General features: G+C 62.2%; 72 protein-coding genes, 5 tRNA genes and 2 pseudogenes (1 of these 79 running past the window's edge). 47 read left to right on the forward strand and 32 right to left on the reverse strand.

Annotation, left to right across the window (positions count from 1 at the left end; genetic code table 11):
• Positions 1-95: 95 nt before the first annotated feature.
• Positions 96-497 carry a lysozyme inhibitor LprI family protein gene (locus MKS85_RS20765; protein ID WP_188251399.1) on the reverse strand — a complete coding sequence of 134 codons (402 nt, stop codon included), beginning with the start codon at positions 495-497 and terminating at the stop codon, positions 96-98.
• A 123-nt stretch (positions 498-620) separates the two neighbouring features.
• On the opposite strand from MKS85_RS20765, the gene MKS85_RS20770 reads away from it, so the two are divergent.
• A complete protein-coding gene (locus MKS85_RS20770) occupies positions 621-1079 on the forward strand; it encodes an SRPBCC family protein (RefSeq protein WP_047230567.1) in 459 nt (152 codons plus the stop codon).
• Between the two features lie 251 nt (positions 1080-1330).
• On the opposite strand, the gene MKS85_RS20775 is transcribed toward MKS85_RS20770, so the two are convergent.
• Both MKS85_RS20775 and MKS85_RS20780 read right to left on the reverse strand, forming a co-directional pair.
• Positions 1331-1711, reverse strand: coding sequence for a hypothetical protein (locus MKS85_RS20775; protein ID WP_409078023.1), 381 nt, complete (start codon positions 1709-1711; stop codon positions 1331-1333).
• A gap of 162 nt (positions 1712-1873) precedes the next feature.
• Positions 1874-2821 carry an AraC family transcriptional regulator gene (locus MKS85_RS20780; protein ID WP_188251397.1) on the reverse strand — a complete coding sequence of 316 codons (948 nt, stop codon included), beginning with the start codon at positions 2819-2821 and terminating at the stop codon, positions 1874-1876.
• Positions 2822-3023: 202 nt separating this feature from the next.
• On the opposite strand from MKS85_RS20780, the gene MKS85_RS20785 reads away from it, so the two are divergent.
• On the forward strand, positions 3024-3761 hold the full coding sequence (locus MKS85_RS20785; RefSeq protein ID WP_047230449.1) for an SDR family oxidoreductase: 738 nt from the start codon (positions 3024-3026) through the stop codon (positions 3759-3761).
• A 96-nt stretch (positions 3762-3857) separates the two neighbouring features.
• Here the strand turns inward: MKS85_RS20785 and inhA are convergent, their stop codons facing one another.
• Positions 3858-4544 carry an isonitrile hydratase gene (inhA, locus tag MKS85_RS20790; protein ID WP_047230450.1) on the reverse strand — a complete coding sequence of 229 codons (687 nt, stop codon included), beginning with the start codon at positions 4542-4544 and terminating at the stop codon, positions 3858-3860.
• A gap of 98 nt (positions 4545-4642) precedes the next feature.
• On the opposite strand from inhA, the gene MKS85_RS20795 reads away from it, so the two are divergent.
• A complete protein-coding gene (locus tag MKS85_RS20795; protein WP_188251395.1) occupies positions 4643-5635 on the forward strand; it encodes a GlxA family transcriptional regulator in 993 nt (330 codons plus the stop codon).
• On the opposite strand, the gene MKS85_RS20800 is transcribed toward MKS85_RS20795, so the two are convergent.
• Complete coding sequence (locus MKS85_RS20800; RefSeq protein ID WP_188251394.1) at positions 5604-6506, reverse strand: alpha/beta fold hydrolase; 903 nt, start codon at positions 6504-6506, stop codon at positions 5604-5606. The genes MKS85_RS20795 and MKS85_RS20800 overlap by 32 nt on opposite strands.
• A 28-nt stretch (positions 6507-6534) precedes the next feature.
• A complete protein-coding gene (locus MKS85_RS20805) occupies positions 6535-6912 on the reverse strand; it encodes a hypothetical protein (RefSeq protein WP_047230453.1) in 378 nt (125 codons plus the stop codon).
• 604 nt (positions 6913-7516) lie between these two features.
• On the opposite strand from MKS85_RS20805, the gene MKS85_RS20810 reads away from it, so the two are divergent.
• Complete coding sequence (locus MKS85_RS20810; RefSeq protein WP_188251393.1) at positions 7517-7879, forward strand: DUF6124 family protein; 363 nt, start codon at positions 7517-7519, stop codon at positions 7877-7879.
• Between the two features lie 153 nt (positions 7880-8032).
• Here MKS85_RS20810 and MKS85_RS20815 read toward each other — a convergent pair whose 3' ends face one another.
• The 4 genes from MKS85_RS20815 to tam all read right to left on the reverse strand — a co-directional run bounded on the left by MKS85_RS20815 (position 8033) and on the right by tam (position 12733).
• A complete protein-coding gene (locus MKS85_RS20815) occupies positions 8033-9856 on the reverse strand; it encodes a glycoside hydrolase family 15 protein (protein ID WP_188251392.1) in 1824 nt (607 codons plus the stop codon).
• Positions 9849-10649, reverse strand: coding sequence for a glucose 1-dehydrogenase (locus tag MKS85_RS20820; protein ID WP_076383881.1), 801 nt, complete (start codon positions 10647-10649; stop codon positions 9849-9851). Before MKS85_RS20820 ends, MKS85_RS20815 begins: the two co-directional genes overlap by 8 nt.
• A gap of 107 nt (positions 10650-10756) precedes the next feature.
• Entirely contained in the window at positions 10757-11890 is a 1134-nt protein-coding gene (locus tag MKS85_RS20825; protein WP_188251391.1) for a cupin-like domain-containing protein, read from the reverse strand.
• Between the two features lie 72 nt (positions 11891-11962).
• Positions 11963-12733, reverse strand: a complete 771-nt coding sequence (gene tam / locus MKS85_RS20830) for a trans-aconitate 2-methyltransferase (protein ID WP_188251390.1) — start codon at positions 12731-12733, stop codon at positions 11963-11965.
• A 145-nt stretch (positions 12734-12878) separates the two neighbouring features.
• On the opposite strand from tam, the gene MKS85_RS20835 reads away from it, so the two are divergent.
• The 5 genes from MKS85_RS20835 (at position 12879) to MKS85_RS20855 (ending at position 45778) form a co-directional block, all read left to right on the forward strand.
• Entirely contained in the window at positions 12879-13613 is a 735-nt protein-coding gene (locus MKS85_RS20835) for a thioesterase II family protein (protein WP_188251389.1), read from the forward strand.
• A 263-nt stretch (positions 13614-13876) separates the two neighbouring features.
• Positions 13877-26227 (forward strand): non-ribosomal peptide synthetase, encoded by a 12351-nt coding sequence (locus MKS85_RS20840; RefSeq protein ID WP_188251388.1) that lies wholly within the window; start codon positions 13877-13879, stop codon positions 26225-26227.
• A complete protein-coding gene (locus MKS85_RS20845; RefSeq protein WP_310663120.1) occupies positions 26227-39756 on the forward strand; it encodes a non-ribosomal peptide synthase/polyketide synthase in 13530 nt (4509 codons plus the stop codon). The genes MKS85_RS20840 and MKS85_RS20845 overlap by 1 nt, the downstream gene beginning before the upstream one ends.
• The gene (locus MKS85_RS20850; RefSeq protein ID WP_188251386.1) at positions 39753-42983 is read left to right on the forward strand and encodes a non-ribosomal peptide synthetase; all 3231 of its coding nucleotides are present in this window, start codon (positions 39753-39755) and stop codon (positions 42981-42983) included. The genes MKS85_RS20845 and MKS85_RS20850 overlap by 4 nt, the downstream gene beginning before the upstream one ends.
• A gap of 335 nt (positions 42984-43318) precedes the next feature.
• Positions 43319-45778, forward strand: a complete 2460-nt coding sequence (locus MKS85_RS20855) for a TonB-dependent receptor (RefSeq protein ID WP_188251385.1) — start codon at positions 43319-43321, stop codon at positions 45776-45778.
• A gap of 543 nt (positions 45779-46321) precedes the next feature.
• Here MKS85_RS20855 and MKS85_RS20860 read toward each other — a convergent pair.
• The 5 genes from MKS85_RS20860 to pvdM all read right to left on the reverse strand — a co-directional run bounded on the left by MKS85_RS20860 (position 46322) and on the right by pvdM (position 55893).
• Complete coding sequence (locus tag MKS85_RS20860; RefSeq protein ID WP_188251384.1) at positions 46322-50479, reverse strand: non-ribosomal peptide synthetase; 4158 nt, start codon at positions 50477-50479, stop codon at positions 46322-46324.
• Between the two features lie 14 nt (positions 50480-50493).
• The gene (locus MKS85_RS20865; RefSeq protein ID WP_107322207.1) at positions 50494-52152 is read right to left on the reverse strand and encodes a cyclic peptide export ABC transporter; all 1659 of its coding nucleotides are present in this window, start codon (positions 52150-52152) and stop codon (positions 50494-50496) included.
• 193 nt (positions 52153-52345) lie between these two features.
• Positions 52346-53221 (reverse strand): formylglycine-generating enzyme family protein, encoded by an 876-nt coding sequence (locus MKS85_RS20870; protein WP_188251383.1) that lies wholly within the window; start codon positions 53219-53221, stop codon positions 52346-52348.
• Positions 53222-53245: 24 nt separating this feature from the next.
• Positions 53246-54526, reverse strand: coding sequence for an aminotransferase class V-fold PLP-dependent enzyme (locus MKS85_RS20875; protein ID WP_188251382.1), 1281 nt, complete (start codon positions 54524-54526; stop codon positions 53246-53248).
• Positions 54523-55893 (reverse strand): pyoverdine-tailoring dipeptidase-like protein PvdM, encoded by a 1371-nt coding sequence (gene pvdM, locus MKS85_RS20880; protein WP_188251381.1) that lies wholly within the window; start codon positions 55891-55893, stop codon positions 54523-54525. The genes MKS85_RS20875 and pvdM overlap by 4 nt, the downstream gene beginning before the upstream one ends.
• A 314-nt stretch (positions 55894-56207) precedes the next feature.
• Between pvdM and MKS85_RS20885 the strand changes: the two genes are divergently transcribed.
• Positions 56208-57824: a PvdJ/PvdD/PvdP-like protein gene (locus tag MKS85_RS20885; protein WP_188251380.1), complete on the forward strand. Its 1617-nt coding sequence runs from the start codon at positions 56208-56210 to the stop codon at positions 57822-57824.
• A gap of 214 nt (positions 57825-58038) precedes the next feature.
• Here the strand turns inward: MKS85_RS20885 and MKS85_RS20890 are convergent, their stop codons facing one another.
• From MKS85_RS20890 to MKS85_RS20905, 4 genes are all read right to left on the reverse strand, one after another.
• Positions 58039-58365, reverse strand: coding sequence for a DUF6124 family protein (locus tag MKS85_RS20890; protein ID WP_188251379.1), 327 nt, complete (start codon positions 58363-58365; stop codon positions 58039-58041).
• A 549-nt stretch (positions 58366-58914) separates the two neighbouring features.
• Positions 58915-60309, reverse strand: coding sequence for an efflux transporter outer membrane subunit (locus MKS85_RS20895; RefSeq protein WP_188251378.1), 1395 nt, complete (start codon positions 60307-60309; stop codon positions 58915-58917).
• A gap of 10 nt (positions 60310-60319) precedes the next feature.
• Entirely contained in the window at positions 60320-62290 is a 1971-nt protein-coding gene (locus MKS85_RS20900) for a MacB family efflux pump subunit (RefSeq protein ID WP_188251377.1), read from the reverse strand.
• Positions 62291-63442 (reverse strand): efflux RND transporter periplasmic adaptor subunit, encoded by a 1152-nt coding sequence (locus MKS85_RS20905; RefSeq protein WP_139049540.1) that lies wholly within the window; start codon positions 63440-63442, stop codon positions 62291-62293.
• Between the two features lie 462 nt (positions 63443-63904).
• Between MKS85_RS20905 and MKS85_RS20910 the strand changes: the two genes are divergently transcribed.
• From MKS85_RS20910 to MKS85_RS20960, 11 genes are all read left to right on the forward strand, one after another.
• Positions 63905-64387, forward strand: a complete 483-nt coding sequence (locus MKS85_RS20910) for a sigma-70 family RNA polymerase sigma factor (RefSeq protein WP_173406737.1) — start codon at positions 63905-63907, stop codon at positions 64385-64387.
• 145 nt (positions 64388-64532) lie between these two features.
• Positions 64533-65867 carry a lysine N(6)-hydroxylase/L-ornithine N(5)-oxygenase family protein gene (locus MKS85_RS20915; RefSeq protein WP_188251376.1) on the forward strand — a complete coding sequence of 445 codons (1335 nt, stop codon included), beginning with the start codon at positions 64533-64535 and terminating at the stop codon, positions 65865-65867.
• Positions 65868-66064: 197 nt separating this feature from the next.
• Positions 66065-69349, forward strand: coding sequence for a transporter substrate-binding domain-containing protein (locus MKS85_RS20920; RefSeq protein WP_188251375.1), 3285 nt, complete (start codon positions 66065-66067; stop codon positions 69347-69349).
• Between the two features lie 128 nt (positions 69350-69477).
• The gene (locus tag MKS85_RS20925) at positions 69478-69912 is read left to right on the forward strand and encodes a chemotaxis protein CheY (RefSeq protein WP_047229284.1); all 435 of its coding nucleotides are present in this window, start codon (positions 69478-69480) and stop codon (positions 69910-69912) included.
• 115 nt (positions 69913-70027) lie between these two features.
• Positions 70028-70642 carry a response regulator transcription factor gene (locus tag MKS85_RS20930; protein ID WP_047229283.1) on the forward strand — a complete coding sequence of 205 codons (615 nt, stop codon included), beginning with the start codon at positions 70028-70030 and terminating at the stop codon, positions 70640-70642.
• A gap of 180 nt (positions 70643-70822) precedes the next feature.
• Complete coding sequence (locus tag MKS85_RS20935; protein WP_188251374.1) at positions 70823-71689, forward strand: pirin family protein; 867 nt, start codon at positions 70823-70825, stop codon at positions 71687-71689.
• A 191-nt stretch (positions 71690-71880) separates the two neighbouring features.
• Positions 71881-73323 (forward strand): mechanosensitive ion channel family protein, encoded by a 1443-nt coding sequence (locus tag MKS85_RS20940; protein ID WP_047229281.1) that lies wholly within the window; start codon positions 71881-71883, stop codon positions 73321-73323.
• 111 nt (positions 73324-73434) lie between these two features.
• Positions 73435-73875 (forward strand): carboxymuconolactone decarboxylase family protein, encoded by a 441-nt coding sequence (locus tag MKS85_RS20945; RefSeq protein WP_047229280.1) that lies wholly within the window; start codon positions 73435-73437, stop codon positions 73873-73875.
• A gap of 218 nt (positions 73876-74093) precedes the next feature.
• Positions 74094-74594: a sigma-70 family RNA polymerase sigma factor gene (locus MKS85_RS20950; protein ID WP_047229277.1), complete on the forward strand. Its 501-nt coding sequence runs from the start codon at positions 74094-74096 to the stop codon at positions 74592-74594.
• A gap of 37 nt (positions 74595-74631) precedes the next feature.
• A complete protein-coding gene (locus tag MKS85_RS20955) occupies positions 74632-75615 on the forward strand; it encodes a FecR family protein (protein ID WP_139049547.1) in 984 nt (327 codons plus the stop codon).
• Between the two features lie 98 nt (positions 75616-75713).
• Positions 75714-78152, forward strand: a complete 2439-nt coding sequence (locus MKS85_RS20960; RefSeq protein ID WP_160891265.1) for a TonB-dependent receptor — start codon at positions 75714-75716, stop codon at positions 78150-78152.
• A 217-nt stretch (positions 78153-78369) separates the two neighbouring features.
• On the opposite strand, the gene MKS85_RS20965 is transcribed toward MKS85_RS20960, so the two are convergent.
• A complete protein-coding gene (locus MKS85_RS20965; protein ID WP_188251373.1) occupies positions 78370-79521 on the reverse strand; it encodes an MFS transporter in 1152 nt (383 codons plus the stop codon).
• Positions 79522-79698: 177 nt separating this feature from the next.
• Between MKS85_RS20965 and MKS85_RS20970 the strand changes: the two genes are divergently transcribed.
• Positions 79699-80691 (forward strand): diaminopimelate epimerase, encoded by a 993-nt coding sequence (locus tag MKS85_RS20970; RefSeq protein ID WP_188251372.1) that lies wholly within the window; start codon positions 79699-79701, stop codon positions 80689-80691.
• Positions 80692-80865: 174 nt separating this feature from the next.
• Here MKS85_RS20970 and codA read toward each other — a convergent pair whose 3' ends face one another.
• The 5 genes from codA to MKS85_RS20995 all read right to left on the reverse strand — a co-directional run bounded on the left by codA (position 80866) and on the right by MKS85_RS20995 (position 85999).
• Positions 80866-82113, reverse strand: a complete 1248-nt coding sequence (gene codA / locus MKS85_RS20975; protein ID WP_188251371.1) for a cytosine deaminase — start codon at positions 82111-82113, stop codon at positions 80866-80868.
• 14 nt (positions 82114-82127) lie between these two features.
• On the reverse strand, positions 82128-83399 hold the full coding sequence (codB, locus tag MKS85_RS20980) for a cytosine permease (protein ID WP_076383905.1): 1272 nt from the start codon (positions 83397-83399) through the stop codon (positions 82128-82130).
• A gap of 171 nt (positions 83400-83570) precedes the next feature.
• Positions 83571-84401 carry an alpha/beta fold hydrolase gene (locus MKS85_RS20985; protein WP_188251370.1) on the reverse strand — a complete coding sequence of 277 codons (831 nt, stop codon included), beginning with the start codon at positions 84399-84401 and terminating at the stop codon, positions 83571-83573.
• A 78-nt stretch (positions 84402-84479) separates the two neighbouring features.
• On the reverse strand, positions 84480-84836 hold the full coding sequence (queD, locus tag MKS85_RS20990; RefSeq protein WP_107323262.1) for a 6-carboxytetrahydropterin synthase QueD: 357 nt from the start codon (positions 84834-84836) through the stop codon (positions 84480-84482).
• Between the two features lie 83 nt (positions 84837-84919).
• Positions 84920-85999, reverse strand: a complete 1080-nt coding sequence (locus MKS85_RS20995; RefSeq protein ID WP_188251369.1) for a patatin-like phospholipase family protein — start codon at positions 85997-85999, stop codon at positions 84920-84922.
• A gap of 163 nt (positions 86000-86162) precedes the next feature.
• On the opposite strand from MKS85_RS20995, the gene MKS85_RS21000 reads away from it, so the two are divergent.
• From MKS85_RS21000 to MKS85_RS29030, 7 genes and pseudogenes are all read left to right on the forward strand, one after another.
• Positions 86163-86468 (forward strand): PepSY domain-containing protein, encoded by a 306-nt coding sequence (locus tag MKS85_RS21000; RefSeq protein ID WP_047229267.1) that lies wholly within the window; start codon positions 86163-86165, stop codon positions 86466-86468.
• Positions 86468-86779, forward strand: a complete 312-nt coding sequence (locus MKS85_RS21005; protein WP_047229266.1) for a PepSY domain-containing protein — start codon at positions 86468-86470, stop codon at positions 86777-86779. Before MKS85_RS21000 ends, MKS85_RS21005 begins: the two co-directional genes overlap by 1 nt.
• Positions 86779-87447, forward strand: a complete 669-nt coding sequence (locus tag MKS85_RS21010; protein WP_076383909.1) for a response regulator transcription factor — start codon at positions 86779-86781, stop codon at positions 87445-87447. The genes MKS85_RS21005 and MKS85_RS21010 overlap by 1 nt, the downstream gene beginning before the upstream one ends.
• Positions 87444-88757, forward strand: a complete 1314-nt coding sequence (locus tag MKS85_RS21015; protein WP_107322235.1) for an ATP-binding protein — start codon at positions 87444-87446, stop codon at positions 88755-88757. The genes MKS85_RS21010 and MKS85_RS21015 overlap by 4 nt, the downstream gene beginning before the upstream one ends.
• A gap of 248 nt (positions 88758-89005) precedes the next feature.
• Positions 89006-90322, forward strand: a complete 1317-nt coding sequence (locus tag MKS85_RS21020) for a Na+/H+ antiporter family protein (RefSeq protein WP_160891366.1) — start codon at positions 89006-89008, stop codon at positions 90320-90322.
• Positions 90323-90541: 219 nt separating this feature from the next.
• A pseudogene (locus tag MKS85_RS29025) lies at positions 90542-91363 on the forward strand (cache domain-containing protein); the annotation flags it as partial.
• A gap of 102 nt (positions 91364-91465) precedes the next feature.
• Positions 91466-92221: a methyl-accepting chemotaxis protein gene (locus tag MKS85_RS29030; protein ID WP_373685067.1), complete on the forward strand. Its 756-nt coding sequence runs from the start codon at positions 91466-91468 to the stop codon at positions 92219-92221.
• A 269-nt stretch (positions 92222-92490) separates the two neighbouring features.
• Here MKS85_RS29030 and yegQ read toward each other — a convergent pair whose 3' ends face one another.
• Entirely contained in the window at positions 92491-93816 is a 1326-nt protein-coding gene (yegQ, locus tag MKS85_RS21030; RefSeq protein WP_076386590.1) for a tRNA 5-hydroxyuridine modification protein YegQ, read from the reverse strand.
• Between the two features lie 146 nt (positions 93817-93962).
• On the opposite strand from yegQ, the gene MKS85_RS21035 reads away from it, so the two are divergent.
• On the forward strand, positions 93963-95024 hold the full coding sequence (locus MKS85_RS21035) for an AI-2E family transporter (protein WP_047229261.1): 1062 nt from the start codon (positions 93963-93965) through the stop codon (positions 95022-95024).
• Here the strand turns inward: MKS85_RS21035 and MKS85_RS21040 are convergent.
• The 3 genes from MKS85_RS21040 to MKS85_RS21050 form a co-directional block, all read right to left on the reverse strand.
• A complete protein-coding gene (locus tag MKS85_RS21040) occupies positions 95021-95203 on the reverse strand; it encodes a hypothetical protein (RefSeq protein ID WP_188251368.1) in 183 nt (60 codons plus the stop codon). The genes MKS85_RS21035 and MKS85_RS21040 overlap by 4 nt on opposite strands.
• Positions 95204-95291: 88 nt before the next feature.
• On the reverse strand, positions 95292-95486 hold the full coding sequence (locus MKS85_RS21045; protein WP_047229259.1) for a hypothetical protein: 195 nt from the start codon (positions 95484-95486) through the stop codon (positions 95292-95294).
• Between the two features lie 245 nt (positions 95487-95731).
• A tRNA-Asn gene (locus tag MKS85_RS21050) sits at positions 95732-95807 on the reverse strand.
• 234 nt (positions 95808-96041) lie between these two features.
• Here MKS85_RS21050 and MKS85_RS21055 point away from each other — a divergent pair.
• Positions 96042-96269: a hypothetical protein gene (locus MKS85_RS21055; protein ID WP_047229257.1), complete on the forward strand. Its 228-nt coding sequence runs from the start codon at positions 96042-96044 to the stop codon at positions 96267-96269.
• A gap of 212 nt (positions 96270-96481) precedes the next feature.
• Here MKS85_RS21055 and MKS85_RS21060 read toward each other — a convergent pair whose 3' ends face one another.
• Positions 96482-97678 (reverse strand): amino acid aminotransferase, encoded by a 1197-nt coding sequence (locus MKS85_RS21060; protein ID WP_188251367.1) that lies wholly within the window; start codon positions 97676-97678, stop codon positions 96482-96484.
• 332 nt (positions 97679-98010) lie between these two features.
• Between MKS85_RS21060 and uvrB the strand changes: the two genes are divergently transcribed.
• The 11 genes and pseudogenes from uvrB (at position 98011) to MKS85_RS21115 (ending at position 106292) form a co-directional block, all read left to right on the forward strand.
• Positions 98011-100026, forward strand: coding sequence for an excinuclease ABC subunit UvrB (gene uvrB, locus MKS85_RS21065; protein WP_076383911.1), 2016 nt, complete (start codon positions 98011-98013; stop codon positions 100024-100026).
• Positions 100027-100257: 231 nt separating this feature from the next.
• Positions 100258-101739 carry a glutamate--tRNA ligase gene (gltX, locus tag MKS85_RS21070; RefSeq protein WP_047229254.1) on the forward strand — a complete coding sequence of 494 codons (1482 nt, stop codon included), beginning with the start codon at positions 100258-100260 and terminating at the stop codon, positions 101737-101739.
• Between the two features lie 146 nt (positions 101740-101885).
• Positions 101886-101961 (forward strand) — tRNA-Ala (locus MKS85_RS21075).
• Positions 101962-102040: 79 nt separating this feature from the next.
• Positions 102041-102116: transfer RNA gene (locus tag MKS85_RS21080), tRNA-Glu, on the forward strand.
• A gap of 53 nt (positions 102117-102169) precedes the next feature.
• Positions 102170-102245 (forward strand) — tRNA-Ala (locus MKS85_RS21085).
• Between the two features lie 75 nt (positions 102246-102320).
• Positions 102321-102396: transfer RNA gene (locus MKS85_RS21090), tRNA-Glu, on the forward strand.
• Positions 102397-102576: 180 nt separating this feature from the next.
• Positions 102577-103116 carry a TetR/AcrR family transcriptional regulator gene (locus MKS85_RS21095; protein WP_188251366.1) on the forward strand — a complete coding sequence of 180 codons (540 nt, stop codon included), beginning with the start codon at positions 102577-102579 and terminating at the stop codon, positions 103114-103116.
• Between the two features lie 28 nt (positions 103117-103144).
• Positions 103145-103978, forward strand: a pseudogene (locus MKS85_RS21100) (alpha/beta fold hydrolase).
• Between the two features lie 85 nt (positions 103979-104063).
• A complete protein-coding gene (locus MKS85_RS21105; protein WP_047229251.1) occupies positions 104064-104513 on the forward strand; it encodes a thioesterase family protein in 450 nt (149 codons plus the stop codon).
• 246 nt (positions 104514-104759) lie between these two features.
• Positions 104760-105719: a tRNA-dihydrouridine synthase gene (locus tag MKS85_RS21110; protein ID WP_047229250.1), complete on the forward strand. Its 960-nt coding sequence runs from the start codon at positions 104760-104762 to the stop codon at positions 105717-105719.
• Positions 105720-105839: 120 nt separating this feature from the next.
• Positions 105840-106292 (forward strand): Hsp20 family protein, encoded by a 453-nt coding sequence (locus MKS85_RS21115; protein WP_047229249.1) that lies wholly within the window; start codon positions 105840-105842, stop codon positions 106290-106292.
• Between the two features lie 75 nt (positions 106293-106367).
• Here the strand turns inward: MKS85_RS21115 and MKS85_RS21120 are convergent, their stop codons facing one another.
• Positions 106368-109646, reverse strand: coding sequence for an EAL domain-containing protein (locus MKS85_RS21120; protein ID WP_047229248.1), 3279 nt, complete (start codon positions 109644-109646; stop codon positions 106368-106370).
• A 69-nt stretch (positions 109647-109715) separates the two neighbouring features.
• Positions 109716-110606, reverse strand: coding sequence for a LysR family transcriptional regulator (locus MKS85_RS21125; RefSeq protein ID WP_047229247.1), 891 nt, complete (start codon positions 110604-110606; stop codon positions 109716-109718).
• 155 nt (positions 110607-110761) lie between these two features.
• Between MKS85_RS21125 and leuC the strand changes: the two genes are divergently transcribed.
• The 5 genes from leuC to asd all read left to right on the forward strand — a co-directional run.
• Positions 110762-112180 carry a 3-isopropylmalate dehydratase large subunit gene (gene leuC, locus MKS85_RS21130; RefSeq protein ID WP_188251364.1) on the forward strand — a complete coding sequence of 473 codons (1419 nt, stop codon included), beginning with the start codon at positions 110762-110764 and terminating at the stop codon, positions 112178-112180.
• Between the two features lie 11 nt (positions 112181-112191).
• On the forward strand, positions 112192-112836 hold the full coding sequence (gene leuD, locus MKS85_RS21135) for a 3-isopropylmalate dehydratase small subunit (RefSeq protein WP_047229245.1): 645 nt from the start codon (positions 112192-112194) through the stop codon (positions 112834-112836).
• 148 nt (positions 112837-112984) lie between these two features.
• Positions 112985-113749, forward strand: coding sequence for a class I SAM-dependent methyltransferase (locus MKS85_RS21140; protein WP_188251363.1), 765 nt, complete (start codon positions 112985-112987; stop codon positions 113747-113749).
• Positions 113750-113800: 51 nt separating this feature from the next.
• Positions 113801-114883 carry a 3-isopropylmalate dehydrogenase gene (gene leuB / locus MKS85_RS21145; RefSeq protein ID WP_047229243.1) on the forward strand — a complete coding sequence of 361 codons (1083 nt, stop codon included), beginning with the start codon at positions 113801-113803 and terminating at the stop codon, positions 114881-114883.
• 54 nt (positions 114884-114937) lie between these two features.
• Positions 114938-115343: the start of an aspartate-semialdehyde dehydrogenase gene (asd, locus tag MKS85_RS21150; protein ID WP_047229242.1), read on the forward strand. 707 nt of this gene lie beyond the right edge of the window; the window shows 406 of its 1113 coding nt (coding positions 1-406); it begins with the start codon at positions 114938-114940; its stop codon lies off the right edge, out of view.

Here is a 115343-nt window from a genome sequence, read left to right on the forward strand (position 1 = left end):
CCGAAACCCCTATCTGCTGATGCAGGTAGGGGTTTTGTTTTTGTGCCGAAAAAAAAGCATGACCTGAAGAGGTCATCCTTTTTTTGCATCAATGGTTAAGCCCCTGGGACCGGGCAGCTCAGATCACCTTCTTCGCACTTGAGGTAGGTCTTGAACGTCTCGACCCGGGCCTTGGTTACGGCTGTGGTGCAATTGCTGTGGACCAGCGGATAGACGCTACCCCCTTCGACTCCGGACGCAGAAAAATTGCATTCGGCGTCACGGAAGCTGATCCAGGCCCGCTGTGCCTTTACCAGTAGCTGCTTGGCCTGCGGGTCATCTTTAAGGCGTGCAGTGATCTGCTTGTACAGACTGTTCAGCTCGTCGTCAGCGGCTTTGTTCTCTTGGGCTGCGCACTGGTTCATTGCTCCCTGGGTGCTAGCATTGGCGCAGTCATCGGCTTGGACAATACTGATAAAAAGCAGCGGCGTCAGGCCCAGAAACAAGCGTGGGAACATGGTCGATCTCTCCTTGATGGGATTTCTAAATGCCGAAGGAGTGTACCCAAACGCTGGGTCGATACAACTTTCTGGTTGGCCTCGTGGTCTTACAGGCCTAGTGTTGAACACAGGAGGTGACTCATGCATTCATCTGATCGCATCGAAAGAAAAATTCTGCTCAAGGCGCCGCGCTCTCAGGTCTGGCGGGCCTTGGCCAATGCCGAAGCCTTCGGTCAATGGTTCGGCGTCGCGCTTGAGGGCAGACGATTTGTCGCGGGCGAGCGTACCCAGGGGCAGATCACCTATCCTGGTTATGAACACCTTATCTGGGACGTTGCAGTAGAGCGGGTCGAGCCGGAGCGGGTTTTTTCGTTTCGCTGGCATCCGTACGCCATTGAACCGCAGGTGGACTACTCTCAGGAACCCGAAACGAGGGTCCAGTTCGAACTTGAAGACATGGATGGCGGCACCTTGCTCAAAGTGGTGGAGTCGGGCTTTAACGGTATCCCGGAGGCGCGTCGGCTTAAGGCTTTTCGTATGGACAGCCGTGGTTGGGACGAGCAGATGGCTAATATCGAAGCATTCCTGGCCAAGGCCTGATCCTCAGTGTTTGAGCACTCTAAGGGTTTACGGAAGGGCTGCTATAGCGAATGTCTTACACGCCATGGTTGCTATATCGTCTGTTGCGCTTTGGATCCGATGCGTAATCTGTACTCAACCACTGAAGCACAGGGAGTGCTTCAGGATCAGGGACGATCGACCTTGCAAGGATGGCTATCGACAGGGAGTCGTGATGGTCTTGGAAAAACCCGCCTCGGCGGGTTTTTTTCGTCTGCAGAAAAGCCGACCTATCAAGCCAGGCGTTGCGCCATGGTGCGATCCGAACCATCAGCGGCAAGTGCCTGCCCAGGTGTGCGGTCCGAACCATCAGCGGCAAGAGTCTGCCCAGCTGTGCGATCCGAACCATCAGCGGCAAGTGCCTGCCCAGGTGTGCGGTCCGAACCATCAGCGGCAAGTGCCTGCCCAGGTGTGCGGTCCGAGCCATCAGCGGCAAGAGTCTGCCCAGGCGTGCGGTCCGAACCATCAGCGGCCACAGGCTGCTGATATCCGAGCGTTTGCGTAAAGAAACGGTCCTGCTGCTGGCTGGGCAGGGCAAAGGCACTGACGCTCAGGACGAAAGTGGTAACGGCGATCAAGGAACTGAAAGTTTTCATGGCGATGACTCCGGTCATATCAAAGGGGTTGAGTGCCGGGTCGTTCAGATGTCGCGATCTGCTGAACCCGTTGCAGCCCGGACGGTAGTCTTGCTGCATGGGTTCAGAGTAGGGGCGAGGAGGGGGACGCCGTTAGACGGATACTGCCCTTGGTTTGCCTGATCCTGTTTGTGTGCAGGATCAGGTGCGACTTACCTGCAAGACCTCGGCACGTAGCCGGGCGATGTCCTTGCTCGGCGAGGCCCCGAATAGACGGCTGTATTCGCGGCTGAACTGCGAGGGGCTTTCATAGCCCATTTTGTAGCCGATTGACGAAACGTCGCTGTTCTCCGCCAGCAGCAGCCGTCGGGCTTCCTGCAGGCGCAGCTGTTTCTGGTATTGCAGCGGGCTCATGGCGGTCACGGCTTTGAAGCGATGGTGCAATGCCGAAGGGCTGAGATTGATCATTTGTGCCAGGCTATCGATGCTCAGCGGCTCGGCATAATGGGTGTTGAGCCACTCGATTGCGCGACTGATACGGTGGGTTTGCGTGTCGGGGATGGCAATTTCGTGCAAGCGCTGGCCCTGGGCACCCCGTAGCAGGCGGTAGAAAATTTCCTGTTGGGCCAAGGGCGCGAGCGTGGCGATATCGTCCGGACTCTCCAGCAGCCGCAGCAAACGCAACACCGCATCGAGCAGCGGCGCGTCGATGCGGTCCAGGAATAGTCCTCGATCGGTCCGTTGGGCCGGTACCCCAATGGGGCTTGCGTCGGCGATCAGACGGCAGATCTGCGCCGGGTCGATATCCAGGCGAATGCACAGGTAGGGGCGCTCGGGGCTGGCTTCGATCACCTGACCCGCCAGCGGCAGGGTGACCGAGACCACCAGGTAGTTGAGCGAATCATAGACGTAGCATTCATCCGCCAGCCGAACCTCTTTGCGCCCCTGGACGATCACGCACAAACCGGGCTTGTGGATCGTGTGCAGGGCTTCGGTGGGCTGGTCGCTACGGATCAGGTGCAAGGTCTCGATGGCGGTGGGATGAACGCCGAATTCCGGGGCGAAGCGCTTCATCAGTTCCGCCAGTTCGGTGCGGCGCTGGTTGACGCCGTCCTCAGGCGTTACGTGTATGGACGTGGATACCGACATGCCGATCTATCTCCCTGGCCAAATGGGTGGACCGCGCTAGTAAAGCCGATTGTGCGTCCGGCGACCAGAGGCGGTTCTATCGCTACAGGATCGTGCAAGGGCGCAGGAGGATCCGGCTAACCCAGACACGGATCTGCTCCCTAATCTGGACCTGTCAAAACGCTCCCATCGGGGGGCCATACATCCAGACGAGGAAACCATCATGTCCGCTATTCAAAACAAAGTTGTGGTGATCACCGGCGCCAGCAGCGGTATTGGCGAAGCCGCCGCACGTTTGCTGGCCGCCCGGGGAGCGCGAGTGGTGCTGGGTGCGCGACGCGTCGATCGCTTGCAGGCGCTGGTGCAGGAACTTGAAGCCGACGGCCAGCAGGCTGCTTGCAAAGCCGTGGACGTGACGCGCCGTGATGATGTGCAGAGCCTGATCGACTTCGCTGTCGAGCGATTCGGCAAGGTCGATGTGATCGTCAACAACGCCGGGGTCATGCCGCTCTCCAAACTCGAGGCGCTGAAAGTTGACGAGTGGGATCGCATGATCGACGTCAACATTCGTGGCGTACTCCACGGCATCGCCGCCGGTTTGCCTTTGATGCAACGCCAGCGCAGCGGCCAGTTCATCAACATTGCTTCCATTGGTGCCTACACGGTCAGTCCGACGGCGGCGGTGTACTGCGCCACCAAGTTCGCCGTGCGGGCGATTTCCGAGGGGTTGCGCCAGGAGGTCGGTGGTGACGTGCGGGTGACGGTGATTTCCCCTGGCGTAACCGAGTCGGAGTTGGCCGAAAGCATTTCCGATGAAGGCGGGCGCGCCGAGATGCGCGAGTTTCGCCGGATCGCCATTCCCGCCGAGGCGATTGCCCGGGCGATTGCCTACGCCATTGAACAGCCGGACGATGTGGACGTCAGCGAACTGGTGGTGCGCCCGACGGCCAGCCCGTTCTGAATTGAATCGATGCGGCAGGAGATTTTTCATGTCTTGTGTGGTGAGGGGATAAAACCCCTCACCACTTTTTTTTGGGGGCCTGATTGGCGTTGATCGTTATTGCAGTGCCAATCGCGCCGCTGCCCGTTGAGTAATCTGCGAGCGCACCCGAAACGACTCTGCTGCGCGTCGGTTGGCTTCTTCCAGCACCTGGGTCGGCGCGGTCTCCGGGCCGCCGGCAGTGAACGGCGGGGCCGGGGCGTATTCAAGTTGTAGCTGGACCAGCTCGGCGGTGTCCTGGTCGAACAGTTCGGCCGCCAGGGTCAAGGCAAAATCTATCCCGGCGGTGATGCCACCACCGGTGAACAGGTTGCCGTCGCGTACCACACGGTCCTTGACCGGTGTGGCGCCCAGGGTTTGCAGCAGACTGTGATAAGCCCAATGGGTGGTGGCCCGTTTACCCTGCAATAAACCCGCCGCGCCAAGCACCAGCGAACCGGTGCACACGGAGGTGATGTACTGCGCGTGAGCCGCCTGTTGCTTGATGAACGCCAAGGTCTGCTCGTCTTCCATCAATGGCCCGACGCCGCTGCCGCCTGGGATGCAGATCACATCGAGCTTGGGGCACTTCTCGAACGTGGTGGTCGGTAGGAGTACCAGCCCGGTGCTGGCGGTGACTGGGGCCAGGTCTTTCCAGATCAGGTGCACCTTCACGTCTGGCAGCGAGGCGAGCACGTCATAAGGGCCGGTGAGGTCCAGTTGTTGAACCTGGGGGAATAACAGAAAACCGATCTGCAACGCCATGGCGCTTTCTCCTGAAGTGATGCCTGAGGGGTGGACGGTTTAACTTTAGGCCCGTAGGCTCTGGCGTATACGCCAATAAGCCCACGAATTACGCCAATATGCCAAATCCACCGAAAACCGTTCATGTACTGGCTTTCGCCAACGTGCAGGTGCTGGACGTCACCGGGCCCTTGCAGGTTTTTGCTTCGGCCAACGACCTGGCACGCCAGCAAGGCTTGCCGTTGCCTTACGCACCCACCGTGATTGCTGCCGGTGGCGGGGCGGTGATGTCGTCGGCGGGGCTCGCGCTTATGGCCGAGCCGCTGCCGAGCGAGGGTAGCGACACATTGCTCATCGCCGGCGGTTGGGGAGTGTACGAGGCGGCGCAGGACACGGCGCTGGTGGCCTGGGTCAGGGACCATGGTCTGCGCTCGCGGCGCGTGGCGTCGGTGTGCACCGGGGCGTTCCTGCTGGCCGCCAGCGGTTGGTTGGACGGACGCCGAGTGGTCACGCACTGGACCCGTTGCGAACAACTGGCCAGGCAGCACCCGCAACTGCGGGTCGAACCCAACCCGATTTTTATCAACGACGGCCCGGTCTGGACTTCGGCGGGCGTTACGGCCGGCATCGACCTGGCGTTGGCCCTGGTGGAGGACGATTTGGGTCGCGCCATCGCCCTGGAAGTCGCCCGGCAACTGGTGGTGTTCCTCAAGCGCCCGGGCGGTCAATCGCAGTTCAGCGTGACCTTGTCACTGCAGAATCAGGGCAGTCGTTTTGACGATCTGCACGCCTGGATCGCGGAAAACCTCACCCAGGACCTGGGCTTGCCGAATCTGGCGGCAGAGGCGGGGATGAGCGAGCGCAGTTTCGTGCGTCACTACCGCGCCGACACCGGCCAGACCCCGGCGCGGGCGGTGGAGCTGATTCGTGTGGAGACCGCGCGCCGGCTGCTGGCCGACACAGCACTGCCGATCAAGCGGGTCGCGGTGCAATGCGGCTTTGGCAGCGAAGAAACCCTGCGCCGCAGCTTCCTGCGGGCCATGGGCGTGACGCCCCAGGCGTATCGCGAGCGTTTCGCGGTCAGCCCTCAAGCAGATCCAGCAATGCCCTGAGCGTGGCCTGGGGGGCTTCCTGGGGAATGTTGTGGCCGACACCGGCGAGCACTCGACGCTCGTAGACACCGCTGAAATGTTCGGCGTCTTCGTCGAACTCAGGTGCAGGTCCAACGCCGTCATCGGCACCGCACAGGGAGATGCTCGGCACGCTGATGGCCGGTTGCGCGGTCAGTCGTTCCTCCATCCACTCCAGCGTCGGGTCGCCCGGTGCGTACATGAAGCGATGACGGTAGGAATGAATCACCACCTCGACGAAATCCGGGTTGTCGAAGGACGGGGCACTGAGGGGATACAGCGCTGTGCCGCGTGTCCAGGTCGGTGACCACAGGCGCCAGAGCAACTGGCACAGTTCGCGCCGGTTCTGTGTCAGGCCCTCGACGCCCCGGGCGCTGTGGAAGTAATACTGGTACCACAATCTGTGCTCGGTCTCAGGGTCCAGCGGCTGAGTCGATCGGGGAATGTCCTGCACGTTATAGCCATCGCCGGTCACCAGGCAGCGAACCCGTTCGGGCCACAGCGCCGCCACGATACACGCGGCCCGCCCGCCCCAGTCGTAGCCGCACAACCCGGCTTGGGGAATGGCGAGTGCCTGCATCAGGTCCAGCAGATCCTGGGCCAGCGCCGCTTGCTGGCCGGAACGCAGGATGCTCGGGTTATTGAACCGGGTCGGGCCGTAGCCGCGCAGGTACGGCACGATGACCCAATAGCCGCGCTGGGCCAAGGCCGGTGCGACTTCATCAAAGGCCCTGGGGTCGTAAGGGAAACCGTGCAGCAGGATCACTGGGGCGCCGCTGGCGGGGCCGTGCTCTTCGTAGGCGATGCGCAGCAGAGGCGTCACCGCGAAGTTGATTCTGGGCGCCTGGTTCATGTCGGTCTCCTGCACGGCTCGGTTGCCGTTATGCGGGTTCCTGATTCACATATTTGGCCCGATCCGGCGTGAAGGTCACGATCATGTTCGTGCTGGAGCAGGTCAGGGTGCGGTCCTGGGACAGATCGATGTCCAGGTCTTCACCGCGCAGGCCCTGCCATTGGGCGAGGTACTTGAGGCAGCCGAACTTTTCGTTTTTCTTCAGGCTGCGACTGACACCGCCTTTCCAGCCGAGCACCGGCAATTCACCGGCCAGGCAACGCTGCGCCAGATCGGGAAACTTCAGCGCCCGATCGCGGCCGATTTCCCAGCACTTGATCAGGCCCTTGTCCTGGCCTTCCCAGAGGTCTTCCCGGGTCAGGCCTGTTCGGGGCGGGGTGGTGATAGAGCGTTTTACATGGGTCATGTCAGATCCTTGAATCGGGTTTTATCGGGCAGCTCCGCTGCACCCTTGAGTGCATCGATCTTAGGAGGGGTTTACAGGGCTGGCAACCTGAAACCGGCGGCAGCGATAGATGGAGAAGTGTTGGTGCCCGCTTCTGTGGCGAGGGGATTTATCCCCGCTGGGCTGCGTAGCAGCCCCGAAAACGGTCAACTCGGTCTGTCTGGCAAAGTGGATTGGCCTATGGACGGGCTGCTACGCAGCCCAGCGGGGATAAATCCCCTCGCCACAAGGGTGTGGAGTTCCTACAAAAAAATAGGTGAACCGGAATTTTCCGACGAGTCGTGGCGGTTGCCGGTTCGGAAGCGGCGGGGCTAGGCTTTGCCGGTCGCTGCAAAATCAGCGACCGGGTTTGGTCACCCGTCCAATGTCAGGCGCACACGCGCCAACCTCAGCATGTCGGCGCTTTTTTGTGTGCTTGTCGGTATGCTTTGCGGTGGGCTGTGCGCGGGGCACTTTCGAGTGCGCCGGGTGCCTGACTTCCCGGTTGACCAACCTGCGTATAGCCCACCACCCCTCGTTTGGTCACGAGGTGAGTGGGCTCAATTTCAAGTCAGGAGCTTCACAAATGGTCAAGATCACCCCCAACCCTCCACGCGCCGAAAACCTGTCCGCCTACACCACCCTCGACACCAAAAAACTCCGCGAAGCCGCTGACCGGGCGCTGAATGTCCACTTGTCTCCCCCAGCCAAACCCGACACCCAGGACGGCCAGATATTTTCAGTGGTCCCCGGCCTCAACACCGAATCCGTGCTGACCAGCCTCAGCGAAACCCTGGCTTCGGCCAACGCCATGGTCAGTGACCTGGCATTCGAGCTGGAAGGTTCCCGGCGGCATGTTGCGCTGGGGATTCAGCAGCTGATTGAGCTGGGTACGTTGCTGGTTGACCGTGCGTTGGATGACATTGAAGTGGCGGAGCCTACGCGATAGTCATTGCACCCTGTCCTCTGTGGCGAGGGAGCTTGCTCCCGCTGGGTTGCGAAGCGACCCCCCTTGTGTCCTGGAGATTTTGCGCCTGCTGCGCAGTCGAGCGGGAGCAAGCTCCCTCGCCACAAAAGATTTATGTTCATTCACACGTGCAACTCACGGCTGCCAATGCGTTTTGTCCCCACTCAATTTGCGGTCCAGGAAGCTGGCGGCGCTGATCAGCGCCAGGTGGGTCAAAGCCTGGGGGGTGTTGCCCAGGTGGTAGCCGTGGCTGTCGAACTCCTCGGCGTACAAGCCCAGCGGGTTGGCGTAGCGCAGCAGTTGTTCGAACTCCAGCTGGGCTTTTTCCACACGGCCGGCGCGGGCCAGGCATTCGACGTACCAGAACGAACACGCGGCGAACGAGCCTTCAATGCCGCTGAGGCCGTCGACGGGGCTTTCGTCGTTGCGGTAGCGGTAGACCATGCCATCGCGCACCAGGTCTTTTTCAATGGCATCGAGGGTCGAGAGCCAGCGCGGGTCGCGGGCGCTGACGAAGCGCACAAGTGGCATCAACAACATCGAACCGTCGAGGGCGGTACTGCCCAGACGCTGGATGAAATGCTGCCGTTCCTCGTTCCAGAAATTTGTCCAGATGTCTTCATAGATGGCCTGGCGAGTCTGGTCCCAGCGGGCGAAAGGCGCGGGCAAGGAGCGTTTGACCGCGAGGCGGATGGCGCGATCGACGGCGACCCAGCACATCAGCCGCGAATGCAGGAAGTGGTGCTTCTCCCCGCGCATTTCCCAAATACCCACGTCTTTGTCCTGCCAGATATCACAGACCTGATCGACCACATTGACGACGTGTTTCCAGCCCTGATGGGAAATGGCTTCGCCGTATTTGTTGACCAGGTACACGGCGTCCATCAATTCGCCAAAGATATCCAGTTGCACTTGTTTGTAGGCCAGGTTGCCGATGCGCACCGGCTTGGCATGACCAAAGCCACTGAGGTGGGGCAGCTCGACTTCAGGTAGCTCCAGCCTGCCGTCCAGGCCGTACAGGATGTTGAGTTTGATCGGCTGATCGCAGCAGTCGCTGACCCGGCCCCGCAGAAAACGCATGTAGGCGTTGGCTTCTTCAACGAAGCCCAGGCGCATGAACGCGTAAACGGTGAAGGACGCGTCGCGGATCCAGGTGTAGCGATAGTCCCAGTTGCGCTCGCCGCCACGGGTTTCCGGCAGGCCGAAGGTCGCGGCGGCAAGGATGGCGCCGTGTTTGCGTGAGGTCAGCAGTTTCAGCGCCAAGGCCGAGCGGTTGACCATTTCCCGCCAGCGCCCGCGATAGGTGGATTGGCCAATCCAGCCGCGCCAGAACGCCAGTGTTCGCTCCAGGCATATTGCGCTGATGTCATCCTGAAGCCGCGGGTCGTCAATACCGCCCAGCAGGAACTCGGCGCTCTGGCCTTGTTCCAGCCTGAACTCGGCCACCGCCGCCCGGTCGTCCAGGGTCATGAGCTGATCGGAACACAAACGCAAGCCAGGTTGCCCCGGGGCTTCGAAGCAGATGTGATCGCCGTCACGATGTGCGCTGGTGAGGCTGCGGGCGTAGTCGTGGCGGACCGCGCAGCGCATGCGAAACGTCGCGCTGCCGACGGTCATGCTCACTTTGCGGATCAATACCGGCAGGTCATCCTCGCTGTCGCCGATGGGCAGCAGGTCGGTGATTTCCACCACGGCGTCATCACTCAGCCAGCGGGTTTGCAGTACGTTGGTGTCAGGCAGGTAGATCTGCTGACGACGGGCGTGGGGCAGGTCCGGGGCCAGTTGAAAGATCCCCGCGTCCGGCGTGTCCAGCAGCGAGCAGAAAATTGATGGGCTGTCGAATTCCGGCCAGCAGAAAAAGTCGACACTGCCTCGGTCATTCACCAGCGCAGCACTGCGCATGTCGCCGATGATGCCGTGGTTCTCGATAGGGCTTTGGGTTTCGTGATAGTCAGCCATTGCCGTGGAACCCCGGATAGAGGCTCATCCCGCCATCGATGAACAACGTGGTGCCTACCACGTAATCGGACAAGTCCGACGCCAGCCAGACCACCGCGTTGGCGACATCTTCCACATCGCCGATACGCCCGTAAGGAATCAGCTCCAGCAATTTCTGCTCCTGTTCGCCTTCAGTGACCTCGCGGTTGATGGCCGTGCGGATCGCGCCGGGCGCGATGCTGTTGATGCGGATGCGCTGGTGGCTGATTTCCTGGGCCAGACTCTGCATCAGCAGATGGACGCCGCCCTTGGAGGCAGCGTAGTTGATGTGACCGGCCCAGGGGATGCGCTGGTGCACTGAGCTCATGTGGATGATTTTGCCGGCAGCCCGGGACACGCCTTGGCGAATGCCCTGCTGGTTGAAAATCCGCAGGGCGGCGCGAGCGCAGAGGAATTGGCCGGTCAGGTTGGTGCCGATCACGGTGTTCCAGTCCTCCAGGCTCATGTCGACGGCGGCGGCGTCTTTTTGCAGGCCGGAGTTGGCCACCAGGATGTCCAGCGTGCCAAAGGCTTCGACAGTCTGGGCGAACAGTCGCTCGACATCCGGCTCCTTCGACACATCGGCACCGACGGCGATGGCGCGTCCACCGTTGGCGTTGATTTCACGGGCCAGGTCTTGCGCCGGGCCGGCGCTGGAGTGGTAGTTGAGCACCACCGCGGCACCGGCGTCTGCCAATGCCCTGGCCGCGCCTGCACCAATGCCGGAACTGGCGCCGGTGACCAGGGCAACCTGTCGGGCGAGGGATATCTGCATGGTCTAGCACCTTGAGTTGAGGGCTTTACCTGCTGACTGGTATGAGGTGCGTGGAGTTCATTTGGGTGAAGCGATCTTCACAAAGGCAGCTCGCCTCAAGTCAGCGCTCACCAACCCCGCCCCGAATTCACCCAGAAGTTCACTGACAACGAAGTGGACACCGACTCCACCTGATGGAACCAGCCTTCAGGCAGGAACAGCAGATCCCCGGCCTCCAGCGTCACCCGCAGGAAGGTCACGTCACGGGCGCGGGGGAAGCGCTGATAGTCCGGCGCGTCCGGGTTGAAATCGCAACCGTCCAGGCCGCCTTGGGGCGCCGTGGACCAGGTGCCGAGGGCTTCTCGGTGATGGGGGGCGGCGAGGGTGAAGATTTTCTGGCCCCAGACCTGGGCGAACAGGTTGTCGGTGTCGTCGCGGTGCAGCGGGGTGAGGGTGCCCTTTGGGCCGATCCAGATGCGTGGCGGGATGAACAGCGACGGGTCGAAGTAGGGCGGGTAGTTGATTTGCTCCATCAATTGCGCCGGCAGGATGTTGTTGCCCATGTAGGCTGGCGGCTCACCATCGGCGCCCTTGACCGCCGGGCTGTCCAGAGAAGTAATGAAATCGGCCATGGACGTGGAGCGGAAGTCCCGCTCGGTGGAGAAGGTTTTCTTCACGTAGTCGCCGTGGCGGGTGATGCCTTGCAGCTCGGCAAAATGCACCAGGGATTCTTCGCGACTGAGCTTGAACAACGGCCAGTCCTGCAAGGCATTGCTGATGACCACCGGAATGCCATGGGGCAGGTAGCGCGCTTGAAACGCTTGCACCGACAGCTCGCTGCGCGGGCGACGCTCCACGCTGCGCTGGGTCGGCAGGCTGGCGGTGAGCTTTTCGCTGAAGCGCGGCGGGGTGGGGTAGCGCTTGTTCATGTCGACCTTTTCCACCGCGCCACCGCCGTGGCGGGCATGCTCGATGATCTGCGGCAACAATGTCGCCAGGCCCATGTTGCCGCCGATCTTCAGGCGTCCGCTGGCAAACAGCTCCTCGACATTGGCCAGGCCGGCCATGATCCCGAGAAAGTCCTTTTCCGCCACTTCAATGGTCACGTCGGGGCTGCTGTGGCGACCGGCCTGGGTGCGGCTGCTGGTTCTGACCTCCGACCAGTACGCCTGCTGGGGGCCGAACACGAATTGGAAAACACCTTCGATACCAACGGCGCCCGCGTTGGCGAACAGTTTGCCCAGAATGGTTTGCAGGTCCACGGCGGTCACTCTTGTGGGTTTTGGTCTGAGCAGGTAACGAGGGCCGGGACCGGAAATTTAACCCTCGCTGCTCTAGCGGGTCGCGACCATGAACACACGGGGAAATGGCAGCAGCACCGTTCCATCGTCCATGGCCGGATAAGCCTGTTCAACGGCGTTGAGATACTGTTGCAGGTATTGCCCGCGTTGCACCTCATCCAGCGGGTCGAGAAACGGCCGCAAGCCGCTGCCCTTGAACCACTCCACCACGCCGGCGGCGCCCCCGGCCAGCGGGTGATGGTAGGTGGTGCGCCACACATCGACGCGGGTGCAATGGGGCTTGAGGATCGAGTAGTACAGGCTGGCATCGGCCACTTCCGTGCGCGTATCGGCGGCTCCGGCCAGTAGGCTGGCCCAGGGCCCATTGGCGGCGATTTCCCGCATCAAGCGGTGGGACGGCTGGTGCAGGGTGTCGGGCATCTGGATCGCCAGGTTGCCACCCTCGGCCAGTTTGCTGACCAGTGACGGCAGCAGGGTTGCGTGGTCGGGCAGCCATTGCAGCACCGCGTTGGCGAAGATCACATCGAAGGGACCAGGTTCGTCCCATTGGCCGATGTCTGCGGTGTCGAACGCCACTTCGGGCAGGCGCTGGCGGGCGGCCTGTATCATGTCGCTGGAACTGTCCAGGCCACGCACCGTTGCCCCGGGAAAGTGTTCCACCAATAGTTCTGTGGAATTGCCGGGGCCGCACCCCAGGTCGATCACCGAGCGCGCCTGCCCCGGCGGGATGGCCGCCAGCAGGTCCCGGGCCGGACGGGTGCGTTCTTGTTCAAACCTGACGTATTGCTTGGCAGACCAGGTCATGGCGTTCTCCTTTGCGATGGGGCTAGCCGAGATGCCGCCAGTATAGGGGGCGTGTGAGGCCATGGGGCAGGTACGGCGACGCTGACTAATTCAGACTGTTGCCAGTTCGTTATCTTCCATACACAACGGATCGGAGAAAACCGCAGTGACCCAACTGACCTTGCTATGCCTGCCGTATTCCGGCGCCAGCGCCATGGTTTACAGCCGCTGGCGGCGCAAGGTGCCGCAATGGCTGCAGGTGCAGCCGGTTGAGCTGCCAGGGCGCGGGGCGCGTTTCGGCGAGCCGCTGCACACCGACATGGGCCCGCTGGCGATGCAACTGGCCCGGGAACTGCGCCCCACGCTCCAGGCCCCTTATGCGCTGTTCGGCCACAGCCTGGGCGCATTGCTGGCCTGCGAAATCGCCCATGCCTTGCGCGAGCTGGGTTGCCCGGAACCGGTAGCGCTGTTCGCCTCGGGCACCGCGGCGCCGACGATGCGCGCCGATTACGACCGCGGTTTTGCCACGCCGAAAACCGATACCCAATTGATCGAACAACTGCGCACTCTCAATGGCACCAGCGAAGAAGTCCTGGCCAATGAAGAATTGATGGCCCTGACCTTGCCTGTGCTGCGGGCGGATTTTCTGCTGTGCGGGCGCTTCCAGCCGCGAACCCGAACGCCGCTCAAATGCCCGGTACACGTGCTCGGCGGCACCACCGACAAGGCCAGCACCGAGCAACTGATTGGCTGGAGCCGGGAAACCTCCGGCAGCTTTTCGGTGGACATGCTGGCGGGCGGACACTTTTTTATCCATGAGCACGAGGCCAGGGTGCTGCGCCTGATCAAGGATCAGTTGAGCGTGCATCATCGACGACATGGGTTGGCAATCAGCGCCTGATGCACTGATTCACAAACAATCTGCTTTTGTGGCGAGGGAGCTTGCTCCCGCTGGGTTGCGAAGCGACCCCTGCCAGGCGCCGGTTCTTTTGCGGCCGGGAGCTTCTGCGACTGCTGCGCAGTCGAGCGGGAGCAAGCTCCCTCGCCACGGATTTCCCTCTTTCCTGACCTCTATTCTCAAGCGCTAATTTTTCCGGTCTGCATTCGTTTTATAGGGACGACATGCCTTTGTGCCTTGTGCCCACTGATTCCGGATACCCAGAAATGAATGCTGAAGACGCCTTGAAACTTGCTCGCCGGTTTATCGGGTTGCCCCTGGACAAGCGCCGGATGTTCCTGGCGGCGCTGGACAAGGAGGGCGTCGAGTTCAGCGGTTTCCCCATCCCCCAGGGCGTTGAAGTCGAAGATCGCCAAGCCTTGTCCTACGCCCAGCAGCGGATGTGGTTCCTCTGGCAACTGGAGCCCGGCAGCGCGGCCTACAACCTGCCGGGGGCGGTGCGGCTCAAGGGCGCGTTGAGCCTGACGGCGCTGGAGCTGGCCTTCGCCAGCCTCGTCGCGCGTCACGAAACCCTGCGTACGGTGTTCCAGCGGCAGGCGGACGATAGCCTGTTGCAAGTGCCGACCTGCGCGCCGCTGCTGATCGAGCAACAGGATTTCAGTGCCTTGCCGGCCGCCGAGCGCGAACGGGCAGTGGCCGAGGCGGCGCAGCAACAGTCACTGCTGCCCTTCGATCTGGCGGTCGGGCCGCTGCTGCGGGTCAAGCTGCTCACGCTCGACGAGCAGGACCATGTGCTGTTGCTGACCTTGCACCACATCGTCTCCGACGGCTGGTCGATGAACGTGCTGATCGACGAATTCATCCGTTGCTACGACGCCCATGAAGCGGGGCAGTCGCCGCAACTCGCGCCGCTGCCGATCCAGTACAGCGATTACGCCCTGTGGCAGCGCCGCTGGCTCGAAGCGGGCGAGCAGGCGCGGCAACTCGAGTATTGGCAGGCGCAACTGGGCAGCGAGCATCCGGTGCTCGAGCTGCCGACCGATCACTCGCGCCCGGCCATGCCGAGCTATCGCGGCAGCCGTCATGAGTTTGCCATCGATGCCGTTTTGGCGGAGCAACTGCGCAGCACCGCCCAGCAGCATGGCATCACGCTGTTCATGCTGTTGCTCGGCGCGTTCAACGTGCTGTTGCATCGCTACAGCGGCCAGTCCGATATCCGCGTCGGTGTGCCGATCGCCAACCGCAATCGCGATGAAATCGAAGGCCTGATCGGCTTCTTCGTCAACACCCAGGTGCTGCGCACCGAACTCGACGGGCAGACGCGGGTTGCCGATTTGCTGCGCGCAGTCAAAGAGACCGCGCTCGGTGCCCAGGCCCATCAGGACCTGCCATTCGAGCGTCTGGTCGATGCCTTGAAGCTGGAGCGCAGCCTCAGCCATACGCCGCTGTTCCAGGTGATGTACAACCATCAGCCGCACGTAGCCGACCTCACCACGGTCAGCACCGCGTCCGGGCTGGAACTCGGCATGCTCGACTGGCAGGGCCGCACCACCCAGTTCGACCTGACCCTGGACACCTACGAAAAGGCCGGCAAGCTGCATGCCGCGCTGACGTACGCCAACGACCTGTTCGAAGCGCCGACCATCGCGCGCATGGCCCGGCATTGGTTGCGTTTGCTGGCGGCGATGGTCGCCGATCCGTCGCAACGCATCGGCGAATTGCCGCTGCTCGACGCCGATGAGCACAACACCCTGGTGCACGGTGGCAATGCCACGGCCCAACGCTATCCGACCGACCGCTGCATGCATCACCTGATTGAAGCCCAGGTGACGCGCACCCCGGAGGCTCCGGCGTTGTTGTTTGGCGAACAAAGCCTGAGCTACGCGCAACTCGATGCCCGCGCCAACCGCCTGGCCCATTTGCTGCGTGAGCGCGGTGTGCGGCCGGACACGCTGGTGGGGATCTGCGTCGAGCGTTCGGTGGAAATGGTGGTCGGTCTGCTGGCGATTCACAAGGCCGGCGGCGCCTATGTGCCGCTGGACCCGGAGTACCCGCAGGATCGCCTGGCCTACATGATCGAAGACAGCGGCATCGCCTTGCTGCTGACCCAGCGCTCGCTGGCGGCGGAGCTGCCAACCGATGGCGTCAGCGTGATTTTGCTCGATCAGCCGAGCGGCTGGCTCGACGGTTACAGCGAGCGTCGCCCCGAGGTGACGGTTGATCCGTTGAGTCTGGCCTATGTGATCTACACCTCCGGTTCCACTGGCAGACCCAAGGGCGCGGGCAACAGTCACGCGGCACTGGTCAACCGTGTGTGCTGGATGCAGCAGGCGTACGGCCTGGATGACAGCGATGCGGTGTTGCAAAAAACACCGTTCAGCTTCGACGTGTCGGTGTGGGAATTCTTCTGGCCGCTGATGGCTGGTGCGTGTCTGGTGGTGGCTGCGCCGGGTGCGCATCGCGACCCGCTGCAACTGATCGATATCATCAACCGTTACCGCATCAGCACGCTGCACTTCGTGCCGTCGATGCTGCAGGCGTTTATCCATGAACCGGGCGTGCAAACCTGTGAAGGGTTAAGGCGCATCGTCTGCAGCGGCGAAGCCTTGCCGCTGGATGCGCAGAAACAGGTCTTCGCCAAACTGCCGAACGCCAGCCTCTACAACCTGTACGGGCCGACCGAAGCGGCCATCGACGTGACCCACTGGACATGCGTCGACGAAGGTGCCGATTGCGTACCGATCGGTCGGCCGATCGCCAACCTGCGCACCCACGTGCTCGACGCCCAATTGGCGCCGGTGCCGTACGGCGTGCCTGGCGAGTTGTACCTGGGCGGGGCGGGGCTGGCGCGCAGTTATCACCAGCGCCCGGCGCTGACCGCCGAGCGTTTTGTGCCGTGCCCCTTCCATGACGGCGCGCGCCTGTACCGCACCGGCGACCGGGTGCGCCAGCGTGCCGACGGGGTGATCGAATACCTTGGCCGCCTCGACCATCAGGTCAAGCTGCGTGGCCTGCGCATCGAATTGGGCGAAATCGAAACCCGCCTGATGCAGCACCCACTGGTGCGCGAGGCGGTGGTGTTGGTGCAGGACGGCAAGCATCTGGTGGGTTATCTGGTGCTGGAAAACACCCCCCCGCACGAGCAGTGGCAACAGGACGTCAAAGCGTGGCTGCTGGGCAGTCTGCCGGAATACATGGTGCCAACCTACCTGATGCCATTGACCGGATTACCGGTCACCGCCAACGGCAAACTGGACCGCAAGGCCCTGCCGCAACCGGACGCGGCGCCGCAGCAGGCGTTCGTCGCGCCGCAGGATGCGCTGCAGATCGCGCTGGCTGAAATATGGCAGGACGTACTCGGGCTGGAGCGGGTCGGCCTCGAAGACAATTTCTTCGAGCTGGGCGGTGATTCGATCATCTCCATTCAAGTGGTGAGCCGTGCGCGACAGGTCGGTATCGGTATCAATCCGCGTGATCTGTTCCAGTACCAGACCGTGCGCAGCCTGGCCCTGGTCGCCAGCCTCGACCATCACAGTGCGGTGGATCAGGGGCCCATCACCGGAGCTGCCCTCTTGGGGCCGATCCAGCAGCAGTTTTTCTCGCGGCCGATGAACGCCCGTGAGCACTGGAACCAGTCGCTGCTGCTGACCGCTCGCGAGCCCTTGAATGGGCAATGGCTCGATGCTGCGCTGACCTGCGTGATCAATCATCACGATGCCCTGCGCCTGCGCTTTGTGCCGGGCGCGGACGGCTGGCAGCAGAGCCACGGACCGCTGCGGCAAAGCGCTGATCTGTGGCTGCGCGATGCCCAATCCGCCGAGCAACTGAATGCGCTGTGCGACGAGGCGCAGCGCAGCCTCTCCCTGCAAGAAGGGCCGCTGTTGCGCGCCATGCTGGTGAATCTGGCCGACGGCAGTCAGCGGCTGGCGCTGGTCATCCATCACCTGGTGGTAGATGGTGTGTCGTGGCGGGTGTTGCTGGAAGATTTGCAGCAGGCCTACGAACAACTGGCGGCGGGTGGCGGCGTGACCTTGCCGGCCAAGACCAGTGCGTTCCAGAGCTGGACCGCGCGTCTGAACGCCGAAGCGTCGCGCTTCGACGATCAGTTGGCCTATTGGAAAGCCCAGCATCAGGACGCGCTGGACCTGCCGTGCGATCGTCCCCAGGGCAGCCTGGAAAATGCCCACGGCGCGAAGATCGAATGGCGTCTGGATGCCGAACTGACCCGACAATTGCTGCAGCGGGCACCTGCTGCGTATCGCACCCAGGTCAACGATCTGCTGCTGACCGCGCTGGCCCGTACCATCAGTCACTGGAGCGGGCAGCCGGACACGCTGATCGAACTGGAAGGTCATGGCCGTGAAGCGCTGTTCGATGACATCGACCTGACCCGGACGGTGGGTTGGTTCACCAGCCTGTTCGCGGTGAAGCTGACGGCCAGCGACGATCTCGGTGGGTCGATCAAGGCGATCAAGGAACACCTGCGCGGCGTCCCGGACAAAGGCCTGGGTTATGGCGTGCTGCGTTATTTGGCGGCACCTTCGGTGCGCGCCGAACTGGCGGATCTGGCGCCACCGCGCATCACGTTCAACTATCTCGGCCAGTTCGACCGGCAGTTCGATGAGTCGGCGTTGTTCGTGCCCTCCAGCGAAGGCAGTGGCGTTGCCCAGGACACGACGGCACCCCTGGCCAACTGGCTGACCGTGGAAGGTCAGGTCTATGGCGGCGAACTGGCGATGAGCTGGGGTTTCAGCCGTGAGATGTTCGACCACGCGACCGTGCAGCAACTGGTCGATCGATACGCCATGGAGCTCAAGGCGCTGATCGAACATTGCGCCAACCTGGTCACGCCGCAAGCCACACCGTCGGATTTCCCGATGGCGTCTGTCACTCAGGCGCAACTCGACGAGCTACCGGTGCCGGCCGGCCAGCTTGACGATCTCTATCCACTGTCGCCGATGCAACAGGGGCTGTTGTTCCACACCCTCTACGAGCAGGCCGCCGGTGAGTACGTCAACCAGTTGCGGGTGGACGTACAAGGCCTGGACACCGAGCGTTTCCGCGCCGCTTGGCAAGCCACCGTCGATGCGCAGGACATCCTGCGCAGCGGCTTCGTCTGGCAGGGGCAATTGCAGCAGCCGCTGCAGATCGTCCACAAGAAGGTGCAATTGCCATTCATGGTACTGGACTGGCGCGAGCGTAGCGACCTGTCGCAGGCCCTTGCCGCGCTGGCCGATAGCGAGCGCGCGCAAGGTTTCGATCTGAGCCAGGCGCCGCTGTTGCGCCTGGTGCTGGTGCAGACCGGCGCCGGGCAATGGCATTTGATCTACACCTATCACCACATCTTGATGGACGGCTGGAGCAATTCGCAGCTGCTCGGTGAGGTGATGCAACGCTACAGCGGTCGCACGTCGGCCAGCGCCGTCGGGCGCTATCGCGATTACATCGCCTGGCTGCAACGTCAGGACGGGCAATTGAGCGAGGCGTTCTGGAGCGCTCAACTGGCGACTTTGCAGGAGCCAACCCGCTTGGCGCGAGTGATGTCCGCCAGCGAAATCCACAGCGGTCATGGCGATCACTTCCAGACCCTGGACGTCCCGCGCACCCAGGCCCTGGAACAGTTTGCCCGCCAGCAGAAAGTCACCCTCAATACCCTGGTGCAAGCGGCGTGGCTGTTGTTGCTGCAACGCTATACCGGTCACGACTGTGTGGCCTTTGGTGCCACTGTGGCCGGGCGTCCGGCGGACTTGCCGGGCATCGAGCAACAGGTCGGCCTGTTCATCAACACGTTGCCGGTGATCGCCGCGCCGCGCCCGGATCAGTCGGTCGGCGCCTGGCTGCAAGCGGTGCAGGCGCAGAACCTCAGCCTGCGGGATTTCGAGCACACGCCGTTGGCCGACATCCAGCGCTGGGCCGGGCAGGGCGGCGAAGCGCTGTTCGACAACATCCTGGTGTTCGAAAACTACCCCATCGCCCAGGCCCTGCAAGAAGGCGCCGGGCAGGGCGTGGTGTTCGGTGAGGTCACTCACCAGGAGCAAACCCATTACCCGTTGAGTGTTGCGGTGACCATTGGCCAGAGCCTGGCGCTGCACTACAGCTTCGACCGGGCGCATTTCAGCCCGGCGGCCATCGCCGGCATCAGCGAGCACCTGTTGCAACTGCTGGAACGCTTCGCCGAATCGGCGCTGCGCAACCTGGGGGAAATCGCCTTGGCCGGCGCCGAGGAGCAGGCTCGGCAACAGGCGGCCAACCATCCGCAGCCATACCCGACCGACATTGCCGTACACCAGCGCTTCGCCCATCTGGCAGCGCTAAACCCACACAGCACGGCGGTGATCTTTGACGGTCAGCGTTTCAGTTATGGCGACATCGAGCGGCGGGCGAACCAATTGGCCCACGCACTGATGGCCCATGGTGTGGGCCCGGAAACCCGGGTCGGCGTGGCCTTGCCGCGCAGCGAAGGGGTGATTGTCGCGCTGCTGGCGGTGCTCAAGGCGGGCGGTGCTTATGTGCCGCTGGACACCGGCTATCCCCGTGAACGCCTGGCGTACCTGATCGAGGATTCAGGGTTGGCGTTGTTGCTCACCGACTCCCGGGTGTCGGCGCAGTTGCCGTTGGAAGGCGCCGCCCAGGTGCTGGAGCTCGATCGCCTGGACCTGAGCCTGCAACCGCTGAGCGCACCGTCCGTCCAGATCGACCCGCAAAACCTCGCCTATGTGATCTACACCTCCGGTTCCACCGGAAATCCCAAGGGTGTGAGTGTGGCCCATGGTCCGCTGGCGATGCACTGCCAGGCCATCGGCGAGCGCTATGAAATGCACAGCAGCGATTGCGAATTCCATTTCATGTCCTTCGCTTTCGACGGTGCCCATGAGCGCTGGCTCACCAGCCTGACCCACGGTGCCTCCTTGCTGATTCGCGATGACAGCCTGTGGACCCCGGAACAAACCTACAACGCCCTGCGCGAGCACGCTGTGACGGTGGTGGCGTTCCCGCCGGTGTACCTGCAACAACTGGCCGAACACGCCGAGCGCGAAGGCAACCCGCCGAAGGTGCGGATCTATTGCTTTGGTGGCGATGCGGTGGCCAACGCCAGTTTCGAACGGGTCAAGCGCGCCCTGAATCCAGATTTCATCATCAACGGCTACGGCCCGACCGAAACCGTGGTCACGCCGCTGATCTGGAAAGCGGGTCGTGATGAGGTGTGCGGCGCCGCGTATGCGCCCATCGGCAGCCGCATCGGCGACCGCAGCGCTTACGTGCTGGACGCCGACCTGAACCTGCTGCCCCAAGGCATGGCCGGTGAGCTGTACCTGGGCGGCAGCGGTCTGGCTCGTGGTTACCTCAACCGTCCAGGCTTGACGGCCGAGCGGTTTATCGCCGACCCGTTCAGTGCTGGTGGTGGCTTGCTGTACCGCACCGGCGACCTGGTGCGCCAGCGCGCCGACGGCACGTTCGATTACCTGGACCGCATCGACAACCAGGTGAAGATTCGTGGTTTCCGTATCGAACTGGGAGAGGTCGAAGCCAGCCTGCAAGCCCTCGAGGGCGTGCGTGAAGCGGTGGTGGTCGCCCAGGAAGGCAGCGCCGGCAGCGGCAAGCGTCTGGTGGCTTATGTGGTGGCCGATGAATCAATGGCCCCGCGTGCCGATTTCACCGAGCACCTGCGCGATCAACTCAAGGCTACCCTGCCGGCGCACATGGTCCCGGCCTATCTGCTGCTGCTCGAACGCCTGCCACTGACCCCCAACGGCAAGCTCGACCGCAAGAACCTGCCCAAGCCTGACGTCAGTCAATTGCAGCAACGCTACGTGGCACCGCGCAGCACCCTGGAGCAGCAACTGGCGTCCATCTGGCAGGACGTGCTCAAGCTCGGCCAAGTCGGCCTGCGGGATAACTTCTTCGAACTGGGGGGCGATTCCATCGTCTCGATCCAGGTGGTCAGCCGCGCCCGTCAGGCCGGTATTCACTTCACCCCCAAAGACTTGTTCCAGCACCAGACCATCGAAGCGTTGGCGGTGGTGGCGCGTTCGGGTGAAACCACGCACGTCATCGATCAAGGGCCGGTGAGCGGTACGCTGACCCTGTTGCCGGTGCAACGGCTGTTCTTCGGGCAGGCGATCCCTGAGCGTCAGCACTGGAACCAGGCGGTGATGCTCAAACCCACGCATGCTCTGGATGCCCGCGTGCTGGCGCAAGCCTTGAGCGCGCTGGTGGTGCATCACGATGGCCTGCGCTTGAGCTTCAGCGAACGCAGCGAGGGCTGGCAGGCCACTTACCGGTCCCCGACCAGCCACTGCGCAGAGCTGCTTTGGGCGGTGGACGTGCCTGACGCCCAGGCGCTGGAAAACATTGCCAACCGCGCGCAACGCAGCCTGGACCTGCAAGACGGGCCGCTGCTGCGGGCGGTGCTGGCGACGTTGGCCGATGGCAGTCAGCGGCTGTTGCTGGTGATCCATCACCTGGTGGTGGATGGCGTGTCGTGGCGGATTCTGTTCGACGATCTGCAAAGCGCCTACCGGCAACTGGCCGACGGCGGGATGCTGCAGTTGCCGGCGAAAACCACCTCGGCACAGGTCTGGGCCGAACGTTTGCAAGGTTATGCCCGCAGCGCGTCGTTGCAGGAAGAACTGGCCTACTGGCAGACCCGGCTGGAGGGTGTCGATGGGCGGTTGCCGATGGACAATCCCCAGGGCGGCCAGCACAACCACCTCGCGCTGACGGTACGCACCCGGCTCGATGCTCCATTGACTCGCCAATTGCTGCAAGACGCGCCCAAGGCCTATCGCACCCAGGTCAATGATCTGCTGCTCACCGCTTTGGCCCGGGTCATTGTGCGCTGGACCGGCACCGACAGCGCGTTGATCCAGCTCGAAGGCCATGGCCGCGAAGCGTTGTTCGATGACGTGGACCTGACCCGCACCGTTGGTTGGTTCACCAGCCTGTACCCGGCCAGACTGACGCCGTCGATGGACCTGGGGAGCTCTCTCAAGCAGATCAAGGAGCAGTTGCGCTCGATCCCCAACAAAGGCCTGGGTTTCGGTGCCTTGGCTCATCTGGCGGATAACCCGACGCAGGCGATCCTTGCCCGGCTGCCGGTACCGCAGCTGACCTTCAATTACCTGGGGCAGTTCGATGCCAGCTTCAGCGAAGCGCAAGGTGCCTTGTTCGTGCCGGCCAGCGAAGGCGCCGGCGATGAATTGAACGCCCAGGCTCCGCTGTCCAACGTCCTGGCGCTGAACGGCCAAGTGTTTGGCGGCGAACTGAACCTGGGCTGGACCTTCAGCCGCGAGCAGTTCAACGAAGCCACCGTCCAGACCCTGGCCGACGATTACGCCCGCGAGCTGCAAGGCTTGATCGAACATTGCTGCCACGGCGAGCATGGCGGCGTGACGCCGTCGGACTTCCCCCTGGCCCGCCTGAACCAGCAGCAACTCGATGATTTGCCGGTGGCGACGGCGCAGATCGCTGACCTGTATCCACTGTCGCCGATGCAACAAGGGATGCTGTTCCATAGCGTCTACGGCGACGCCACGGGCGACTACATCAACCAATTGCGCCTGGACGTTGAAGGCCTGGAGCCGCAACGTTTCCGTCAAGCCTGGCAGGCGGCGGTGGACGCCCATGACATCCTGCGCACACGGTTTGTCTGGCAGGGTGACCTGCCAGATCCGGTGCAGATCGTCAGCAAGCAATTGGACTTGCCTTACCGCTTGCATGATTTGCGGGGCGATGCGCAGCCCGATGAAACCTTGCAGGCCCTGGCCGAAGCCGAGCGTCGGCAGCTGGACCTGAGCGCGCCGGCCCTGTTGCGGCTGCTGATCGTGCGGCTCGATGAGCAGCGCTATCAGTTGATCTACACCCATCATCACATCCTGATGGACGGCTGGAGCAATTCCCAGTTGCTGGGGGAAGTGTTGCAGCGCTACAGCGGCCAGAGCGTCTCGGTTCACGGCAGTCGTTACCGCGACTACATCGCCTGGCTGCAACGCCAGGATGGTGCCGCCAGCGAAGCGTTCTGGAAGCCCGCGCTGCAACGTTTGGAGGCCCCGACGCGGCTGGCCGACGCCGTTGCGCAGTCCGGGGAGGCCGACACGGGCTACGGCGATCACGTGCAGGTCCTGGACGAGACGCTGACCCGCCGTCTGGAAGCTTTCGCCCGTGCCTCGAAAGTCACCGTCAACACGCTGGTGCAGGCCGCGTGGCTGCTGCTGTTGCAGCGTTACACCGGCAAAGACACCGTGGCCTTCGGCGCGACGGTGGCCGGTCGTCCGGCGGACTTGCCCGGTATCGAGCAGCAGATCGGCCTGTTCATCAACACCCTGCCGGTGATCGCCAGCCCTCGGGCCGAGCAGTCCCTGGACAGTTGGCTGCAAGCGGTACAAGCACAGAACCTGGCGCTGCGCGAGTTCGAGCACACCGCGTTGCTGGATATCCAGCGCTGGGCCGGGCAGGGCGGTGAAGCGCTGTTCGACAGTTTGCTGGTGTTCGAGAACTACCCGATTGCCCAGGCCCTGGAGCAAGGCGCGCCGGATGGCCTGCGCTTTGGTCCGGCGGCCACCCAAGAGCAGACCAACTACCCGTTGACGCTGTTGGTGGGCCTGGATCGGCAGTTGTCGGTGCACATGAGCTACCAGCGGGCCAGTTTCGAACCCGCCACAGTGACGCGATTGGCGACCCATCTGGCCCAGTTGTTGGGCCAGATGACCGCTCATGGCGAGCGCTGTCTGGGTGAACTGTCGATGCTGGAGTTCGATGAGCATCAGCGCCTGACCCACGATTGGAACCCGGTTGATGCGCCCTTCGAACAAGCGCTGTGCATTCACCAGATGATTGCTCGCCAGGCCGAGGCCACACCGGATGCCCTGGCGGTGACCTTCGCCAATACCCGACTGAGCTACAGCGAAGTCGATGGCCGCGCCAATCGCCTGGCTCACCAGCTCATCGAAATGGGCGTGGGCCCGGAAGTGCGTGTGGGCGTGGCGATGCCGCGCTCCGAGCACATGCTGATTGCCCTGCTGGCGGTGCTCAAGGCCGGTGGCGCCTACGTGCCGCTGGACCCGGATTACCCGGCCGAGCGCGTGGCCTACATGCTCGACGACAGCCGCGCGCGGGTATTGCTGACTGAACAATCGGTGGCGGCAACGCTGAGCGTACCGGCCGAAACCGCCGTGCTCATGCTGGATCAGCTCGACCTGGCGCACTACCCATTGAGCGCACCCCACACAACCGTGACGCCCGACAACCTCGCCTACGTGATCTACACCTCCGGCTCCACCGGCCAGCCCAAGGGCGTGGCGATTGCCCATCGCAACGTGCTGGCGCTGATCGACTGGTCCAGATCGGTCTACAGTCGCGATGACATTCAGGGCGTGCTCGCTTCGACCTCGGTGTGCTTCGACTTGTCGGTGTGGGAGCTGTTCGTGACCCTGGCCAACGGCGGTTCGCTGATCATCGCCCGCAACGCCCTGGAGCTGCCGCAACTGCCGGCCCGCGATCAAGTACGGCTGATCAACAGCGTGCCCTCGGCCATCGCCGCGTTGCAGCGCAGCGGCGAGATTCCGGCCAGCGTGCGCATCATCAACCTGGCCGGGGAACCGCTGAAGCAAAGCCTGGTGGACTCTCTGTACTGTGAGAGCGGCATTGAGCACGTCTACGACCTTTACGGGCCCTCGGAAGACACCACTTATTCCACCTGGACCCGCCGCACTGCCGGCGGCACGGCGAACATCGGCCGGCCCGTCAAGCACACCGCCAGTTACCTGCTCGACGCCGACCTGCAAGCGGTGCCCCAGGGTGTGTCGGCCGAGCTGTACCTGAGCGGCGCGGGCATCACCCGTGGCTACCTCGGCCGTGCCGCGATGACGGCCGAGAAGTACGTGCCCAGCCCGTTTTCCACAAACGGCGAACGTCTGTACCGCACGGGTGACCTGAGCCGTTATCGCGCCGATGGCGTGCTCGAGTATCAGGGCCGCATCGACCATCAGGTGAAGATCCGCGGCTTCCGCATCGAGTTGGGAGAAATCGAAGCACGGCTGCTGCAACAGCCCCAGGTGCGTGAAGTGGCGGTGCTGGCCCAGGACGTGTCGGGCGGCCAGCAACTGGTGGCCTACGTGGTCGCTCCGTCCCTGAATCTGGATGACACCGAGGAGCAACGCGCACTGCGCGATGAACTCAAGGCCAGGCTCAAGGACCACCTGCCCGACTACATGATCCCGACCCATCTGCTGTTCCTCGATCACTTGCCGCTGACCCCCAACGGCAAGCTCGACCGCAAGGCCCTGCCGGCTGTGGACACTGGCTGGTTGCAGGCCGGTTATGTCGCTCCGGTCACTGAGCTTGAGCAGCAGGTCGCGGCGATCTGGGCACAGGTGCTCACGGTGCAGCGCGTGGGCCTGAACGATCACTTTTTCGAGCTGGGCGGCCATTCGCTGCTGGCGGTCAATGCCGTCTCGCGCATGGCGCTCGAACTGGGGTTGACCCTGACCCCGCAACTGATTTTTCAGCACCCCGTGCTGAGGGATTTTGTCGCGCAACTGGACACCGGGGATGCGCCAATCAATGAACGGAAACTCAGCAAGCTGCAAGCCCTGCTTGATGAAATGGAGGAAGTCTGATGGACAAGAGTGTTGCTTTGACGATTGCCAAGCGCTTTATCACTCTGCCGCTGGACAAACGTAAGCTGTACCTGGAGAAAATGCTCGAAGAGGGCGTCTCGCCGGCCAATCTGCCGATTCCCCAGGTCCGTCTCGGGTTCGAACACATCCCGCTCTCCTACGCCCAGGAACGTCAATGGTTCCTCTGGCAAATGGATCCCCACAGCTCGGCTTACCACATCCCCAGTGCCCTGCGCCTCAAAGGGCAGTTGGACGTGCCGGCCCTGGAGCGCAGTTTCAACGCACTGCTCGAGCGCCACGAAAGCTTGCGCACCACCTTCGGCGAGAACGGCGAGCAAACCGTGCAGGTTATCCACCAGCATATGTCCCTGGGCATCGCCGTGCAGGCCTTGCCCGCCGCTCCGTCGGCCAGCGAGGACGACGCCATCAAGGCGTTCGTCGAGGCTGAAACCGCACGCCCGTTCGATTTGCGCCAGGGGCCGTTGCTGCGGGTTTCGCTGTTGAAAATCGCCGAGGACGACCACGTGCTGGCGCTGATCCAGCACCACATCATTGCCGATGGCTGGTCGATGCAGGTGCTGGTGGATGAGTTGGTGCGTCACTACGCGGCCGACACCGCCGGCCAGCCGTTGGCGTTGCCAGCGCTGAGCGTGCAATACGCCGACTATGCGATCTGGCAGCGTCACTGGCTCGAGGCCGGTGAGCGTGAGCGGCAGTTGGCCTATTGGGTGCAGACCCTGGGCGACGAACAACCGGTATTGGAGTTGCCCCTCGATCATCCGCGCCCGCCCGTGCAGAGTTTTCGCGGTGCGCGCCTGGACCTGAACCTGCCGCCGGAACTGGGCGCGGCGCTCAAACAGTTGGCCCAGCGCGAAGGCGCCAGTCTGTTCATGGTCTTGCTGGCCTCGTTCCAGGCCTTGCTGCATCGCTACAGCGGCCAGCCGCAGATCCGCGTCGGCGTGCCGGTGGCTAACCGCAATCGGGTCGAGACCGAGGGCCTGATCGGCTTTTTCGTCAACACTCAGGTGCTCAACGCCCACGTGGATGGACAACTGCCGTTCGACCGTTTGCTCGCGCAGGTCAAGCAGTCGGCCATGGCGGCCCAGGCTCATCAGGACTTGCCGTTCGAGCAGTTGATCGAGGCCCTGCAACCTGAGCGCAGCCTCAGCCACAGTCCGATCTTCCAGGTCATGTTCAACCACCAGACCGCCAGCGACACCCAGGATCGGCAACTGCAACTGCCGCACTTGAGCGTCGAAGACCTGGTGTGGGAAGGGCGCACCGCTCAGTTCGATCTGACCCTGGGCACTTATGAAACCGGGCAGGGTGTCGCGGCGGAGCTGACTTATGCCACCGACCTGTTCGAACCCCACACCATCGAACGCCTGGCCCGCCACTGGCAGAACCTGTTGCAGGGCATCGTCGATGCGCCGCAGCAGCGCATCGGTGAGTTGCCGCTGCTCGACACCGCCCAGCAGCGCCGCACACAGCAAGACTGGCACCGCGTGGTCGACCATGGCAGCGACGCCCTGTGCGTGCACCAGCGCATCGCCGAACAGGCGCGGATAACGCCTGATGCACTGGCGCTGAGCATTGATGGACAGACCTTGAGCTACGGGCAACTGGAGGCCCGCGCCAACCAACTCGCCCAGCGCTTGATCGGCCTGGGCGTGACGCCGGACCAGCCGGTGGGCATCGCGGTGCAGCGCAGCGCCGAGATGCTTGTCGGCCTGCTGGCGATTCTCAAGGCCGGCGGCGCTTATGTGCCGCTGGACCCGGCGTACCCCGAGGACCGCCTGGCCTACATGATCCAGGACAGCGGCATCGAGTTGCTGCTGACCCAGGCCCGCTTGCAGGCTCAACTGCCGATCCCGGCGACCCTGCGCACCCTGTTGCTGGACCAGCCGGACGCCGCGTGGCAGGCCGCACCGTCCACATGCCCGGCGGTGCCATTGACCACCGAGCACCTGGCCTACGTCATCTACACCTCCGGTTCCACCGGTAAACCCAAGGGCGTCATGGTCCGCCATGGCGCGCTGAGCAACTTCGTCACCAGCATGATCGCCCGGCCAGGCATCACGGCCAGCGATCGCATGCTGTCGCTGACGACGTTTTCCTTCGACATTTTTGGCCTGGAAATCTACGGGCCGTTGTCGGCCGGGGCCAGCGTGGTGCTGACCGGCCAGGACGTGCATCAGGATCCACAAGCGGTGCTGGCGCTGATCGAGCGTCACGATGTGAGCGTGCTGCAAGCCACACCTTCGAGCTGGCGCATGTTGCTGGATCATGAGCACTCGGCGGTGCTGGCCGGTCGCACGTTCCTCTGCGGCGGCGAGGCGTTGCCCCTGGAGTTGGCGCAACGACTGCTGGCGCTTTCGCCGAAGGTCTGGAATCTCTATGGCCCGACCGAAACCACGATCTGGTCGGCGGTGCATCCGCTGAGTCTGGAAAACAGCCGTCCGTTCCTGGGCAAGCCGCTGGACAACACCGCCCTGTACATCGTAGGCAGTGACCTGACGCTCAACCCTCCGGGCGCCCCGGGTGAGTTGCTGATCGGCGGCGACGGGCTGGCCCGCGGCTACTTTCAACGTCCGGCGTTGACCGCCGAACGGTTTGTGCCGGACCCGTTCTCCACCTGTGGCGAGCGGCTGTACCGCACCGGCGACCTGACCCGTTATCGGGCCGAAGGCGTGGTCGAGTACATCGGACGCATCGACCATCAGGTCAAGATTCGCGGCTTGCGTATCGAGCTGGGTGAAATCGAAGCCGCATTGCTGGCCCAGGACACTGTGCGGGAAACCGTGGTGGTGGCCCATGAGGCCCCGACCGGTGCGCAACTGGTGGGTTACGTGGTGCCCGCGATCGGTGAAGCAGCGGACGAGGCTTCGTTACGCGCTTCGCTCAAGGCCGCGCTCAAGGCGCAATTGCCCGAGTACATGGTTCCGGCGCACCTGGTGTTCCTGGCACAACTGCCGCTGACGCCCAATGGCAAGGTCGATCGCAAGGCGTTGCCGGCGCCCGATGTGGGCGATGTGCAGCGGCTTTTCGTGGCGCCCCGCAGTCAGCGTGAGCAACAGGTGGCGGCGATCTGGCAGGAGGTGCTCAAGCTTGAGCGGGTAGGGCTGGAGGACAACTTCTTCGAATTGGGCGGGCACTCGCTGCTGGTCACCCAGGTGGTGTCTCGGGTCCGTCGAACGTTGGCTATCGAAGTGCCGCTGCGCAGCCTGTTCGAACACAGCACATTGCAGGACTTCGTCAATGCTCTCGACGCCGGCCAAGGCGAGCAGGCGCCTGCGATGGTGCCGGTGTCGCGTGACGCACCGCTGCCGCTGTCGTTTGCCCAGGAACGCCAGTGGTTCCTGTGGAAAATGGACCCCGACAGCGCCGCCTACAATATTCCGACCGCGCTGCGGATGCGCGGTGCGCTGGACAAAATCGCCCTGCGCCAGAGTTTTGAAGCGCTGCTGCAACGTCACGAAAGCCTGCGCACGGAGTTCGTGGAGGACGATGGCCGCACCTGCCAGGTGATTCGCCCACAGGGGCAGGTCCACTTCGTCGAGCAACGCCTGGCAGTGGCTGACGAGGCCAGTATTCAGGCGTTCCTCGAGCAGCAGACGCAACGCCCGTTCGATCTGCTGAGCGAGGCGCTGTTGCGCGTGGCGCTGCTTGAGTTGAGCGAGCAGGAGCACATTCTGGTCCTGACCGTGCATCACATCGTTGCCGACGCCTGGTCGTTGCAGGTGATGGTCGACGACCTGATGAGTCTGTATTCGGCGTTCATTCAGGAACAGCCTGCGCAGTTGCCGCCTCTGGCGGTGCAATACGCCGACTATGCCGTCTGGCAGCGACAATGGATGGCCGCCGGCGAACGGGAGCGACAACTGGCCTACTGGACCGGGCAACTGGGCAGCGAGCAACCGCTGTTGGAGCTGCCCACGGACCATCCGCGCCCGGCGCAGCAAAGCCTGCGCGGCGCGCGTTTGCCGATTGTGCTGGATCGCTCGCTGAGCGACGCCCTCAAAGCCCTGGCCCGACGGGAAAACGTCACGCTGTTCGTGCTGTTGCTCGGTTCTTTCCAGGCGCTGCTACATCGCTACAGCGGTCAGGCCGACATCCGCGTCGGGGTGCCGATTGCCAACCGTCATCGCCTGGAAACCGAGCGGTTGATCGGTTTCTTCGTCAATACCCAGGTGCTGCGGGCCGAATTCCACCGTGATCTGACCGGTGCGGATTTGCTGCAACAACTCAAGCAGACAGCCATGGCGGCGCAGATGCATCAGGACCTGCCGTTCGAGCAATTGGTCGATGCCTTGCAACCGCAGCGCAACCTGAGCCACAGCCCGTTGTTCCAGGCCATGTTCAACCACCGCAACGAAACCGGTGCGGCACTGGCCAATGCCTTGCCAGGCCTGGCGGTCGAACCGCTTGGCTGGGAACAGCGCACCGCACAATTCGACCTGAGCCTGGATACCAGCGATAGCCCGCAAGGCCTGCACGCCGCCCTGACCTACGCCACGGATCTGTTCGAGCCGGCCACCATCGAGCGCATGGGCCGGCACTGGCTCAACCTGTTGCAAGGCCTGGTGCAGGACCTGCATCGGCCCGTTGCGCAGTGGGCGCTACTGGACGCTGACGAACGGCGGCGGATGCTGCTCGACTGGAACGCGACGACGGCGCAATACCCCCTCGATCGCAGTGTGCATGGGTTGATCGAAGAGCAGGTGCGGCGAACCCCGGACGCCCCGGCGCTGGTTTTCGGCGAGCAACGCCTGACGTATGCCCAGCTCAACGCCCGGGCCAATCGCCTGGCTCACCGGCTGATCGAGCAGGGTGTCGGTCCGGATGTGCTGGTGGGCATTGCCGTGGAACGTTCCGTGGAAATGGTGCTGGGGCTGTTGGCGATTCTCAAGGCCGGCGGTGCCTACGTGCCGCTGGACCCGGAATATCCGCAGGAGCGCCTGGCCTATATGTTCGAAGACAGCGGTATCGGTTTGCTGCTGACCCAAAGCCACTTGCTCGAACAATTGCCGATCCCGCCGGGGCTGCGCAGCCTGGTGCTGGATCTGCCCGATGACGGGCTGCAAGCAGGCCGCGACGCCAATCCGCACGTCAGACTCGACGGCGAAAACCTGGCGTATGTGATCTACACCTCGGGTTCCACCGGCAAGCCCAAGGGCGCGGGTAACCGTCATTCGGCGTTGGTCAACCGGCTGTGCTGGATGCAGGACGCGTATCGGCTGGACGCGGACGACAGCGTGCTGCAAAAAACGCCGTTCAGTTTCGACGTGTCGGTCTGGGAGTTTTTCTGGCCGCTGCTGACCGGCTCGACGCTGGTGGTGGCCGCGCCGGGCGCTCATCGCGACCCGACGCAACTGATCGAACTGATCACCGCGCAGCGCATCACCACGCTGCACTTCGTGCCGTCGATGTTGCAGGCTTTCCTGCAAGACCCACACGTGGCCGAATGCACCAGCCTGAAACGCATCGTGTGCAGCGGCGAAGCCTTGCCGGTGGATGCGCAGCAGCAGGTGTTCGCCAAACTGCCGAACGCCGGCCTGTACAATCTCTACGGTCCGACCGAGGCGGCCATCGACGTGACCCATTGGACCTGTGTCGAGGAGGGGCGCGACAGCGTGCCGATCGGTCAACCGATTGCCAACCTCGGCACCTGCATCCTCGATGATGAACTGTCACCGGTGCCAGTAGGGGTGATCGGCGAGCTGTACCTGGCGGGCGAGGGCCTGGCCCGTGGTTACCATCGACGTCCGGCGCTGACGGCCGAGCGGTTCGTGACCGGCCCCTTCGGCAATGGTCAGCGCCTGTATCGCACCGGCGACCTGGCGCGCTACCGCGCCGATGGCGTGATCGAATACGCCGGGCGGATGGATCATCAGGTGAAGATCCGTGGCCTGCGCATCGAGTTGGGTGAAATTGAAGCGCGCCTGGCCGAGCACGACGACGTGCGCGAAGCCGTTGTCATCGCTCAGGACGGGAGCTTGCTGGTGGCCTACGTGGTGCCGGCGCGCGCCGAGTTGCTGGCCGCCGAAGACATCGTTCGCCAGACACTGCAAGGTCATCTCAAGGAGCATTTGAGCCAGGCCTTGCCCGACTACATGGTGCCGCAGCACTGGTTGTGGCTGGAAAAAATGCCCGTCAGCCCCAACGGCAAACTGGAGCGCAAGGCGCTGCCCAAGGCCGATATCACCGCCAACCCCAAGGCTTACATCGCACCGGTCACCGCCATCGAACAGGCGTTGGCCGGTATCTGGCAAAGCGTGCTCGGGCGCGGGCAAGTGGGGCTCAGCGACAACTTCTTCGAGCTGGGTGGCGATTCGATTGTCTCCATCCAGATGGTCAGCCGGGCCCGTCAGTCAGGCATCCATTTCAGCCCCAAGGATCTGTTCATACATCAGACCATCCAGGGTCTGGCCAGCGTGGCGACCTTGGGTGACAGCGGGCTGGCTATCGATCAGGGGCCGGTGACGGGAGAGACGCTGCTGCTGCCGTTCCAGCAATGGTTTTTCGATCAGCCTATGGCCGAGCCTCATCACTGGAACCAGTCGGTGCTGCTCAAGGGGTTGCGGCCTTTACACGCCGGGCATCTGGAGCAGGCGTTGCAGGCATTGGTTGCCCATCACGATGCCTTGCGCCTGGCCTTCAGGCGTGAGGACGACGCCTGGACCGCTCGCCATCAAACACTCGCCGAACAGCAGGCGACCTGGCGTCGCTCACCGCTGTTGTGGACGGCTGAGGTGGCAGATGCCCCGGCGCTGGAACGCTTGGCCGAACAAGCCCAGCGCAGCCTGGACCTGGAAAGCGGCGCGTTGTTGCGCGGTGTCCTGGCGAACCTGGCCGATGGCAGCCAACGGCTGTTGCTGGTGATCCATCACCTGGTGGTGGACGGGGTGTCCTGGCGCATTCTGCTGGAAGACCTGCAACAGGCTTATGAACAATTGCAGGCCGGCCAGGCGCCGAAACTGCCGGCCAAAACCACTGCCACACAGGCCTGGGCGCAACGCTTGAAAACCCATGCGGGCAGTGCAGCGTTCCAAACCCAGATGGCGTACTGGCAAGGGCAACTTGAGGGTGCTAACGGCGATTTGCCCTGTGACCGGCCGCAGGGCGAACTGCGCAGGTGCCATGGGGCGCAGGTCCAGACGCGGCTGGATAAAAACCAGACCCGCCAACTCTTGCAGCAAGCGCCAGCGGCCTATCGCACCCAGGTCAACGATCTGCTCCTGACGGCCCTGGCCCAGGTGATCGGTCGCTGGACCGGGGAGGCCTCGACCTTGATTCAGTTGGAGGGCCATGGCCGCGAGGTTCTGTTCGACGACCTGGATTTGAGCCGCAGCGTCGGCTGGTTCACCAGTCTGTTTCCGGTCCGGTTGACACCGGCCGCGACCACCGAGGATTCGATCAAGGCCATCAAGGAACAATTGCGCGCGATACCCGACAAGGGCCTCGGATTCGCCGTGCTGCGCTACCTGGGTGATGAGTCGACGCGGCGTGCCCTGCAGGCGTTGCCGGTGCCACGCATCACCTTCAACTATCTGGGCCAGTTCGACAGCGGATTTGCTGATGACGCCGCTGGGCTGTTTGTTCCGGCTGGCGAACCGGCGGGCGCGCCACAGAGCCCGCTGGCGCCGCTGGACAATTGGCTGACGCTCAATGGCAGCGTCTACGCGGGCGAATTGAGCATCGACTGGACATTCAGCACGCAGATGTTCGATGAGTCGACGATCCAGGCGCTGGCCCTGGATTACGCTCAGGAGCTGCAGGCGTTGATCGAGCACTGCTGCCAGACCCGGCATCAGGGCTTCACACCGTCGGACTTCCCGCTGGCCGGGTTGACCCAGGCCCAGCTGGACACGTTGCCGCTGGCTGCGCGGCAGATCGAAGACATCTATCCGTTGTCGCCCATGCAGCAAGGCATGCTGTTCCATACGCTGTATGAGCAGCAGGCCGGCAATTACATCAATCAACTGCGTGTTGATGTCGCAGGCTTGGACGTCGAGCGCTTCCGCCAGGCCTGGCAGGCGGCCATGGACACCCATGAAGTGCTGCGCAGCAGTTTCGTCTGGGACGGTGATTTCAAGCGGGCGCTGCAGGTTGTACACAAGCAGATGGAGGTTGCATTCCTGTTCCACGATGGAGGCGCCGCAGCGAATCCATCCCAGAACCTGGACGCCCTGGCGTTGGCGCAGCGCCAGCAGGGTTTCGAGCTGGATGCGGCGCCGCTGTTGCGCTTGCTGGTGGTGCGCGTGGCAGAGGACCGCTATCACCTGATCTACACCAGCCATCACATCCTGATGGACGGCTGGAGCAACTCGCAGTTGCTGGGGGAAGTGTTGCAGCGCTACAGCGGCCAGGCACCGGCCCGACCGTCTGGACGTTATCGGGACTACATCGACTGGTTGTCGTTTCAGGACCCACAGGCCAGCGAGCAATTCTGGACGGCACAACTGGCCGAACTGGACGAGCCGACCCACCTTGCGGGGGCCTTTGCCCGGGACCATCGCGGCGAGGCAAGCGACGGCCACGGCGAATATGAGCAGGTGCTCGATACCCATGCCACGGCCCGGCTGCATGCCTTTGCCCGCGAGCAGAAAGTGACGGTCAACACACTGGTGCAAGCGGCCTGGCAGCTATTGCTGCAACGTTGCACCGGGCAGTCAGTGGTTGCCTTTGGCGCCACCGTGGCCGGACGTCCCGCGCATATTCCCGGCGTGGAGCAACAGATCGGTCTGTTCATCAACACCTTGCCGCTGGTTGGCAGCCCGCGGGCGGAGCAGAGCATCGGCCAGTGGTTGCAAGAGGTCCAGGGGCGGAACCTGAGCCTGCGCGAGCACGAACACACGCCGCTGTTCGACATCCAGCGCTGGGCCGGGCAGGGCGGTGCGGCGCTGTTCGACACGTTGCTGGTGTTCGAGAACTATCCGGTGTCCCAGGCGTTGCAGCAGGGCGCCCCGGACACGTTGCGCTTCGGTGAAGTCGCCAATCATGAACAAACCAACTATCCACTGACCCTGGCGGTGAACCTGGGTGACACGCTGTCGTTGCTCTTGAGCTACAACCACGCCAGCTTCGCGCCAGACGACATTGTCGGTATCGGCCAGTCCCTGCGTTATCTGCTGGAGCAGATGGTGCTCGGCGGCGAGCGCTCGGTGGGGCAACTGTCGTTGCTCGATGCAGGACAGCAACGGGTTCAGCAGGCTTGGAACGCCACCGCGACGCCGTACCCGCACGATTGCAGCGTGCAGCGACTGATTGAAGCGCAGGTGGTCAAGACGCCTGATGCGTGTGCCCTGGTATTTGCCGGGCACCGGCTGAGCTATGCGGCCCTCAATGCCCAGGCCAACCAACTGGCCCATGTACTGATGGAGCAAGGCATCGGGCCGGATGTGTTGGTGGGTATCGCCGTGGAGCGTTCGGTGGAAATGGTGGTCGGCCTGCTGGCGATCCTCAAGGCCGGTGGCGCCTACGTACCGCTGGACCCTGAGTATCCACAGGATCGCCTGGCCTATATGTTCGAAGACAGCGGCATTGGCTTGTTGCTGACCCAGCGCCACTTGCTTGAACAATTACCGCTGCCGGCGGGCCTGCGCAGCCTGGTGCTGGATCAGCCGGGAGACTGGCTGGCTGGCCGCAGCGAGGCCAATCCGGTGGTCGAACTCAGCGGCGAAAACCTGGCCTATGTGATCTACACCTCCGGTTCCACCGGCAAACCCAAGGGTGCGGGCAACCGGCATTCGGCCCTGGTCAATCGGTTGTGCTGGATGCAGGACGCCTATCAGCTGGACGCGAGCGACCGTGTGCTGCAAAAAACACCGTTCAGTTTCGACGTATCGGTCTGGGAGTTTTTCTGGCCATTGCTGACCGGTTCGACCCTGGTCATGGCGCCACCGGGTGCCCACCGTGATCCGGAGCAACTGATCGAGCTGATCACCACGCAGCAGATCACCACCTTGCACTTCGTGCCTTCGATGTTGCAGGTGTTCATGCAAGATCCCGCAGTCGGCAGTTGCCGGAGCCTGACGCGGATTATTTGCAGTGGTGAAGCCTTGCCGGTGGACGCCCAATTGCAGGTGTTCGCCAAGTTGCCGGCGGCCGGTCTGTATAACCTGTACGGTCCCACCGAAGCGGCCATCGACGTGACCCATTGGACGTGCGTGGACGAGGGCCGCGATGCGGTGCCGATCGGTCAGCCGATTGCCAACCTGAGTACGTTTATCCTCGACCACAACCTTTCGCCGTTGCCGGTGGGGGTGACGGGCGAGTTGTACTTGGGCGGTGAAGGCCTGGCTCGCGGTTACCATGCTCGCCCGTCGTTGACGGCTGAGCGCTTCGTCACCAGCCCGTTCGGAGACGGCTCGCGCCTGTACCGGACCGGCGATTTGGCGCGCTACCGTGCCGACGGCGTCATCGAGTACGCCGGGCGCATGGACCATCAGGTGAAAATCCGTGGCCTGCGCATCGAGTTGGGGGAGATCGAGGCGCGGCTGGCCGAGCATGCGCAGGTCCGCGAAACCGTAGTGATCGCCCAGGACGGTGCGGTGCTGGTGGGCTATGTGGTGCCACAGCGTCAGGCGTTGTTGAGTGCCGAAGACGACATCCGCCACGAATTCGAGCAGGCATTGAAGGCCCACTTGAGCCAGCATTTGCCGGACTACATGGTCCCGCAGCACTGGGTATTGCTTGAGCGCATGCCGGTGAGCCCTAACGGCAAACTGGAACGCAAGGTGCTGCCTCGGTTCGACGCCAGCCAGTCGCAGCAAGGCTTCGTGGCGCCGGAAGGGGCGCTGGAGCAACAGATTGCCGGTGTTTGGCAAGAGGTGCTGGAGCTGGAACAGGTCGGTCGCAACGACCACTTCTTCGAGCGCGGTGGTCACTCATTGCTGGCGACCCAGGCCGTTTCACGCTTGCGTAAGCTGACCGGCTATCCGCTGAGCCTGCGTGACCTGTTCGATCATCCGCAGCTCAAGGCGCTGGCGGCGCTGATGGCCGGCACCGTCGATGGACCGGTCCGGGCGGGCGATTCCCGTGGGGTGCGGCTCCAGGCCCATGGGCCACGCCGTTCCGCGCCGCTGTCGTTGGTGCAGCGACGTTTGTGGGTCGCCGAACAATTGTCCGGCGGCACTTCGGCGTATGGCATGCCCATGGCGCTGCGCCTGTGCGGCGAGTTGTCGGTGGAGCGTCTGATGAGCAGCTTTGCCGACGTGGTACGCCGTCATGACGTATTGCGCACTGCGTATCGCCAAAACGAAGAAGGGGATCCGGTGGCGCTGATTGCCGATGAGGTCCGACTGGACTTTCCGGTGATCGACCTGTCTGGCCTGTCGCCCAGTGCCCGGCAGGAACAGGTGGCCCAGGCGACGCTGGAAAATGCCCGCACCCCGATCGATCTGGAGCAGGCACCGCTGCTGCGCGGACGGATCCTGCACCTGGGGCCGACCGAACATGTGTTGCTGTACGCCATGCATCACATCATCTCCGATGGCTGGTCGATGGGGCTGCTGATCAACGAACTGGTGCAGGTCTACGAGGCATCCCTCAAGGGTGAACCGATGCCGCTGGCGCCCCTGGAGATTCAGTACCATGACTTCGCCTTGTGGCAGCAGGCGCTGGAAGAGCAGGGCGTACTGGCGCGTCAGGCTGACTACTGGAAACACCGGCTCAGCGGCTACGAGGGGCGCCTGAACCTGCCGCTGGCCCGCCCTCGGGGCCAGACCGCCTCCTATGACGGCGATGCGCTGCAGTTCCAGCTTCCCACCGGGCTGACCGGAGCCTTGCGCCGGTTGTCCAGCGAAGCCGGGGTCACGCTGTACAGCACGCTGCTGGCGTCCTTCCAGGTGTTATTGCATCGGCTCTGCGCTGCGCAAGATCTGGTGGTTGGCGCCGACGTGGCGGGTCGTGAACAGCCGGAGCTGGAGCGGCTGATCGGTTTCTTCGTCAACGTGCTGCCCCTGCGTTCGCGCTTGGACGCCGATGCCACGTTCGCAAGCTTTTTGGCGCAAACCCAGGACAACCTGCTTGGCGCCCTGGAGCATCAGGACTTGCCGTTCGACCAGATTGTCGAAGCCTCAGGCGTGCCACGACACAAGGGCATGAATCCCTTGCTCCAGGTGTTGTTCGTGATGAACAACGTGCCGGTGCGCACCCGCTCCATAAAGGGGTTGAGCGTGGAATTGCTGCCGGCGTTGGAGACCCATTCTAAATTCGACATGGCGTTGTTCGTTGACGAAGAAGAAGGGCAATTGCGCGGCACTTGGCAATTCGCCACAACCTTGTTCGGACATGAGCACATTCAGCACCTGATTCAGGCCTGGACCGCCCTGTTGGAACAGATCGTCGCTGATCAGGACATTCAATTGGGAGCTATCAGCATGCCAGTCGACAACTTGGCGGCCGCCGCCAAGCCTGCCACCGTCCCGGGGCCCAAGGCCGATAAGCTGGGCAAGTTTCTCAAACGCTCGGTGACACCGCTCGCCAAGCCTCGACCGGCGCGGGTGCGTGAATCACTGGTGGCAGCACCGCAGCGATTCCCGTTGATGCTGGAGCCGGGTGAACCCCAGCTGGATGTCATCGAGTGGATTCATCAGAACCGGCCGCTGATCGAGCAAAAGCTGGCCGAACATGCGGGCATTCTGTTCCGCGGTTTTGAACTGGATGGCATCCAGGGCTTTGAAGCGTTCGCCGAAGCGATCCAGCCCGGCCTTTATGGTCAGTACGGCGATTTGCCGAAGAAGGAAGGGGGCAAGAACACCTACCGTTCCACGCCGTACCCGGAGCGCAAGATGATTCTGTTCCACAACGAAAGCTCCCATCAGGACCGCTGGCCGCGCAAGCAAATGTTCTATTGCGAGCAAGCCGCGCCTGTGGGCGGTGCGACTCCAGTGGTGGATTGCCGGTTGATGTACGAAAAACTGCCGTCGGACCTTCGCGAGAAGTTCGAAGACAAAGGGCTGCTGTATGTGCGCACCTTCACCGACAAACTCGACGTGTCGTGGCAGCACTTTTTCAAGACCGAGGACCGCCGCGAAGTTGAGGCCCGGTGTCGGGCGGGCGGTATCCAGTGGCGCTGGCTCGACAACGACGAGTTGCAGACCCGCACACCGGGGCCGGCGATCATCACGCACCCGATCACCGGGGAGAAGTCGTTCTTCAATCAGGTGCAATTGCATCACATCTATTGGCTGGAGCCGGATGTGCGGGAGGACCTGCTGTCGATGTTCGGTCTGGAGCGCATGCCTCGGCATGTGTATTACGGCGATGGCACACCGATTGAGGATGAGGTGATGGCGCGCATCGGTGATTTGTATGAAGCCTGTGCGGTGCGTTTCGACTGGCGCAAGGGCGACGTGATCCTGCTGGACAACATGTTGGTGGCCCACGCCCGCGACCCGTTCGAGGGCCCCCGCAAGATCGTGGTTGCCATGGGCGATATGTATGAGCGCAGCGCGCTGGAGGGCCAGGCCGATGCCGGGACGGCCATCCAGGGCATCCGCAACCTGGAGGAAACCGGAGCATGAACGAGGTATTGATGGACCAGCAGGACCCCGGCTTTGCCTTGACCCCCGAGCAACAAGCGATGCTCGAGCAACTGTCGAGCACGGCGACCTGTGGCGAAGCATTGCGTTGGCTGAGCGTGGTCATCGACGGCGATCTCGATCCGCAGCGATTGCAGATCGCGTTCGATACGCTCCTGGCACAGCAGCCAATGCTGCTGGCGCGGCTGGACAAAGTGGCCGGTTTCCACGGTTTGCGTCAGGTCGCCAGCGGCGCCGCTCGTTTCCCGCTGACGATACAGGCAGGCGAGCAACGGACCGAGGATGTCCAGGCGCAGATCAAGGATTCGCTGGGCTGTGCTTTTGTGGTGGGCGAATCGCCAAACGTCCAGGCCGTGCTTTATCGTCTGGCGCCGCAGCAATGGCAACTGGTGCTGGGTATCGCTCGCTACAGTGCCGATGCGCAATCGCTGAATCTGCTGCTGGAGCAAATCCAGCAAGCGTACGCCGCAGTTCAGGCGTCGGAAGACGAAGCACCGGGCGAGTTTGCCCAGTACCTGGAATGGCGCAGTGAGGTGGTGCTTGATGAAGATGCCGCCACCGGACGAACCTATTGGCAGCATTACCTGCAAGGCGTGCAGACGGACATCGCCACACCGTGGTTGGCTGCGCGCAGCGCCGGCAGTGAGACGGGGGCCGCTGATACCAGTGTGTCGCTGACCCTGGAACCGGCCCAGCGCGATGCGTTGCAACGGTTGGCCGAGCAGCTCGGTCAGCCGCTTGCCACGGTGTTGCAAGGCGCGTGGTGGGTGTTGCTGGGACGTTTGAGCGGCCTTGATCAGGCGCTGGTGGGCGTGCGTCATGACAGCCGTGGCGACTATGAATACTTCGCCAATGCTGTGGGCGTGTTCGAGCAAACCCTGCCGCTTAGCGTTTCATTGCCCGCGACGGTGTCGTTCAGCGAGTGGCTGGACGAGCTGGCGGCGCGCCTGGAAGCCCATCGCACCTGGCAGGAATACTGGGCGCCGGAACTGTCGCCTGAGGCGGCGCGCCCGGCCTACGGCTTTACGCTGGCGCAGGCGAACCGGGCCGGCAACAGTGGCGGCCTTAACTGGGCTGTTGCAGAGTCCGTGCGGGTGCCGGCAGATCCATTCGAGTTGCTGTTGCAGGTGCAATTGAACGCTGCCCAGCAGCTTGCCGCGGTCAATCTGCATTACGCCAGCTCGCGTTACTCGCCGGCCTCGGCCAGCGCCGTGTTGGAACAGTACGGCGTGCTGTTGGCGTCGATCCTTGCCGCTCCACACACCGCATTGGCGCGGCTCGATCTGTTGAGTCGCACCGCAGAGCAGCGCTTGCTGGCAATCAACCCCGCCATGCACGCGTTAGCTGATGGCCGTTATCTGCCGCAGCGCATCGCCGATCTGGCGTTGCATACACCGAACGCCATTGCCCTGACCGACGCCCGTCAGCAAATGAGCTACGGCCAGTTGCAAGCCCGGGTCGACAGCATGGCGCAGGGCCTCAAGCAGCAAGGCGTGGGCGCCGGTTCGATGGTCGCGCTGGCGTTGCCGCGCTCGGTGGATCTGGTGATTGCAATGCTGGCGAGCTGGCGCCTTGGTGCGGCGTATCTGCCCCTTGATGTGCAGTGGCCCCAGGCGCGTCAGGCGTTGATGCTGGAACAGGCCGGCGCGGCGTTGTTGTTGACCGATGCGGCGCATCTGCCGGCCTGGCAGGATCAGCCGTATAAGGCGCTGACCGCGGCTGAGCTGAGCCATCCGGCTACGCCACTGCCGGCGCTCGCCACCCAGGGCAACGATATCGCCTATGTGTTGTTTACCTCCGGCTCCACCGGTGTGCCCAAAGGCGTGGTGATCGAGCATCGGCAACTGCTCAACTACACCGCCCAGGCCAGTCAGGCGCTGGGGCTTGCCCAGTGCAAGAACGTCGGTTTCAGTTCCAGCGTGGCGGCGGACCTGGGTAATACGGCGTTGTTTGGCGCGTTGTTCAACGGCGCGACCCTGCATGTGGCCAGCGATGAGCAGATGCAGGACGGCGTGTTGTTTGCCCAGTACCTGCAACAGCAGCAGATCGACTGCCTGAAAATCGTGCCCTCGCACCTCGCGGCGCTGCTCGACAGTGAGCGGGCGCTGCTGCCGGGCACCCTGGTGCTTGGCGGTGAGCCGATTGCGCCGACGTTGGTCGAGCGCATCGCCCGGTTGCGCAGCGATTGCCGGGTGTTCAACCACTACGGGCCGACCGAAGCCACGGTGGGGGTAATGATTCATCCGCTGTCACTGAACGGCGCGGCCGGCGACTGTTCGGCGCTGACCCAGGTGCTGGGCAACAATCAGGTTTACGTGCTGGACGCCGATCTGCGTTTGGCGCCGGTGGGCGTGCTGGGTGAGGTGTACCTGGGCGGAGCGCAGTTGTGCCGGGGCTATCTGAATGCCGAGGCCGATGCGCAGGCGTTCATCCAGAGTCCCTTTGATCCGGCGCAGCGGTTATATCGCACCGGTGACCTGGCGCGTTATCGGCCGGACGGGGCGATCCAGCTATATGGTCGGCGCGATCAGCAGGTCAAGGTGCGTGGGTTCCGTATTGAACTGGCGGAGATCGAGGCCGTGCTTGTGCGCATGCCACAGGTGGCCGAAGCATTGGTGTTGCCGGCAGCGTCGGCCGAGCAGGGGCTGTTGGCTTTTGTCGTGGCGCAGCAGGGACTGTCGACGGGCTTGCTCGACGCCGCGCGCGCTGAGCTGAGCGCCCGCTTGCCCAGCGTGATGGTGCCGCAGCACGTGCATCTGATCGAACGATTCCCGCGACTGGCCAACGGCAAGATCGATCGCCACGCACTGCAGCAGTTGGCGGTGGCTACAGCGGACGATGAAGACGCCGCGCCACGCGATGCGCTGGAGCAATTGCTCGCCGCGCGCATGGCGCAGTTGCTTGGGCTTGAGCGATTGGGCATCGATCGCGACTTCTTCGCCGCCGGAGGTCATTCGTTGCTGGTGATCAAACTGGTGGCCGGTATTCGCAAGTTGTTGCAGTGCGAAATTCATCCGGGACTGGTCTTCGATCATCCGACCGTGGCGTCGTTGGCCCTGGCCTTGCGGGTGCTGGAGAGCAGTCCGGGGCAATTGGAAAAAATGGCCCAGGTGCGCCTGCGCATGGAGGCGATGAGTCCCGAGGAAAAGGCCCTCCTGACCGAACAGGCTCGGCAGCTGCAAGCCGCCAAGGCGGCCCAAGGCAGCTGACACTCGCATGAAACAAAAGGCCGACGCCCCTCTGCGCCGGCTTTTTTTTAACTTTTTTCGCGAATGATAAATAAACTCATTCCGGTTTTTGGCAGGTGCTGCGTCTTACTTAGGTATGTGGACAAATCGGGTCGGGCAGGACGCTCAGGCACCGGATGTGTTCAGCAAAAATTTCGCCGTCGTCCAGCCGGATGACCGTGCCCGGGGAGGGGCCGGTCGGCCCCGCACTGACACATTGCCCTTGGGGCAATCGACCGTGCGGGTTCTCTCGTGCTGGCGAGCGGCGGGCCCTTCGGCCCCATGGACTTTTACTTCTACCAATAATAGAGAGCACGATGTCATCCATTCATGAGTTGAAACCTCTGTTCAAGGCACTCGTCATGTCCCGCGGCCTGCGTTCGCGTCGGGTGTTGACCGGTCTGGGGCTGGTCTGCCTGCTGCCACTCAGCGCTCAGGTGATGGCTGAAGACGTCAGCATCGACATCCCTGCGCAATCGCTGCCCCAGGCACTGCAAGCGTTCGGTCAGCAGACCAACCAGCAAGTGATCTACAACGCCGGCGATATGGCCGGGCTGAAAAGCAACCGCGTCAGCGGCAAGATGAGCCCGCAGGCGGCCCTCACCGAATTGCTCAAGGGCACGGGGGTGCGGTACAGCGTTGAGGGCAATACCCTGATGCTGCTGCGCGGTTCTGCCCAAGCCCTTGAGCTGGGCGCGACCACTATCAGCGGCCAGCAATTGGGTGTGACCACCGAGGGCAGTAACTCTTACACCACGGGGGCGGTGACCATCGGAAAAGGGGAACAGAAGCTCAAGGATATCCCTCAGTCGGTCAGCGTATTGACTCGCAAGCGCATGGATGACCAGAACATCACCAACCTGACCCAGGCGATTGAAAACACCCCAGGAATGAGCTCGATCAAATCACCCGGTCCCGGCATGTTCATCTATGCCCGTGGTTTCGACATCGAAGCGCTGCAGTACGACGGTGTACCGGTCCCGCGTAACGTGTACTCGCTGGGCAGCTACATTACCGAAAACATGGCTATTTACGACCGCATGGAATTCTTGCGTGGCGCTGCCGGCCTGTTGCAGGGTGCCAACAGCCCTGGTGGCGCGATCAATATGGTGCGCAAACGCCCGCAAGCCGCGCCAACGGTTACGTTGAGCGCCAAGGCCGGTAGTTGGGATCGCTATGCAAGTCAAGCTGATGTCGGCGGCCCGCTGAACTCCGAAGGCACCATTCGCGGTCGGGCCGTGGTCAATTATGAAAAAGGCAATTCCTTCACCGACTACGTGTCGAACTGGGAGCAGACAGTCTATGGCGCTGTGGATTTCGACCTGAGCCCGGATACGGTGCTTGGCATCGGTGCCAGCAACAAAAAAGGCCACTCCACCCCTTATCTGATCGGTCTGCCGCGTTATAGCGATGGCACTGCCTTGAACTTGGGGCGCTCCTCGTTTGCCGGCGCCAGTTGGAACCGTGCGGTGAATGATCAGACCTCGGTGTTCCTGGATCTGGAGCACCGCTTCAATGATCACTGGAAGGCCAAAGCCGCTGCGATGGCGATGAACGAGTCCAATGAAGCGACGTATCAGTTCATCACCGGGACGATAGCGGCTGATGGTAGCGGTGCGCGTTATGCGGATTATTCCACCGACTTCTCCACCAAGACCCTTGGGTTCGATGCCTATGTCAATGGTGACTTCGAAGCACTGTCGTTCAAACAGAACGTGATGCTGGGTACCAACTACTCCAAGCTCAAAACCAACGATGCTTTCGCCCGGGCTTTTACTCCCGGCGTGGACATCGACAACATCGATCATCATCGACCGTTTCCAACCTTTGACAGCATCGCCGACAGTGCGAACTTGACCGAAAGCACCTATGACGTGCGGCAGAAGGGCATTTACGGCACCTGGCGCGTCAACGTGACTGAGCCGCTGACACTGATTGTCGGTGCGCGAGCCAGTTGGTATGACTTTTCCTATGATGCGCAGACCTACTTCGCCCGTGTTGCGAACGGTACCTCAAGCAGCACGGCCAAGCACAGCGGCAAAGTCACACCCTACTACGGACTGGTCTACGCCCTGAACGAGCAATGGTCGGCCTACGCCAGCTACTCTGATGTGTTCATTCCCCAAACCGTGCGGGATACAAATCAATCGATCCTCAAGCCGGTCGAGGGCACCAACTACGAGCTGGGCCTCAAGGGCGAGCTGATGGATGGCCAGCTCAATACCTCGTTTGCGATCTTCCGTTACGATCACGAGAACCGCGCAGTCAGCGACATCAGCGGTGGTTTCGCTTGTGATGGCTGGTACTGTTCGGTGGCCTCGGGCAAGGTCAGAAGCCAGGGCTTTGAAGCTGAAGTCAGTGGCGAAGTGGCGCCAGGCTTGCAGGTTTCGAGCAGCTACACCTACAACACCACCAAGTTTCTGGAAGACGTGGATAACAAAGGCAAGGTGTTCAGTACTTGGACACCCAAGCACATGGTACGCATCTGGGCCGACTATCGGTTGCCGGGTGATTGGCACAAGGTCAGCGTCGGTGCTGGGGTCAACACCCAGAGCAGCACGGTCAGCTACGATCGCCAATTCGATCAGCCCGGCTTCTCCATTTGGAGCTCGCGAGTGGGGTATGACCTGAACGATGAAGTGAATCTGGCGGTGAACTTCAACAACATATTCGACAAGAAGTACTTTATTCCGTCCTACAGTCAGCTCAGCGCGAACAATTACTACGGTGATCCACGCAACATGATGTTCAGCGTGACGTACAAACCGCAGTTCTGATCCTCGCGAGAGTGAAATAGACCTGCCTTGTGGGTGGTGCTGTTCACTTAAGGAAACGGCGCTTTTCGAGACGGGGAAGCGCCGTTTTTTTTGCCGAGGTGCCCACTGCGCAATGCCTGCGTTCGGCCAGCGTGGTTAACGGGGCGCCGAGATCAACGTCCGACGCGAGGCGGCCTTATAGCCGACCTGTTCTTACGGGGGAACTCAATCCAATTGTGGGAGCGAGCTTGCTCGCGAAAGCGGCGGGTCAGCTTGCGAGGATGTTGGATGTGCCGACGTCATCGCGAGCAGGCTCGCTCCCACATGAGTTTGCTGGTGTCCTCAGCATCTGCAAACGACACAAAAACCTGTGGGAGCGAGCCTGCTCGCGATAGCGGTGGTTCAGGCACACCGAGCCTAAGCCAGGTGCCGAGTGGTGGGGCAGAAGCGCTTTGGCTACTTTCGCCTGGGCCGGCTTGCGGATTTTCGAAAGTGACCCGCCGTAACGGCGGAACCCTAAGTGGCGGTTACCGCAGCAACGGATATACACACCGACCCCAAGCGCTATTCCCCTTCTATCGCACTGGCCAAAAAAACCTCGACCAACGAATCAAGCAACCCATCATCAAAAATCATACTGCGGTGACGCAACGGCGAATGCATCGAACATTGCAGCTCCCCGGTCAGGCTGCAGCTCTTGATCAAGGCTTCGCAGAATGCCAATTCTTCCGGGGTTTTTTCTACCTGTGTCCACCAGCAGCTAGGCCGAACCCGTACCGGTTTGAAGGTGAACCCGTCGAAGGCTTCCAGCAAACGATCATGCACCGAGAACGCCTGGGCGTTCATGACTTCATCCTTGACGCTCTGCACGATCGCCAGCAAGTCGCCTCGTCCCGGCTCGATCTGGCTGGCGGCCCAGTCATGGAAGGCCTTGACCGTGCTCTCGGGGTGTTCCCGCCGATAAGTCGCCGTGCGTTCCGTGAGGGTCGGGAACAGCAGGTCGAAGTATTCGATGGCCTCCAGCAGATCCTGAGAGGCCGGGTCGGCTTGTTCAGCGCCTGGCAAATGCCGATGACGCGGCAACGCTGCCGGATACAGATGCTCGGGAACCGTGCTATCCACCAAACCGAGAAAACTCACGGTGTGGCCCAGGCTTTCCAGCGTCGCGGCGATGTCCAGCGCAATGGCGCCGCCCAACGACCAGCCCATCAGGTAATAGGGACCTTGCGGCTGGGCTTTGACGATTTCCTGGCTGTAATCGGCGATCATCTCGCCCCAGGCTTCAGGCCCGGCATGCGGTTCACTGAAGCCGCGGTGCATGACGCCAACGGTGCGCGCCCGCTGTTGGAGTTTGCGCGCCAGTGGCTGGTAACAGAACACGATGCCACCGCTGGGGTGCAGGCAAAATAGCTGCGGTGCGCTGGCCGGTGCGTTGTTCAGTTCGACCAGGCATTGGGTCTGTTCCCGATGTTTTTGCGAAATGAACAAGGCCAGCTCGGCGACGCTCGGGTTGGCCAGCAACTCTTGCAGCCGCACGCTGATATTCAGGCGTGCCTTGAGGTTGGCAATCAGTTCGATCGCCAGGATCGAATGCCCGCCCAGTTCAAAGAAGCTGTCGTTGACACCCACGCGCGCAACCTTGAGGGACTGTTGCCAGAGCTGTGCCAGGGCTTCTTCCAGCTGAGTGCGAGGCGCCAGGTAATGGGAATGCCAAAGACCGGCGTCGGGTTCCGGCAAGGCCTTGCGGTCGAGCTTGCCATTGGCATTGAGCGGGAAATGATCGATGAACAGCAGGTGGCTGGGCACCATGTAGTCCGGCAACTGCGCTTTGAGTGCGCTCAACAAGCCTTCGCGTAACTCGGCCGTGGCCGGTTGTGCGGCAATCACGTAGGCGACCAGCTGCAGGCCGCCCGGGCCTTCATGGGTCAACACGACACCGTCTCGCACCGCCGGCAGCGTTTGCAGGCGCGCCTGGATTTCCCCCAGCTCGATGCGGAACCCGCGAATCTTGACCTGATGATCCAGGCGTCCGATGTACTCGATGCTGCCGTCGGTGCGGTAGCGGGCCAGATCCCCGGTGCGATAGAGGCGGCCACCCGGCAGCGGGTCGAACGGGTCGGGGATGAAGCGGGTGGCGGTCAGGTCGGCACGTCGGTGATAGCCGCGGGCCAGGCCGGCCCGGCCAACGTATAGCTCACCGATGCAACCCTTGGGCACCGGGTTCAGATGAGCGTCGAGCAGATACCAGGACAGGTCCCCGATGGGTTCGCCGATGGGGCTTGCGGCCTCGCTGTGCAAGTCACTCATCGACAACGGCCGCCAGGTGACATGCACAGTCGTTTCCGTGATGCCATACATATTGATCAGTTGCGGCGTCTGGTCGCCGAAACGTTCGAACCAGGGGCGAAGACTCTGTACATCGATCGCTTCGCCGCCAAAAATCACCTGTCGTAACCGGTGGGCAAGAGGTTGCCCAGGCTCGCAGGCGACCTGCAGCAACGCCTTGAACGCCGAAGGCGTCTGGTTGAGCACCGTGACGTTTTCCTGGCAAAGCAAGGCATGGAAATCCTCCGGCGAACGGCTCACGGCGTGGGGCACGATGACCAATCGGCCGCCGTGCAGCAGGGCGCCGAAGATCTCCCACACGGAAAAGTCGAAGGCATAGGAATGGAACAGACACCAGACATCCTGATGATCGAAGCTGAACCAGTGGTCCGTGGCCTGGAACAATCGGCTGACGTTGTGGTGCGCCAGCAGTGCGCCTTTGGGTTGGCCGGTCGAGCCTGAGGTGTAAATCACGTAGGCCAGGTTATCTGGGTCCATCGGCACATTCGGATTGTGCTCGGGATAGGGGCTATTGGCATCGACCGAATCCAGCAACAGGCAGTTGATGTCAGCGGGCAGCGCCAGCGATTCCCGCAGATGAGCCTGGGTCAGGATCTGCGTGACGCCGCTGTCCGCGATCATGTAAGCCAGGCGGTCGGCCGGGTAGGCGGGGTCCAGCGGCACGTAGGCGCCACCGGCCTTGAGGATCGCCAGCAGGCCGATGATCATCTGTGGCGTACGCTCGACGGCGATGCCGACCAGCACATCGGGACCGACGCCTTGCTCGATCAGCCGATGGGCCAGTTGGTTGGCCTGTCGGTTGAGTTCGGCATAGCTCATGTGCTGCCCTTCAAAGGTCAGGGCGATGGCGTCGCCTGTGCTGGCGGCGTGGGTTTCGATCAACCGGTGCAGACACTGTTCGCTGCGCAGTTGGGTCGGCTGACGGTTCCAGTCGCCCAAGGTTTTTCGGTGTTCATCGGCGCTCAACAGTTGCAGTTCGCCAAGCGCGCATCCAGGCGTCTCGACCAGGCCCCGCAGCAGGTTCTGCCAGTGGCCGGCCATGCGCTCGATGGTCTCTGCGCGGTACAGATCACGGCTGTATTCAAACGTTGCCAGCACCTGTTGCTGGGAATAATCGACATCCAGCGACAGGTCGAACTTGGCCTGGTTGTAACCGGTACTGAGAAACTCCAGCGTCAGTTGACCCAGGTTTGGCGCCGACGGTGAGGGCGACCCGGTGCGCCAGTTGAACAAGACCTTGAACAGCGCACTGGCGCCCTGTGCGCCGGGACGTTGCAACTGATCCAGGATCAGCTCCAGCGGGTAGTCGGCATGTTCCAGCGCGGCGAGCGACTGCGCGCGCAGGTCCCGGAGGAAATCCAGCGCGCTGCGGGTCGAGTCGATCCGCGCCCGATACACCTGGCTGCTGACGAAAAATCCCACCAGCTCCTGGCTCTCGTGGCTGTTGCGGTTGGCGTTCGGGACGCCGACGGTGAAGTCGTTCTGGTTGCTGTACCGAGCCAATAACAATTGCCAGGCCGCCAGGGCCACGACAAAAGGCGTAAGCCCCTCCCGCTGACAGAACGTATCCGAGGCCTGGACCATTGTCGGGTCTAGTGACACCTGCACGCGTCCGGCCATGTGTTGCTGATTGGCGGTGCGCGCAAACTCCTGAGGCAGTTCCAACGCCGGCAGCTCATGGCCCAGGTAGTCGCTCCAATAGGCGCCACTGCGGTGGCAGGCCGGGCTCTGCACATAGTCGCCGCGTTGCCAGCTCGCGTAGTCGGCGTATTGCAGGGGCAACGACGGCAGTGGCGACGAATCGCCGAGCAAGGCCCGGGCATAGGCCTGGGTCATGTCCTGCATGAGGATCGTGTTGGACCAGGCATCGGAAACGATGTGATGCATGTTGAGCAACAACACATGCTCGTCACTGCCCAGCCTGAGCAACGTTGCCCGCATCAGCGGCGCCTGGGTCAGATCGAACGGTTGTCGGGCGTGCTGTTCGATGCGCTGTGAAAGCGTCAGCTCCCGTGTTGGCTGATCGAGCGTGGCGAGGTTCTCCTGGTGCAGGGTCAGGCAAACGTTGCGCTCGATCACCTGGGTGGCGGCGCCGTCGATTTCGGTGAAGGCGGTGCGCAGGATGTCGTGTCGGTCGATGACGCGATTGAGTGCCTGTTCCAGGGCGTCGGCATTCAGTTCACCCGTCAGGCGCAGGGCGCGCGGCAGGTTGTAGGCCGAACGGCTCGGGTCGCGCTGTTGCTCCAGCCACAAGCGCTGCTGGGCGAAGGACAAGGGCGCGCGGTCCGGCCGGCTGCGGCTGGAGCGGGCTTGCACGGCGTCAGCGTCCTCCTCCAGCAGCAGGGTCAGCAGGTCATCATCTAGCAATGGGTTCATGGTGTTCTCGCGGTTCAGGCAAAGGCTGCGGGGGCTTTTTCACTGATGACCTGACCGGCCTGCATCCGGACCAGTTGATCGGCGATGTCGAAATAGCGGTCGTCGTGGGAAATGACGATGATGGTTTTGCCCAACGCCTTCAGCTCCGGCAGCAGTTCGGTATAGAAAACCCGTCGGAACACCGGGTCCTGGTCGGCGGCCCATTCGTCGAACACCAACACTGGGCGCTCCTCAAGCCAGGCGTTGAGCAACGCCAGGCGTTTGCGCTGGCCGGTGGAAAGATCGGTGGTGCTGAAGGCGCCGTCCTGAATGCGAACCTTATGAGCGATTTCCAGGCGCTCCAGGTAGCGGTTGGCGTCGTCAGGCACCTGCTGGTCACCCTGAACCAGGTCATCGAACAGGTAATAGTCGGCAAAAATCGTGGTGAACAACTGGCGATAATCGTCCCGTTGCGCGGCCCCTACCGGCGCGCCGTCGAGGAGGATTTCGCCGCCCTGGGGGAAATAGAGGCCCAGCAGCAGTTTGATCAGCGTGGTCTTGCCGCCCCCGTTTTCACCGACGATGAACACAATGTCGCCCTGGGCGATGGAGAGGTTGACCGGTCCCAGGGCGAAGGGTTGGCTGCCTTCGACCGCCGGGAAGGCGTAGTGCACATCACGCAGTTCAAGCTGCTGGAGCGCTGGCCTGGAAAGGCTCTTGTCGTCCAGCAGCAGGTGCGGCTCCGGTGAGGAAAACTGCTCGTCAAGCTCGGCAATGCGCTTGAAGGCAATGTTTGCCCGGCTGATGACCGGCAAGGTCATCACCAGGTATTCCAGCGGGCCCTTCATGTACAGCAGCACCAGCACGAAACCGCTAAGCACGGCCTTGTCGGTGCCCAGCCACAGCGATTGCAGGGCCAGCACCAGGCCAATGACCACAAAAAACAGCATCGAGCCGAAGGTCTTGGCCACCACGAAGGTGTTGACCGCGCGAATATTGGTGTCGCAAATATTATCGGCGGTGGCTTCGATGCGCTGGCTGAACATGCGCTGGCGGCGTGGGCGATGAATGCGCAGTTCCTTGGCGCCAGCGGCGATCGCGCTGTAGTGTTTTTGCAGCGCGTCTTCGGCCTCGCGGGCGGCTTCGAACCCCCTGATGCCACGGGCTCGGGCCAGGTATTGCACGACCGTGCCGATCACCAGCGCCACCAGCAGCAACAAGAACATCGGCAGTGACAGGTAGGCCAGATAACCCAGGCAACCGAGGGTCACGGTGAAGGCGATGGCCAGCGGTGCGAACGAAAACGCGAAATTACTGACGGTGTTGACGTCGTGGGTCAGTACCGGGATGAGCCGGTGGCTGCGATAACGTTCGATCTGTTCGATGGGCGCCAGCAGCACCTTCTTGCCCAGGGACTTACGCAACCCGGCGATGATGTTCTGACCGACGTGGTTGCTACCGATGTCCGAAAGAATCGAGGTCAGCAGCGCCACCGCGCAGAGCACCACGAACGTTACCAGCGTCTGGGCTGTGGGTTTGGCCGCGGCGTTCAGGGCGTCGTTGATGGTCGCCAGCAGGGCGGTGATGCTCAGGCCGCCAAGCATGCCCAAGAGGATGGAGCCTACGACAATCAGCCGGAAGGGTTTGAGCAGGATGAACAGTTCATTGATCACCCCGCGTGTTGGTTGGCTCATGGAGGTTTCCCTGCTTGATGAAAAGGGCGAAGGCCATCGCGGGTGGTCGCCGGGAGGGCTTTAGGGCGCAGGCACGCCTGTCTGTAAGACGGTTGATGTGGGAGGGGATTTAACGGCGAATGGCCTGAGGAACACCGTTTGTGGCGAGGGGATTTATCCCCTCGCCACAAGGTATTTGGGTGGGCCTGCCGATTTACATATCCCGCGCCACCCGAAAACCAATCCAGTCACCGCGATTGCCCGGCACCAGCGCGTTGCGGTTGCCGGAGCGGGAGAACACCGGTGCCTCGCCCCAATCGTTGCCGCGGATACGCTTGAACTCGCATTTGCCGGTCAACCAGGCGCTGCCATCGCTCGGGGCGCCGATGTAGTTTTCGTTATAGCAATCGGCCGTCCACTCGTAGACGTTGCCGTGCATGTCGTACACGCCGAAGGCGTTGGGCGCGAAGCTGCCGGCCGGGGCGGTGAAGTTGTAGCCGTCGGCCGCGCCATAGGTGTTGGCGTGTTGGGCGATGCTGTATTCCTTGCCCTCGTCGAAGGGGAAGGGGAACGGCCCGCTGGTGCCGCCGCGTGCGGCGTACTCGCGCAGGGACTCGCTGACCAGGCGGTATGGCTTGCCGGTTTTTTTCGACAACCAGGCCACGTAAGCGTTGGCCTCTTCGAAACTCATGCACACCGCCGGGTGCCGGTCGGTGTATTGCTTGCGCGGATCACTGCCCTGATAGTCCGGGATGCCGGCCTTGCACGCGCGGCCGGGACGTTTATCGCCGTCGGGCATCGAGTACCCGGTGTCGCGCAGGTAGGCGAACCATTCGCCCTTCAAGACCTGGAAGCGGCTGATCGCCAGCGGTTTGGCGAAGGTCACCGGGTGCATCGGGCCTTCGTCGGGCTCGCGGCCCACTTCATCTTCCGGGGTGCCCATCTGAAAGGTGCCGGTGGGCAGCACGACCATTTCCGGGCAGTCCTTGCAGTCGCGAAAGACCTGGCCCGGTTGTGACGCCTGGGCGCCGGAGGGCAGCAGGGCGGCGAGGGCCAGTGCCGGGAATAGCTTCAACGAAAAACTGTTCATCCATCTCTCTCGATAAAGTCAGGTTCAGAGTGTCTTGCCCAGCAAGCCCATGAAGCGATCGATCTCGGCTTCGGTGTTGAGCAGGCCCGGCGCGGTTCGAATGACAGGCCCGGCGTCGCGATGCACGGCGTCGGCGATCACCCGGTTCTGCATCAGGTAGGCGGCGATCTCGTCGCTCTTGCGGCCCTTGACCCGGAAGAAGGTGAAACCGGCCGACACGTCCGGGCTTATGGGCGTGACCAGCTCGATTTGCGGCAACGCCAGCAGCTGTTTTTTCAAGTAGGTGTTGAGCGTGTGAATGCGCGCCTGCACCTCGGCCTTACCCAGTTGCAAGTGCAGCTTGAACGCCTCGTCCGCCGCCCAGCGATGCTCGAAGGCGTGGTAGCCGCCGGGCGTCATGGTGGTGGAAAACGCCGTGGCTTCGGAGAAGGTCGGGATGATCGGCGTGACGTACTTGAGCTCTTCGCTGCGGCTGCACACCAGGCCGGTGCCGCGGGGGCCGAACATCCATTTGTGGGTGCCGGCGATGAAGAAGTCGCAATTCATCGCTGGGAAGCTCAGGTCTTCAACACCGAAGCCGTGCACGCCGTCCACCACGTAGATGATGCGTTGCGCATCGCTGCGGCCCTGGTTGTGCTTGTCCACCAGCGCGCCGATCTTGTCGATCGGCAGCTTCACGCCGCTGCCCGAATGCACCCAGGTCATGCCCAGTACGCGGGTTTCAGGACGGATGTTGCGGTCGATGGCGTGCAGGATGTCATCGTGGCTGGCGTTGTGGGCGTTCTCGAACAGTTTGATCTTGCGCACCCGGGTGCCGTCGCGTTGGTTGCGTAAATCAAGGATGGTATGGGTGGCGTAATGTTCGTGGGCGGTGCTGAGGATTTCCTGGTCGGCTGCCACATGGACGCCGCCGTAGATGATCGACAAACCTTCGGTGGTGCTGCCGGTGAGGGCGATCTGCTTCGGGGTCGCTTGCAGGTAGCGGCCGGCCCAGGTGCGGACGTTTTCCTCGCGCTCCTCGGTGACGCCCAGGTCCCAGTCCATCAACAGTCCCGGGTTTTTATCCAGCGCGGCGCGATGCCGGTCGATGGCCTCACGTACCGGGCGCGGGTGGGTGGTGACCAGGAAATTGGAGAAGTGCAGATAGTCCGGGTCCTGGTTGAACAGCGAGCGGAACTGCGCCCATTTGTCCCGGGGCAATGGCGGCAGGGGATCGGCAATGGCCGGGGCAGGAAGACTGGCGGCCAGCGGCAGGCCGGCTGCCAGGATCCCGGCGTGCTTGAGAAAGGTCCGGCGCTCATTCATGGCTGGACCGCCTTCTGGGTCGAGGCCACGGCAGGCCGGGCGGCTTGCTGGACCTGATCCCAGACCCGCAGAAAGTTGCCGCCCCACAGTTTGGCGATGTCCGCTTCGGAGTAGCCGCGGGTCAGCAGTTCGGCGGTGACGTTGCGGATCTCGCCCACGTCTCCCCAGCCTTTGACGCCGCCGCCTTCGTTGAAGTCCGAACTGATGCCGACATGGTCGATGCCGATCTTGCGCACGGTGTAATCGATGGCGTCGCCCAGGTCCTTGAGGCTGGCCTTGGGTTCCTCCTCCAGAATGCCGTAGAGCTGGCCGGCGTATTCGCCGAATTTCTGTTCCGGCCACGCGGCGATGATCGGATCGCCCGGCATCAGCGCCATGGCCAGGTTGGGCAGCGGTGGCAGGTCGAAACGCTTGCGCAGGTCGTTGAGTTTGTCCTGGGTCTTTTGCGTCAGCGGGCGCAGGTATTGGGAGAAACCGACGACCTGTACCACGCCACCGCTGGCCTTGATCAGTTGCATTTCCTTGTCGCTGAGGTTGCGCGGGATATCCACCATGGCCCGGGGTGCGGAATGGGAGGCCACCAAGGGTGTGCGGCTCAGTTGCGCAACTTGCTCCAGGGCCTGGGTCGACATTTGCGAGACGTCGATGATTACGCCCAGGTCGTTCAGGCGCGTCACCGCTTGCTTGCCAATCTCCGACAGGCCGCCGAGGGCGTCAGGTGAGTCGTTGAAGAACGGCAGAGGGCGCGAGGAGTCGGCCCAGTCGTTGTTGCCGATGTAGCTGAAGCCGAACATGCGCATGCCCCGCGCCGTCCACAGGTCCAGCAGGCTCAGGTCATGGCCAAGGGGATAGGCGTTGAGCATGCTGATGAAAATCGCGAACTTGCCTTCGCCATGCAGGCGCCGGAAGTCATCCGGGGTGTAGGCGATGGCGACCTGGTTGGGAAAGTCGCGGACCATGCCGGTGATGATCTTGAAGCGCACTTCCTGCTGATTGCGCGCTTCCTCGACGAAGCCGGCGGTGGGCTTGTGCGGCGCGTTGGGGCCGTTCCACAGCTCCGGCCAGCCGAAGATCGTCAGGGCCGCGCCGGACAGGTGCCCGCGGTTGGCTTTGACCAGGTCGAACTGGCCTTTACCGTCCTTGTCTGCTTCGTGACCGGCGGTGCCGAAATTCAATGGCACGGAGATGTGGCTGTCGAAGGACAGCAGGCGCTCGTGCAGTTCCCTGGCCTCTTTCATCACCTTGACCGGGTAGCCAGGGTTGCCCCGCCACCAGTGGTCCCAGGCCGCGAGGCCGCCGCCGACCGCCAGTGCAAGGGCCAGGGGCACGCCGATGAAGAGAGCTTTTTTCGAACGTGGTGTTGTCATTGCCGATCTCAGTCAGGTTCGCTGCGGGGGGCTTTGCTATCTGGGGAGAACGAGTGATCGGCGGGGAAATTTAGGTGCGGCCAATGGCCCTATCGCGAGCAGGCTCGCTCCCACATTGGAACGCGCTCACCTGTGGGAGCGAGCTTGCTCGCGATAGCGGTCTGACGGTCGACCGATCTCTCGCGGATCTACCAGATCCATTGTGGGAGCGAGCCTGCTCGCGATGAGACCCTCACAGCCCCTATAAATTTGTCAGTCCCCCCATCGTTCTAGCTTGGATAAAGCCCGCTCCAGGGCCGAACACAGGTAAGGCAATGACGATTTCTCGACGATGGTTCATGGCGGGCCTGGCGCTGACCGGTGCCGCCGTGCCTGCGGTGTATTACGGGCATCGCGAACTGACCCGGCCGGACCCCACCATCACCCCCGGCGAGGCCTCATTCGATGTGGCGGACGTGGCGGGGCAGCGCCGGGCCGATACGCTGCGGGGTATCTGGACGATCCGTTTTTCAGGAAGCGACGCGGGCCTGGACGGTTTGCCCGGCGACGGTCTGCAAGTGTTCCTCGACATCGCCCACAAGGGCCGTGGCCTGGTGGGCTGCCTCGACACCGCTGAGCGGTTGCGCGCCGGTGATGAGCCGCATTATCGAGTGCTGGGCGACTTGGCGGGGGATGACAAGAAACAATTGAGCTGGCGCCTGATCGGGACCCGGCAGGACGCGCCGGTCTACGAATTCATCATGACCCTCGACGAGGTCTGGGCCGGCTTCGGCAATGCCGGCACTGCCACCCTCAGCGGTCGCGTGTTGCGCCTCGATCGCCCGTTGGCGCTGCCGGAACTCGACAATCAGTTCATCGCCCGCAAGCTGCCGTTCCCCGAAGCCCGGGAACGCACGCCGCTGAGCCCGCCCTTGCTGGCCTGGCTGGTGTCGCCGGAGCATCGGTTGTTCCATCAGCTCTGGCACGCCTCGCGGGACAAATGGCACAGCCTGGACGAAGACAAGCGCAATGCCTTGCGAGGCATCGGCTGGCAGCCCGGCCCGCGGGACCATGAACGTGACGCTCGTGGCAAGCGCAAGGATCGCAACGGCTCGGGCGTGGATTTCTTTTTCATGCACCGGCACATGCTCGGCACGGCCCGTTCGTTCCAGCCGCTGCCGTCGTGGCCGCGCTTCCCATTGCCGCAGCCGGAACTGGAGCGTGATCGCCTGGGCTTTGCCCGGTATTTCGATAACCACGATGGCACAGCTTTGCCGCCCACCTGGCTGGCCAGCGGCGACGAGCAGTACGCCCAATGGGTGAGTGACATCAAGACTGCCGAGACCTATCACAGCAACTTCCAGGTCTGGGAATCGCGCTACCGCGACCCGCGCTACCTGTCGAAACTGACCCTTGGCCAGTTTGGCTCGGAAGTGGAACTGGGCCTGCATGACTGGCTGCACATGCGCTGGGCTTCGGTGCCCCGCGATCCTTCCAACGGCCACCCGGTGCCCTTCGCCCGCGACCCGGCGGACTTCGCCCAGCGCTGGTATGAACCGGAAAATGACTTTCTCGGCGACCCGTTTTCCTCCCATGTGAACCCGGTGTTCTGGGCCTTCCACGGCTGGATCGACGACCGCCTCGAAGACTGGTTCCGCGCTCACGAACGTTTCCATCCGGGTGAAGTGAGCCGGCTGGAAGTCAACGGCGTGCCCTGGTTCGCCCCCGGCCGCTGGGTAGAAATCGCCGACCCCTGGCTGGGCCCGGTCACCCACGGCTGCAGCACCACGCCGGGTTTGCAGCCCGGACGTTCGGTGGAAATGGACCCGGAAACCATGAAACTGGCCCTGCGCATCACCTTCGGCAGCGACGACAAAAAACTCTCCGAACTGTTTCGCCGCGTGCCGCAGCGGCCGTGGTATGCGCGTAATCTCAAGAGTAAGCCGGTGTGAACCCTGGCTTGGACTGACCGAACCTGAGCTGTGTGAATGACTGCTTTTGTGGCGAGGGAGCTTGCTCCCGCTGGGCTGCGAAGCGGCCCCCAAACCAGCCCCCTCAAAAAAATCTGACCCACCGAGGTGCTGGCCATTGGGGCTGCTGCGCAGCCCAGCGGGAGCAAGCTCCCTCGCCACAGGTATCACTTGGCTTGAGAATTTTTGTGAGGTGTCAGCGCGGCACTGCGATGTCCAGGGCGCGGTTCGCCAGCAGCTCACTCAGCTCGACCATCTGCTGGATCCCCAGGGCGAAACTCCGTCGCGCGCCTTCCAGATCAAAGGCCAGTTCGTTGGCCATGACATTGACCGAGGAAAGGGTTTCGCTGAGGTTGGCCAACAGGCATTCCAGGTCCGCACCTTCCGCAACGGTGAACAACTGGCCCGGCGGTAGAGTGGGGTTTTCAGGTTTGGGGTCGAGGTAAAAGGCGAGGGCGCGGTCGGCGGCTTCGTTGAGTTTTTTGGAATCGTCTTCGGGGGGATTGGGGGTGATCTTGAACATGGTGCAGCTCCTGATTATTCAAAGGGCGCTGCCAGACATCACTTGCAGATGATGGGGTGGCAGCTATGCGCGGGTCTGCAAGACCGGGAAACCAGGAACCCGGCAGACCCGAAGGTCTCCCGCACACAGCCGCCATAAAACGAACACGAACGTGTCGATTGGCTTCGGCTATGCGCCTGGTATTCGGCGGGCTTGCAGACCCGATCACTGATGAGCAGTGACGGGGAACAAGTTATCGGCAGGGGACCAAGCGCACAAGCCGACGGATTCTGGCGCAGTTGTAGGCAATGGCGCAAGGCAGCGTAGCCTTGCTCGGACGTCCTACATGGCCGGATAAACAGAACCTAAGCCGAACCCCCTTTAATGAAACGTGGAGAATTATCTGTGGCGAGGGAGCTTGCTCCCGCTGGGCTGCGAAGCGGCCCCAAAACCAGCCCCCTCAAACGATCTGACCCACCGAGGTACCGGCCATTGGGGCTGCTGCGCAGCCCAGCGGGAGCAAGCTCCCTCGCCACGGGTGTCACTTGGCTTGATAAGGCGGGCGAAGGTTTACATCACCCGCCAACCCCCACCCAACGCCTTGTACAACGCCACGCTCGCCTGCACTCGCGCCAATCGCAATTGCACGTTCATGTCCTGGGCGGCGTACAGCGTGCGTTGGGTTTCCAGTACGGTGAGCAGGTCTTCGGCGCCGGCCTGATAACGGCTCTGGGCGATGTCGAAGGCGCTCTGGGCCTGGTGCAGTTCTTCGCTTTGCCATTGCCGCTGCTGGTCGAGCCCATGGATGCCGTTCAGGGCTTTTTCGACGTCGGCGAAGCCGTTGATGATGGCGGCGCGGTAGAGCTCCAGCAGTTCTTCCTGGCGCGCGGTGGCTCGGTCGCGTTCGGCCTTGAGGCGGCCATTGTTGAAGATCGGCGCGGCCAAACCTGCGGTGAGGTTGTAGACGTTGTTGCGTAGCAACTGCTCGGCAATGTCGGCGCCGGTGGCGAGGCTCAGGCCGAGGGTCATGGAGGGCAACATCGCCGCGCGGGCTACGCTGATGTCGGCCTGGGCGGCGGCGAGGCGGGCTTCGGCGGCGGCGATGTCGGGGCGACGGCTGAGCAGGTCGCTGGGCACCCCGGCGTCGATGGCGGGCCAGTGCAAACGGTCGAAATTCTCATCGTCGAGTGTGACCGACTGCACCGGTTGCCCCAGCAGCGCCGCCAGGGTGATCAAGGCTTCCCGGGCCTGCTGCTGCACTTGAGGCAACCTGCGCTGTTGCGCCGCCACCAGGCTTTTTTGCTGGGACAACTCCAGGGCCGTGGCACTGCCGGCGTCGTAGCGGGTTTGCACCAGATCGAGTACGCGTTGGGCGTTGTCCAGGTTCTGTTCGGCGATGCGCTGTTGCTCGCGCAGGGACAACGCCTGGGTGTAGCTGTTGGCGACGCCGCTGAGCAGGGTCAACTCCACGGTCGCCCGGTCGAACTGGCTGGCCGCCAGACTGCTCAGTGCACTGTCCCGGGCCGCCCGTTTGCCGCCCCAGAAGTCCAGCTCATAGCTGGCGCTGAGGTGGGCGTCGTAATAGTCGATGGTGCGGTTGTCCCGATTGACGTCCAGTTGGCTGTAACCCTTGCCCCGCAACAACTCTTGACGAGTGCCGTTGAGTCCGGCCGTGACCGCTGGCAGCAACGGCGCGCCGGCGATCACTGCGCTGGCCTGGGCCTGGCGCACCCGGGCCATGGCGGCGGCGAGGTCGTGGCTGTCCCGGCGCGCCTGCTCGATCAAACGGTTCAATTGCGGGCTGCCGAAGTGCGTCCACCATTGTTGGTTATCGGTTCGAGCGGTGGCGGTGTCGAAACTTTGCCAGGCCGGTGGCGGCTGGATGCCGCTGTTCGGCGTCGGCGCGGGGGTGCCGCAGGCCGCCAGTAACAGGCCGGCGGCCAGGAGGGTCAGGTGCGCTTTCATAAGGTGAGGTTCATTCACTGGTGAGGGCCGCGACCGGGTCGAGGCGAGCCGCCTTGCGGGCCGGCATGAAACCGAAGACAACGCCGGTGACCAGGGCGCAGCCGAAAGCGCCGAACACCGCCAGCCATTCGAAGGCCACGGCGATCTTGCCTAGCAGCAACGCACCGCCCACCAGCAAGGCCAGGCCGATCCCGGCCAGCCCACCGACCACCGAGAGCATCACCGCTTCGGTGAGGAACTGGCGCAGGATGTCCCGCTGGCGCGCGCCGGTGGCCATGCGAATGCCGATCTCGCGGGTTCGCTCGCGCACGGTCATGAGCATGATATTCATCACGCCGATGCCGCCCACCAGCAGCGAAATCGCGGCAATGGCCCCGAGCATCAGCGACAGTGTGCCCTGGGTGCGCGCCTCGGCCTGGATCATCGCGGCGTTGTTGGTCAGTTCGAAATCCTGCTTGCCGTCATGCAGGCGCAACAGGGCGCGGGAGATGGCCTGTTCGGCCTCCCTGACCTTGCCCGCGTCCCGGGCGGCGATCACCACGTACTCGGGATGCCGGCTGCCGAACAAACGCACGCTGGCGGCGGAGTAGGGCACGGCGATGCGGTTGTCGGCGTCCGAATCCCCGGAGCTGGCACCTTTTTCCGCCAGCACGCCGACCACCTGAAAGGGCACGTTCTCAATCAGGATGTAGCGGCCGATGGGGTCGTCGACCTCCTTGAGCAGCTTGTGCCGGACCTTGTGACCGATCACCGCCACTGCCGCCGCGCTGCGTTCATCGGCATCGGTGAAGTAGCTGCCCTGGGCCACCGGCCAATTGAAGATGGTCGGGAAGTTCGTATCGTTGCCGCCGACGTAGCTGGTGTGGTCGAGGTTGCCGAAACGCACGCTGGCGTCGGCGCCGTTGACCGGCATGATGCGCTGCACCTCGGGCAGGGCGGCGAGGGCCGCCAGGTCGTGTTCGCTGATGATGCCCTTGGCGGCGCGCGGGGTGGGCGCGGTGCCGTTGAGGTAGATGATGTTGGAGCCGAAGGCGCCCATCTGGGCCATGACCTGGCGTTTGCTGCCTTCGCCCACGGCCAGCATCACCACCACCGAGGCCACGCCGATGACAATGCCCAGCAGCGTCAGGGCGGTGCGGAAGCGGTTGATCCACATCACCCGCCACGCCGCTTGCACGGCGTCGAGCAGTTCGCCTTTCCATGCACCGTTGTGTTCGCTGCCGGCGCTCAGGCGCTGGCGCAGGTCCACCGCTTGCAGTGCCTTCGGATTGGCTTGCACGTTGTGCGGCAAAGCGCCGGCGCTGTCGCTGATGATCAGCCCGTCGCGAATCTCAATGATGCGCTTGGCCCGCGCCGCCACCTCGCGGTCGTGGGTGATCAGGATCACCACATGACCCTGGCTCGCCAGTTCATCGAGCAACGCCATGACCTCGATGCCGCTCTGGCTGTCGAGGGCGCCGGTGGGTTCGTCGGCGAGGATGATGTGGCCGCCGTTCATCAATGCCCGGGCAATCGACACCCGTTGCTGCTGGCCGCCGGACAGTTGATGAGGGCGATTGCCGGTGCGGCTGGCCAGACCCAGGCGTTCGAGCAGGGCGCTGGCCCGGGCGTGGCGTTCGGCGGCCGAAGTACCGGCGTAGATGGCTGGCATCTCGACGTTTTCCTGGGCGGTGCCGGACGGGATCAGGTGATAGCCCTGGAACACGAAGCCGAAGGCTTCGCGTCGCAGCCAGGCCAGTTCGTCACTGCCCAGGCCGGCGACGTCTTCGCCGGCAAACCGGTAATCGCCGCTGGTGGGGCGGTCGAGGCAGCCGAGGATGTTCATCAAGGTGGACTTGCCGGAGCCAGACGCTCCGACAATCGCCAGGAATTCCCCGGCGTGAATGGACAAGTCGATGCCGCGCAGTACCTCCACCCGAGGGCTGTCGCCACCGCCGTAAACCTTGCGAATGTCCCGCAGTTCGATCAGGGGCGTGTCCATTCAGCCTCCGCTGCCGACGGCCGGACCGATCAGCACCCGGTCGCCTTCACTCAGGCCGTCGAGAATTTCGGTACGCAGCCGATCGCTGACGCCGGTGCGAACAGTGCGCGGTTGGACATCGCCATTGTCGGCCACCACCTGCACTTGCCCTGCGTTGGCCTGCAACGCAGCGCTGGGAACGGTCAGGACATCGCGTGCCTGGGCGGCAACAAAAAACACCTGGGCGGTCATTTCCGTCATCAGGGCGCGGTCGGCGTTATCCACATCCAGCAACACGGTATAGAGCACCACCCGTTCGCTGCCACTGCGCCCGCCCGTGAGGCTGCCGCCCTGGCTCGCTTCCAGCGGGCGCGGCGGCACCGGCAGGATCTGGCGCACGGTGCTGCTCCAGCGGCGGGCGCCGCCGGCCAGGGTGGTGAAGTAGGCGGTCATGCCCGGTTTGACGTGGCCGATGTCCGCTTCCGAGACTTCGGCCCAGACCGTCATTGGCGACAGGCGCGCGATGCGCAGAATCAACGGGGTTTGCTGCTGGGCGTTAAGAGTCTGGCCTTCCCGGGCACCGACGGCGACCACGGTGCCGCTCATGGGCGCGAAAATGCGCGTGTAACCCAGCTCGGCCTCGTCACTGCGCAGGTTGGCCTGGGCCTGGCGGATCTGGGCCTGGAACATGTCGATGCGCGCCTGGGTCGCCCGCACTTCGGCCTGGGCGGTCTGCACGTCTTCCTCGCGGGTGGCGCCGCCGGCCTTGAGTTGCTGCTGGCGGCGGAATTTCTGCTGGGCCAGATCGTGCTGGGCTCGTTGTTCCTGGAGCTGGGCCTTGAGGTTTTCAATGGAGAAGCGCCCGGCGTCCAGCTTGGCCTTTTGTGTGGAGGGATCGATCTCAACCAGCAATTGGCCTTCGCGAACTTCGTCGCCGGCTTCTACATGAATCTTGCGGATCTGCCCGGACGCCTGGGCGCCGACGTCCACGTAACGCCGCGGTTGCAGGGTGCCCAGGGCGGTGACGCTGTTTTCGATATCGCCACGGGTGACGGGGGCGGTAATAAGCGATTCACGGCTCGGGGCCACCGCTTGCCAGGCGGCAAAGGCCACGGCTGGAAGCAGGGCGAAGGTTAAAAGCCAGGCGCGTCGGGTAGGGCGGGGACGTTTCATGCAGGGTTCCGGCCGGTGGTGTCGGGCCCGTTCCATGAGGGGCAGGGACGGGAGGCTGTCTTGGTAAACGAGCGCTTCTGACGGGAATTTACTGTGTGAAACACTTGGTAGCAGGATGGAAAAATCAGTTGAAGCGCCACTGCCCCCCTGTGGCGAGGGAGCTTGCTCCCGCTGGGGCGCGAAGCGGCCCTAAAACCTGCGTCCCGGTTATGTCAGATTCAATGGTGTCGCCGGCCTTGGGCCTGCTGCGCAGTCCAGCGGGAGCAAGCTCCCTCGCCACAAAAGCAATACCTGGTGCCAGTAGAAATGAACGAATCAGCCTTGATACAAACCAAAGCTTTAAATCTATATGAGAATTACTATAAATTACGCGATGAAATCTGCCACTATCGTGCCATTGCCGATTTCAGGCACGCCGATCTGGCACAGGGATAGCTGTCGCAGCCATTGCGCAGGGGAGTCATGTTGGAAAACTACTATCGCGAGCTGGTGTGTTTCCTGAACGCCAGGCTAGGCAACCGCCAGGCGGCCGAGGATGTGGTGCATGACGCCTATGTGCGGGTACTTGAGCGCGCCAGTGACACGCCCATCGAACAACCTCGCGCGTTCCTGTACCGCACCGCATTGAACCTGGTGATCGACGGGCATCGGCGCAATACCCTGCGCCAGGTCGAATCCCTGGAGGTGCTGGACAGCGAAGAGCGTTTCTTCACGCCATCGCCCCATACCAGCCTAGACCACGGTCAACGCCTGGACATGCTCCAGCGCGCCCTGGCCGAATTGCCACCGCTGTGCCGCGAGAGTTTCCTGCTGCGCAAGCTCGAAGGCCTGTCCCACCCGCAAATCGCCGAACGCCTGGGCATTTCCCGGGCGCTGGTGGAAAAGCACATCGTCAACGCCATGAAGCATTGCCGCACTCGTATGCGGCAGTGGGACGCGCATTAATACGTCCACGCCGGTCGCATCGCGGTAAATTTTTTTTCACTGTCCTCGTTCCTCTCAACAGACGACTTGCCGGCTTGCCAAAGATCGGTCGGGTCACCCCAGGCTTTTCGCGCCCTGTTGAGGGGCCCTCCAGAGGACACTGGACATGACACAGGCAATTGCTTCGCCCAACGTTCACGACTTGATCGGTATCGGCTTCGGCCCCTCGAACCTGGCGCTGGCCATCGCGCTGCAGGAGCGGGGCCCGGTCCAGGGCGAACTGGATGTGCTGTTCCTCGACAAACAGGCCGACTACCGCTGGCATGGCAATACCCTGGTGACCCAGAGCGAGTTGCAGATTTCTTTCCTCAAGGATCTGGTAACCCTGCGCAACCCCACCAGCCCCTATTCGTTCGTCAATTACCTCAAGCATCACGGTCGCCTGGTGGACTTCATCAACCTTGGCACGTTCTACCCGTGCCGCATGGAGTACAACGACTACCTGCGCTGGGTGGCCGGGCAGTTCACCAGGCAGAGCCGCTACGGCGAAGAAGTGCTGCGCATCGAGCCGGTGTTGCACAACCAGCAGGTCGAAGCCTTGCGGGTGATTTCCCGCGACAGCCAGGGCGAAGAGCTCGTGCGCAGCGCCCGCTCGGTGGTGGTCAGTGCTGGCGGTACGCCGCGTATCCCCGACGCGTTCACCGCCTTCAAGGAGGATGCTCGGGTGTTCCACCATTCCCAGTACCTGGAGCGCATGGCGACTCAGCCGTGCGTGAACGGCCAGCCCATGACCATCGCCATCATCGGCGGCGGGCAGAGCGCGGCGGAAGCCTTCATCGACCTCAACGACAGTTTTCCTTCGGTGCAGGTCGACATGATCCTGCGCGGCTCGGCCCTCAAGCCTGCCGATGACAGCCCGTTCGTCAACGAGGTGTTCTCCCCGGAATTCACCGATCTGGTGTTCCAGCAGCCCCACAGCGAACGCGAACGGCTGGTCAACGAGTACCACAACACCAACTATTCGGTGGTGGACATCGACCTGATCGAACGCATCTACGGGATTTTCTATCGCCAGAAAGTCTCGGGCGTCGCCCGTCATGCCTTCCGTACCCTCACCACGGTGGAGAAAGCCACGGCCACCGATGCCGGCGTGGAGCTGGCGGTGCGCAACAACGCCACCGGCGAGTTGAGCGTGCGCCGTTATGACGCGGTGGTGCTGGCCACCGGTTACGAACGGCAGATGCACCGCACATTGCTGGCGCCACTTGAGCAATACCTGGGGAATTTCGAGGTAGATCGCAACTACAAATTGATCACCGACGAGCGCTGCAAAGCGGCGATCTACATGCAGGGCTTCTGCCAGGCCAGCCACGGCCTGAGCGATACCTTGTTGTCGATCCTGCCGGTACGCGCCGATGAGATCGCCGGTTCGCTGTACGAGCACAGCAAGCATCGCGGACAGAGCCGTTCGGTGCGCGACCTGAAGCTGGCCACGGCGTAAGCAATCGGCAGTCTCGCCAGGAAATTCTTCAGAAACTTCCTACACTCACCTCACGTGTCCTGTCTTTCAGGCAGGCGCGTTGACGGTTCGCTGTTCCCTCGCTTTGGCAGTCTGAACCCATCAGCCGGTCTCCCTGACTTGACGTGAAGTCGGGGGTGTTCCGGGCCGACTACGCCAAACGAAACAACCTGAGCCAAATGACGCTGTTCTTACGCACAGGCCTGGTGGCGCTGTTGCTGGGCTTATCAAGTGTGACGCCGCAGGTTGGCGCGGCACCTGAGTCGCTGCAAGTGCTCGGGCGCTCCAGTGTGAGCGACTATTCGGTATCCCTGGGGGAGGCCGACTGGAACTGGCTACGCGGCAAGGGAACGTTGCTGTTGGGGGCCTCGGCGCCGGATTACGCACCGTTCGGTATCACCAGCAATGGCCGCGACTATGAAGGCCTCACCGCGGACTATGCCCAGTTGCTGGGGCAGATGTTGCACGTTGATGTGCGGGTGCAGCGTTACGCGTCACGGGAGGCATCGCTCCAGGCGCTGCGCAGCGGTGAGATCGACATGCTCGGCACGGCCAACGGCTTCGAAGCCAGCGACCCGGCGTTGGCGATGTCCCAGGCCTATGCCGATGACCTGCCTACCCTGGTGGCCCGCGTCGCGGATAGCCAAGACTTGCCCACGGACCTGGCGGGCATGCGCGTGGCGATGCTGTATCACTATTTGCCCACCGAGACAGTCAAGGCGTTTTATCCGGATGCGGCCTTGCAGTTATACCCTTCGACCTTGAGCGCTATCGGCGCTGTGGCGTTTGGGCAGGCCGACGTTTACCTGGGGGATTCGATCAGCTCCAATTACCTGATCAGCAAGAACTACCTGAACAACGTCCAACTGGCTGATTTCTCACGCATGGAAGTACAGCCGTTCGCCTTTGCGGTCAGCCGCGAGAACGCACGCCTGCTGCGCATTATCAACGCCGCGCTACAAGCCATCCCTGCCAGTGAACGCATGAGTATCCTGCGGCGCTGGAGCGCTGGCGGCGCGAGCATACCCGGTCAGCAACCCCTGCATTTCAGCGTCAAGGAACAGCGTTGGCTGAATGCACATCCGCGGATCACAGTGGCCGTCAACCAGAACTTCCCGCCACTCACGTTTATCGATGAACAAGGCCATTTGCGCGGTATCAGCGCCGATGTGCTGGCCCGGATCAGCCTGCGCACCGGCCTGAAGTTCGATATCCAGCGGGGTAACTCGCTTCATGATGTGATCGGGCGCGTCAGAAGCGGTCGGGCCGACGTACTGGCCGCCGCTCCACCGAGCACCGAACTTGAGGGGGCGTTGCGTTTTACCCGGCCCTACCTGAGCAATCCGTTCGTGTTGGTGGCGCCCTTGAGGAGCAAGGTCCCGTTGACGTTGGACCAGATGGAGGGCAAACGCCTGGCGCTGATCCGGGGCAATGTGCTGCGTGAGTATCTGCTGGAACAATTTCCCCGAGTGCACCTGGTGCCGGCTGAAAACGCGGCGGACGCGATGTCCATGGTCGCCGCCGGCACGGTGGACGGCGCAGTCAATTCGCTGATCAGTGCCCGCTATATGATTTCCCGCCAGTACCGCGGCAAACTGCAAATCACCAGCACCGTGGGAACGTTTCCTGAGAGCGTGGCCCTGGCGACTCATCGTGATGCGCCGGAGCTGCATTCGATCCTGGACAAGGCGCTGCTGAGCATTTCTCCCGAAGAAATGGACGAGCTGACCAATCGTTGGCGCAGTGAAGTGGTGATCGACGACAACTACTGGTTGCGCAACCGCACCACCATCGTCCAGGGGTTCGCCATCGCCGCGCTGCTGTTGCTGCTGGCATTGGGGTGGGTCGTTTACCTGCGGCGTCTGCTGGAACAACTGCGCGTGGCCAAGCAAAGCGCCGATGATGCCAACCGGGCCAAGACCACTTTCCTGGCGACCATGAGCCATGAAATCCGCACCCCCATGAACGCGGTGATCGGCATGCTGGAGCTGGCCCTGAAAAAAGCCGACCAGGGTGTCATGGACCGGTTCGCCATCGAAGTCGCGTCGGGCGCCGCTCGCGGCATGCTCGACTTGATCGGTGACATCCTCGACATCGCCCGCATCGAGTCCGGCAGGTTGTCGCTGACCCCGCAGCGGGCCAACCTGCGGGAACTGATCGAGTCGGTGGCACGGATCTTTGAAGGCCTGGCCTGGCAGAAACAACTGCACTTACAGCTTGAACTCGACGCCGCGATCAACCGCGACGTATTGGTTGATCCGTTGCGTTTCAAGCAGATCGTGTCGAACCTGCTGAGCAACGCCATCAAGTTCACCGACCAGGGGCAGGTGCGCTTGAGTGTGCGAGCCGCACCGGGCGATGACGCGCAGTGCCTGCCGATCCGCCTGCGCGTCGAAGACACCGGCTGTGGTATTTCGGCCGAGGATCAGCGCCGCCTGTTCAGCCCCTTTACCCAGGCCAGCAACAACACCCAGTCGGCCCGCAGCGGCTCCGGGTTGGGGCTGGTGATCAGCCGCACGCTCTGCGAAATGATGGGCGGCACCCTGACGTTGAGCAGCGTGCCGGGGGAGGGCACGCAGATTGAAGTTCTGCTGAGCTTGCCGGCGCTCGATGCCTTGGCTCAAGCGCCGTCGGCGCAAGTCGAGGCGCTGGCACCGGTGCGGGCGCTGAACATTCTGGTGGTGGACGACTACCCGGCCAACCGTTTGCTGCTGTCCCAGCAACTGAGCTATCTGGGCCATCGCGTCCGCGAAGCCGACGATGGTGTCCAGGGGTTGCGCGCCTGGCGTGCTGAACGATTCGATGTCGTCATTACCGACTGCAACATGCCGTTGATGAGCGGCTACGAACTGGCCCGGGCCATTCGCGAGGCGGAGCGGGCCGAGGGTTTGTCGCCGGGGGTGATCCTGGGTTTCACGGCCAATGCCCAGCCCGAGGAAAAGGCCCGCTGTGTCGAGGCCGGCATGGACGATTGCCTGTTCAAACCCATCAGCCTCAAGGAACTGAACAGCTGCCTGGCTGCGGTCACGCAGGATTGCGCCGCAGTGCCCGATGAGTGGGTGCCTGCGCCGACCACCGGCGACATTGACTTGAGCAGCCTTGAACTATTGAGCGCAGGTGACACGGGCTCAATCAAAAAACTGCTAGTGGAAATGGTCAACAGCAATGCCGAAGACCTGGCGCAATTGATGCGTCTGCTCGCCCGACAAGACCTGCCAGGGCTGGCGGACCTGGCGCACCGGGTCAAGGGTGGCGCGCTGATGATCAGGGCCCAGCGGCTGATTGCCGCCTGCGAAGCCCTGGAAAGTGCCTGCCGTGGCGGCGACCGGTCGTTGCTCGCCGCCGCGGTGGATGACGTGCGCCAAGCCATGGAGCACCTGACTGAACGACTGGAGGCCTATGTGGCGGGGGAGCTTGCTCCCGCTGGGGCGCGAAGTGGTCCCCGCGGGTCTTCTCATGGATAAGCGAGCCGCGTAGTCATCCCGAAGCTACATGCGAAGTACCTTTTTCCTCCCTTTTTTGGGATTCGTCCTACAGCGCCTCTCAAAAGCTTCCTCTAGCCTGACGCCCCTTAACGATTGGGATGCCTGTCATGCCGAACAAAGCATTACGTATCATGATTGCCGACACGCAACATGCTCATCGAATGAGGCTTGAGCACCTGTTCAATCAACAGGGTTATTTTCGGATCGCCCCCGTGAGTGGCCTGCAGGAGCTGTTGACGCTGGTGGAATACGGCAGCGAGCCGTTCGACCTGGTCGTGGTCAATGCCGGCTTGGCCAACGGCGCGCTGAACCTGCACGATTTCATTCTCGATAACCCCCAGCTTCGTCACGCGATGATTTACAACACACCACAGGTCGGCCTGTCCTCGGCGGCGGTCGCGCGGCGGCCGGGCATGCACTTGAGCCCGGCCCAGTTGCCTGACCTTGCGTCACTGGCAAGTCTGATGGAGCGGATTGATCCCCAGGCCAGCGAGTTGACGCGACCCTGGCTTCGCCCCCTCAGGCAAGGTCACGCAGGATGAAGCTGCACCGTTGGTCGGCACTGTCAGACCTGACAGGTGGCATGGCCCGGCGCCTGTGCAACAGTCCGAAGCAGTCATGGCATCGGCGCCGTTTGCATTTACGTGGGGAGTTGCCTTGAAAGACGTATTGATCGTGGATGACCACCCTGTCATACGAGGGGCATTGCGGCTCATTTGCCAGAACGAGGGGTTTACCGGAGTCAGGGACGCGAGCGGTGTCGCCGACGCCAGGGCGTTGATCAAGGAAAAGGCCCCAGACCTGGTGATTCTGGACCTGGTGATGAACGGATTCGATGGCATGGATCTGTTGGTCTGGATCATGACCCAGTTCCCAGAGTGCGGGGTGCTGGTATTCACTTCCCAGGACGCGCAGCACTTCTGCAACCGCTGCATCTCGGCCGGAGCCAGGGGCTTTGTGACCAAGAAAAGCGACCTGAAAGAACTGATCAAGGCCATTCATGCGCTGAAATCCGGCTACTCCTATTTCCCTCAAATGCCAGTCAGGCTGGATTTTCAACAACGCACTGAACAGCAGACCCTGGAAAGTCTCTCGACCCGCGAGCTATCCATTCTGCGAATGCTGGCCATGGGAATGCGCGGCAAGGACATCGCCGAGGCCTTGTTCCTGAGTCCGAAAACCGTCAGCACCTACAAGACCCGTCTGCTGGAAAAACTCGGACTCAAGACGCTGGTGGGTCTGTCGGATTTCGCCAAGCGCAATCATTTGTGATCCCTGTGTGCGGGCTCATTGCAGCCCCGTGCGATGGCATATCAGTGAAGTTGGGGGGCGATCGTTCTCTCTATAGAACGCTAAGACTGATTTTTGCAGTCTAGTGCGGCTGCGTTCGTGGTTTTAATCTGTGTCCATCGAATCGCAACGTCTGATTCGCAACACTATTGGAGCCACCGCATGAAAAACATCATCGGCGTCTACACCAGCCCCCGAGCCCATTGGGTCGGTGACGGCTTCCCGGTTCGCACGCTGTTTTCCTACGACAACCTGGGCAAGCACATCAGCCCGTTCCTGCTGCTGGACCACGCCGCTCCCACGCAATTCGAACCCACCGCCGAGCGTCGCGGTGTTGGCCAGCACCCTCATCGCGGTTTCGAAACCGTGACCATCGTCTACCAGGGCGAACTGGAACACCGGGATTCCACTGGCAGCGGCGGCAAGATCGGCCCTGGCGACGTGCAATGGATGACGGCCGCTTCCGGGATCATTCATGAAGAGTTCCACTCCGAGGACTTCGCCCGGCAAGGCGGGTTCATGGAGATGGTTCAGCTGTGGGTCAACCTGCCCGCCAAGGACAAAATGGCCCCGGCCGGCTACCAGACGCTCCTCAAGGGCGACATTCCGAGCATCGACCTGAAGGACAACGCTGGCAGCCTGCGCCTGATTGCCGGCCGCTTCGAGGGGCATCAGGGCCCGGCGAAGACGTTTACGCCCATCGATGTCTGGGACATGCGCTTGAATGCCGGGAAAAACCTGACCCTCGACGTACACGATGGCTACAACACCGCGTTGGTGGTGTTGCGTGGCACGGTTCAGGTCAACGGTCGCGAGCGGGTCGAGGCCGGGCAACTGGCGTTGTTCGACCGGGCCGGCGAGCAGTTGCACCTGCACGCCAATCACGACGCGGTGGTGTTGCTGCTCAGCGGCGAGCCCATCGACGAACCCATCGTCGGTCATGGCCCGTTCGTGATGAACAGCGAGCAGGAAATTCACCAGGCCTTCAACGATTTCCACTCCGGTCGTTTTGGCGCGATGGACGACTGAGGCGAAACAACAGTCAACCCAAAGCAATGTGGGAGCGAGCTTGCTCGCGAACGCGGTGTATCAGGCACATAGACGTTGACTGACACGCTGCATTCGCGAGCAAGCTCGCTCCCACACTGGTTTGGGGTGATCTCTACAGCGTGTTCAATTTGTGCCAATCTTCGCTCCATGACCTTCCTGGAGCTGTCGCGATGCTGTCTCTGATCTCCGATCACCCACTGCTGAGTGCCTTGGTGCTGTTGGTGCTCGACATTCTGCTGTGGCGGCTGGTCAGCGCTGATCGGACCTATTGGAAGATCGGCGGGCGGCTGCTGATTTTTTCGTTGTTCAGCGCGCTGCTGTTCAACGAAGGCCTCAACCCCCTGCAACCGGCGCAGTGGGTTGACGACGTGCCACGCCACTTGGCGGCCACCGGTTTACAAATTGCCTGGTGGCTGTTCGCTGCGCGGACCCTGACGGTGATGATCGGCGCGGTGATGATGCAACGGGTGGGTCATACCGGGCGGCTCTTGCAGGATTTGATCGGCGCGGTGATCTTCCTGATCGCCGTCATCGCTGCCCTGGCGTATGTGCTGGACTTGCCGGTCAAGGGCGTCCTGGCAACCTCCGGTGCGATGGCGATCATCGTCGGCCTGGCCTTGCAGAGTACCCTCAGTGACGTGTTCTCCGGGATCGTGCTCAACACCACCAAGCCCTATCAAGTCGATGACTGGATTTCCATCGATGGCACCGAAGGCCGGGTCACCGACATCGACTGGCGCGCCACGCGGTTGCAGACCGCCCAGGGCAGCATGGCGGTGATTCCCAACTCCTTGGCGGCCAAGGCCAAGATCGTCAACTTCAGCCGGCCCAGCGATGTCCACGGGTTATCCATCAGCATCCCGGTCAGCCCGCATGCACGGCCACAAACCGTGATCGATGCGCTGGAGCGGGCGATGATTGGTTGTCGTTCCCTGCTTGCCAGCCCGGCTCCCTGCGTGACACTCAAGAGCACCGGCAGCACCGGGGCGGAATATGAAATCAGCGGGTTCGTCGCGTCCATGGGCCAGAAGCGCGAAGTGCGCAATCAGTTGTTCGACCTGGCTTTCCGGCATTTGCAGGCATCGGGCGTAAGCCTGTTGTCCACCAGCGAAAGCGCGTCCACCAATGGCGTGTCGCGGCCCCGTGCGTTGCTGGAAAGCTCGAGCATTTTCTCCACCTTGCGCCAGGATGAGAAAGACACCTTCAGCCAGAACATGACCCTGCAGACCTTCCGCGCCGGCGACATGATCCTGCCGGCCGGGGAGGTCAGCGATCATTTGTTCATCATCGAGTCCGGTGTGGTCAGCGTGACCTTGTTTCGCAACGGCCAGCCGTTCGAGGCCGGACGCATGGGGCCGGGAGAGGTTATTGGCGAAGCCGGGATCGTTTCCGACCAGGCCGCGCTGGCGAACTTTTCCGCCAAGACCTTCTGCACCCTTTATCGCATCGAGAAGAGCTACCTCAAACCCTGCCTGGACGCTCGCCGCGACATCAATGACGCGATGAAGAACCTGCTGGACGTGCGCATGCACCTGGCCCAGAACCTGACCCGCGACGTTCCCAAACCGGTGGCCAAGAAGCGCTTCCTGCAATGGTTGCGCAGTCGGGCCTGAGCAAGTATCAAGGGCGTGCATTGGCCCCCCGAACTTCCCAATAATTGGCTATTTGTACCGCGCCACCGCGAGGCTAACGTAGCGCCACACCCAATTGTTCTGGAGTTCACCATGCAACCGCGTATCGATTTCTACACTGCCTCCCCTGAAGCTTTCAAAGCCATGCTGGCGTTCGAAACCGCTGTTTCGAAACTGGGCCTGGAAAAATCCCTGCTGGAACTGGTCAAGCTGCGTTCCTCGCAAATCAACGGTTGCGCCTTCTGCATCGACATGCACACCGCCGATGCCCGCAAGGACGGCGAGACGGAGCGTCGCCTGTATGCCGTGACCGCCTGGCGCGAAGCCCCGTTTTTCACCCCTCGCGAACGCGCCGCGCTGGCCTGGACCGAAGCGCTGACCCGCTTGAGCGACACCCATGCGCCAGACGCCGACTACGAACTGCTGAACCAGCATTTCACGCCCAAGGAAATGGTCGACCTGACCGTGGCAATCAACGCCATCAATGGCTGGAACCGCTTGGCGGTGGGCTTTCGCAAGATGCCTGAGGCGTAATCGAAAGCAGACACTACCTGTGGGAGTAACGCTTGCTCGCGATAGCGGTCAGACAGTTCATGCACCATCGACTGGCACACCGCCATCGCGAGCAAGCTTTGCTCCCACATAGATTTAATGCTCGGCTTGAAAGCTTCGGACGACAGGCACTGCAATAGGTTTGCTTCGGCTTAATAGGAAGCATTACTATTCACGCCCCGTCCCCACAGCGCAGTGCGATGACCCCCAAGCCGCCCCGCAGACCTGGCTTTTTCGAGCATTACGAAGAGTTGATCGGCACCTGGACCCGTCGCCTGCGCAATCGCCAGCAGGCCGAGGACCTGGCTCACGATACTTTCGTGCGGGTGCTCGAGTCCGATTCGGCTGATGTCCAGCAGCCGCGGGCCTATTTGCACCAGACGGCGCGCAACATTGCAGTGGATGGCTATCGGCGCGAAGATCGGCGGGGCGCCATGGAGGAGGTGGCGCTCGATCACAGCCAGTCGCTTTCGGGCGACCCGGAGCACTACATGCACGCGATCCAGTTGGCAGACTCCATCGAAAGGGCACTGGCCGAGCTGCCGGCCAATTGCCGTACGGTGTTTGTCTGGCAGAAGATCGAAGGCTTGACCCAGGCGGAAATCGCCGAGCGCCTGGGCTTGTCAAAAAACATGGTGGAAAAGTATATGATCCGCACCCTGCGGCATCTGCGCGATCGTCTGGACGGGGCTGGCCAATGATCCGTCGTTATCTTCCACCTGAGCCACAGGACCTTCCATGATGGATAACCGTGAATGCCCGTGCGGGCAGAACCGGGTTCGCGACGAGGCGGCGCAATGGTTCGTACGCTTGCAAGCTCCCGTCATGGGGGTCGATGAGCGCCAGCGTTACGAGGCCTGGCTGGACGAACATCCTAATCACCGCGACGAAATTCTACTTCTGCAGGGGATCTGGAGCGCCACGGATCTGCTGCCCAAGGAACGTCTGCAAGCGTTGTGCGAACCACCCGCCAAACGTCCCCAGCGTCGACCGCTACTGCGCTTCGCCGTGGCCGCCGGGCTGTTGGCGATGGCGGTCGGGCTGGGGTTGTTCAGCGGCTTGGGTGCTTCCAGCGATTACAGCGCTGAATTTGCCACGGCCCTGGGCGAGCGCCGGCACATCGCGCTGCCGGACGGTTCGGTGATCGACCTCAACAGCCGCAGCCGCGTGCGTGTTCAGTTCGTCCACCATCAACGGCGCGTGGAACTGGCCGAAGGCGAGGCGTTGTTTCGCGTCGAGCATGACGCCGGCCGGCCGTTTACGGTGGAGGCGGGCAACGGCCGGGTGACGGTGACCGGAACGCGCTTCGATGTGCGCCGCGATGCCGACTCAACCCGGGTGGCGGTGGAGCAGGGCAGCGTCAAGGTCCAGGGGCACGACGCGGCGCAGGCCGGGTTCGTCAGCCTCACGGCCGGCCTTGGCACTCGTATCGATGCGCAGGGCAAGGTCGCCGCACCTTATGCTATCAACGCCGATGAACTCACCGCCTGGCGCCACGGCAAACTGGTGTTCAACAACGCTCCCTTGAGCGAAGTCGTCCAGGAGGTTTCCCGTTATCGCGCTAAGCCCCTGCGCATCGGCAGCGCGGCGGTGGGCAACCTGCGCCTGACCAGCGTGTTTCGTGCCGATAACCCCGAGGCGCTGCTCAAGGCTTTGCCCAACATCCTGCCGGTGGCCGTGCGCACCCTGGATGACGGCAGCCAGGAAATAATTGCGCGGTAAATTCAGGTTTTTTTCGAGTTCTTCGTCTTCTTGTCCAACTGCAACTGGTTTGCATTAACAGACGCGTATTCTTGCGATTCAACAGGACAAGGTTCGACGTGAAAACCACCTTCAAAAACAACAACCGCGCCCCCGCCCGCTGGCTGCCGCTGGCCCTGACCCTGGCCGTCAGTGCCGCATTGCCCCAGGCCTTCGCCGATCAGGCGGCCACGTCCATTCACATCCAGGCGCAGCCGCTGGGCCAGGCCTTGAGCCAGCTCGGCCAGCAGACTTCTTTGCAGGTGTTCTTCAGCCCGGAGCTGGTGGCCGGCAAGCAAGCCCCGGCGGTGGACGGCAACTTGTCCCCAGAAGCGGCCCTGGGCCAACTGCTGCAAGGCAGCGGCCTGCAATACCAGATCAATGAAGGTTCGGTGACCGTGCTGCCGGCGCCCTCGGCGTCCACTGGCGGCCCGCTGGAACTGGGGGCCACCGACATCCAGGTGGTCGGTGACTGGCTCGGCGATGCCAATGCCGAAGTGGTGCAGAACCATGCCGGCGCGCGCACGGTAATCCGCCGCGAAGCGATGGTGGAGCAGGGGGCCATGAACGTCGGCGATGTGCTGCGGCGGGTGCCGGGGGTGCAGGTGCAGGATGCCAATGGCACCGGCGGCAGCGACATCTCCCTGAACGTCGGCGTGCGCGGTCTCACTTCGCGCCTGTCGCCCCGTTCCACGGTGCTGATCGACGGCGTGCCGGCGGCGTTTGCGCCTTATGGTCAGCCGCAACTGTCCATGGCGCCGATTTCTGCGGGCAACCTGGACAGCATCGACGTGGTGCGCGGCGCCGGGTCCGTGCGTTACGGGCCGCAGAACGTCGGCGGCGTGATCAACTTCGTGACCCGCGCGATTCCGGAAAAAGCCACCGGTGAAATCGGCACCACCCTGGAAACCTCCCAGCGCGGCGGCTGGAAGCACATCGACAGCGCTTTTCTCGGCGGCACGGCCGATAACGGCATGGGCGTTGCGCTCCTGTATTCGGGGGTCAACGGTAATGGCTATCGCCGCAGCAACAACGACAATGACATCGACGACGTCATCCTCAAGACCCATTGGGCGCCCACCGAGGTGGATGATTTCTCGCTGAACTTCCATTACTACGACGCCAAGGCTGACATGCCCGGCGGCCTGACCCAGGCGCAATACGACGCGGACCCGTATCAGTCCGACCGTGACTGGGACAACTTCGCCGGCCGGCGCAAGGACGTGTCGTTCAAGTGGATCCGCGAGATCAGCGACCGCACCCAGGCCGAAGTGCTGACCTATTATTCCGACAGCTACCGTGGCAGCACCATCGCCTCCCGGGACCAGCGCAACCTGGCGTCCTACCCGCGTACTTACTACACCTTCGGCATCGAACCGCGGGTGTCCCATGTGTTTGACCTGGGCTCGACCACCCAGGAAGCCAGCGTCGGTTATCGCTACCTCAAGGAAGGCATGCACGAAGAGGCCAGTCGCCTGGCGCTGCGCGATAACCAGCCGGTGGTGCGGCCGGGGTCCGATGGTCACGTCTATCAGGACCGCACTGGTGGCACCGAAGCCCATGCGGTCTACATCGATGACAAGATTGATGTCGGCAAGTGGACCATCACCCCGGGCATCCGTTTCGAACGCATCAGCACCCAATGGCACGACCGCCCGGTGCTCGACACCGACGGCAGTCCGGTACAGGAAAAACGCCGCAGCATCGACAGCAACGAACCGCTGCCGGCCTTGAGCGTGATGTATCACCTGTCCGATGCCTGGAAGCTGTTCGCCAACTACGAGACATCGTTCGGCAGCCTGCAATATTTCCAGCTCGGCCAGGGCGGCGACGGCAACAACACCGCCAACGGCCTGAACCCGGAAAAAGCCAAGACCTACGAGATCGGTACGCGCTACAACGATGACGTGTGGGGCGGGGAAGTGACGCTGTTCTACATCGACTTCGACGACGAGTTGCAGTACATCAGCAACGACGTGGGCTGGACCAACATGGGCGCCACCAAGCACCAGGGCCTGGAAGCCTCGGTGCGCTACGACATGGCCGCGCTGGACCCACGCCTGGAAGGCCTGAGCGCCAATGCCGGTTTCACCTACACCCGCGCAACTTATGAAGGTGATATTCCAAGCTTCAAGGGCCGTGACCTGCCGTTCTACTCGCGTCAGGTGGCGAACCTGGGGTTGCGTTATGAGATCAATCGCTGGACTTACAACCTCGATGCCTTTGCCCAGTCCAAGCAACGCTCACCCGGCAACAGCGTGAACCCCGACGGCAGCTTCAGCGACGATTACATCACCGACGGCAGCGCCGATGGACGCTACGGTGACATGCCGGGTTACGTGCTCTGGAACGTGCGCGCTGGCTACGACTTCGGATCGCAACTATCGAACCTGAAGGTCGGCGCCGGGGTGAAGAACCTGTTCGACCATCAGTACTACACCCGCTCCAGCGACAACAACTCGGGCATCTACGTCGGCGCACCGCGTACGTTTTTTGTGCAGGCGAGTGTAGGGTTCTGATCGGGGATCAGGCACTTTCCGGTGCTTGAAACACTGGAACGCAGCCCTGTGGCTTTGAGCCCAACCCTGTGGCGAGGGAGCTTGCTCCCGCTGGGGCGCGAAGCGGCCCCCAAACCTGCTGAATGCGGTGCGTCAGACACACCGCGTCCACCGGTTTACGACTGCTTCGCAGCCGAGCGGGAGCAAGCTCCCTCGCCACAGGAGGCAGTGGCAGGCTTCAAACCTTCAACACTTTCCCACTGACCGCCACCGCCACCAACGACAGCGCGATCAACCCGAACGCAAAGCTCAGGCTGCTGCCATGGGCGACGAATCCGATCAGCGCCGGGCCTGCGAGGATGCCGGCGTAGCCGATGGTGGTGATGGCCGGTACGGCGATCGCTTCAGGCATCAGCGTCTGCTTGCCGACCGCGGTGTACAACACCGGCACGATGTTCGAACACCCGGCCCCGACCAACGCATACCCCAACAGCGCCGCCTGCCACATCGGTGCCAGGGTCGCCAGCAGGAACCCGGCCGCAGCGGTCGCGCCGCCGTAGATAATCACGCGTTTGGCGCCCAGGCGATGCACCACCGAATCCCCCGTCAAGCGGCCGACGGTCATGGTCAGCGCGAATGCGGCATAACCGAGCCCGGCATAGGCGGTTTCCACTCCACGCTCGGCCGTCAGAAATACCGCGCTCCAGTCCAGCACCGCGCCTTCGGCCAGGAATACGATGAAACACAAGATGCCGATAAACAGCACCACGCCGTGGGGAATGGCAAACGCCGGGCCCGAACTTTCACTGCCATAGGGCAGCAGATGCGGCGCCGCCTTGAACAGCGCCACCAGCAACAGTGCATTGACCACCAGCGTCGCCCCCAGGGGCGAAAGGCCGAGGCCGAGCAGCGCGCTCACACCGGCCGCGCCAATGATCCCGCCGAGGCTGAACATGCCGTGAAAACCCGACATCATGGTCTTGCCGCTGGCCCGCTCGACGATCACCGCCTGCAGGTTGACGGTCGAGTCCACGGTGCCGAGGCCGGCGCCAAACAAGAACAAGGCTGCCACCAGCCAGGGCAAAGACGTCATCGTTGCCAGCGCGGGCAAGGCCAGGCAGATCAGAATCGTGCCGCCACTGAGCACCCGCCGGCAGCCAAATCGCGCCGCCAGTGCGCCGGAAATCGGCATCGCCAGAATCGACCCCACCCCAAGGCACAACAGCAGCAACCCGAGAGTGCCTTCGTCCAGGTTCGCCCGCACCTTGGCGTACGGCACCAGCGGCGCCCAGGCCGCGATCCCGACACCGGCGATGAGATAGGCAATGCGGGTGGACATCTGTTCCAGGCGTCCGGGGATGAAGGTTGGCGGTGGCGTAATGGCAGTCATGAAACGTCCTTGGTTTGGCGAGGCGATGGTGCGGGCGGGCCCTATGCTTGCACATCCACTGACCGCGCCGCGACCTCAAGGTGCCGAAGAGGTGTGTGGGTGGCAAGCACGCTTTGCCTGCACAGCCTTGGCCGGAATAAAGTACCGGCTTTCGCTGGCTGAATCCGGGTCTGGTCCATGACGCAGTTTTATGATGCACGGGGCAATATTTATGGCGTGGTCTCACCGCAGCAGGTCCGTGCCCAAGGCATTGACCTGCCGCCGACAGCCGCCCAGGCTGCCCAGGCCCGCCAGGCCTGGACCCGCGCCGCAGTGCAGGCCTTCTGTAGTTGGGCGCCGGGTCAGGCGCCGCCGGATGCCAAGGCCCATTGCAGCGATGGTCTGCTGATCGGCCCGTTCCAGAATGAGCCACCTTTTGACCTGTTGATCGTCAACACCGATGGGACCCTGGCCGAGCGCAGCGGCAATGGCCTGACGATTTTCTCCCAGGCGCTCAAAGAGCAAGGCTTGATGCCGAGCGACGGCGAATGTGTTCTACAGGTTCATCACGACAAACGTGAAGGCGTGTCACCGCTGCAAACGGCGGTCCGCGTAGCGGAGTTCGAAGGTCTCTCGGGTTTCTGGCTGGACTTGGGAAAACCACTTTTCGGCCCCGGCGCTGTCGCGGCTCAAGGCGCGCAAAGCGCGATCGTCAACCAGCGCGAAGTCAGCCGCGTGGCTGCACTTGAGGCTTTGAATCCGGCCTGGGGTGCCAGTCAGTTCGTGAACATTGGCAACCCGCACTGCGTGACCCTGGTGGGCAGCGCCGAGACGTTGCCAAGTAACCCGCAGATGCGTGCCCCAGCGTTGGCGCAAAGCCTGACGCGCATTGCCTATGCGCCGCCCGGTGGGTCCGGGATTCCCTGCCCGGCGGGGGTGAATCTGCAGTGGGCCTGGCGCCAGGCCGAAGCAAGCATTGCCGCGCGGATTTTTGAACGAGGGGAAGGTCCCACCGCTTCTTCGGGCACCAGTGCCAGTGCGGTGGCGTGCGCCGCGTGGCGAGTGGGTTGGGTGAAGGCGGGGGCGGTGAGTGTGGTGATGCCGGGTGGCACTGCACCGATTCTGCTGGAGGAGCAGGCGGGTGAGCTGATGCGGGTCAGGTTGTTTGGTGTTGCGCGGTCTGTGTCATAGACGATCTGCGCCGCAGCCAATGACGCCATCGCGAGCAGGCTCGCTCCCACATTCGATCTTCAGCGGGCACAAAAATGCGCGTACGGCGCCGCTCCACTTTGGGAGCGAGCCTGCTCGCGATGACGCAGGCACATCCAGCATCAATCCAACTGAACCACCGCTATCGCGATGACCTCAGCCTGGCTGAACCGCAAACTCCACCACCGGCATCTGCCGCTTCATCAGCACTTCGCCATTGCGAATGGAGTAAAGCGGTAGGCCCTGGCTACGGATCACTTCGTAGTCACTGTCGGCCGAGAGGATCAGCAGATTCGCCGGGCGCCCGGCTTCCAGGCCGTAGCGCTCGCCCAGGGCCATGGCCTTGGCGCTGTTATCAGTGACCAGGTCCAGGGCGCTTTGCAGGTTGCGGTAACCCAGCATGTGGCAGATGTGCAGGCCGGCTTCCAGCACCCGCAGGATATTGCCGTTGCCCAGGGGGTACCACGGGTCGACGATGGAGTCCTGGCCGAAGCACACGTTCATCCCCGCTTCGAGCAATTCGTTGACTCGGGTGACGCCGCGGCGTTTAGGGAAGTTATCGAAACGTCCTTGCAGGTGGATGCTTTCGGTGGGACAGGAAACGAAGCTGATGCCCGAGTGCCCGAGCAGGCGAAACAGCTTGGCGCAGTAGGCATTGTCATAGGAGCCCATGGCCGTGGTGTGGCTGGCGGTGACGCGGGCGCCCATGTCGCGGCTGCGGGCTTCTTCGGCCAGCACTTCGAGAAAGCGCGAGTGCGGGTCGTCGGTCTCGTCGCAATGCACGTCCACCAGGCAACCGGTGCGCTCGGCCAGGTCCATCAGGAATTTCACCGAGCTTACGCCTTGATCCCGGGTGTACTCGAAATGCGGAATGCCGCCCACCACGTCGGCACCCATTCGAATTGCTTCCTCCATCAGTTCGCGGCCGTTGCGGTAGGACTCGATGCCTTCCTGGGGAAACGCGACGATCTGCAGGTCGATCAGGTGACGACTTTCCTCACGCACTTCAAGCATGGCTTTGAGGGCGGTGAGGTCAGGATCGGTGACGTCGACATGGGTGCGCACATGCTGGATGCCATGGGCGGCCAATGCCTGGATGGTTTTTTTGGCGCGGGTCTTGGTGTCTTCCTGGGTGATGGTGGCCTTGCGCTCGCCCCAGCACTCGATGCCCTCGAACAGCGTCCCGCTCATGTTCCAGCGGGGTTCGCCGGCGGTGAGGGTGGCATCCAGATGAATGTGCGGTTCGACGAACGGCGGCACCACCAGATTACCGCCGGCGTCGAGGTCTTGCGGGCCGAGGCTCGGGGCTTCGGTCTGGCGTGCAATGCTGGCGATCAGGCCGTTTTCCAGGTGCAGTTCATGCAAGCCTTCGCGGTTGCGCAGGCGGGCGTTGATGATGTGCATCAAGCGAGTCCTTCTCAAAGATCTTGGAGGGGGGTATCGGTGGCGCGAATTCCCAATAGGCCGATCAATATCACATACGTTAGCGCGCCGGTGGCGATTCCTACCAGTGGCGCAACCCAAGGCGAAGTGAACGCCGCGAGGGTGCCTGCGCCGTACGCAAACAGCCCCGGCCAGTTGAAGGCCGGCAGCTGCGCTTGGGCCAGACGCGGATAGCGTCCGCGCCAGCGGAAGAAGAAATCGGCCATGATCACTCCACCAATCGGCGGGATCACCGTGCCCAGCAAAATCAGGTAAGGCACCAGCAGATCGTACATGCCCAGCAGGGCCAGCAGTGTGCCGATCGCCGCGCCGCCCAGGGTCACGGTTTTGCGCCGACGGGTGCGCAGCAGATTGCAGCCGGCCACGGCAAAGTTATAGATGGTGTTGTCCTGGGTGCTCCAGATGTTGAGCAGCAGCATTGCCATCGCCGCCATGGCGAAGCCTTGCAACAGCAGAACTTCCACTACGTCCGGCTGCTGATAGACGATGGCTCCGTAGGCGCCGATCAATACCATCAGGCCGTTGCCGATGAAAAAGCCGATCAGGCTTGCCAGCACCGCGATCTTCGCCGAGCGGGAAAACCGCGTCCAGTTGGTCGCCTGGGTGGCACCGCTGACGAACGTGCCGAACACCAGCGTGATGGCGGTGGACCAATCGAGGCTGCCCGTCGGCACCACCGCCAGCAACCCATCCAGGCCACCGACCTTTACCGTCGCGACCCACATCGACAACATCAGCAACAACATCATGGCTGGCACGGCGATGTACGACAGGATCTCGAGCCCGCGATAACCGATGTAGGCGGTGACGCAGAACCCCAGGCCGAACAGCACCATCAGCCCCAGCACGGTGCCTTCGTTCAAATGAAAATACTTGCCCAGTACCACCGCCGCCGTCGCCGTGCCCCAGGCGTACCAGCCGATCTGGGTGAAACCCAGGATCAAGTCGCTGAGCTTGCTGCCCACCTCACCGAAACAGAAGCGACCCATCAGCACCGAATTGAGCCCGCTCTTGAAGGCGATATAACCCAGGCCGGCGGCATACAGGCCCAACAGCAGATTGCCGATCACGATGACCGTGAGCATTTCGGCAAAACCGAACGCTACCCCCAGCTTGCCACCGGCAAACATCGTGGCGGTGAAAAAGGTGAAGCCCAGCAGCACCATGGCCGTGGAGGCCAGGCCCTTGCGGGCATGCATCGGGACTTCGCTCAAGGGATAGTCGTTGCCCGGATCGTTTTGAGTCATGTGGAGGTCCTTGCGCAGGAGGAAGATGTCGCAAGCGTGCAGCGCCCGTGCCAAGCGAGTGATCGCGAGGTTATTTATAGCCAATCCGTGGGATTGGGTAAGTGAAGAGAACGAAAGCGGTGCGGCGGTGGTTCAAGTTGGAACACAGTTTCCACTGCCTATGCGGTTTCTTCAGGTGGGAGAGAGCAGCGCTAGAAACCGCAACACCGCCGCGACGATGGCCTCCGGCGCGTCTTCCTGGACCAAATGCCCTGCATTGGGAACGGGATGAAACTGTGCGCCCGGTATCATCCGTTGCAACGCCCGACCGCGTTCGATGGGGATCCACTGATCGTCTTCTCCCCAAAGGATCTGCGTCGGGCAGCGCACGGTTGCATACAGCGGTTCGACCTCGCGGGTATAGCGTTCGTCCATCTGCGCGATCTGCCGATAGAGCGCGGCCTGGCCGGTCTCGCCAAGCCAGGGCTGCACGTACGGCGCCAGTTCTTCATCGGGGATCTGCCTGTTGATCGCACCCCGGATATAGGTCGGTACGATGGCCCGCTGAATGTAATCGGGCAGGCCGCTGAACGCCGCTTCGTACTGGCGCACATGCTGGACAAAAGGTGAACCCCAGGGCGACAGCGCCACCGGATCGATCAGGGTCAGGCTGCGGTAGTGCTTGCCGTTGAGCAGGTGCGTGCGCAGGGCGGTTGCGCCACCAAAATCGTGGGCCACCACGTCCGGGCAATCCAGGCCCCAGTGTTCCAGCAACTGCGCGAGCAACTGGTTTTGCACACCGAGGGAAACGTCGGCGTCCGGTTGTGCGGATTGGCCGTAACCCAGCAGGTCAAAGTAATGCACCTTGTGAGTGGCGAAGAACAGCGGGGCGATTCGGTGCCACACGTAGGAAGAGAAGGGCGTGCCGTGGACAAACACCAGCGGCGGGCCGTCGCCGTGGACTGCGTAACGGATGCGGTGTCCGTTGAAGTTGCATTCGTGATCCAGGGGCCAGTGGCTCATGGTCGCGTCCTCTTGGCATGTTCGAGCCAAAAAGCATAGACACAAAAAAAGCCAATGCCACAGGTCCCTGTGGCCCGCTTACTCGCCGCGGTAGATGCAACCGCTGGTGCAGGTCTCATGGATGCGAATGGCACTGAGTTCCGGCAACAATGGCTTCAACTGTTCCCAGATCCACTTGGCCAGGACTTCGCTGGTGGGGTTTTCCAGGCCGGGGATGTCGTTGAGGTAGTTGTGGTCCAGGCGCTCGTAGAGCGGCTTGAAGATCGCCTTGATCTCCGAGAAGTCCCGAATCCAGCCGGTGTGCGAGTCGATGTCGCCGCTCAGGTGAATCGCCACTTTGAACGAGTGGCCGTGCAGGCGGCCGCACTTGTGACCGTCTGGCACGTGGGGCAGGCGGTGGGCGGATTCGAAGGTGAATTCTTTGAAAATTTCCACAGGTTCAGGCTCTTTAAGGTAGCGGTCGCGAGGCAGGCGGCGGAGTTTATCAGTTTGGTTCCGGCGTTGCGCGACCGTGCTGACTAAAGGGTCAGCAAACGCCCGCCCAGCCCACCGTTGGCCGCCAGTTCAAGAAACTCGTCACCGAGCCGGCGGCTTTCGTCCATCGCCGTGCGCCAGTATTTGCGGCGGCTCGTGTCATCGCCCATGAAACGCTTGAAGTCGTTACGGTCCGGCAGCTTGCCGAAGGGCAGGCGCGCCAGGTATTCACGGGACGGCGCCAGTAACAGCACGTCCTGCAGGCGCTCGACGTTCCCCCGGCGCCATGGCAGGCCCTTGTCGAACCAGCCGGGAATGACCCGGTCGGTGAAGTGCGGATACAGCACGATGTCTTCGCCGCTGTAGGGCAGGTCCAGGTGGTAGTCCAACAGGCCGCCGTCGCGGTAGGTGCCAACGCCGGCGCCGGGTAGGTCGCGCACGCCCTCCATCACCATCGGGATCGAGCCGGATGCCAGCAGCGCCTGGCGCAGATTACCGGCCTCCAGCGGGACGAAGCGTGACGGAAAGTCGTTCAACGGGTGCAACGGCGGCGCCCGGCGTGGGTCGTGGACGATCAGCCGTTCGAAATGCCGCGACAGGCGCGCTCGGCCCCGCAGGTTGTCGGCGATCACCGACGACAATCCCAGGCCGAGTCGCCCGCGATGATCCTGGGCCAGCCAGCCGTGACTTTTGACCACCATGATGTTGAGCCGGTAATGCGGGTTTTCGAGGATCGACGTATCACGGCCCTGGAGCAGATCATCGAGCATGCGCTGCGAACTCTGGCTGACCCCGGCCATGGTCACGCCTTTGGCAAAGCTTTGCTCGTTGTACAGGGTGCCCAGGCGCCGGATCCCCTCGGCGGCATCCGGCAGGCAGGCGCTGGCGAAGCGCCAGGAACCCACCGAAGCACCGATCAGCGAGCGCTCCCGGGGCGCGGCAGGCAGCCACTCGCCAAACAGCGCCAGGTCCAGCCCCTGAATGCCCAAGGCCTTGGGGCCGCCAGCGGCGCCCGGCAGAATGCCGACATCGGCAGCGTTCAGGCCAGCCTGGCGAATGCGTGCCAGAGCACGAGGGCCGGCCTTGAGGGTCAGGGCAGGGAACTTGATGTGGATGGCGGTCATACCGGTCTCGAATGGTGCAACGGATAATTTAACGGCGTCAGCCCTGTGGCAGCGAACAGGCTCGCTCCCACATTGATCTGTGTTCAATGATGGCAATTCAGTTTCAGTTAAGTTCGCCCCGATACAGTTCCCCGGTGAAGATTACAAAAAAAGGAGACAACCCATGAACCGCCTGACTGCCTTTTTCATCGTTACCCTGATGGCCATCAGTGGCCTGGCCAGCGCACGAGACCTCACGGCCGACGAAGCCCAAAAGCTGCAGGACGCTGGTACCATTCTGTCGGTTGAAAAACTCAACGCCACTGCCTTGTCCAAACACCCTGGCGCCACCTTGACCGATACCGAGCTGGAACAAGAATACGGCAAGTACATCTATCAGGTGGACTTGCGCGATGCCCAGGGCGTTGACTGGGAACTTGAATTGGACGCGGTTGACGGCAAGGTACTCAAGAATCATCAGGATCTGTAATGAAGCTTAATTTACGCCCTCGCAGCCGTTGGGGGCTGGCGCTGCTGGTGTTCTGTTCACTGGCCGTCGCCCGAGACCTGGACCAGGATGAGGCCCTGCAATTGCGGCAGCAGGGCGTGATCCTGCCCCTGGAACATTTGCTGCAACAGGCGCTGGATCGCCACCCCGGCGCCAAACTGCTGGAGGCCGAGCTGGAAGAAAAACACGGCGTCTATATTTACGAGGTCGAATTGCTGGCTACCGACGGCGTTGTGCGCGAACTGGACCTGGAGGCCGCGACCGGCCGTTTACTCAAAGATGAGGAAGACTGATGCGCCTGCTTCTGGTGGAAGATCATGTTCCCCTGGCCGACGAAGTGATGGCCGGGCTGACGCGGCAGGGTTACGCCGTCGACTGGCTCGCCGATGGCCGCGACGCGGTTTATCAGGGCAGCAGCGAGCCTTATGACCTGATCGTCCTCGATCTCGGCTTGCCGGGGGTGCCGGGGCTTGAAGTGTTGGCCCAATGGCGCGCGGGCGGCCTGAGCACGCCTGTGCTGATCCTGACCGCCCGCGGTTCCTGGGCCGAACGCATCGAAGGCCTCAAGGCCGGGGCCGACGATTACCTGACCAAACCCTTTCATCCCGAAGAGCTGCACCTGCGGATCCAGGCATTGCTGCGCCGCTCCCATGGCCAGGCCAACCAGCCGACGCTCCAGGCGGCCGGGCTGCATCTGGATGAAGGTCGCCAGTGTGTGAGCCGCGACGGCACCGAGATCCAACTGACCGCGGCCGAATTTCGCCTGCTGCGCTATTTCATGCTTCATCCCGAGCAAATCCTGTCCAAGAGCCATCTCGCCGAACACCTGTATGACGGTGAAACCGAGCGCGATTCCAATGTACTGGAAGTCCATGTCAATCACTTGCGGCGCAAGCTGGGCCGCAGCGTGATCGAAACCCGTCGCGGCCAGGGTTACCTGTTCGGCGGGCAGGCGCAGTGAGATCGATCCAGCGGCGTCTGAGCCTGGGCCTGATCGGTGTGATGGTGGTGGTCGGCCTGGTTCTGGCGCAGACCAGTCTGTGGTTGTTCGAGCTGGGTCTGCAGCGGTATCTGGAGGCGGGGCTGCGCAACGACAGCGAGAACCTGCTGGTGGCCTTGGTGCGTGGTCCGCAAGGCCTGCAACTGGATGAGCGACGCTTGTCGCCGGCTTATCTGCGACCATTTTCCGGGCATTATTTCCGCATCGATTTTGCCGATACGCATTGGCGCTCCCGCTCCCTTTGGGACCAGGAGTTACCCCATCTCGACCATCCGGGGCTGCACAGCAACCTGCAATTGGGGCCTGAAGGTCAGAAGCTGCTGGTCCTGCGCACCGACTATCGGCGTCTGGGCCAGGCGATTTCCATCAGCGTGGCCCAGGACTACACGCCCGTGCGGGACAGCTTCCTGCGCATGCAGCAGATCGGCCTCGGCCTTGGGTTGGCGGGGTTGCTGTTGATTCTGTTGTTGCAACGCATCACGGTGCACCGCGCCTTGCGCCCGCTGGACAAAGCCCGGGAGCAGATCGCCCAGTTGCAGCGCGGGCAGCGTTCGCAACTCGACGAGCAGGTGCCGCGGGAACTGGAACCGCTGGTGGCGCAGATCAACCATCTGCTGGCCCACACCGAGGACAGCCTCAAACGTTCACGCAACGCCCTGGGCAACCTGGGGCATGCCCTGAAAACCCCGCTGGCGGTGCTGCAGAGCCTGGCCTCGAATGAAAAACTCGACCCTTACCCCGAGCTGCGCAAGCTGTTGCTCGAACAACTGGAGCAGGTCCGTCAGCGCCTGAACCGCGAACTCAACCGCGCCCGACTGTCCGGCGATGCCTTGCCCGGTGCCCATCTTGACTGCGACGCGGAACTGCCGGCGTTGCTGGCCACGTTGAACATGATCCATGGTGAGCACTTGCACTTGGCTTACGTCGCGCCGCCCGGCCTGCACCTGCCCTGGGATCGTGAAGATCTGTTGGAACTGCTGGGCAACCTGCTGGACAACGCCTGCAAATGGGCCGACGCGCAAGTGCGCCTGACCGTGAGCGAGACAGCCGAGGGGTTCAGCCTGGCGGTGGAAGACGATGGGCCAGGCATTCCCGCAGACCGCCGCGATCAAGTCTTCAGCCGCGGCACGCGGCTCGATGAGCAGACCGACGGCCACGGTCTGGGGCTGGGCATCGTGCGGGACATCGTCGACACCTGGGGCGGGACGCTGGCGCTGGGCGACAGCGAATGGGGCGGGCTGAAGGTCACGATCGGATTGCCCAAGCGCTGATCTCTGGTGGGAGCGAGCCTGCTCGCGATAGCGCCGGGTCAGCCACTTCAATATCAACTGACAGACCGCCATCGCGAGCAGGCTCGCTCCCACATTGTTTTGGGGCTGGACTCAAGATATCGGTGCGTTCCCGCTCTCATGCGGATATAAAACCCGCCGCATGACCCTTGCAGCTTCTCGCCGCTTCCTGCAAAGTCGCGACCTTTTTGTCCGGTGGCTCTCCATCGCTGTGCTTTGAGGTAATGATGATAAATGCAGTAATTGCCGCGGTTGGCGTGATGCTGGTGCTCAGTCTGTCCCGCGTGCATGTGGTGATCGCGCTGATTATCGGCGCTCTGGTGGGCGGTCTGACTGGCGGCCTGGGCATCGACGCCACGCTCAAGGCGTTCAATGCCGGTCTCGGGGGCGGGGCAACCGTGGCGTTGTCCTACGCTTTGCTGGGTGCTTTCGCCGTAGCGATTGCCAAGTCCGGCATGGCTCACGCCCTGGCCGACAAAGCCCTGGCCATGGTGGATCGCCAGGACGTCGCCGGTGGCTCGGGGGTCAAATGGGTCCTGATCGGCTTGCTGGGAACGGTAGCGGTTGCCTCCCAGAATATTCTGCCGATCCACATCGCCTTCATCCCGCTGTTGGTACCGCCGCTTCTTTATGTACTGACCAAGCTGCAGCTGGACCGCCGGTTGATTGCCTGCGTCATGACTTTTGGCTTGATCACGCCCTACATGTTCCTGCCGGTGGGCTTTGGCAACATCTTCCTCAACGAGATCCTGCTGGCCAACGTCGCCCGCAGCGGCGTGGACGTCAGTGACATCAACATCACCCATGCCATGGGCATTCCGGCGCTGGGCATGGTGTTTGGTTTGGTCATGGCGTTTTTCACGTATCGCAAAAAACGCATCTACGACCTGAAAACAATCGCCAGGGCCGAACAGGTGACCGTGCGCTACAACCCGTTGAGCCTGTTGGTGGCGGGACTGGCGATCGCGGCGGCGTTTGCCATTCAGCTCCTGCTGGATTCGATGATCATCGGTGCCCTGGTCGGGTTTCTGATTTTCTCGGTATCGGGGGTGGTGCGTTGGCGCGAAACCGACGACCTGTTCACCGAAGGCATGAAGATGATGGCGATGATCGGTTTCATCATGATCGCCGCCTCAGGCTTTGCCGAAGTGATGAAGGCAACAGGTGAAGTCCAGAGCCTGGTGGAAACCTCGGCGGCCTGGATCGGCCACAACAAGGGCATCGGCGCCCTGTTGATGTTGCTGGTGGGCTTGCTGGTGACCATGGGCATCGGTTCGTCGTTCTCCACGGTGCCGATTCTGGCGACGATCTTCGTGCCGCTGTGCCTGCAATTGGGTTTCAGTCCGCTGGCGATCGTCTGCATCGTCGGCACCGCCGGAGCCCTGGGCGATGCCGGCTCGCCCGCTTCGGACTCGACCCTGGGCCCGACCTCCGGGCTGAACATCGATGGCCAGCACCACCACATCTGGGACACCGTGGTCCCGACCTTCATCCATTACAACTTGCCGCTGCTGGTGTTTGGCTGGGTGGCGGCGATGGTGTTGTAATCCGGGACCCAGTCGCCTTCATCGCGAGCAGGCTCGCTCCCACAGGGGTGTTCACAGAATATCCAATGTGAGAGCGAGCCTGCTCGCGATAAGGCCCCCAAAATCCAGCACCTCTTTAGCTGACCACTCGGCGCAAGCCCTTCACCTTGTCCTACAGTTTTCCCGTGCCGTGCCGTTAACACAGTTAACCACGCCATAAAACCGATAAGAGTGAACAGTATGCGCCTGAGCCTGAAGGCTAAAGTTCTGTCCTTGGCAATACTGCCTGTATTGCTATCCGCCGCTATTATCAGCCTGACCACGGCTTTCATTCTGAAGGAGCAGGCCGGCAAAGAGGTTCAGCAAACCCGCGAGCGCTTGCTCAGCGACGCTAAGGCCACCCTGCAGAATTACGTCGCGGTGGGGCTTACTGCCATCAAGCCGTTGTACGACGCGTCGGCGCCGGGGGATAACGCCGCGCGGGCCGAGGCTATCAAGCTGCTGTCGAACGTCACCTACGGCAAGGACGGCTATTTCTTCGGTTACGACTCCGAAACTGTTCGTCTCTTCAAGGCCAACAGCCCCGACGGTGTGGGCAAAAACTTCAAGGACAACCGCGATCCCAACGGTGTCTATGTCAACCGTGACCTGGTGAAAGTCGCCAAGGACGGAACCCACTATCTGGAATACAGCTCGCCACTGCCAAACAGCAAGGAACTGGTGCCAAAGCTCGGCTACACCGACTACTTGCCCAAGTGGGACATGGCGGTCGGCAGCTCGGTCAACCTGGACGGCATTGAAGCTCAGGTAGCACTGGTTGAGGCCAAGGTTCAAGAACGTCTGCAAGGCGTTCTGCTGAGCATCGTGGGCATTGCTGTGGTGGTATTGCTGGTGATTGCGGTGGTGGGCATGTTGCTGGCCAATGCCATCCTGCGGCCGCTGCACCTGATGAAAGACAACCTCGATGACATCGCGGCGGGCGAGGGCGACCTGACTCGCCGCCTGGCGATCACCAGCCAGGACGAACTCGGCCAACTGGCCGGCTCGTTCAACCGTTTTGTCGACAAGATCCACGGTCTGGTCCGGCAGATCACCGAAATGACCTCGCAGCTGACTGGGCTGGTGGCGCAGGTTTCCGAGCAGGCACAGCGCTCCGAGCAGGCCATGGAGCGTCAGCGTCACGAAACCGACCAGGTCGCCACGGCGATCAACGAGATGTCTTCGGCCGCCCAGGAAGTGGCTCGCAGTGCCCAGGGTGCCGCTGTCGCGGCCCAGCAGACCGACGAAGAAGGCCAGTCGGCCAAGCGTGTGGTGGCCGGCAGTATCCAGCAGATTCATGCACTGGTGAGCGATATTCGCAGCAGCGGCCTGTCCCTGGACAGTTTGCAACAGGACGTGGCTTCGATTGTCAGCGTGCTGGGGGTGATTCGCTCGATCGCCGAGCAGACCAACCTGTTGGCGCTGAACGCCGCCATTGAGGCCGCTCGCGCCGGGGAAGCGGGTCGCGGTTTTGCCGTGGTGGCTGATGAAGTGCGGGCCCTGGCCAGTCGGACTCAACAAAGTACCCAGGAAATCCAGGGCATGATTGATCGTCTGCAGTCGGGCACCCACGCAGCGGTAGAAGCGATGCGCCGCTCCAGCGAAGCGGGCGATGGCACGTCGGTGCAGGCCAATGAGGCCGGGGCGTCCCTGGACACCATGGCGCAGTTGATCGGCACCATCAATTCGATGAACGCCCAGATCGCCAGCGCTGCTGAAGAACAGACCGCCGTGGCCGAGGAAATCAACCGCAGCGTGCACCAGATCGCCGTGGCGGTGGACAGCGTCGCCGACGAAACTCAACTCGGTGCCCAGACCTCCCGCAGCCTGGCCGATCTGGGCCAACGCCTGGGCAAACTGGTGGGGCAGTTCCGCATCTGAGTCGTGCAGCAGGAGCTGCCGAAGGCTGCGATCTTTCGTGCTCGATCCGGATGTTTCGCCTGGGCAACCGGGCCCTATCGGGAAAGGAGGATCGCAGCCTTCGGCAGTTCTTGCCGGACGCAGGCAAACACGACCTTGTGGGAGCGAGCCTGCTCGCGATGGCGGTAGATCAGTCAATAACGATGTTGACTGTGAAGGCGCTATCGCGAGCAGGCTCGCTCCCACAATTGTTTGGCGGTGTCTGCATGATTGGGGAGGCCGTGCAGGTGCTACGCTTCTCGCACATCCCGCATCAACAACCCAAACCGCAAATCCACCGCATCCGGAATCGGCACGTACACCACATGCCCGTCTCCCGGTGCCACGTCGATGCCCTGGCCGTTGACGTTCTGCAGTTGATGCAGGTCGAAGTGAAAGTTGCCCTTGGGGGTCATCAATTCCATGTGATCGCCCAGGCCAAAGCGGTTCTTGACCCGGACTTCGGCCAGACGCTCGCGCCGCTGGCCGGTCAATTCACCGACGAACTGCTGGCGCTCCGACACTGAGCTGCCGTTCTGATAGTTCTGGTACTCATCATGAACATGCCGGCGTAGAAAACCCTCGGTGTAGCCGCGCTGGGCCAGGGACTCGAGGTCGGTCATCAGGCTGCGGTCAAACTCCCGGCCGGCCACGGCGTCGTCGATCGCCCGGCGATAGACCTGGGTGGTGCGTGCGCAATAAAAGTGCGACTTGGTCCGCCCTTCGATCTTCAAGGAATGCACGCCCATGCGGGCAAGCCGCTCCACGTGTTGCACGGCCCGCAGATCCTTGGCGTTCATGATGTAGGTGCCGTGCTCATCCTCGAAGGCCGGCATCGATTCCTCCGGGCGGTTCGCTTCCTGAAGCAGAAACACTTGGTCGGTGGGCGCGCCGAGGCCCAGGGTCGGTTCGGCTGGCCAGGTCTGCACGATATCGCCCACCGCGTTTTCCTGCGCCGGTTGCGCCGAATATTTCCAGCGACAGGCGTTGGTGCAACTGCCCTGGTTGGCGTCGCGCCGGTTCAAATAGCCCGACAGCAGGCAACGTCCGGAATAGGCCATGCACAGCGCCCCGTGAACGAACACTTCCAGTTCCATGGCCGGCACCTGCTCACGGATTTCGGCGATCTCCTCCAAGGACAGCTCCCGGGACAGGATGATGCGGCTCAAGCCCTGCTGTTGCCAGAACTCGACGCTGGCCCAGTTCACGGTGTTGGCCTGCACCGACAGATGAATCGGCATCTGCGGGAAATGCCGGCGCACCAGCATGATCAAGCCGGGGTCGGACATGATCAGCGCGTCCGGTGCCATGGCAATCACAGGCTCCAGGTCTTTGAGGAAGGTGCGCAGCTTGGCGTTGTGGGGCGCTATGTTCACCACCACATAGAAGCGCTTGCCCATGGCCTGGGCCTCGCCAATGCCCAAGGCCAGGTTGGCGTGGTCGAACTCGTTGTTACGCACACGCAGGCTGTAGCGCGGTTGGCCGGCGTACACCGCGTCGGCGCCGTAGGCGAAGGCATAACGCATGTTTTTCAGGGTGCCGGCAGGGGCGAGCAGTTCGGGGGCAACGAAGGGCATGGTGGCGTCGGATCGCAAAAAGCGCCGAGAGTACGCCACGACGGGTACCGTGCAATTGATCTGGATCAACACCGGATGCAAAGGGAAAGGCACTCCGGCGAATCCTGGCTGACTAACGTTTATCGCGCCAAGGATATGGAAAAGAAATGAACCGAAAGACCCTGCAAGACAAGTCCCAGATGCTGATGTTGATTCTGGTCACCATCGCTTTCATCTGGATCCTCCTGCCGTTTTATGGCGCCGTGTTCTGGGCAGTGATCCTGGGGATTGTCTTTGCCCCGATGCAGCGCCGCCTGCAACTGAAACTCGGCTGGCAGCGCAACCTCACTTCGTTACTTACATTGAGTATTTGCGTGGTGATCGCGATCTTGCCGGTGATCGTCATCAGTACGTTGCTGGTCCAGGAAGGGGCGGCGTTGTACAAGAGCCTGGAAAGCGGAGAGTTGGACATTGCCGATTACCTGGCCCGCTTCCGGGATGCCTTGCCGCCTTACTTCCAGAACCTGCTCGACCGTTTTGGCCTGGGTAACCTGAACGGGCTGCGAGAGCGGATCGTCAAAGGCGCGATGCAAGGCAGCCAATTCTTCGCCACCCAGGCGTTCAGCTTCGGCCAGGGCACGTTTCAGTTCCTGGTGAGCTTCTTCGTCATGATTTATCTGTTGTTCTTTTTCCTGCGTGACGGCCCTGAGCTGGTGCGCAAGGTCCGTACCGCCGTTCCCCTGGCGGAGTACCAGAAACGTCGCCTGCAGTTGAAGTTCAACCGTGTGGTGCGAGCGACCGTGAAGGGAAACCTGCTGGTGGCCATCACCCAAGGGGCGTTGGGTGGGCTGATTTTCTGGATCCTGGGGATTCCCACGGTGTTGCTCTGGGCGGTGCTGATGGCCTTTCTGTCGCTGTTGCCGGCGGTGGGCGCGGGCCTGGTCTGGGCGCCGGTGGCAGTGTATTTCCTGCTCTCCGGGGCCATCTGGCAGGGCGTGGTATTGACCCTGTTCGGGATATTCGTCATTGGCCTGGTGGACAATTTCCTGCGCCCCATCCTGGTGGGCAAGGATACGAAGATGCCCGACTACATGGTCCTGGTCTCGACGTTGGGCGGGCTGGCGGTGTTCGGGCTGAACGGATTTGTGATCGGCCCGCTGATCGCCGCGCTGTTCATGTCGTGTTGGGCGCTGTTCGTCGAAAGCAAGCCGCGGGTGCGGTTGCCCTAGGCGGTCAGCAGATAAGGGCCGATGCGTTGTGACAGGGCTTGGGCGGCGGGCAGAGAAGTCAGCGGACCGCTGATAGTGACGCCGTCCTGCACCAGATACCAGCAGGCCAACAGACCACGCTCCTTGAGTGGGGTGGGCACGGCGCTGCCAATGACAGACATGATTTGAACCTTGGGCATGGGAACCTCCATCAATCGATGGAGTTACCTTACGACTCAGCAGGGGGGAGGAAAAATCAACCGCTTCAATAGTAGGAATCGATGCTGCTCAATCGACGACCAGATCGAGCATGTGCACCACTTCCTGCTCGTTGAGCAAGCCCTTGCGCACCAGGTGTTGCGTCAGCAGCGAAAGGAATTTGGCGCTGCGGTGGCCTTCCAGGTGCTTGAGTTCAGTCAGCGCGGTGTACACCTTGCTGGAGGTACACAGATCATTGTTGCGGTGCGGGTGTTGCGTGGGCATGTCTTCGTCCTTGTTGTTATGGAGATGTTTGTTGGCGGACAACGCCAGTTTGCGACGTCCTCATGACGTGCACGTGACGGTCGGGCCTGGCAAATTCAAGCAGGATTCAGACCATGATGCCTGTTCGGGCCTGACTGATTGTTCCGCCAGCGACATCGGCAAGCCTTTTCAATCAATCAGCCCTTTCTTTCGCCCACAAAAAAGCCCCTGAATCTTTCGATTCAGGGGCTTGATCTGCTGCTGTCTGGCTCCACGACCTGGACTCGAACCAGGGACCCAGTGATTAACAGTCACTTGCTCTACCAACTGAGCTATCGCGGAATGACGCGTATGTTACTGATTGGAAAAGAGAAGTCAAGCTTCTCTTGCCGGCCGGCACATTCCTCAGGTCCGTTGGCGATTAATCGGCGATTGGCGGTTACCGCAACGGCAGGAGAGGGCTACCATGGTCCCCCGGAAGTGGCTGGACGCGCTGCCGGCCATTCGCCAAACAAAGGTTTGCGCCATGAATCATCTGTTACCGCTTCACACAGGCAACCACACTGAGGTGCGCCTATGAGCACCGCCCAGATCAGCTTGCCCAAGGGCGTGGGACCGCACGCGGAGAAACTCTACGATGCCATCACCCAGGCCAGCACCGCTGACGAATTGAACCGTGCCGGTGGCAAGGCCGAGGGTTTTGTCCTGGGGCTGGAAAGCACCAAGGCCATCAAGAGTCAGATTGCCGAGTCGTTGTATGTGATCTACGACGATGCTGCGAGTCAGCGGGCGACGGAGCTGTAATTTCGACGAGTTGCTTTTGTGGCGAGGGAGCTTGCTCCCGCTGGGCTGCGCAGCAGCCCTAGGAAATGCTTGAGTCAATCAGTCTGACACACCGAGGTGGCTGGCTTTAGGGCTGCTTCGCAGCCCAGCGGGAGCAAGCTCCCTCGCCACGGGGTCAGCGTGAACGCAAAAAAAGGGAAGCCTTGGCTTCCCTTTTTTCATCCCGGCGGCCTTCAGATCACCTGAACAATCGCCTTGGTCACCGCATCGATGTTGTTCTGGTTCAGTGCGGCCACGCAGATGCGGCCGGTGTCCAGGGCATAGATGCCGAACTCGTTGCGCAGGCGCGTCACTTGTTCAACGGTCAGGCCGGAGTAGGAAAACATCCCGCGCTGGCGTGCGACGAAGCTGAAATCCCGGTGCGGAGCGGCTTTAGCCAGCATATCCACCATCTGGTTGCGCATGCCGCGAATCCGCAGACGCATTTCGGCCAGTTCCGCTTCCCATTGGGCCCGCAGTTCCGGGCTGTTGAGCACGGCTGCGACAATACTGGCGCCGTGGGTCGGCGGGTTGGAGTAGTTGGTGCGGATCACGCGCTTGACCTGGGACAGTACCCGGGCACTTTCCTCTTTCGATTCGCTGACGATCGACAGGGCGCCAACGCGCTCGCCGTACAGGGAGAACGATTTGGAGAACGAGCTGGACGCAAAGAAAGTCAGGCCCGACTCGGCGAACAGGCGCACGGCGGCGGCGTCTTCGTCGATACCGTCGCCAAAGCCCTGATAAGCCATGTCCAAAAATGGAACGTGGTTCTTGGCCTTGACCACGTCCAGTACGTTTTTCCAGTCTTGCGGGCTCAGGTCCACGCCGGTGGGGTTATGGCAGCAGGCGTGCAGCACGACGATCGAGCGGTCGGGCAGGGCGTTGAGGTCTTCCAGCAGGCCGTTGCGGTTCACGTCATGGGTAGCGGCGTCGTAGTAGCGGTAGTTCTGCACCGGGAAACCGGCAGTTTCGAACAGCGCGCGGTGGTTTTCCCAGCTTGGATCGCTGATGGCCACGACGGCGTCAGGCAGCAGTTGCTTGAGGAAGTCGGCGCCGATCTTCAGTGCGCCAGTGCCGCCCACGGCCTGGGTGGTGATGACGCGGCCGGAGGCGATCAGCGGCGAGTTCTTGCCGAACAGCAGGGTCTGGACCGCCTGGTCGTAGGCGGCAATGCCGTCGATCGGCAGGTAACCACGGGAAACGTGTTGGGCCACGCGGATCGTCTCGGCTTCGACAACGGCGCGCAGAAGTGGAATGCGCCCCTCCTCGTTGCAGTAAACACCCACGCCCAAGTTGACCTTATTGGTACGGGTGTCGGCGTTGAATGCTTCGTTGAGGCCCAGGATGGGGTCGCGTGGTGCCAATTCGACAGCGGAAAACAGGCTCATTATTGCGCGGCTCTGAATGGAGTGTGAGGGGACGTGTAGCGCTCCAGCCGAATGCACTAGAGCGGTGCACAAACGGGGAGCTAGTATAGAGGCCATCACCGGGCGCGGCGACAGGCGATTCGGTTTTTAAGGCAAGTATTTTCGTTTTTTTTCGACCGTTAGTCCCCTGGCGGCGTCAAAGACTTCAAGGCGTGTAGGACGTTCGTCTTGAAAGCGAAGGCATTCACCTCCACATTGTATGCATCCCAGTTTTTTCCTCGGGCGACATCAGTCGTTTCGGTCTTTCTCGTTCCTGTTGGCTGGCCGACAGGGGTGAACCCAGAGGTTATGTTATGTCTGAATTCCAGCTAGTCACCCGATTCCAGCCCGCCGGCGACCAGCCGGAAGCCATTCGCCTGATGGTCGAAGGCATCGAGGCCGGACTGGCGCACCAGACGCTGCTCGGTGTGACAGGCTCGGGCAAGACTTTCAGCATCGCCAACGTGATTGCCCAGGTGCAGCGCCCGACCCTGGTGCTGGCACCGAACAAGACCCTGGCGGCGCAGCTGTATGGCGAGTTCAAGGCGTTTTTCCCCAACAACGCGGTGGAGTACTTCGTCTCCTATTACGACTACTACCAACCCGAAGCCTACGTACCGTCTTCGGACACCTTCATCGAGAAGGATGCTTCGATCAACGATCACATCGAACAGATGCGGCTCTCGGCCACTAAGGCATTGCTCGAACGCAAGGACGCGATCATCGTCACCACGGTGTCTTGCATCTATGGTCTGGGTAGCCCGGAAACGTACCTGAAGATGGTCTTGCACGTTGATCGTGGCGACAAGCTCGACCAGCGAGCCTTGCTGCGCCGCCTGGCGGACCTGCAATACACCCGCAACGACATGGATTTCGCCCGGGCAACGTTCCGGGTCCGTGGCGACGTGATCGACATCTACCCGGCGGAATCGGACCTGGAGGCGATCCGCATCGAGCTGTTCGATGACGAAGTGGAGAGTCTTTCGGCGTTCGATCCGCTGACCGGCGAGGTGATCCGCAAGCTGCCGCGCTTCACCTTCTACCCCAAGAGCCACTACGTTACGCCCCGGGAAACCCTGCTGGGCGCTATCGAGGGGATCAAGGTTGAATTGCAGGAGCGCCTGGAATACTTGCGGTCGAACAACAAACTGGTGGAAGCCCAGCGGCTGGAGCAGCGGACCCGATTCGACCTGGAGATGATCCTGGAGCTGGGTTACTGCAACGGCATCGAAAACTACTCGCGCTACCTGTCGGGTCGCCCGGCGGGCGCGCCACCGCCTACGTTGTATGACTATCTGCCGGCCGATGCCTTGCTGGTGATCGACGAATCCCACGTCAGCGTGCCCCAGGTCGGCGCCATGTACAAAGGCGACCGGTCCCGCAAGGAAACCCTGGTGGAATACGGCTTCCGTCTGCCTTCGGCCCTGGATAACCGGCCGATGCGTTTTGACGAATGGGAAAGTGTGAGTCCGCAGACGATTTTTGTCTCCGCCACCCCAGGCAACTACGAGGCCGAGCATGCCGGCCGGGTGGTCGAGCAGGTGGTACGGCCCACCGGGCTGGTCGATCCGCAGGTTGAAGTGCGCCCGGCGCTGACTCAGGTCGATGATCTGCTCTCGGAAATCTCCAAGCGTGTGGCAGTGGAGGAGCGGGTGCTGGTCACCACGCTGACCAAGCGCATGGCCGAAGACTTGACTGATTATCTGGCCGACCACGGTGTGCGGGTGCGCTACCTGCACTCGGACATCGACACGGTGGAGCGGGTCGAGATCATCCGCGACCTGCGCCTGGGTACGTTCGACGTGCTGGTGGGGATCAACCTGCTGCGCGAAGGTCTGGACATGCCGGAGGTGTCACTGGTGGCGATTCTGGACGCCGACAAGGAAGGTTTCCTGCGCTCCGAGCGTTCGTTGATCCAGACCATCGGTCGGGCGGCGCGTAACCTCAACGGCCGGGCGATTCTTTATGCCGATCGCATCACCGGTTCCATGGAACGGGCTATCGGCGAGACCGAGCGTCGTCGCGATAAACAGATTGCCTTCAACCTGGCCAATGGCATCACGCCAAAAGGGGTGTTCAAGGACGTCGCCGACATCATGGAAGGCGCCACTGTGCCCGGCTCGCGCAGCAAGAAGCGCAAGGGCATGGCCAAGGCCGCCGAAGAGAGCGCCCGTTACGAAGCCGAACTGCGCTCGCCGAGCGAAATCAGCAAGCGTATCCGTCAGTTGGAAGAAAAAATGTACCAGCTGGCCCGGGACCTGGAGTTCGAAGCGGCTGCGCAGTTGCGTGACGAGATTGGCAAGCTGCGCGAGCGGTTGCTGACTGTCTGAGGTTGTGTGGCCACGGTAATGGCCTTATCGCGAGCAGGCTCGCTCCCACAATGGACCGCGTCCAGTCCGGACAACTTGGTTCCCTGTGGGAGCGAGCCTGCTCGCGATTGAAGGTGCCTCGGTCTGACAGGTGCCACACAAATCCCCCTCTCACTGGAGCCCGCCCACCATCGCCTGTTACCATTCGCCCCCTGTTTCATCTTCGCTTTTATATTCTTTCCGAGACATGCCATGACCACCGTCCGCACCCGCATCGCGCCTTCGCCCACTGGCGATCCCCATGTCGGCACCGCTTACATCGCTTTGTTCAACTATTGCTTTGCCAAGCAGCACGGCGGTGAGTTCATCCTGCGGATCGAGGACACCGACCAGCTGCGTTCGACCCGCGAGTCCGAACAGCAGATCTTCGACGCCCTGCGCTGGCTGGGCATCGACTGGAGCGAAGGTCCGGACGTTGGCGGCCCGCACGGTCCTTACCGCCAGAGCGAGCGCGGTGACATCTATCAGCAGTACTGCCAGCAACTGGTAGACATGGGGCACGCCTTCCCGTGCTTCTGTACCGCCGAAGAGCTGGACCAGATGCGCGCCGAGCAGATCGCTCGCGGCGAGACCCCACGCTACGACGGCCGCGCGCTGCTGCTGTCCAAGGAAGAAGTCGCCCGTCGCCTGGCCGCCGGTGAGCCCCATGTGATCCGCATGAAGGTGCCGACCGAAGGCGTCTGCGTGGTGCCGGACATGCTGCGCGGCGATGTCGAGATCCCGTGGGATCGCATGGACATGCAAGTGCTGATGAAGACCGACGGCCTGCCGACGTATTTCCTGGCGAACGTGGTCGACGATCACCTGATGGGCATCACCCACGTCCTGCGCGGTGAAGAGTGGCTGCCGTCGGCGCCGAAACTGATCCTGCTGTACGAATACTTCGGTTGGGAACAACCGCAGCTGTGCTACATGCCACTGCTGCGTAACCCGGACAAGAGCAAACTGTCCAAGCGCAAGAACCCAACGTCGGTGACCTTCTACGAACGCATGGGCTTCATGCCTGAGGCGATGCTCAACTACCTGGGGCGCATGGGCTGGTCGATGCCGGACGAGCGCGAGAAGTTCTCGCTGCAGGAAATGGTCGAGCACTTCGACCTGTCGCGGGTGTCGCTGGGGGGGCCGATCTTCGATGTCGAGAAACTCTCCTGGCTCAACGGTCAGTGGTTGCGTGACCTGCCGGTGGAGGAGTTTGCTGCGCGTGTACAGAAGTGGGCATTCAACCCTGAGTACATGATGAAAATCGCTCCCCATGTGCAGGGCAGGGTGGAGACGTTCAGCCAGATCGCCCCTCTGGCCGGCTTCTTCTTTGCCGGCGGCGTGACCCCGGATGCGAAGCTGTTCGAGTCCAAGAAGCTTTCCGGTGATCAAGTGCGCCAATTGATGCAACTGATCCTGTGGAAGCTCGAAAGTCTGCGTCAGTGGGAAAAGGACAGCATCACCGCGACCATCCAGGCCGTGGTCGAATCGCTGGAGCTGAAACTGCGTGATGCCATGCCGCTGATGTTCGCCGCCATTACTGGCCAGGCCAGCTCGGTGTCGGTGCTCGATGCCATGGAGATCCTTGGCCCGGACCTGACCCGTTTCCGTCTGCGCCAGGCCATCGATCTGCTCGGTGGTGTGTCGAAGAAGGAGAACAAGGAGTGGGAAAAACTGCTGGGCGCGATTGCCTGAGTGCTCGATGAGGCAGGACATACCCCGGTTTTCCGGGGTTTGTCGGTAAGTGATTGTTATCCCGGCAAAAAACTTTCAAATTTGTTGAAAATAAATTTGACAGCCCTCGGATACGCCCTTAAGATTCGCCCCGTCCTCAGCGATGAGGGGCTATAGCTCAGCTGGGAGAGCGCTTGCATGGCATGCAAGAGGTCGACGGTTCGATCCCGTCTAGCTCCACCAATTTACACTTCAAGGCCTGGCCACACCGGTCTTGAAGCGATCAACACTCAGCGTTGATCAGTTGTATAGAAGGGTTTGCGTCCCCTTCGTCTAGTGGCCTAGGACACCGCCCTTTCACGGCGGTAACAGGGGTTCGAGTCCCCTAGGGGACGCCAGTTTTACAGAAGCGATGTTGCAAGAGGTCGCTCCGCCGCGAGGCGAAAAATCCGGGGCTATAGCTCAGCTGGGAGAGCGCTTGCATGGCATGCAAGAGGTCGACGGTTCGATCCCGTCTAGCTCCACCAATTACAGGTTCAAGGTTTGGCCACACCGGCCTTGAATCGATCAGTTCTCAGCGCTGATCAAGTTAGAAGGTTTGTGTCCCCTTCGTCTAGTGGCCTAGGACACCGCCCTTTCACGGCGGTAACAGGGGTTCGAGTCCCCTAGGGGACGCCACGATTACCCGCTCTGCGGGATTTTATAAGGGTCATTCAATTCTTGAATGGCCCTTTTGTTTGTCTGGCGTTCGGCCAATCTTCAATTCCTTTAACGATGCTTCTGACCAGCGGTCAAAATTTCCGCTTGCGGAAAATTATTACATGGATAATATTTCAGTCGTAATATTCGGAGGTAACGATGAGCGATAAAAAAGCGCAAACCCGCGAACGCATACTCAAGGCCGCCAGTGCTGCGCTGATTCAGCGGGGGCCGGCCGAGCCGAGTGTCGGCGAGGTGATGGGCGCCGCCGGGCTGACAGTGGGCGGCTTCTATGCCCACTTCGAAAGCAAGGATGCCTTGATGCTGGAGGCATTCAAGCAACTGCTCAGCCAGCGTCGCGGTCTGATCGCCGAGATGGATGCCGAGCTGACCGGTGAGGAGCGGCGAACCCTGGCGGCGGCGTTCTACCTGTCGCGCAAGCACCGTGATTCCACCGATCTGGCCTGCCCGATCCCGGCATCGGTCGGCGAGCTCGGGCGGCTGCCGGATGAGTTTCGTGAGGTGCTCAATGAGCATATTGAGCTGATGGTTGCGCAGTTGGCGGCCAGCCCGGAAGACGCCGACAAGGCCTTGGCGGACATTGCCCTGATGGTCGGCGGCCTGGCCTTGGCACGAGCGTTGGGCCCGGGAGAGTTATCGGATCGGTTGCTGCGCGCTGCCAAGTCGGCGGTGCGATGAGCTAAGGCGCAAGCCCTGGAGATGAGCGATGAACAGGTTTAGCTGGATTCGTGGCGTCAATGGCACGCTGGGATGGGTGGCCCCGGGCCTGGTGGCGAAGAAGATGCGATCGCTGTTCATGCGTCCCCGGGACTTGCCGCCAAGGGATTGGGAGTTGCCATTGCTGGCGACCTCCGAGCGCATCACCTTACGCTTCGGTCTGTCCGCCTTGCGCTGGGGCAAAGGCCCGACTGTCTTGTTGATGCATGGCTGGGAAGGGCGACCCACGCAATTTGCCGCGCTGATCACGGCGCTGGTAGGTGCTGGCTAGACGGTGGTGGCGCTGGACGGCCCGGCCCATGGTCGTTCACCTGGACGCGAGGCCAATGTCCTGCTGTTCGCCAGGGCCATGCTCGAAGCCGCGGCGGAGTTACCGCCGCTGCAAGCCGTGGTTGGGCATTCCATGGGTGGTGCCAGTGCCATGCTCGCGGTTCAGCTGGGGTTGCGGACCGAGACTCTGGTCAGCATTGCAGCGCCTGCGCGCATTCTTGGCGTGCTGCGTGGGTTCGCCCGGATGATGGGGCTGCCGCCCAAGGCGCGATCGGCCTTCATTCGCCAAGTGGAAAACGATGTGGGCATGCCGGCTTCGAGGATGGATGTCGCCCATTACCAGCTGGACGTGCCCGGGCTGATTGTCCATGCCGAGGACGACACCTTCGTTTCGGTCAAGGAATCGCAACTGATTCACGAAGCCTGGTTCGACAGCCGCTTGCTGCGCTTGCCGCAGGGCGGCCACCAGCGGGTGCTGGCCGATCCTCGCGTCATTGATGGCGTGTTATCCCTGCTGGCCGGGCGCAGTCTGCAAGCACGGCAATCGGCTTGATCTGTGGGAGCAAGGCTTGGCCGCGATGGCGGTCAAGCTCGGATCCGTTACACTGGCCCCCACCAAATTCGACCGGGAGAGGGGCATGGGCTGGGATCGGGCAACGCCGTTCATTATTGATCTTCAAGTAAATGCCGAAGACATCGACGGGCTGGGCCACGCCAATAACGCGGTATACGTCACCTGGCTTGAGCGCTGTGCCTGGCGCCATTCCCAGCGCCTGGGGCTGGATCTGGTGGAGTATCGGCGGCTGGACCGGGCCATGGCGGTTGTGCGTCATGAGATCGATTACCTGGCGGCGGCCTACGAAGGTGACGAGCTGCAACTGGCTACCTGGATCGTCGACTGGGATCAGCGATTGAAGATGAATCGGCATTTCCAGCTGATTCGCCCCAGTGACAACACCACGTTGCTGCGCGCCCAGACCACCTTTGTTTGCATCGAACTGTCCACTGGCAGGCCCAAGCGCATGCCACCGGAGTTCATCGAGGGTTATGGTCCTGCGCTGATGACATCCGGCATTCTCATAGACTGACCCAGCGCTATCGCGAGCAAGCTCGCTCCCACAGGGATCTGTGGTGGATGCAGAATCTGTGAACACGCGGGATCCAGTGTGGGAGCCGAGCTTGCTCGCGATGACGGCCGCACATTCGGTATCAATGCAAGCTGACCCAGCGCTATCGCGAGCAAGCCCGCTCCCACAGGGGATTGGTGGTGAATTCCGATGTTGTGGGCAAAATCCGGTAAACTGCCGCACGTTTTTCGTTGAGTGTGTTTTTCCATGCAAATTGCCCTGGCGCCCATGGAGGGGTTGGTTGACAACATCCTGCGGGACGTTCTGACCCGTGTTGGCGGTATCGACTGGTGCGTGACCGAGTTCATTCGCATCAATGACCGTCTGCTCACACCGGCCTATTTCCACAAGCTTGCCCCTGAGCTGCTGACCGGTGCCCGGACCGCTGCCGGCGTACCGCTGCGGGTGCAATTGCTGGGTTCCGATCCGGTGTGCCTGGCGGAGAACGCCGCATTGGCCTGCGAGCTGGGTTCGCAGGTTATCGACCTGAACTTCGGCTGTCCGGCCAAGACTGTGAATAAATCACGGGGTGGGGCGGTGTTGCTCAAAGAGCCGGAGCTGCTCAACGAAATTGTCGAGCACGTGCGCCGCGCGGTGCCCAGGCACATTCCCGTTACCGCCAAGATGCGCCTGGGTTTCGACAGCCCGGATGGGGCGTTGGTCTGTGCCACGGCATTGGCCGAAGGTGGCGCGGCGCACATTGTGGTGCATGCACGGACCAAGACCGACGGCTATAAACCACCGGCCCACTGGGAGTGGATCCCACGGGTTCAGGAGGTGGTCAAGGTCCCGGTATTCGCCAACGGCGATATCTGGAGCGTTGAAGACTGGCGCCGGTGCCGCGAGATCAGCGGCGTGGAAGACATCATGCTCGGCCGCGGCCTCGTTTCCCGTCCTGATCTGGCCCGGCAGATCGCTGCGGCCAGGGCCGGTGAAGAGGTGATCGAGCTGTCCTGGGCCGAATTGCAACCGATGCTCCAGGACTTCTGGGTGCAGGTGGTCGAGCAATTGACCCCACGCCAGGCGCCCGGCCGGTTGAAGCAGTGGCTGGCGATGCTGACTCGCAATTATCCCGAAGCGGTGGAGCTGTTTACCGCCCTGCGCCGGGAAACCGACCTGGACGCGGTAGGCCATTTGCTCGGCGTGCAGCGCACCGAAGCGGCCTGAAAAAAATTTCAAAACAACCTCTTGAAAAGTTTTTGGCGGTCCCTAGATAGGGATTACGCGATGCCGAATTCGGGTCGCGGAGACAAAAAACCTTGCTGAACTTTTCAGGAGATTTGAATCATGAGTACTGCATTTTCCCTGGCCCCTCTGTTCCGTTCCTCGGTGGGCTTCGACCGTTTCAACGACCTGTTCGAAACCGCCTTGCGCAACGAACCAGGCAGTAGCTATCCACCCTACAACGTGGAAAAACATGGCGATGACGAGTATCGCATCGTGGTTGCCGCCGCCGGATTCCAGGAAGACGACCTGGACCTGCAAGTGGAAAAAGGTGTGCTGACCATCAGCGGTGGTAAGCGCGAAGCGAGCAACGACAGCGTGACCTACCTGCACCAGGGTATCGCCCAGCGTGCGTTCAAGCTGTCCTTCCGGTTGGCCGATCATATCGAGATCAAATCCGCCGGCCTGAGCAACGGTCTGTTGAGCATCGACCTGTTGCGAGTGATCCCGGAAGAGGCGAAAGCCAAGCGCATCCCGATCAACGGGGCGCAGCAACAACCCGCGCTGCAAAACTGATGCATCGCAACTAATGAAGAAGGGCGCCATTGGCGCCCTTTTTCATTTGTGGAGCCCTCATTGCGGGCTCCTTTGTCAGGGCAACAGTCGCTCAAACGCGTCTAGCGGCAACGGCCGACTGTGCAGGTAGCCCTGGTACAAATGGCAACCCAGCCCCTGCAGGAAACTCAGTTGTTCCGGGGTCTCGACACCTTCGGCGATCACCTCCAGCTCAAGGCTGCGGGCCATGGCGACGATGGCGCGGATGATTTCGGTATCGTTGGGGTCGCTGGTGGCGTCGCGCACGAATGACTGATCGATTTTCAAGGTGTCCACCGGCAGACGTTTGAGGTAGGTCAGCGACGAATAACCGGTCCCGAAATCGTCCATGGCGAAGCTCACCCCCAATTTTTTCAGGCGACGCATCTTGGCGATGGTGTCGTCCAGGTTCTGGATCACGATGCCCTCGGTGATTTCCAGCTTGAGCATGGCGTAAGGCAGGCCATAGGTGGCGAGGCAGCTTTCGATGCGCTCGACGAAGTCGCTCTGGCGGAACTGCCGTGGGCTGATATTCACGCACAGGCTGAATTGCAGCGGATCGATCTTGCCCTTGGCGATCAGTTGTTTGAAGCCGTTGCAGGCTTCATCGAGAATCCAGGTGCCAACTTCCAGGATCAGCCCGCTGTCCTCCAGCACTTTGATGAATTCATTCGGTGATTGGGCGCCCAATTCGGGGTGATGCCAGCGCACCAGCGTTTCGGCGCCGATGATGCGGTTGTCCCGGGCGTCGACCTGAGGTTGGAAATGTACGCTGAACTCCCCGCGAGCCAAGGCCTGGCGCAGGTCGGTTTCCATGCGCAGCCGTTCGCTGGCGGCTTTTTGCATGGTGGTGTGGAACATCTGCGAGGTGTTGCGCCCCGAATCCTTGGCGCGGTACAGCGCAATGTCGGCGCGCTTGAGCAGGTCGGTGGGGGTAGAGCCATGGTCGGGAATCAGCGCCATGCCGATGCTCGGCGTGACCTGCAACCGTTGGCCATCGAGAAACATCGGCTCCGACAGTAATTCGCGCAGAGTGTCGGCCAGGTTCTGTACCTGTTGGCTGACTGCGCTGCGGGTGCCTTCCAAGCCGCTGAGCAGCACCACGAATTCGTCGCCGCCCAGCCTCGCCACGGTGTCTTCCAGGCGCACGCTGGCTTCCAGGCGTGCGGTGATGATTTTCAGCACCGTGTCGCCCACCGGGTGGCCCAGGGAGTCGTTGATGTGCTTGAAGTGGTCCAGGTCCAGAAACAGCAGGGCGCCCCGCAGGTTATGGCGCTTGAGCAAGGCGATCTGCTGGCTCAGCCGATCCATCAGTAAGGCGCGGTTGGGCAGGTTGGTCAGCGGATCGTGATAGGCCAGGTGGCGGATCTGTGCTTCGGCATTGCGCAACAGGCTCACGTCCCGGGCGGTCAGCAGCAGACAGGCCGTTTCATTGAGCATGATGGGTTCGACCGAGACCTCCACCGTGAGGATCTCTCCGCGTTTATTGCGCCCGAGCATTTCCTGGTGATGCACCCGGCCCTTGAGCTCCAGTTCGGCCAGTAGCGCCATGCGTTGTTTTTCTTCGGCCCAGATACCGACCTCGTAGACCGTATGCCCGATCACTTCGTCGGCGCGGTAGCCGGTCAGGCGGCAGAAGCCGTCATTGACTTCGAGGTAGCGGCCGCTGTCGCGTTCGGTGATGGTGATGGCGTCAGGGCTGGAATGGAAAGCCTTGGCGAATTTCTCCTCGCTGGCCTTGAGGGCCGCTTCAGAGCGCTGCTGCTGGGAGATATCCCGCAGGGTGGTGACAATGCAGGGCTGGTTGCCGACGTTGATCTGGCGACTGGAAATCACGCATGTCAGCGGCTGGCCGTTTTTATGGTGGACGACGACGGCCACGTTGTTCAGGGAGCGCTCGCGTATCACCCTTTCGATGCGTTGCAGGCTGCTCCCCGAGGCGTCCCACAGGCCGATTTCGTCGGCGCTCAGGCCGATCACGTCGGTGGCTGACCAGCCGAAGGTCTGGGTGAAGCTGGAATTGATTTCGAGGAACCGGCCACTATCCTGATGAGTTACGCAGATCGGGTCGGGGCTGACCTGGAACAGGGTGGCGAATTTTTCTTCCGACGCCGCCAGGCTCTGTTCGCGTTCTACCTGGTCAGTGATGTCCAGCAAGGTACCGGCCATGCGCAGCGGGCTGCCGTCGTCATTGCGATAGAGACGTGCGCGGCTTTCCAGGTATCGGGCGCTGCCGTCCGGCATTTGTACGCGGTAGGTCAGTTGATAATTCCCCGCCGGGCCTTCCCGCAGGCTGCGGTAGGCGTTGCGCATGTTGTTGCGCTCGTCATCGGGCACCCCTTCGAAAAACGCATCGAACGACTCGTGGAACGGCTTGGGCTCCAGGCCATGCAACTGCGCCGCCCGGGCCGAGCCGTAGAGCATGCCGCTGGGAATATGCCAGTCCCAGGTGCCCAGTTGCGCCGAATCGAGGGCCAGATCAAGGCGTTCCTGGCTGTCCTTGAGGGCCTGTTCGGCGAGTTTGCGTTCGGTGGTATCGAGGAAGGTGCTCAGCAGATAAGGTTGGCCTTCCAGCTCGACCTTCTGGGCGCTGAGCAGGCCGCTGTGGATCTGACCATTGCTGGCCTGCAGTTCCACCTCCATGCTCGCCATTTCGCCGTTGGCCTTGATGATCTCCACCAGTTTTGCCCGCTGTCCGGGGTCGACCCATAGGCCCAGTTCCAGCGTCGTGCGGCCGATGATGTCGTGCAGCGGCCAGCCAAACAGACTTTCGAAATACTGGTTGGCCTCGATGATCAGCCCGTCTTCCTGGCGGGTCAGCAACACCATATTCGGACATAGGTGAAAGAGCGTGGCGAAGCGTTTTTCCGAGTTGCGCAGTGCCTGCTCCCGTTCGCGCTGGTGCGTGATCTCCCGGATTACTCCGATCATCCGCGGGCGGCCGTGTTTGTCGGGTAATACGCTGCCGTTGATTTCCAGCCAGTGCAGGCTGCCGTCGGGCCAGACGATGCGATGGTGCATGGCCTGTTCCAGCGGCGCACCGGCCACAGCCGCATGAAAGGCGCGGATGGCCTTTGCTCGGTCTTGGGGGAGCAACAGGTCCAGATAGTCCACATCCGCCGGCAATGGCTGGCGCGGATCGAAGCCGAACAGCGCCTGGGTGCCCCGTGACCAACTGATCCGCCCGGTATCAATGTCCCACGACCAGGCTCCCAGGCGCGCGCCGTTCAAGGCGGCCAGCAACTGGGGGGCGCTGTCCCAGCTTTGCTCGGACCGTTTCGGGTCTAGCGCCTGAATGCGCGGCAGGGGCGGGAACTGGTCAGCGGACTTGGGCATTATCTCGCGAGCCTTGGGCAATTTTGGGCGTTGAGCGCAGGCGTTTCGGCTCTATAGGAGTAGCACAACCTATGCCCTTTTCCCTGGCAGATCGATTTGTGCGTCCAGTAAGGACATGAAAGCCCGTGCAGCATTCGACAGCGTCCGTTCGGTGTGCAAGATATAGCCTAGCTGGCGACTGAGCTGTATGCCCGGCAAAGGAATGCGTGCCACCTGTTCATCGAGCATGGTGCGCGGCAGGACGCTCCAGGCCAGGCCGATGGAGACCATCATTTTTATGGTTTCCAGATAATTCGTGCTCATGGCGATGTTCGGCGTCAGGCCCTGGGCTTCGAACAGGCGTTGAACAATGTGGTGGGTAAAGGTATTGCCGCCGGGGAAAACCGCCGGATGCAAGGCGATGTCTGCCAGGCTGACCGGGCCGTTGTCCAACAGCGCGTGTTCCGGCGCCACCACGAAATCCAGGGGGTCGTCCCACACCGGCGTGGCGCGTACCAGCGTGTGCGGTTCCGGGGCCAGGGTGATGACCGCCAGCTCCGCCCGGCCGTGGAGAATTTCTTCGTAGGCCACTTCCGAATCGAGGAACTGAATATCCAGCGCCACCTCAGGGTAGCGTCGGGTGAACTCCCTCAATAGAGGTGGCAGCCGATGCAGGCCGATATGGTGGCTGGTGGCGAGCGTCAGGCGTCCGGTCACTTCGCCGGTCAGGTTGGTCAGGGCGCGGCGGGTGTCATCCAGCACGTTCAGAATCTGATAGGCCCGTGGCAGAAGGGCTCGGCCAGCCTCGGTCAGGCCGACTTCTCGACCGAGCCGATCGAACAGACGCACTTTGAGCTGTTGCTCCAGCCCGGCGATACGCTTGCTGATGGCCGGCTGGGTCAGGTGCAGGCGTTCACCGGCGCCGGAGAAACTGCCGGTCTCGGCGATGGCGATAAAGGCGTTAAGGCTGGCGAGGTCCATGGGCGTCCTGGTCGAATTCCAAATGGTTATGCAAAGCATGAAAAATATGAATTTGAGTTATTTAATGTAGCCTCATAAGATCAGCCTCACAAGCCAAGGGGTTATTGATTCACCAAGACCCAGGGCATAGAAACAAGCTGATGAGGAACCGTCTGATGGCCGGCAAAACGCTCTACGACAAGCTCTGGGATTCGCATTTGGTCAAGCAGCGCGACGATGGTTCGGCGCTGATCTACATCGACCGTCACATCATCCACGAAGTGACTTCGCCGCAAGCCTTCGAAGGCCTGCGTCTGGCCGGGCGCAAGCCGTGGCGCATCGATGCCAATATCGCGACCCCGGACCACAACGTGCCGACCACACCGGAGCGCAAGGGCGGCATCGAAGCCATTGCCGATCAGGTGTCGCGCTTGCAGGTGCAGACCCTTGACGATAACTGTGACGAATACGGCATCGTTGAATTCAAGATGAATGACGTGCGCCAGGGTATCGTCCACGTCATTGGCCCGGAGCAGGGCGCGACCTTGCCCGGCATGACCGTGGTCTGCGGCGACTCCCACACCTCCACCCATGGTGCGTTTGGCGCCTTGGCCCACGGCATCGGCACCTCCGAGGTCGAGCACGTGCTCGCTACCCAGTGCCTGGTCGCCAAGAAAATGAAAAACATGCTGGTGCGCGTCGAGGGCAAGCTGCCGTTTGGCGTGACTGCCAAGGACATCGTCCTGGCCGTGATCGGCAAGATCGGCACCGCCGGTGGTAACGGCCATGCCATCGAGTTCGCCGGCAGCGCCATCCGCGATTTGTCCGTGGAAGGGCGCATGACCATCTGCAACATGTCCATCGAAGCCGGCGCTCGTGTCGGGCTGGTGGCCGCCGATGAAAAAACCGTGGAGTACGTCAAGGGCCGTCCGTTCGCCCCCAAGGGCGCCGAGTGGGACATGGCGGTGCAAGCCTGGAAAGACCTGGTTTCCGATGCCGACGCGAAGTTCGACACCGTGGTCGAACTCGACGCGACGCAAATCAAGCCGCAAGTCAGCTGGGGCACTTCCCCGGAAATGGTCCTAGCCGTGGACCAGAACGTGCCCGATCCTGCCAAGGAGATGGATCTGGTCAAGCGAGACTCCATCGTCCGCGCCCTGAAATACATGGGTTTGAGCGCCAACCAGGCGATCACCGACATTCAGCTGGACCGTGTGTTCATTGGCTCCTGCACCAACTCGCGGATCGAAGACCTGCGCGCAGCGGCGGTGATCGCCAAGGGCCGCAAAGTCGCCTCGACCATCAAGCAGGCCATCGTGGTGCCAGGCTCGGGCCTGGTGAAGGCCCAGGCGGAAGCCGAAGGTCTGGACAAGATTTTCCTCGAGGCCGGTTTCGAATGGCGTGAGCCTGGGTGCTCGATGTGCCTGGCGATGAACCCGGACCGTTTGGAGTCGGGCGAGCATTGCGCCTCCACCTCCAACCGTAACTTCGAAGGCCGTCAGGGCGCCGGTGGCCGTACGCATCTGGTCAGCCCGGCCATGGCCGCCGCCGCCGCCGTCAACGGCCGTTTCGTCGACGTCCGTGAATTGATCTGAAGGAGCGCAGCATGAAAGCTTTTACCCAGCACACTGGTCTTGTCGCGCCTTTGGATCGTGCCAACGTCGACACCGACCAGATCATCCCCAAGCAGTTTTTGAAGTCGATCAAGCGCACCGGCTTCGGCCCGAACCTGTTTGACGAGTGGCGCTACCTGGATGTGGGCCAGCCGTACCAGGACAACTCCAAGCGCCCGTTGAACAAGGATTTCGTCCTCAACGCCGAACGTTACCAAGGCGCCAGCGTGTTGCTGGCCCGCGAAAACTTCGGCTGCGGCTCCAGTCGCGAACACGCGCCATGGGCCCTTGAAGAGTACGGCTTTCGCAGCATCATTGCGCCGAGCTACGCCGACATCTTCTTCAACAACAGCTTCAAGAACGGCTTGTTGCCGATCATCCTGAGCGACGCTGAAGTCGATGAGTTGTTCCAGCAGGTCGAGGCCAACCCCGGCTATCAACTGCAGATCGACCTGGCGGCCCAGACCGTGACCCGTCCTGACGGCAAGGTGTTGCGTTTCGAGATCGATGCATTCCGTAAGCACTGCCTGCTCAACGGTCTGGACGACATCGGCCTGACCTTGCAGGACGGCGAGGCGATTGCCACGTTCGAGGCCAAGCACCGGGCGAGCCAGCCTTGGTTGTTTCGGGATGCTTGATTGATCTGAGATTGATGTCGTCAGTGCTGGCCCCTTCGCGAGCAAGCTCGCTCCCATAGGTGTTTTGTGAACACCATAAATCCCCTGTGGGAGCGAGCTTGCTCGCGATGGGGTCCGCCCAGGCAATAAAAAACCATAAGGACATCCCATGACCACCACCGCCCACAGTCAGGTCGTACAAAAGCAATTCGGTGAACAGGCTTCGGCCTATCTGAGCAGTGCCGTGCACGCCCAGGGCACTGAGTTCGCCCTGCTGCAGGCTGAGCTTGCCGGGCGCGGCGAGGCCCGTGTGCTGGACCTGGGCTGCGGCGCTGGGCACGTGAGTTTCCATGTGGCGCCGCTGGCCGGTGAAGTGGTGGCCTACGACCTGTCCCAGCCAATGCTTGACGTTGTAGCTACGGCGGCAGCGGATCGTGGTCTGAGTAACATCACCACGGTGTGCGGCGCCGCCGAACGCCTGCCGTTCGCTAACGCTGAGTTCGACTTCGTGTTCAGCCGCTATTCGGCGCATCATTGGAGCGACCTGGGCTTGGCGCTGCGGGAAGTGCGCCGGGTGCTCAAGCCGGGTGGAGTGGCGGCGTTCATTGATGTCCTGTCACCCGGCATGCCGTTGTTGGACACGTACCTGCAAAGCGTTGAGGTGCTGCGTGACACCAGCCATGTTCGCGATTATTCGGCCGGCGAGTGGTTGCGCCAGGTCAGCGAGGCGGGGTTGCATACCCGCAGCACCACGCGCCAGCGTCTGCGCCTGGAGTACCAGTCGTGGGTCGAGCGCATGCGCACCCCCGAAGTGATGCGTGGGGCGATCCGTGAGCTGCAGCGATCGATGGGTGTTGAGGTGCGTGAATATTTTGAGATTGAGGCCGATGGTTCGTTCAGTACAGACGTACTGGTGCTGTGGGCCGAGCGATAGCACTTTTTCCGGCCAGTCCAAGCGCGGGCCGACAGAGCAAACGAGGAAAACATGAGCAAGCAGATTCTGATTCTCCCAGGCGACGGTATTGGCCCGGAAATCATGGCCGAAGCGGTCAAGGTCCTGGAACTGGCGAACGACAAGTACGGCCTGGGCTTTGAACTCAGCCACGATGTGATCGGCGGCGCTGCGATCGACAAGCATGGCGTCCCCCTGGCCGATGAAACCCTGGATCGCGCGCGTGCCGCCGATGCCGTACTGCTGGGCGCCGTGGGCGGCCCGAAATGGGACAAGATCGAACGCGACATCCGTCCTGAGCGCGGCCTGCTGAAGATCCGTGCGCAACTGGGCCTGTTCGGCAATCTGCGTCCGGCAATCCTCTACCCGCAACTGGCCGACGCTTCGAGCCTGAAGCCGGAAATCGTTTCGGGCCTGGACATCCTCATCGTCCGTGAACTGACCGGCGGTATCTACTTCGGCGCCCCGCGCGGCACCCGTGAGCTGGATAATGGCGAGCGTCAGGCCTACGACACCTTGCCGTACAGCGAGAGCGAAATCCGCCGTATCGCCCGGGTCGGTTTTGATATGGCACGGGTGCGCGGCAAAAAACTGTGCTCGGTGGACAAGGCCAACGTCCTGGCTTCCAGCCAGCTGTGGCGCGAAGTGGTCGAGCAGGTGGCCAAGGATTACCCGGACATCGAACTGAGCCACATGTACGTCGACAACGCCGCCATGCAACTGGTGCGCGCGCCCAAGCAGTTCGACGTGATCGTCACCGACAATATGTTCGGTGACATCCTGTCCGATGAAGCCTCGATGCTCACCGGCTCCATCGGCATGCTGCCGTCGGCCTCCCTGGATGCCAACAACAAAGGCATGTACGAGCCATGCCACGGTTCGGCGCCGGACATTGCCGGGCAGGGCATTGCCAACCCGTTGGCAACCATCCTGTCGGTGTCGATGATGCTGCGCTACAGCTTCAGTCTCAATGACGCGGCTGATGCCATCGAGAAGGCGGTCAGTGTGGTATTGGATCAAGGTTTGCGCACGGGCGACATCTGGTCGACCGGTTGTACCAAAGTCGGTACGCAGCAAATGGGCGATGCAGTAGTCGCCGCGTTGCGTAATCTGTAATCTTTGCGGCCCACCGCTTCGACGGTGGCCCACTTTTGTATAGGTGTAGTTGCGATGAAACGTGTAGGTCTGATCGGTTGGCGCGGCATGGTCGGTTCCGTGCTCATGCAGCGAATGCTGGAAGAGCAGGATTTCGATCTCATTGAACCGGTGTTTTTCACCACCTCCAATGTCGGTGGCCAGGGCCCGTCCGTGGGCAAGGACACCGGTGCGCTCAAGGATGCCTACAGCATTGACGAGCTCAAGACCCTTGATGTGATCCTGACCTGTCAGGGTGGCGACTACACCAGCGAAGTCTTCCCGAAACTGCGTGAAGCCGGCTGGCAGGGTTACTGGATCGACGCCGCCTCCAGCCTGCGCATGCAGGACGACGCCGTGATCATTCTCGACCCGGTGAACCGCAAGGTCATCGACCAGCAACTGGACGCGGGCACCAAGAACTACATTGGCGGCAACTGCA

This window comes from Pseudomonas sp. JL2 (assembly GCF_031570495.1).
In the GTDB taxonomy this organism is placed as follows: Bacteria; Pseudomonadota; Gammaproteobacteria; order Pseudomonadales; family Pseudomonadaceae; genus Aquipseudomonas; species Aquipseudomonas rhizophila.

Bases quoted from the DNA above. Each gene is read 5' to 3' on its own strand.
- MKS85_RS21035 (WP_047229261.1), top strand. From the start codon at position 93,963: ATGAACCGAAAGACCCTGCAAGACAAGTCCCAGATGCTGATGTTGATT.
- codB (WP_076383905.1), bottom strand. From the start codon at position 83,399: ATGACTCAAAACGATCCGGGCAACGACTATCCCTTGAGCGAAGTCCCG.
- MKS85_RS29030 (WP_373685067.1), top strand. From the start codon at position 91,466: ATGGAGCGTCAGCGTCACGAAACCGACCAGGTCGCCACGGCGATCAAC.
- MKS85_RS20795 (WP_188251395.1), top strand. From the start codon at position 4,643: ATGCCAAATCCACCGAAAACCGTTCATGTACTGGCTTTCGCCAACGTG.
- MKS85_RS21115 (WP_047229249.1), top strand. From the start codon at position 105,840: ATGAGTACTGCATTTTCCCTGGCCCCTCTGTTCCGTTCCTCGGTGGGC.
- MKS85_RS20780 (WP_188251397.1), bottom strand. From the start codon at position 2,821: ATGTCGGTATCCACGTCCATACACGTAACGCCTGAGGACGGCGTCAAC.
- MKS85_RS21105 (WP_047229251.1), top strand. From the start codon at position 104,064: ATGGGCTGGGATCGGGCAACGCCGTTCATTATTGATCTTCAAGTAAAT.
- MKS85_RS20910 (WP_173406737.1), top strand. From the start codon at position 63,905: ATGTTGGAAAACTACTATCGCGAGCTGGTGTGTTTCCTGAACGCCAGG.
- leuB (WP_047229243.1), top strand. From the start codon at position 113,801: ATGAGCAAGCAGATTCTGATTCTCCCAGGCGACGGTATTGGCCCGGAA.
- tam (WP_188251390.1), bottom strand. From the start codon at position 12,733: ATGACCTGGTCTGCCAAGCAATACGTCAGGTTTGAACAAGAACGCACC.
- MKS85_RS20765 (WP_188251399.1), bottom strand. From the start codon at position 497: ATGTTCCCACGCTTGTTTCTGGGCCTGACGCCGCTGCTTTTTATCAGT.
- MKS85_RS20950 (WP_047229277.1), top strand. From the start codon at position 74,094: ATGACCCCCAAGCCGCCCCGCAGACCTGGCTTTTTCGAGCATTACGAA.
- MKS85_RS20995 (WP_188251369.1), bottom strand. From the start codon at position 85,999: ATGACCGCCATCCACATCAAGTTCCCTGCCCTGACCCTCAAGGCCGGC.
- MKS85_RS20940 (WP_047229281.1), top strand. From the start codon at position 71,881: ATGCTGTCTCTGATCTCCGATCACCCACTGCTGAGTGCCTTGGTGCTG.
- MKS85_RS20900 (WP_188251377.1), bottom strand. From the start codon at position 62,290: ATGGACACGCCCCTGATCGAACTGCGGGACATTCGCAAGGTTTACGGC.
- MKS85_RS20920 (WP_188251375.1), top strand. From the start codon at position 66,065: ATGACGCTGTTCTTACGCACAGGCCTGGTGGCGCTGTTGCTGGGCTTA.
- MKS85_RS21060 (WP_188251367.1), bottom strand. From the start codon at position 97,678: ATGAGCCTGTTTTCCGCTGTCGAATTGGCACCACGCGACCCCATCCTG.
- MKS85_RS21045 (WP_047229259.1), bottom strand. From the start codon at position 95,486: ATGCCCACGCAACACCCGCACCGCAACAATGATCTGTGTACCTCCAGC.
- MKS85_RS20955 (WP_139049547.1), top strand. From the start codon at position 74,632: ATGATGGATAACCGTGAATGCCCGTGCGGGCAGAACCGGGTTCGCGAC.
- MKS85_RS20850 (WP_188251386.1), top strand. From the start codon at position 39,753: ATGAACGAGGTATTGATGGACCAGCAGGACCCCGGCTTTGCCTTGACC.
- MKS85_RS20885 (WP_188251380.1), top strand. From the start codon at position 56,208: ATGACGATTTCTCGACGATGGTTCATGGCGGGCCTGGCGCTGACCGGT.
- codA (WP_188251371.1), bottom strand. From the start codon at position 82,113: ATGCACATCATCAACGCCCGCCTGCGCAACCGCGAAGGCTTGCATGAA.
- MKS85_RS20855 (WP_188251385.1), top strand. From the start codon at position 43,319: ATGTCATCCATTCATGAGTTGAAACCTCTGTTCAAGGCACTCGTCATG.
- MKS85_RS20925 (WP_047229284.1), top strand. From the start codon at position 69,478: ATGCCGAACAAAGCATTACGTATCATGATTGCCGACACGCAACATGCT.
- MKS85_RS20945 (WP_047229280.1), top strand. From the start codon at position 73,435: ATGCAACCGCGTATCGATTTCTACACTGCCTCCCCTGAAGCTTTCAAA.
- MKS85_RS21110 (WP_047229250.1), top strand. From the start codon at position 104,760: ATGCAAATTGCCCTGGCGCCCATGGAGGGGTTGGTTGACAACATCCTG.
- yegQ (WP_076386590.1), bottom strand. From the start codon at position 93,816: ATGCCCTTCGTTGCCCCCGAACTGCTCGCCCCTGCCGGCACCCTGAAA.
- MKS85_RS21055 (WP_047229257.1), top strand. From the start codon at position 96,042: ATGAGCACCGCCCAGATCAGCTTGCCCAAGGGCGTGGGACCGCACGCG.
- gltX (WP_047229254.1), top strand. From the start codon at position 100,258: ATGACCACCGTCCGCACCCGCATCGCGCCTTCGCCCACTGGCGATCCC.
- MKS85_RS20775 (WP_409078023.1), bottom strand. From the start codon at position 1,711: ATGACCGGAGTCATCGCCATGAAAACTTTCAGTTCCTTGATCGCCGTT.
- MKS85_RS20805 (WP_047230453.1), bottom strand. From the start codon at position 6,912: ATGACCCATGTAAAACGCTCTATCACCACCCCGCCCCGAACAGGCCTG.
- MKS85_RS21000 (WP_047229267.1), top strand. From the start codon at position 86,163: ATGAACCGCCTGACTGCCTTTTTCATCGTTACCCTGATGGCCATCAGT.
- MKS85_RS21040 (WP_188251368.1), bottom strand. From the start codon at position 95,203: ATGCCCAAGGTTCAAATCATGTCTGTCATTGGCAGCGCCGTGCCCACC.
- MKS85_RS20820 (WP_076383881.1), bottom strand. From the start codon at position 10,649: ATGCAGATATCCCTCGCCCGACAGGTTGCCCTGGTCACCGGCGCCAGT.
- MKS85_RS21095 (WP_188251366.1), top strand. From the start codon at position 102,577: ATGAGCGATAAAAAAGCGCAAACCCGCGAACGCATACTCAAGGCCGCC.
- leuC (WP_188251364.1), top strand. From the start codon at position 110,762: ATGGCCGGCAAAACGCTCTACGACAAGCTCTGGGATTCGCATTTGGTC.
- uvrB (WP_076383911.1), top strand. From the start codon at position 98,011: ATGTCTGAATTCCAGCTAGTCACCCGATTCCAGCCCGCCGGCGACCAG.
- MKS85_RS21140 (WP_188251363.1), top strand. From the start codon at position 112,985: ATGACCACCACCGCCCACAGTCAGGTCGTACAAAAGCAATTCGGTGAA.
- MKS85_RS20985 (WP_188251370.1), bottom strand. From the start codon at position 84,401: ATGAGCCACTGGCCCCTGGATCACGAATGCAACTTCAACGGACACCGC.
- MKS85_RS20800 (WP_188251394.1), bottom strand. From the start codon at position 6,506: ATGAACCAGGCGCCCAGAATCAACTTCGCGGTGACGCCTCTGCTGCGC.
- leuD (WP_047229245.1), top strand. From the start codon at position 112,192: ATGAAAGCTTTTACCCAGCACACTGGTCTTGTCGCGCCTTTGGATCGT.
- MKS85_RS20845 (WP_310663120.1), top strand. From the start codon at position 26,227: ATGGACAAGAGTGTTGCTTTGACGATTGCCAAGCGCTTTATCACTCTG.
- MKS85_RS20815 (WP_188251392.1), bottom strand. From the start codon at position 9,856: ATGGCTGACTATCACGAAACCCAAAGCCCTATCGAGAACCACGGCATC.
- MKS85_RS20810 (WP_188251393.1), top strand. From the start codon at position 7,517: ATGGTCAAGATCACCCCCAACCCTCCACGCGCCGAAAACCTGTCCGCC.
- MKS85_RS20840 (WP_188251388.1), top strand. From the start codon at position 13,877: ATGAATGCTGAAGACGCCTTGAAACTTGCTCGCCGGTTTATCGGGTTG.
- MKS85_RS20865 (WP_107322207.1), bottom strand. From the start codon at position 52,152: ATGAGCCAACCAACACGCGGGGTGATCAATGAACTGTTCATCCTGCTC.
- MKS85_RS20935 (WP_188251374.1), top strand. From the start codon at position 70,823: ATGAAAAACATCATCGGCGTCTACACCAGCCCCCGAGCCCATTGGGTC.
- MKS85_RS21005 (WP_047229266.1), top strand. From the start codon at position 86,468: ATGAAGCTTAATTTACGCCCTCGCAGCCGTTGGGGGCTGGCGCTGCTG.
- MKS85_RS20770 (WP_047230567.1), top strand. From the start codon at position 621: ATGCATTCATCTGATCGCATCGAAAGAAAAATTCTGCTCAAGGCGCCG.
- MKS85_RS20870 (WP_188251383.1), bottom strand. From the start codon at position 53,221: ATGAACAGTTTTTCGTTGAAGCTATTCCCGGCACTGGCCCTCGCCGCC.
- MKS85_RS20905 (WP_139049540.1), bottom strand. From the start codon at position 63,442: ATGAAACGTCCCCGCCCTACCCGACGCGCCTGGCTTTTAACCTTCGCC.
- MKS85_RS20965 (WP_188251373.1), bottom strand. From the start codon at position 79,521: ATGACTGCCATTACGCCACCGCCAACCTTCATCCCCGGACGCCTGGAA.
- MKS85_RS21010 (WP_076383909.1), top strand. From the start codon at position 86,779: ATGCGCCTGCTTCTGGTGGAAGATCATGTTCCCCTGGCCGACGAAGTG.
- MKS85_RS20895 (WP_188251378.1), bottom strand. From the start codon at position 60,309: ATGAAAGCGCACCTGACCCTCCTGGCCGCCGGCCTGTTACTGGCGGCC.
- MKS85_RS20890 (WP_188251379.1), bottom strand. From the start codon at position 58,365: ATGTTCAAGATCACCCCCAATCCCCCCGAAGACGATTCCAAAAAACTC.
- MKS85_RS20970 (WP_188251372.1), top strand. From the start codon at position 79,699: ATGACGCAGTTTTATGATGCACGGGGCAATATTTATGGCGTGGTCTCA.
- MKS85_RS20875 (WP_188251382.1), bottom strand. From the start codon at position 54,526: ATGAATGAGCGCCGGACCTTTCTCAAGCACGCCGGGATCCTGGCAGCC.
- MKS85_RS20860 (WP_188251384.1), bottom strand. From the start codon at position 50,479: ATGAACCCATTGCTAGATGATGACCTGCTGACCCTGCTGCTGGAGGAG.
- MKS85_RS20915 (WP_188251376.1), top strand. From the start codon at position 64,533: ATGACACAGGCAATTGCTTCGCCCAACGTTCACGACTTGATCGGTATC.
- pvdM (WP_188251381.1), bottom strand. From the start codon at position 55,893: ATGACAACACCACGTTCGAAAAAAGCTCTCTTCATCGGCGTGCCCCTG.
- MKS85_RS21120 (WP_047229248.1), bottom strand. From the start codon at position 109,646: ATGCCCAAGTCCGCTGACCAGTTCCCGCCCCTGCCGCGCATTCAGGCG.
- MKS85_RS21125 (WP_047229247.1), bottom strand. From the start codon at position 110,606: ATGGACCTCGCCAGCCTTAACGCCTTTATCGCCATCGCCGAGACCGGC.
- inhA (WP_047230450.1), bottom strand. From the start codon at position 4,544: ATGGCGTTGCAGATCGGTTTTCTGTTATTCCCCCAGGTTCAACAACTG.
- MKS85_RS20785 (WP_047230449.1), top strand. From the start codon at position 3,024: ATGTCCGCTATTCAAAACAAAGTTGTGGTGATCACCGGCGCCAGCAGC.